General features: G+C 64.9%; 89 protein-coding genes, 1 other RNA gene and 1 pseudogene (1 of these 91 running past the window's edge). 57 read left to right on the top strand and 34 right to left on the bottom strand.

The window, feature by feature from the left end; genetic code table 11:
* A protein-coding gene (hisC, locus tag A9G05_RS05975; RefSeq protein WP_069560094.1) for a histidinol-phosphate transaminase crosses the window boundary here: on the top strand, nucleotides 1-874 show its 3' portion. 179 nt of this gene lie to the left of the window's left edge; the window shows 874 of its 1053 coding nt (coding positions 180-1053); the start codon falls outside the window, past its left edge; its stop codon occupies nucleotides 872-874.
* Nucleotides 875-939: 65 nt separating this feature from the next.
* On the opposite strand, the gene algW is transcribed toward hisC, so the two are convergent.
* Nucleotides 940-2097 (bottom strand): Do family serine endopeptidase AlgW, encoded by a 1158-nt coding sequence (gene algW, locus A9G05_RS05980; RefSeq protein ID WP_069560095.1) that lies wholly within the window; start codon nucleotides 2095-2097, stop codon nucleotides 940-942.
* 114 nt (nucleotides 2098-2211) lie between these two features.
* Between algW and A9G05_RS05985 the strand changes: the two genes are divergently transcribed.
* From A9G05_RS05985 to cysN, 3 genes are all read left to right on the top strand, one after another.
* Entirely contained in the window at nucleotides 2212-2970 is a 759-nt protein-coding gene (locus tag A9G05_RS05985) for a Nif3-like dinuclear metal center hexameric protein (protein WP_069560096.1), read from the top strand.
* Nucleotides 2971-3116: 146 nt separating this feature from the next.
* Nucleotides 3117-4034 carry a sulfate adenylyltransferase subunit CysD gene (gene cysD, locus A9G05_RS05990; protein WP_069560097.1) on the top strand — a complete coding sequence of 306 codons (918 nt, stop codon included), beginning with the start codon at nucleotides 3117-3119 and terminating at the stop codon, nucleotides 4032-4034.
* A gap of 12 nt (nucleotides 4035-4046) precedes the next feature.
* Nucleotides 4047-5939 (top strand): sulfate adenylyltransferase subunit CysN, encoded by a 1893-nt coding sequence (cysN, locus tag A9G05_RS05995; protein ID WP_069560098.1) that lies wholly within the window; start codon nucleotides 4047-4049, stop codon nucleotides 5937-5939.
* A 118-nt stretch (nucleotides 5940-6057) separates the two neighbouring features.
* Here cysN and A9G05_RS06000 read toward each other — a convergent pair whose 3' ends face one another.
* Nucleotides 6058-6498, bottom strand: a complete 441-nt coding sequence (locus A9G05_RS06000) for a YhcB family protein (RefSeq protein ID WP_069560099.1) — start codon at nucleotides 6496-6498, stop codon at nucleotides 6058-6060.
* A gap of 128 nt (nucleotides 6499-6626) precedes the next feature.
* On the opposite strand from A9G05_RS06000, the gene A9G05_RS06005 reads away from it, so the two are divergent.
* The 3 genes from A9G05_RS06005 to zapE all read left to right on the top strand — a co-directional run bounded on the left by A9G05_RS06005 (nucleotide 6627) and on the right by zapE (nucleotide 9820).
* Nucleotides 6627-7256 carry an alpha/beta hydrolase gene (locus A9G05_RS06005; RefSeq protein WP_069560100.1) on the top strand — a complete coding sequence of 210 codons (630 nt, stop codon included), beginning with the start codon at nucleotides 6627-6629 and terminating at the stop codon, nucleotides 7254-7256.
* Between the two features lie 29 nt (nucleotides 7257-7285).
* Nucleotides 7286-8632 (top strand): tryptophan--tRNA ligase, encoded by a 1347-nt coding sequence (locus A9G05_RS06010; protein ID WP_069560101.1) that lies wholly within the window; start codon nucleotides 7286-7288, stop codon nucleotides 8630-8632.
* A 93-nt stretch (nucleotides 8633-8725) separates the two neighbouring features.
* Nucleotides 8726-9820 (top strand): cell division protein ZapE, encoded by a 1095-nt coding sequence (gene zapE, locus A9G05_RS06015; protein WP_044409635.1) that lies wholly within the window; start codon nucleotides 8726-8728, stop codon nucleotides 9818-9820.
* A gap of 64 nt (nucleotides 9821-9884) precedes the next feature.
* On the opposite strand, the gene A9G05_RS06020 is transcribed toward zapE, so the two are convergent.
* Entirely contained in the window at nucleotides 9885-10850 is a 966-nt protein-coding gene (locus A9G05_RS06020) for a hypothetical protein (protein ID WP_069560102.1), read from the bottom strand.
* A gap of 128 nt (nucleotides 10851-10978) precedes the next feature.
* Nucleotides 10979-11878, bottom strand: a complete 900-nt coding sequence (locus A9G05_RS06025; protein ID WP_171902699.1) for a GlxA family transcriptional regulator — start codon at nucleotides 11876-11878, stop codon at nucleotides 10979-10981.
* 239 nt (nucleotides 11879-12117) lie between these two features.
* Between A9G05_RS06025 and A9G05_RS06030 the strand changes: the two genes are divergently transcribed.
* Nucleotides 12118-13254: an acyl-CoA dehydrogenase family protein gene (locus A9G05_RS06030; protein WP_044409625.1), complete on the top strand. Its 1137-nt coding sequence runs from the start codon at nucleotides 12118-12120 to the stop codon at nucleotides 13252-13254.
* An 85-nt stretch (nucleotides 13255-13339) separates the two neighbouring features.
* Complete coding sequence (locus A9G05_RS06035) at nucleotides 13340-13567, top strand: hypothetical protein (protein ID WP_069560104.1); 228 nt, start codon at nucleotides 13340-13342, stop codon at nucleotides 13565-13567.
* Between the two features lie 117 nt (nucleotides 13568-13684).
* On the opposite strand, the gene A9G05_RS06040 is transcribed toward A9G05_RS06035, so the two are convergent.
* A complete protein-coding gene (locus A9G05_RS06040; protein WP_069560105.1) occupies nucleotides 13685-14722 on the bottom strand; it encodes an NADP(H)-dependent aldo-keto reductase in 1038 nt (345 codons plus the stop codon).
* 272 nt (nucleotides 14723-14994) lie between these two features.
* On the opposite strand from A9G05_RS06040, the gene rplM reads away from it, so the two are divergent.
* The 7 genes from rplM (at nucleotide 14995) to A9G05_RS26430 (ending at nucleotide 19809) form a co-directional block, all read left to right on the top strand.
* Nucleotides 14995-15423 (top strand): 50S ribosomal protein L13, encoded by a 429-nt coding sequence (gene rplM, locus A9G05_RS06045; protein WP_044409616.1) that lies wholly within the window; start codon nucleotides 14995-14997, stop codon nucleotides 15421-15423.
* Nucleotides 15424-15438: 15 nt separating this feature from the next.
* On the top strand, nucleotides 15439-15831 hold the full coding sequence (rpsI, locus tag A9G05_RS06050) for a 30S ribosomal protein S9 (protein WP_044409613.1): 393 nt from the start codon (nucleotides 15439-15441) through the stop codon (nucleotides 15829-15831).
* A gap of 253 nt (nucleotides 15832-16084) precedes the next feature.
* Nucleotides 16085-16678: a ubiquinol-cytochrome c reductase iron-sulfur subunit gene (gene petA / locus A9G05_RS06055; protein WP_069560106.1), complete on the top strand. Its 594-nt coding sequence runs from the start codon at nucleotides 16085-16087 to the stop codon at nucleotides 16676-16678.
* Entirely contained in the window at nucleotides 16678-17889 is a 1212-nt protein-coding gene (locus tag A9G05_RS06060) for a cytochrome bc complex cytochrome b subunit (RefSeq protein WP_069560107.1), read from the top strand. Before petA ends, A9G05_RS06060 begins: the two co-directional genes overlap by 1 nt.
* Nucleotides 17889-18671 (top strand): cytochrome c1, encoded by a 783-nt coding sequence (locus A9G05_RS06065; protein ID WP_069560108.1) that lies wholly within the window; start codon nucleotides 17889-17891, stop codon nucleotides 18669-18671. The genes A9G05_RS06060 and A9G05_RS06065 overlap by 1 nt, the downstream gene beginning before the upstream one ends.
* Before the next feature lie 85 nt (nucleotides 18672-18756).
* A complete protein-coding gene (locus A9G05_RS06070; RefSeq protein ID WP_069560109.1) occupies nucleotides 18757-19374 on the top strand; it encodes a glutathione S-transferase N-terminal domain-containing protein in 618 nt (205 codons plus the stop codon).
* 9 nt (nucleotides 19375-19383) lie between these two features.
* Nucleotides 19384-19809 (top strand): ClpXP protease specificity-enhancing factor, encoded by a 426-nt coding sequence (locus tag A9G05_RS26430; protein ID WP_083265501.1) that lies wholly within the window; start codon nucleotides 19384-19386, stop codon nucleotides 19807-19809.
* A gap of 47 nt (nucleotides 19810-19856) precedes the next feature.
* On the opposite strand, the gene A9G05_RS06075 is transcribed toward A9G05_RS26430, so the two are convergent.
* The 4 genes from A9G05_RS06075 to A9G05_RS06090 are packed head-to-tail and all read right to left on the bottom strand — an operon-like array spanning nucleotide 19857 to nucleotide 23183.
* Nucleotides 19857-20387, bottom strand: a complete 531-nt coding sequence (locus tag A9G05_RS06075) for a BON domain-containing protein (protein ID WP_069560110.1) — start codon at nucleotides 20385-20387, stop codon at nucleotides 19857-19859.
* Nucleotides 20384-20977 (bottom strand): phosphoheptose isomerase, encoded by a 594-nt coding sequence (locus A9G05_RS06080; RefSeq protein WP_069560111.1) that lies wholly within the window; start codon nucleotides 20975-20977, stop codon nucleotides 20384-20386. The genes A9G05_RS06075 and A9G05_RS06080 overlap by 4 nt, the downstream gene beginning before the upstream one ends.
* A gap of 29 nt (nucleotides 20978-21006) precedes the next feature.
* The gene (locus tag A9G05_RS06085; protein ID WP_069560112.1) at nucleotides 21007-21375 is read right to left on the bottom strand and encodes a YraN family protein; all 369 of its coding nucleotides are present in this window, start codon (nucleotides 21373-21375) and stop codon (nucleotides 21007-21009) included.
* On the bottom strand, nucleotides 21372-23183 hold the full coding sequence (locus A9G05_RS06090) for a penicillin-binding protein activator (RefSeq protein ID WP_069560113.1): 1812 nt from the start codon (nucleotides 23181-23183) through the stop codon (nucleotides 21372-21374). The genes A9G05_RS06085 and A9G05_RS06090 overlap by 4 nt, the downstream gene beginning before the upstream one ends.
* Nucleotides 23184-23272: 89 nt before the next feature.
* Between A9G05_RS06090 and rsmI the strand changes: the two genes are divergently transcribed.
* The 18 genes from rsmI to lpxC all read left to right on the top strand — a co-directional run bounded on the left by rsmI (nucleotide 23273) and on the right by lpxC (nucleotide 42639).
* Nucleotides 23273-24184 carry a 16S rRNA (cytidine(1402)-2'-O)-methyltransferase gene (rsmI, locus tag A9G05_RS06095; protein ID WP_069560114.1) on the top strand — a complete coding sequence of 304 codons (912 nt, stop codon included), beginning with the start codon at nucleotides 23273-23275 and terminating at the stop codon, nucleotides 24182-24184.
* Nucleotides 24185-24224: 40 nt separating this feature from the next.
* An RNA gene (rnpB, locus tag A9G05_RS06100) (RNase P RNA component class A) lies at nucleotides 24225-24582 on the top strand.
* A 314-nt stretch (nucleotides 24583-24896) separates the two neighbouring features.
* The gene (gene mraZ, locus A9G05_RS06105; RefSeq protein ID WP_069560115.1) at nucleotides 24897-25352 is read left to right on the top strand and encodes a division/cell wall cluster transcriptional repressor MraZ; all 456 of its coding nucleotides are present in this window, start codon (nucleotides 24897-24899) and stop codon (nucleotides 25350-25352) included.
* A 2-nt stretch (nucleotides 25353-25354) separates the two neighbouring features.
* Nucleotides 25355-26296, top strand: a complete 942-nt coding sequence (gene rsmH, locus A9G05_RS06110) for a 16S rRNA (cytosine(1402)-N(4))-methyltransferase RsmH (RefSeq protein WP_139131089.1) — start codon at nucleotides 25355-25357, stop codon at nucleotides 26294-26296.
* Nucleotides 26293-26586 carry a cell division protein FtsL gene (gene ftsL, locus A9G05_RS06115; RefSeq protein ID WP_069560117.1) on the top strand — a complete coding sequence of 98 codons (294 nt, stop codon included), beginning with the start codon at nucleotides 26293-26295 and terminating at the stop codon, nucleotides 26584-26586. The genes rsmH and ftsL overlap by 4 nt, the downstream gene beginning before the upstream one ends.
* Nucleotides 26583-28316: a penicillin-binding protein 2 gene (locus A9G05_RS06120; RefSeq protein ID WP_069560118.1), complete on the top strand. Its 1734-nt coding sequence runs from the start codon at nucleotides 26583-26585 to the stop codon at nucleotides 28314-28316. The genes ftsL and A9G05_RS06120 overlap by 4 nt, the downstream gene beginning before the upstream one ends.
* Nucleotides 28316-29776, top strand: coding sequence for a UDP-N-acetylmuramoyl-L-alanyl-D-glutamate--2,6-diaminopimelate ligase (locus tag A9G05_RS06125; RefSeq protein ID WP_069560119.1), 1461 nt, complete (start codon nucleotides 28316-28318; stop codon nucleotides 29774-29776). Before A9G05_RS06120 ends, A9G05_RS06125 begins: the two co-directional genes overlap by 1 nt.
* Complete coding sequence (murF, locus tag A9G05_RS06130) at nucleotides 29773-31137, top strand: UDP-N-acetylmuramoyl-tripeptide--D-alanyl-D-alanine ligase (protein WP_069560120.1); 1365 nt, start codon at nucleotides 29773-29775, stop codon at nucleotides 31135-31137. Before A9G05_RS06125 ends, murF begins: the two co-directional genes overlap by 4 nt.
* A gap of 2 nt (nucleotides 31138-31139) precedes the next feature.
* Nucleotides 31140-32222 (top strand): phospho-N-acetylmuramoyl-pentapeptide-transferase, encoded by a 1083-nt coding sequence (gene mraY, locus A9G05_RS06135; RefSeq protein ID WP_044409566.1) that lies wholly within the window; start codon nucleotides 31140-31142, stop codon nucleotides 32220-32222.
* Nucleotides 32223-32229: 7 nt separating this feature from the next.
* A complete protein-coding gene (murD, locus tag A9G05_RS06140) occupies nucleotides 32230-33576 on the top strand; it encodes a UDP-N-acetylmuramoyl-L-alanine--D-glutamate ligase (protein ID WP_069560121.1) in 1347 nt (448 codons plus the stop codon).
* Complete coding sequence (gene ftsW, locus A9G05_RS06145; RefSeq protein WP_069560122.1) at nucleotides 33576-34784, top strand: putative lipid II flippase FtsW; 1209 nt, start codon at nucleotides 33576-33578, stop codon at nucleotides 34782-34784. The genes murD and ftsW overlap by 1 nt, the downstream gene beginning before the upstream one ends.
* Nucleotides 34781-35851: an undecaprenyldiphospho-muramoylpentapeptide beta-N-acetylglucosaminyltransferase gene (murG, locus tag A9G05_RS06150; RefSeq protein WP_069560123.1), complete on the top strand. Its 1071-nt coding sequence runs from the start codon at nucleotides 34781-34783 to the stop codon at nucleotides 35849-35851. Before ftsW ends, murG begins: the two co-directional genes overlap by 4 nt.
* Nucleotides 35844-37304, top strand: a complete 1461-nt coding sequence (gene murC / locus A9G05_RS06155) for a UDP-N-acetylmuramate--L-alanine ligase (RefSeq protein WP_069560124.1) — start codon at nucleotides 35844-35846, stop codon at nucleotides 37302-37304. Before murG ends, murC begins: the two co-directional genes overlap by 8 nt.
* Nucleotides 37301-38248 carry a D-alanine--D-alanine ligase gene (locus tag A9G05_RS06160; protein WP_069560125.1) on the top strand — a complete coding sequence of 316 codons (948 nt, stop codon included), beginning with the start codon at nucleotides 37301-37303 and terminating at the stop codon, nucleotides 38246-38248. Before murC ends, A9G05_RS06160 begins: the two co-directional genes overlap by 4 nt.
* A 4-nt stretch (nucleotides 38249-38252) precedes the next feature.
* Entirely contained in the window at nucleotides 38253-39116 is an 864-nt protein-coding gene (locus A9G05_RS06165; RefSeq protein WP_069560126.1) for a cell division protein FtsQ/DivIB, read from the top strand.
* A gap of 16 nt (nucleotides 39117-39132) precedes the next feature.
* On the top strand, nucleotides 39133-40380 hold the full coding sequence (ftsA, locus tag A9G05_RS06170) for a cell division protein FtsA (RefSeq protein ID WP_069560127.1): 1248 nt from the start codon (nucleotides 39133-39135) through the stop codon (nucleotides 40378-40380).
* Between the two features lie 44 nt (nucleotides 40381-40424).
* Complete coding sequence (gene ftsZ / locus A9G05_RS06175; protein ID WP_069560128.1) at nucleotides 40425-41615, top strand: cell division protein FtsZ; 1191 nt, start codon at nucleotides 40425-40427, stop codon at nucleotides 41613-41615.
* A gap of 112 nt (nucleotides 41616-41727) precedes the next feature.
* Nucleotides 41728-42639 (top strand): UDP-3-O-acyl-N-acetylglucosamine deacetylase, encoded by a 912-nt coding sequence (gene lpxC, locus A9G05_RS06180; RefSeq protein WP_044409538.1) that lies wholly within the window; start codon nucleotides 41728-41730, stop codon nucleotides 42637-42639.
* Nucleotides 42640-42723: 84 nt separating this feature from the next.
* On the opposite strand, the gene A9G05_RS06185 is transcribed toward lpxC, so the two are convergent.
* The gene (locus A9G05_RS06185; protein ID WP_069560129.1) at nucleotides 42724-43179 is read right to left on the bottom strand and encodes a DciA family protein; all 456 of its coding nucleotides are present in this window, start codon (nucleotides 43177-43179) and stop codon (nucleotides 42724-42726) included.
* 80 nt (nucleotides 43180-43259) lie between these two features.
* Between A9G05_RS06185 and A9G05_RS06190 the strand changes: the two genes are divergently transcribed.
* From A9G05_RS06190 to A9G05_RS06210, 5 genes are all read left to right on the top strand, one after another.
* Nucleotides 43260-44183 carry a M23 family metallopeptidase gene (locus A9G05_RS06190; protein WP_069560130.1) on the top strand — a complete coding sequence of 308 codons (924 nt, stop codon included), beginning with the start codon at nucleotides 43260-43262 and terminating at the stop codon, nucleotides 44181-44183.
* A 117-nt stretch (nucleotides 44184-44300) separates the two neighbouring features.
* Nucleotides 44301-47042: a preprotein translocase subunit SecA gene (gene secA, locus A9G05_RS06195; protein ID WP_069560131.1), complete on the top strand. Its 2742-nt coding sequence runs from the start codon at nucleotides 44301-44303 to the stop codon at nucleotides 47040-47042.
* Between the two features lie 117 nt (nucleotides 47043-47159).
* Entirely contained in the window at nucleotides 47160-48377 is a 1218-nt protein-coding gene (gene argJ / locus A9G05_RS06200) for a bifunctional glutamate N-acetyltransferase/amino-acid acetyltransferase ArgJ (protein ID WP_069560132.1), read from the top strand.
* A gap of 111 nt (nucleotides 48378-48488) precedes the next feature.
* Nucleotides 48489-49130, top strand: coding sequence for a glutathione S-transferase family protein (locus tag A9G05_RS06205; protein ID WP_069560133.1), 642 nt, complete (start codon nucleotides 48489-48491; stop codon nucleotides 49128-49130).
* Nucleotides 49127-50074, top strand: coding sequence for a Nudix family hydrolase (locus tag A9G05_RS06210; RefSeq protein WP_069560134.1), 948 nt, complete (start codon nucleotides 49127-49129; stop codon nucleotides 50072-50074). The genes A9G05_RS06205 and A9G05_RS06210 overlap by 4 nt, the downstream gene beginning before the upstream one ends.
* 345 nt (nucleotides 50075-50419) lie before the next feature.
* Here A9G05_RS06210 and A9G05_RS06215 read toward each other — a convergent pair whose 3' ends face one another.
* The 4 genes and pseudogenes from A9G05_RS06215 to A9G05_RS06230 all read right to left on the bottom strand — a co-directional run.
* Nucleotides 50420-50995 carry a cob(I)yrinic acid a,c-diamide adenosyltransferase gene (locus A9G05_RS06215; protein WP_069560135.1) on the bottom strand — a complete coding sequence of 192 codons (576 nt, stop codon included), beginning with the start codon at nucleotides 50993-50995 and terminating at the stop codon, nucleotides 50420-50422.
* Nucleotide 50996: 1 nt separating this feature from the next.
* Nucleotides 50997-53009: an ATP-binding protein gene (locus tag A9G05_RS06220; protein ID WP_069560136.1), complete on the bottom strand. Its 2013-nt coding sequence runs from the start codon at nucleotides 53007-53009 to the stop codon at nucleotides 50997-50999.
* 49 nt (nucleotides 53010-53058) lie between these two features.
* Nucleotides 53059-53970, bottom strand: a complete 912-nt coding sequence (locus A9G05_RS06225; RefSeq protein WP_069560137.1) for a putative 2-dehydropantoate 2-reductase — start codon at nucleotides 53968-53970, stop codon at nucleotides 53059-53061.
* Nucleotides 53967-54938 (bottom strand): annotated as a pseudogene (locus A9G05_RS06230) (response regulator); the annotation flags it as partial. The pseudogene A9G05_RS06230 and the gene A9G05_RS06225, both read right to left, overlap by 4 nt.
* Before the next feature lie 215 nt (nucleotides 54939-55153).
* On the opposite strand from A9G05_RS06230, the gene A9G05_RS06235 reads away from it, so the two are divergent.
* Both A9G05_RS06235 and A9G05_RS06240 read left to right on the top strand, forming a co-directional pair.
* A complete protein-coding gene (locus A9G05_RS06235) occupies nucleotides 55154-55633 on the top strand; it encodes a YajQ family cyclic di-GMP-binding protein (protein WP_069560139.1) in 480 nt (159 codons plus the stop codon).
* A gap of 103 nt (nucleotides 55634-55736) precedes the next feature.
* Entirely contained in the window at nucleotides 55737-56561 is an 825-nt protein-coding gene (locus tag A9G05_RS06240) for a mechanosensitive ion channel family protein (protein ID WP_069560140.1), read from the top strand.
* Between the two features lie 39 nt (nucleotides 56562-56600).
* Here the strand turns inward: A9G05_RS06240 and A9G05_RS06245 are convergent, their stop codons facing one another.
* Together A9G05_RS06245 and A9G05_RS06250 are read right to left on the bottom strand one after the other, a co-directional pair.
* Nucleotides 56601-58346, bottom strand: a complete 1746-nt coding sequence (locus tag A9G05_RS06245; protein WP_069560141.1) for an AmpG family muropeptide MFS transporter — start codon at nucleotides 58344-58346, stop codon at nucleotides 56601-56603.
* A gap of 75 nt (nucleotides 58347-58421) precedes the next feature.
* Entirely contained in the window at nucleotides 58422-58790 is a 369-nt protein-coding gene (locus tag A9G05_RS06250; protein ID WP_044409498.1) for an MGMT family protein, read from the bottom strand.
* A gap of 171 nt (nucleotides 58791-58961) precedes the next feature.
* Between A9G05_RS06250 and A9G05_RS06255 the strand changes: the two genes are divergently transcribed.
* Nucleotides 58962-59966, top strand: a complete 1005-nt coding sequence (locus A9G05_RS06255) for a DUF481 domain-containing protein (RefSeq protein ID WP_069560142.1) — start codon at nucleotides 58962-58964, stop codon at nucleotides 59964-59966.
* A 60-nt stretch (nucleotides 59967-60026) separates the two neighbouring features.
* On the opposite strand, the gene A9G05_RS06260 is transcribed toward A9G05_RS06255, so the two are convergent.
* Nucleotides 60027-60785, bottom strand: a complete 759-nt coding sequence (locus A9G05_RS06260; protein ID WP_044409491.1) for an SDR family oxidoreductase — start codon at nucleotides 60783-60785, stop codon at nucleotides 60027-60029.
* A 112-nt stretch (nucleotides 60786-60897) separates the two neighbouring features.
* On the opposite strand from A9G05_RS06260, the gene A9G05_RS06265 reads away from it, so the two are divergent.
* The 7 genes from A9G05_RS06265 (at nucleotide 60898) to A9G05_RS06295 (ending at nucleotide 66995) form a co-directional block, all read left to right on the top strand.
* Nucleotides 60898-61629 (top strand): HugZ family protein, encoded by a 732-nt coding sequence (locus A9G05_RS06265; RefSeq protein ID WP_069560143.1) that lies wholly within the window; start codon nucleotides 60898-60900, stop codon nucleotides 61627-61629.
* Nucleotides 61630-61695: 66 nt separating this feature from the next.
* Nucleotides 61696-62145: an FxsA family protein gene (locus A9G05_RS06270; protein ID WP_069560144.1), complete on the top strand. Its 450-nt coding sequence runs from the start codon at nucleotides 61696-61698 to the stop codon at nucleotides 62143-62145.
* Between the two features lie 220 nt (nucleotides 62146-62365).
* Nucleotides 62366-62659 carry a co-chaperone GroES gene (locus tag A9G05_RS06275; RefSeq protein WP_044409482.1) on the top strand — a complete coding sequence of 98 codons (294 nt, stop codon included), beginning with the start codon at nucleotides 62366-62368 and terminating at the stop codon, nucleotides 62657-62659.
* 40 nt (nucleotides 62660-62699) lie between these two features.
* On the top strand, nucleotides 62700-64340 hold the full coding sequence (gene groL / locus A9G05_RS06280; RefSeq protein ID WP_069560145.1) for a chaperonin GroEL: 1641 nt from the start codon (nucleotides 62700-62702) through the stop codon (nucleotides 64338-64340).
* A gap of 222 nt (nucleotides 64341-64562) precedes the next feature.
* The gene (locus tag A9G05_RS06285; protein WP_069560146.1) at nucleotides 64563-65246 is read left to right on the top strand and encodes a response regulator transcription factor; all 684 of its coding nucleotides are present in this window, start codon (nucleotides 64563-64565) and stop codon (nucleotides 65244-65246) included.
* Nucleotides 65236-66522: a HAMP domain-containing sensor histidine kinase gene (locus A9G05_RS06290; protein ID WP_069560147.1), complete on the top strand. Its 1287-nt coding sequence runs from the start codon at nucleotides 65236-65238 to the stop codon at nucleotides 66520-66522. Before A9G05_RS06285 ends, A9G05_RS06290 begins: the two co-directional genes overlap by 11 nt.
* 248 nt (nucleotides 66523-66770) lie before the next feature.
* A complete protein-coding gene (locus tag A9G05_RS06295) occupies nucleotides 66771-66995 on the top strand; it encodes a hypothetical protein (protein ID WP_069560148.1) in 225 nt (74 codons plus the stop codon).
* 263 nt (nucleotides 66996-67258) lie between these two features.
* Here A9G05_RS06295 and A9G05_RS06300 read toward each other — a convergent pair whose 3' ends face one another.
* From A9G05_RS06300 to A9G05_RS06330, 7 genes are all read right to left on the bottom strand, one after another.
* Nucleotides 67259-70318 carry a multidrug efflux RND transporter permease subunit gene (locus tag A9G05_RS06300; protein WP_069560149.1) on the bottom strand — a complete coding sequence of 1020 codons (3060 nt, stop codon included), beginning with the start codon at nucleotides 70316-70318 and terminating at the stop codon, nucleotides 67259-67261.
* A gap of 21 nt (nucleotides 70319-70339) precedes the next feature.
* Nucleotides 70340-71494: an efflux RND transporter periplasmic adaptor subunit gene (locus tag A9G05_RS06305; RefSeq protein ID WP_069560150.1), complete on the bottom strand. Its 1155-nt coding sequence runs from the start codon at nucleotides 71492-71494 to the stop codon at nucleotides 70340-70342.
* Between the two features lie 238 nt (nucleotides 71495-71732).
* A complete protein-coding gene (locus tag A9G05_RS06310; RefSeq protein WP_069560151.1) occupies nucleotides 71733-73364 on the bottom strand; it encodes a methyl-accepting chemotaxis protein in 1632 nt (543 codons plus the stop codon).
* 98 nt (nucleotides 73365-73462) lie between these two features.
* Entirely contained in the window at nucleotides 73463-74557 is a 1095-nt protein-coding gene (locus tag A9G05_RS06315) for a DUF1513 domain-containing protein (RefSeq protein WP_069560152.1), read from the bottom strand.
* 1 nt (nucleotide 74558) lies between these two features.
* Nucleotides 74559-75623: an imelysin family protein gene (locus A9G05_RS06320; protein WP_069560153.1), complete on the bottom strand. Its 1065-nt coding sequence runs from the start codon at nucleotides 75621-75623 to the stop codon at nucleotides 74559-74561.
* Nucleotides 75624-75633: 10 nt separating this feature from the next.
* A complete protein-coding gene (locus tag A9G05_RS06325) occupies nucleotides 75634-77061 on the bottom strand; it encodes a di-heme oxidoredictase family protein (protein WP_069560154.1) in 1428 nt (475 codons plus the stop codon).
* Nucleotides 77062-77285: 224 nt separating this feature from the next.
* Complete coding sequence (locus A9G05_RS06330) at nucleotides 77286-78623, bottom strand: imelysin family protein (protein WP_069560155.1); 1338 nt, start codon at nucleotides 78621-78623, stop codon at nucleotides 77286-77288.
* A 184-nt stretch (nucleotides 78624-78807) separates the two neighbouring features.
* Between A9G05_RS06330 and A9G05_RS06335 the strand changes: the two genes are divergently transcribed.
* Together A9G05_RS06335 and A9G05_RS06340 are read left to right on the top strand one after the other, a co-directional pair.
* Nucleotides 78808-79380: a LemA family protein gene (locus tag A9G05_RS06335; protein ID WP_069560156.1), complete on the top strand. Its 573-nt coding sequence runs from the start codon at nucleotides 78808-78810 to the stop codon at nucleotides 79378-79380.
* Nucleotides 79380-80288: a GIDE domain-containing protein gene (locus A9G05_RS06340; RefSeq protein ID WP_069560157.1), complete on the top strand. Its 909-nt coding sequence runs from the start codon at nucleotides 79380-79382 to the stop codon at nucleotides 80286-80288. The genes A9G05_RS06335 and A9G05_RS06340 overlap by 1 nt, the downstream gene beginning before the upstream one ends.
* A 42-nt stretch (nucleotides 80289-80330) precedes the next feature.
* Here A9G05_RS06340 and A9G05_RS06345 read toward each other — a convergent pair whose 3' ends face one another.
* The 4 genes from A9G05_RS06345 to A9G05_RS06360 form a co-directional block, all read right to left on the bottom strand.
* The gene (locus A9G05_RS06345; RefSeq protein WP_069560158.1) at nucleotides 80331-82397 is read right to left on the bottom strand and encodes a bifunctional diguanylate cyclase/phosphodiesterase; all 2067 of its coding nucleotides are present in this window, start codon (nucleotides 82395-82397) and stop codon (nucleotides 80331-80333) included.
* A 290-nt stretch (nucleotides 82398-82687) separates the two neighbouring features.
* Nucleotides 82688-83269, bottom strand: a complete 582-nt coding sequence (gene sodB / locus A9G05_RS06350) for a superoxide dismutase [Fe] (protein ID WP_044409441.1) — start codon at nucleotides 83267-83269, stop codon at nucleotides 82688-82690.
* A gap of 193 nt (nucleotides 83270-83462) precedes the next feature.
* Nucleotides 83463-84065, bottom strand: coding sequence for a LysE/ArgO family amino acid transporter (locus A9G05_RS06355; RefSeq protein WP_069560159.1), 603 nt, complete (start codon nucleotides 84063-84065; stop codon nucleotides 83463-83465).
* 3 nt (nucleotides 84066-84068) lie between these two features.
* A complete protein-coding gene (locus tag A9G05_RS06360; RefSeq protein WP_069560160.1) occupies nucleotides 84069-84473 on the bottom strand; it encodes an ACT domain-containing protein in 405 nt (134 codons plus the stop codon).
* Nucleotides 84474-84566: 93 nt separating this feature from the next.
* On the opposite strand from A9G05_RS06360, the gene A9G05_RS06365 reads away from it, so the two are divergent.
* Nucleotides 84567-85463: a LysR family transcriptional regulator ArgP gene (locus tag A9G05_RS06365; RefSeq protein ID WP_165666130.1), complete on the top strand. Its 897-nt coding sequence runs from the start codon at nucleotides 84567-84569 to the stop codon at nucleotides 85461-85463.
* 99 nt (nucleotides 85464-85562) lie between these two features.
* Nucleotides 85563-86555: an NAD(P)-dependent oxidoreductase gene (locus A9G05_RS06370; RefSeq protein ID WP_069560162.1), complete on the top strand. Its 993-nt coding sequence runs from the start codon at nucleotides 85563-85565 to the stop codon at nucleotides 86553-86555.
* A 1-nt stretch (nucleotide 86556) separates the two neighbouring features.
* On the opposite strand, the gene A9G05_RS06375 is transcribed toward A9G05_RS06370, so the two are convergent.
* Nucleotides 86557-86817, bottom strand: a complete 261-nt coding sequence (locus A9G05_RS06375; RefSeq protein ID WP_069560163.1) for a hypothetical protein — start codon at nucleotides 86815-86817, stop codon at nucleotides 86557-86559.
* A gap of 336 nt (nucleotides 86818-87153) precedes the next feature.
* Here A9G05_RS06375 and A9G05_RS06380 point away from each other — a divergent pair, with 336 nt between their 5' ends.
* Nucleotides 87154-88005 (top strand): ATPase, encoded by an 852-nt coding sequence (locus A9G05_RS06380; RefSeq protein ID WP_069560164.1) that lies wholly within the window; start codon nucleotides 87154-87156, stop codon nucleotides 88003-88005.
* Nucleotides 88006-88295: 290 nt separating this feature from the next.
* Here A9G05_RS06380 and A9G05_RS06385 read toward each other — a convergent pair whose 3' ends face one another.
* The 3 genes from A9G05_RS06385 to A9G05_RS06395 form a co-directional block, all read right to left on the bottom strand.
* The gene (locus A9G05_RS06385) at nucleotides 88296-89345 is read right to left on the bottom strand and encodes an alkene reductase (protein ID WP_069560165.1); all 1050 of its coding nucleotides are present in this window, start codon (nucleotides 89343-89345) and stop codon (nucleotides 88296-88298) included.
* Nucleotides 89346-89360: 15 nt separating this feature from the next.
* Nucleotides 89361-90524 (bottom strand): MFS transporter, encoded by a 1164-nt coding sequence (locus A9G05_RS06390; RefSeq protein ID WP_044409420.1) that lies wholly within the window; start codon nucleotides 90522-90524, stop codon nucleotides 89361-89363.
* A gap of 84 nt (nucleotides 90525-90608) precedes the next feature.
* On the bottom strand, nucleotides 90609-90932 hold the full coding sequence (locus A9G05_RS06395) for a helix-turn-helix transcriptional regulator (RefSeq protein ID WP_069560166.1): 324 nt from the start codon (nucleotides 90930-90932) through the stop codon (nucleotides 90609-90611).
* A 150-nt stretch (nucleotides 90933-91082) separates the two neighbouring features.
* On the opposite strand from A9G05_RS06395, the gene A9G05_RS06400 reads away from it, so the two are divergent.
* Both A9G05_RS06400 and A9G05_RS06405 read left to right on the top strand, forming a co-directional pair.
* Nucleotides 91083-91661 carry an ACP phosphodiesterase gene (locus tag A9G05_RS06400; protein WP_069560167.1) on the top strand — a complete coding sequence of 193 codons (579 nt, stop codon included), beginning with the start codon at nucleotides 91083-91085 and terminating at the stop codon, nucleotides 91659-91661.
* A 93-nt stretch (nucleotides 91662-91754) separates the two neighbouring features.
* Nucleotides 91755-92612: a universal stress protein gene (locus A9G05_RS06405; RefSeq protein ID WP_069560168.1), complete on the top strand. Its 858-nt coding sequence runs from the start codon at nucleotides 91755-91757 to the stop codon at nucleotides 92610-92612.
* Between the two features lie 9 nt (nucleotides 92613-92621).
* Here A9G05_RS06405 and A9G05_RS06410 read toward each other — a convergent pair whose 3' ends face one another.
* Nucleotides 92622-93395 (bottom strand): lysophospholipid acyltransferase family protein, encoded by a 774-nt coding sequence (locus A9G05_RS06410; protein WP_069560169.1) that lies wholly within the window; start codon nucleotides 93393-93395, stop codon nucleotides 92622-92624.
* 4 nt (nucleotides 93396-93399) lie between these two features.
* Nucleotides 93400-94170: an L-ornithine N(alpha)-acyltransferase gene (gene olsB / locus A9G05_RS06415; protein WP_069560170.1), complete on the bottom strand. Its 771-nt coding sequence runs from the start codon at nucleotides 94168-94170 to the stop codon at nucleotides 93400-93402.
* Between the two features lie 139 nt (nucleotides 94171-94309).
* Here olsB and A9G05_RS06420 point away from each other — a divergent pair, with 139 nt between their 5' ends.
* Nucleotides 94310-95197, top strand: a complete 888-nt coding sequence (locus tag A9G05_RS06420) for an acyl-CoA dehydrogenase family protein (RefSeq protein ID WP_069560171.1) — start codon at nucleotides 94310-94312, stop codon at nucleotides 95195-95197.
* The last annotated feature ends 42 nt before the right edge of the window (nucleotides 95198-95239 follow it).

Here is a 95239-nt window from a genome sequence, read left to right on the forward strand (position 1 = left end):
GAACAGCGAACGCCTCAAGCAATCCGTTGCCGACCACTACGGTGTGACCACGGCCCAGGTGTTCGTCGGCAACGGCTCGGACGAGGTGCTGGCGCACATCTTCCACGGCCTGTTCCAGCACGGCCGCCCGCTGCTGTTCCCCGACGTGACCTACAGCTTCTACCCGGTCTACTGCGGCCTCTATGGCATCCCCTTCGAGGCGGTGCCGCTGGACGAACAGTTCCAGATCCGTGTGGAGGACTACGCACGCCCCAACGGCGGCATCATCTTCCCCAACCCGAATGCGCCCACTGGCTGCCTGCTGACCCTGGGCGCCTTGGAGGCCCTGCTGGAAGGCAGCCCGGACTCGGTGGTGGTGGTCGACGAGGCTTACATCGACTTCGGTGGAGAGAGCGCCATCGCCTTGGTCGATCGCTATGCGAATCTGCTGGTGACCCAGACCCTGTCCAAGTCCCGCTCCCTGGCCGGCCTGCGTGTGGGCCTTGCGGTGGGGCACCCGGACCTGATCGAGGCCCTCGAGCGGATCAAGAACAGCTTCAACTCCTACCCGCTGGATCGCATGGCCATTGCCGGTGCGGCGGCGGCCTTCGATGATCGCGCCTGGTTCGATGAAACCCGCCAGCGCGTCATCCACAGCCGCGAGCAACTGGTGGCGGCGCTTGAGACCCGTGGTTTCGACGTACTGCCGTCGGCGGCGAACTTCGTCTTCGCCCGGCACCCGGACAAGGATGCCGCTGGTATCGCCGCGGGGCTGCGGGAGAAGGGCGTTATCGTGCGTCACTTCAAGCAGGCGCGCATCGCCCAGTTCCTGCGCATCACCATCGGCACGCCGGAGCAGAACCAGGCGCTGCTGGATGCCCTGGACGTGGGTTGATCGCGAGTCAGTAACGAAAAAGCCGAGGCATGTTCCTCGGCTTTTTCATCGGTGGTCGATACCGCTTACTCGTTTCCGACTGGCGCCGTCTGCTGGGGTGGGCGTAGCCCCACTGCTGCCACCAACTCCAGCAGCTTGCCGTTGCGCAACACCTGGATGCTGACCTTCTCGCCAGGCTTGGTGCGCGCCACCTGATTCATCGAACGTCGCCCATCACCTGCTGGCTCACCGTCGATGGCGAGGATGATGTCCCCCGGTAGCAGGTTGGCGCGCTGGGCTGGGCTGTCGCGGTAGATGCCGGCGACCACGATGCCGGGGCGGCCGGTGAGGCCGAAGGACTCCGCCAGTTCTGGCGTCAGCGGCTGCACCTCGATGCCCAGCCAGCCACGGATCACCTGGCCGTGCTCGATGATGGCTCTCATTACCTCCAGGGCCAGTTTGGTGGGGATGGCAAAACCAATGCCCTGGGAGCCGCCGGTGCGGGAGAAGATCGCGGTGTTGATGCCCACCAGGTTGCCGGCGGCATCCACCAGCGCGCCCCCGGAGTTACCTGGGTTGATGGCAGCATCGGTCTGGATGAAATCCTCGTAGGTGTTCAAGCCCAACTGGTTGCGACCAGTGGCGCTGATGATGCCCATGGTCACCGTCTGGCCGACTCCGAACGGATTGCCGATGGCCAGGGCGACATCGCCGATGCGGATGGCGTCGGAACGCCCGAGGGTGATGGCCGGCAGGTTGTCGAGGTCGATCTTGAGAACCGCCAGGTCCGTTTCCGGGTCGCTGCCTACCAGGCGAGCCAGAGTTTCGCGACCGTCCTTGAGGGCGACGACGATCTGCTCGGCACCGGCGGTGACGTGGTTGTTGGTCAGCAGGTAGCCCTCAGGGCTCATGATCACCGCCGAGCCCAGGCTGGACTCCATGCGGCGCTGGCGGGGCAGGTTGTCACCGAAGAAGCGGCGGAACTGCGGGTCGTCGAACAGAGGGTGCGCCGGCTTGCTCACCACTTTGGTGGTGTAGAGGTTGACCACCGCAGGTGATGCGCTGTCCACCGCCTCGGCGTAGGACTGGGGGCCGGGTCGCGACACGCTGTAGCGGGGTGCTTCCTGAAGGTGGACTTCCTGGCGGGGCAGGCCCACCAGTTCGGGGTACTGCTGGATGATCAACAGGGCGACCAGTACGCCGACAAGCAGGGGCCAGCCGAAGAAACGCAGGGCCTTGGACATCGAGTGGAATCCTGAGGGTTGCGAGGGGGGAGAGGCCCCCTTTAAGGTGGCGGCCATTATACGGGGCGGCGACGAAGAAAATAGCCGCGCGAAACAGCTTGTGAGGAGAGGCGGATGGCTATCGCACTGACCACCCTGGTGGAAGAAGCGGATCGTTACCTGAGCGCGGCGCGCATCAGCGACTACTGCCCCAACGGACTGCAGGTGGAGGGGCGCCCCCAGGTGCGGCGCATCGTCAGCGGTGTTACGGCAAGCCAGGCCCTGCTGGATGCAGCGGTGGATGTTGAGGCGGACGTGGTGCTGGTTCACCACGGCTATTTCTGGAAGGGCGAGAACCCCTGCGTTACCGGCATCAAGCAGCGTCGATTGAAGACGCTGCTCACCCACGACATCAGCCTGCTGGCCTATCACCTGCCGCTCGATGTTCACCCCGAGGTGGGCAACAACGTGCAGTTGGCACGGCAGCTCGACGTCACCGTGGAGGGCCCGCTAGACCCGAACGATGCCAAGGTGGTCGGCCTGGTCGGCTCATTGTCCGAGCCGATGGCGGCGCTGGACTTCGCCCGGCGCGTGCGCGACGTGCTCGGCCGCGAACCGCTGCTGGTGGAGGGATCGCGGGCGATCCAGCGCATCGGCTGGTGTACCGGCGGCGGCCAGGGCTACATCGACACGGCCATCGCGGCAGGCGTCGACCTCTATCTCACCGGTGAGGCATCCGAGCAGACCTTCCACAGCGCGCGGGAAAACGATGTCAGCTTCATCGCTGCCGGCCACCATGCCACCGAGCGCTATGGCGTGCAGGCACTGGGCGAATACCTGGCCCGGCGCTTCGCCATCGAGCACCTGTTCATCGACTGCACCAATCCGGTTTGAGGTGCTTTCGGCGCCCGTTTCCGTGGCTATATAACTAGATCGTTTCGTTCTAACAGGGCGCCTCAATATAAGAAGGTGCTGTGCTAGAGTGCGCGCTCGTCCACGGCCCGAAGGCCGTCGTATAAGACCGAAATCCGTGAGTAGCCATGCTCGATAAACTGACGCACCTGAAACAGCTGGAGGCGGAAAGTATCCACATCATTCGTGAGGTGGCCGCCGAATTCGACAACCCGGTGATGCTCTACTCCATCGGCAAGGACTCTGCCGTGATGCTCCACCTGGCACGCAAGGCCTTCTTCCCGGGCAAGCTGCCGTTCCCGGTGATGCATGTGGACACCCAGTGGAAGTTCCAGGAGATGTACCGGTTCCGCGACAGGATGGTCAGCGAACTGGGGCTCGAGCTGATTACCCACGTGAACCCCGAGGGCAAGGCCCAGGGCATCAACCCCTTCACACACGGCAGTGCCAAGCACACCGACATCATGAAGACCGAGGGCCTCAAGCAGGCGCTCGACAAGTACGGCTTCGATGCCGCCTTCGGTGGCGCCCGCCGTGACGAGGAGAAGTCCCGCGCCAAGGAGCGCGTGTACTCCTTCCGCGACAGCAAGCACCGCTGGGACCCGAAGAACCAGCGCCCCGAGCTGTGGAACGTCTACAACGGCAAGGTGAAGAAGGGCGAGTCGATCCGCGTGTTCCCGCTGTCCAACTGGACCGAGCTGGACATCTGGCAATACATCTACCTCGAGCAGATCCCGATCGTCCCGCTGTACTTCGCCGCCGAGCGCGAAGTGATCGAGATGAACGGCGCGCTGATCATGATCGACGATGCGCGCATCCTCGAGCACCTGACGCCCGAGCAGAAGGCCAGCATCCAGAAGAAGATGGTGCGTTTCCGCACCCTGGGCTGCTACCCGCTCACCGGTGCGGTGGAGTCCACCGCCCAGTCGCTGCCGGAAATCATCCAGGAAATGCTCCTGACCCGTACCTCCGAACGCCAGGGCCGTGTCATCGACCATGACCAGGCCGGTTCGATGGAAGAGAAGAAACGTCAGGGCTACTTCTAAGGATTCCGCACCATGAGCCACCAATCCGATCTGATCAGCCAGGACATCCTCGCCTACCTGGCCCAGCACGAGCGCAAGGAACTGCTGCGCTTCCTCACCTGCGGCAACGTCGACGACGGCAAGAGCACCCTGATCGGGCGCCTGCTGCATGACTCCAAGATGATCTACGAGGACCACCTCGAAGCCATCACCCGTGATTCCAAGAAGGTCGGCACCACCGGTGACGACGTCGACCTCGCCCTGCTGGTGGACGGCCTCCAGGCCGAGCGCGAGCAGGGCATCACCATCGACGTGGCCTATCGTTACTTCAGCACCGCCAAGCGCAAATTCATCATCGCCGACACCCCCGGCCACGAGCAGTACACCCGCAACATGGCCACCGGGGCCTCCACCTGCGACCTGGCGATCATCCTGGTGGATGCCCGCTACGGCGTGCAGACCCAGACCCGCCGCCACAGCTACATCGCGTCCCTGCTGGGCATCCGCCACATCGTCGTGGCGATCAACAAGATGGACCTCAAGGACTTCGACCAGGACGTGTTCGAGTCGATCAAGGCGGACTACCTGCAGTTCGCCGAGCGCATCGGCCTCAAGCCCAGCTCCCTGCACTTCGTGCCGATGTCGGCGCTGAAGGGCGACAACGTGGTCAACCGCAGCGAGCGTTCGCCCTGGTACACCGGCCAGCCGTTGATGGAGATCCTCGAGAGCGTCGAGATCAGTGGTGACCGCAACCTCGACGACATGCGCTTCCCCGTGCAGTACGTGAACCGCCCCAACCTGAACTTCCGTGGCTTCTCTGGCACCCTCGCCAGCGGCGTGGTGCACAAGGGCGACGAAGTGGTGGTGTTACCGTCGGGCAAGGGCAGCCGCGTCAAATCCATCGTCACCTTCGAAGGCGAGCTGGAGCAGGCCGGCCCGGGCCAGGCGATCACCCTGACCCTGGAAGACGAGATCGACGTATCCCGTGGCGACATGCTGGTGCATGCCGACAATCGCCCGCTGGTCAGCGATGCGTTCGACGCGATGCTGGTGTGGATGTCCGAGGAGCCGATGCTTCCGGGCAAGAAGTACGATATCAAGCGCGCCACCAGCTACGTGCCGGGCTCCATCCCCAGCATCACCCACAAGGTGGACGTGAACACCCTGGAGCAGGCCGCTGCCAGCAGCCTGCAACTGAACGAGATCGCCCGGGTCAAGGTCAGCCTCGACGCGCCCATCGCCCTCGATGGCTACGAGCAGAACCGCACCACTGGTGCGTTCATCGTCATCGACCGCCTTACCAACGGCACCGTCGGCGCCGGCATGATCATCGCCGAGCCTCAGTCCGGCGCGGGCCATCGTGATCCCCTTGGTCACGTCAGCAGCGAGGAGCGCGCCGCGCGCTTCGGCCAGCAGCCGGCCACCGTGCTGTTCACCGGCCTTTCCGGCGCAGGCAAGAGCACCCTGGCCTATGCCGTGGAGCGCAAGCTGTTCGATGCGGGGCGCGCCGTCTACGTGCTGGATGGCCAGAACCTGCGCCACGACCTGAACAAGGGACTGCCGCAGGACCGCGCGGGCCGCACCGAGAATTGGCGCCGTGCCGCCCAGATGGCGCGTCAGTTCAACGAAGCCGGCCTGCTGACCCTGGCCGCCTTCGTCGCGCCGGATGCCGAAGGTCGCGAGCAGGCCACGTCGCTCATCGGTCCCGAGCGGCTGATCACCGTCTACGTGCAGGCCTCGCCGCAGGCATGCCGTGAGCGTGATCCTCAGGGGCTCTACGCGGCCGGCCAGGACAACATCCCGGGCGAGTCCTTCCCCTACGACATTCCGCTGAATGCCGACCTGGTGGTCGACACCCAGAGCCTGTCGGTGGAGGAGGGGGCCAAGGCAGTCCTCGACCTGTTGCGCAGTCGCGGCCTGATCTAAGCGCCGCTCCACGAAAATGCCCCGCTCAGGCGGGGCATTTTCTTTGGAACTGGCGCTGAGCTGTGCCCCATGAAGAAGGCCCCGCATGTGCGGGGCCTTCTGTTTTCAGCACGTTGGATCAGTACTTGCCCTTGAGGCCGAAGCCCTCGTCCAGCGTACCCGGTGAGTCAGGGGCTTTCGGGGCGTAGTCCTTGGGCGCCTCGTTGCTGCGCGGCGGTGTCAGGCGCTCCCGGGTGCCGGGGGCGTCGTCGGCGTGCAGGGCAGCCAGCAGGCGCTGGCGGGTCAGCTCGTCGAGGGCGAGGCGGTTGGCGCCTTCGGACAGGTGTTCCTGTACCTCCTGATAGCTCTGGGTGAGTTTCTTGACCAGGCTGGCGGTGGTGTTGAAGTGGGTGACCACTTCGCTCTGGTAGGTGTCGAAGCGGGCCTGCAGGTCGTCCAGCTGGCGCTGGGTGCGATTGGGGGAGGTGCCCGGCAGCACGCGGGCCACCAAGAAACCGATGCCGATGCCGGCGAGCAGGGCGAGGGCCGGTAACAACCAGGCCGTGAGCGACTGTTCCACGAGTCCTTCCTCTATAAGCGGCTTTGCTTTACGTTAACGGCTCGAATCTGCGCTGTATACCGCGACGCAAGCCCTATGTGGTGCCTAACCAAGACGAGTCGACCCGGCCTGGGGTCACGGAGTTCCCGTTGTCCAATCGTGAAAATCCCATCCTGCTCCAGGGGCCTTGCGGGTCGCTGGAGGCACTTCACCTCGACCTGCCCGACGCCCGTGGGCTGGCGCTGATCTGCCACCCGAACCCCGTGCAGGGTGGGACCATGCTCAACAAGGTGGTCTCCACCCTCCAGCGCACCTCGCGTGATGCAGGCTACGCCACGTTGCGCTTCAACTACCGGGGCGTAGGTGCCAGCGCCGGCAGCCACGACATGAGCACCGGCGAGGTGGACGATGCCGAGGCGGCTGCCCGCTGGTTCATCGAGCAGCATCCCGGCCAGCCGTTGACGCTGCTGGGCTTCTCCTTCGGCGGTTTCGTGGCGGCGAGCCTGGCAGGGCGGCTGGAACGCGAGGGGGGCGAAGTACCCCGATTGGTGATGGTGGCCCCAGCGGTGATGCGCCTTGCCGATCCGGCCGAGCTGCCCGAGCGCGCGGCGCTGACGGTGATCCAGCCTGAGGCCGACGAGGTGGTTCCACCCCAGGCGGTGTATGACTGGTGCGCGAGCCTGACACGCCCCCATGAGTTGCTGAAAGTGGCAGAATGCGGCCACTTCTTCCACGGCAAGCTGACCGATCTTAAGGACCTGGTCCTGCCGCGTCTCTGATTCCGAACGAAGTCCGACAAGCGAAAACCATGACCACTCGTATCCTCACCGGTATCACCACCACCGGCACGCCCCACCTGGGCAACTACGCCGGTGCCATCCGTCCCGCCATCGTCGCCAGCCGTGCCGGCGATGTGGATTCGTTCTACTTCCTGGCCGACTACCATGCGCTGATCAAGTGCGACGACCCCGCGCGCATCCAGCGTTCCCGCCTGGAGATCGCCGCCACCTGGCTGGCCTGCGGGCTGGATACCGACAAGGCGACTTTCTACCGCCAGTCCGACATTCCCGAGATCCCCGAACTCACCTGGCTGCTCACCTGCGTCAGCGCCAAGGGCCTGCTGAACCGCGCCCATGCCTACAAGGCCTCGGTGGACAAGAACGTCGAGGCCGGCGAAGACCCGGACGCCGGCGTCACCATGGGCCTGTACAGCTACCCGGTGCTGATGGCGGCGGACATCCTCATGTTCAACGCCCACAAGGTGCCGGTCGGCCGCGACCAGATCCAGCACGTGGAGATGGCACGCGATATCGGCCAGCGCTTCAACCACTTGTTCGGTGCCGGTCGCGAGCTGTTCACTCTGCCCGAGGCGGTGATCGAGGAAGAAGTGGCGACGCTGCCCGGCCTCGATGGTCGCAAGATGTCCAAGAGCTACGACAACACCATCCCGCTGTTCGGCAGTGCCAAGCAGCTCAAGGATGCGATCGCCCGCATCGTCACCGACTCCCGCGCGCCGGGTGAGCCGAAGGACCCGGACAGCGCTCACCTGTTCACCCTCTACCAGGCCTTCGCCACGCCGGAGCAACTGGCCGCGTTCCGTGCCGAACTGCTTGATGGCCTGGCCTGGGGCGAGGCCAAGCAGCGCCTGTTCCAGTTGCTGGACAACGAGCTGGGCGAGGCCCGCGAGCGTTACCACGCACTGATCGAGCGCCCGGCGGATCTGGAGGACATCCTCCTGGCCGGTGCCGCCAAGGCTCGCAAGACCGCGACGCCCTTCCTCAACGAACTGCGCGAAGCGGTCGGCCTGCGTTCCTTCCGTAGCGCGGTGCAGGGCAATGAAGGCGGCAAGAAGAAGGCGACCAAGAGCGCGCGCTTCGTCAGCTTCCGCGAGGACGACGGCAGCTTCCGCTTCCGCCTGCTGGATGCCGCGGGCGAGCAACTGCTGCTCTCCAGCGCCTTTGCCGACGGCAAGGCAGCCGGCCAGGTGACCAAGCGCCTGCAGGCCGGCGAGGCCCTGGATATTCGCGTGGACGGCAATGCCTTCGCGGTGTGGCTGGACGGCGCGGCCGTGGCACAGAGCCCGGCCTTCGCCGACGTTCAGGCTTGCGAGCAGGCCATCGAGCGGCTGCGCGAGGCGCTTGCACCGCAAGACTGAATGCCCGGCGCAAGCCCGCATTCCGGCTGATTGCCAATCAACGGGGCCGTCGCTAAAGTGACGGCCCCGTTTTTCCTTGCCTTGCTATCGATCATGACCCCCCTCGAGCGCTATCAGGCCGACCTCAAGCGGCCGGACTTCTTCCACGACGCGGCGCAGGAAAATGCCGTGCGTCATCTGCAGCGGCTCTACGACGACCTGATCGCCGATGAGCGAGCCAAGCCCGGGCTGTTCGGCGGCCTGTTCGGCAAGAAACGCCAGGGACCGGTGAAGGGGCTCTACTTCTGGGGCGGGGTCGGCCGCGGCAAGACCTACCTGGTGGACACCTTCTTCGATGCGCTGCCCTTCAAGCAGAAGATGCGCACGCACTTCCACCGCTTCATGAAGCGCGTCCACGAGGAGATGAAGACCCTCAAGGGCGAGAAGAACCCGCTGACCATCATCGGCAAGCGCTTTGCCGACGAGGCCCGGGTCATCTGCTTCGATGAGTTCTTCGTCTCCGACATCACCGACGCGATGATCCTTGCCACGTTGCTGGAAGAGCTGTTCAAGAACGGTGTCTCGCTGGTGGCCACCTCCAACATCGTCCCGGACGGCCTCTACAAGGACGGCCTGCAGCGCGCGCGCTTCCTGCCGGCCATTGCGCTGCTCAAGGAGCACACCGAGATCGTCAACGTCGACAGCGGCGTGGACTATCGCCTGCGTGCCCTGGAGCAGGCCGAGCTCTACCACTGGCCGCTGGGCCCGGCCTCCGAGGCCAGTCTGAAGGCCAGCTTCAAGAGCCTGCTGCCGGACTGCACCCATGCCCAGGAGGGCGAGGTGCTGATGGTGGAGAACCGCGAGATCCGTGCCGTGCGCGTCTGCGAAGACGTCGCCTGGTTCGAGTTCCGCGAGCTGTGCGATGGCCCGCGCAGCCAGAACGACTACATCGAGCTGGGCAAGATCTTCCACGCGATCATCCTGGCCAACGTCGAGCAGATGGGCGTAGCCAAGGACGACATGGCGCGTCGCTTCATCAACCTGGTGGACGAGTTCTACGACCGCAACGTGAAGCTGATCATCTCCGCCGAGGTGGAGCTGAAGGACCTCTACAGCGGTGGCCGCTTGAACTTCGAGTTCCAGCGCACCCTGAGCCGCCTGCTGGAGATGCAGTCCCACGAGTTCCTCTCCCGCCCGCACAAGCCCTGAGGCGTGCAGGCATGAAAAAGGGCAGGTCTCGGACCTGCCCTTTTTTCATTTCCGCCTTTCGCGCTCAGCGTTGGGCCACTTCCTTCTCGTATTGCTTGAGCAGTTGCTGCGCGTGGGCCACCTCGAGCGCCTCCATGGCGTTGATGGGCTTGATGGCCACCGCCTTGCGCAGGTGCTCCAGCACCTTTTCCTGCTCGTCTTCGCCGTACACGTAGACCAGGGCGTTGGCGTATTCGTAGTGGCCGATGGGCAGATCGTCCTTGGCGGTGAAGGAGCGGGTGAAGTACTGCTCCATCTTGTCCGCGCTGACCCCGTAGGTCATCTTGCCCACCAGCTTGCCGACCTTGCGGATCACCCCGGCTTCGTAGCCGCCATAAAGGGCGAGGGCGAAGGGTTGGCGAGGCTGTTTCTTCAGCAGGGCGTCCAGTTCCTCGGGGATCTGGCTGGTGTAGCCGCGCTTGAGCACCACCGGCACCGACAGCTCCTCGCCCAGGCGTGCCTTGGCGTAGACGCGGCCGAACTGGGCCACGGTGTCGGCCTGGACCAGCTCGCCGGCCTCGTCGGTGTACGTGATGACTTCCTCCAGCAGGCGGTGTTTCTCGGCCTGGTCGGGGGCGAGGAACATGGCGTAGATCACCTGGGCGAACATCGCTGGCACCTGGCCGCCCACGCCCAGTTCCAGGCCCTTCTTCTTCGCCTGTTCGAAATCGCCACGGAACATCAGTCGCCAGACGTCCTGCAAGCGCGCGGCGTAGACCTCTGCTTCCTCGGGCTTGCCGGTGAAGCCGGTGTTGCCGGCTACGGTCATCTCCAGTGCCTTGGGGTTCTGGGTGGCCATGGTCACCACCCAGTCGGCATCGGGGAACGGGTAGTCGGGGCCGAAGCCACGCATCAGCTGGGGCCAGGCCTGGCGCAGCTTGTCGCCGGAATAGTCGTAGGCGGACTGGTCGTAGGGGAAGGGTTTCCAGCTGTCGTCGGCAGTGGCATGAAGGCTGGCGGCAGCCAGCAGGGCGAGCAGGTAGCGGCGCATGGGAGAGTACCTTTCTTGTTGTTCTGCGCATCCGCCCTCGGGCGGCGAAGGGTCGAGAGCCCGCTAGGGCCTGGCGCGGATCATAAGATGCTCACCCTGGGGGCCAACCCATCCTTGGGATGGCCGCGTCAGTCGCCTTTGTGCTGGAACTGCCGGCGGTACTGGTTGGGCGACAGGGTCGTGTGCTGGCGGAACAGTCGGGCGAAGAAGCTGGCGTCGTCGTAGCCCACTTCGTAGCTGATGGTCTTGATGCTCTTGCGGGTGGCGGAGAGCAGGCCCTTGGCTGTTTCGATGCGTAACCGTTGCAGGTAGTGCAGCGGTTTGTCACCGGTGGCGGCCTGGAAGCGCCGCATGAAGTTGCGGATGCTCATGCCGTGATCCCGGGCCACGTCCTCGAAGCGGAACTTGTCGGCGTAGTGCTCCTCGAGCCAATGCTGGATCTGCAGGATGGTGACGTCCTGGTGCAGCTTCTGTCCGCCGAAGCCGATGCGCCCGGGCGAGTAGCTGCGCTGGACCTCGTAGAGGATGTCGCGGGAGACCGCCTGGGCGATGGAGGCGCCGCAGAAGCGCTCGATCATGTAGATGTACAGGTCGCAGGCGGAGGTGACGCCGCCAGCGCAATAGAGGTTGTCGGCGTCGGAGAGGTGCTTGTCCTGGTTGAGCTGGACCTTGGGGAAGCGCTCGGCGAACTCACGGAAGAAGCGCCAGTAGGTGGTCGCCTCCTTGCCGTCCAGCAGCCCGGCCTGGGCCATCCAGAACACGCCGGTCGCTTCGCCGCAGATCATGCTGCCGGCGCCGTGCCGCTCGCGCAGCCAGGGCAGTATCTGGGGGTAGCGCGCGCACTGGGCGTCGAAGTCGTCCCAGAACGCGGGGAGGATGATGACGTCGGCGGCATCCAGGGAACCGTCCACCGGCATGGTCACTTCGCTGAAACTGCGTACCGGCTGCCCATCCGGGCTGACCAGGTTGATCTGGAACGCGGGCCTCAGCCCCAGGCCCTGCAGCTTGCTGTAGCGCAGGCTGGCCATGTGGAAGAAGTCCTTGGCCTGCATGAGGGTGGAGGCGAAGACGCCGTCGGTGGCGAGGATGCTCACCCGCCTTAGGGTGGGGGACTGCTGAATGGTCATGGTCTTGTTCTTATTAGGGGAAAGCGGTCATTAGGCGGCTGGATCGTCTTATTTTTTGTCGCAAGTGTCCAGTGTGTGCCGGCGCAGGCCTGTCCTACAGTCGGGGCCTTCTTCGACCGACTGCCCGTGAAGGTGACGCGATGATCCCTAGAACGCTCTTCAGCCCCGAACATGAACTCTTCCGTGATAGCGTGCGCCGCTTCCTCGAAGAGGAGGCGGTGCCCTTCCATCACCAGTGGGAGAAGGATGGCCACGTGGATCGGGCCTTGTGGAACAAGGCGGGGGAGGCGGGGCTGCTCTGCTCCCACATTCCCGAGGCTTATGGCGGTGTCGGGGCCGACTTCCTCTACAGCACGGTGGTGATCGAGGAGATCGGTCGCCTGGGCCTCACCGGCATCGGCTTCTCGTTGCATTCGGACATCGTGGCGCCCTACATCCTTCACTACGGCAGCGAGGCGCAGAAGGAGAAGTACCTGCCGCGCCTGGTCAGCGGCGAGCTGGTGACGGCCATCGCCATGACCGAGCCCGGGGCGGGGTCCGACCTGCAGGGCGTGAAGACCACGGCGGTGCTGGATGGCGACCACTACGTGATCAACGGCTCCAAGACCTTCATCACCAACGGGTTCCTGGCCGATCTGGTCATCGTGGTTGCCAAGACCGATCCCAAGGCGGGGGCCAAGGGTACCAGCCTGTTCCTGGTGGAGGCGGATACGCCCGGCTTTTCCAAGGGCAAGCGCCTGGAGAAGGTGGGGATGAAGGCTCAGGACACTTCCGAGCTGTTCTTCCAGGACGTCCGGGTACCCAAGGAGAACCTGCTGGGCCAGGCGGGCATGGGCTTCGCCTACCTGATGCAGGAGCTGCCTCAGGAACGCCTGACGGTGGGCATCGGGGCACTGGCTTCGGCGGAGGCGGCGCTGAAGTGGACCCTCGACTACACCCGCGACCGCAAGGCGTTCGGCAAGGCCATCGCGGAGTTCCAGAACACGCGCTTCAAGCTGGCGGAAATGGCCACCGAGATCCAGATCGGCCGGGTCTTCGTCGACCGCTGCCTGGAGCTGCACCTGCAGCGCAAGCTCGACGTTCCGACAGCCGCAATGCTCAAGTACTGGGGCACGGACCTGCAGTGCAAGGTGCTGGATGAGTGCGTGCAGCTGCACGGTGGCTATGGGTTCATGTGGGAGTACCCGGTAGCACGCGCCTGGGCAGATGCTCGCGTGCAGCGCATCTATGCGGGCACCAACGAGATCATGAAGGAGATCATTGCCCGTTCGCTGTAAGGCCCCGGTTCCGCCGCCGGGCAGTGCGGCGGACCCTTCCCGCTGGCTCCGGGTCTACCCTGTGTCGATTTTCCGGAGCCCGTTCATGAGTACTTCCCCCTTCGATGACTGGGACGGCAGCGTCCGCCACGCCAAGCGCCTGCAGGGTGAACTGGCCGCGCGGGTGGTGCTTGTGGGGCATCACGCTGAGTCAGGCATTGCGCGGGGCAAGCATGTGCCACTGGAGCATGAGGGCGAGCAGATCGGCTGGATGCTGCGCAGCCGGGATGGCGTGCGCCGCCGGTGGTGTCGCCCGGGCAACGGTTGTCGATGAGCTGCGCGCTGGAGTTGGTCTTGCGTGGTTGTCGAGGTTATCGGCTGCCAGAACTGACCCGGCGAGGCGACATGTCCGCTGCTGGAGCGGACACGCTGCCGGGGTTGTTCGATTGGGTCAGGGGGCGGGGTTCGGCTGGTCGCGGTGAATCTCGGCAATCCCCTCCAGCACGGCATCGGGCAGCTTCAGTTCGCTGCTGGCGAGGTTGCTCTCCAACTGATCGAGGTCAGTCGCGCCGATGATGTTGCTCGTGACGAACGGCTGTGCGGTGACGAAGGCGAGGGCCATCTGTGCCGGGTCCAGCCCGTGCTCACGGGCCAGGGCGACATAGCGCGAGCAGGCCGCCTTCGCATGCGGGTTGGTGTAGCGGGTGAAACGGCTGAACCGGGTGATGCGTGCCTGGGGCGGTTGTGTGCCGTTCTCGTACTTGCCGGAGAGCATGCCGAAGGCCAGGGGTGAGTACGCCAGCAGGCCGCACTGCTCGCGAATGGCAACTTCCGCCAGGCCCACCTCGAAGGTGCGATTCAGCAGGTTGTAGGGGTTCTGGATGGATACGGCACGGGGTAGCCCGAGACGGTCGGCCAGGTGCAGGAAGGTCATGGTTCCCCAGGGTGTCTCGTTGGACAGGCCGACGTAACGGATCTTGCCGGCCTTGACCTGCTCGGCGAGCGCTTCGAGGGTTTCCTGCAGGGGCGTGAAGTCTTCGTCCCGGTGGCGATAGCCCAGTTGGCCGAAGTAGTTGGTGCTGCGTTCGGGCCAGTGCAACTGGTAGATGTCGATCCAGTCGGTCTGCAGACGCTTGAGGCTGGCGTCGAGCGCGGCGGCGATGTGGTGCCGGTCGTGCTTTAGATAGCCGTCGCGGATGTGGGTGATGCCGTTGCCCGGCCCTGCGACCTTGCTCGCCAGGACCCAGTCCGCCCGGTCCCGTCTGGCGGCGAACCAGTTGCCGATGATGGTTTCGGTGGCACCGTAGGTCTCGGGGCGAGGAGGGACCGGGTACATTTCCGCCACGTCCATGAAGTTGATGCCGTAGGCTTTGGCACGTTCGATCTGCGCAAACGCCTGGGCCTGAGTGTTCTGTTCGCCCCAGGTCATGGTGCCAAGGCAGAGGCTGCTGACCTTCACATCCGTGCGGCCGAGTTGACGGTATTGCATGGTGGCTCCTCGTCGGGCGAAAGATCGTTATCAAATCAGGTTGAAATTTTTCCTGCAATCGGCATAATTTCGCGGCTTTCTTTGCGGGGATGCCTAGCCTGCCGAGAAGGAAGGCGGGGATGCCTAGCCTGCCGAAAACCTTTTGCCGTAGCGGACGCGCTGACCCGAGCCCCCGATAGCGTCTGTTTCCGGCTGCCCTGTGTTGCCAGGGCGAGCACTATTCAGTAAGATCCGCCGTCTTATTTTCAGGGCGGCCCCTGAGGCTATAGCGAATGAAGACTTTTACTGCAAAACCGGAAACTGTTAAGCGCGACTGGTATGTCGTCGACGCTGCCGGTCAGACCCTGGGTCGTCTGGCCACCGAAATTGCAAGCCGTCTGCGCGGCAAGCACAAGCCGGAATACACTCCGCACGTTGATACCGGCGACTACATCGTCGTCATCAATGCCGAGCAGGTTCGTGTCACTGGTTCCAAAACCACCGACAAGAAGTACTACTCGCACTCCGGTTTCCCGGGTGGCATCAAGGAGATCAACTTCGAGAAGCTGATCGCCAAGGCGCCTGAGCGCGTGATCGAGACCGCGGTCAAAGGCATGCTGCCGAAGAACCCGCTGGGTCGCGACATGTATCGCAAGCTGAAGGTGTACAAGGGTGCCGTCCACCCGCACACCGCTCAGCAGCCCCAAGAACTGAAGATTTAACGGGATAGATTCATTATGTCGGCGACTCAAAATTACGGCACTGGCCGTCGCAAGACTGCAACCGCGCGCGTATTCCTGCGCCCGGGTACTGGCAAGATTTCCATCAACAATCGTAGCCTGGAGCAGTTCTTCGGCCGCGAAACTGCTCGCATGGTCGTGCGTCAGCCTCTGGAGCTGACCGAGACCGTCGAGAAGTTCGACATCTACGTCACCGTTCTCGGTGGCGGTGTCAGTGGTCAGGCCGGTGCCATCCGTCATGGCATCACCCGCGCCCTGATCAGCTACGACGAGTCCCTGCGCAGCCCGCTGCGCAAGGCCGGCTACGTGACTCGCGACGCTCGCGAAGTCGAACGTAAGAAAGTCGGTCTGCGTAAAGCGCGTAAGCGTCCGCAGTACTCCAAGCGCTAATACGGCGCTGCAAGAAACGCCCAGGTTCCTTTTCGGCCTGGGCGTTTTTTTATGCCTGTGGAAAAGTTGGCTGCGACAGCTTGTCGCACTCGCGAATCCCTAGTGGTTCAAGGCTTTCAGCTGTTTTGTATCCGGCTATTACCTTGTCATCAGAGGGGGTTTTCTTTACCATTTGGCGAATTTTTTGCGCGGCTCGATTTTTACTTAGTAGAGGCCTGAACAACAGGCCGCAAAGCTGATGGGAGACGACTGAATGAGCAATGACGGCGTGAATGCAGGCCGGCGTCGCTTCCTTGTGGCAGCCACATCCGTGGTGGGTGCTGCAGGAGCGGTGGGTGCTGCGATCCCGTTTGTGGGGTCATGGCAACCCAGTGCCAAGGCCAAGGCCGCAGGTGCACCTGTGAAGGTGAACATCGCCAAGATCGACGCAGGCCAGCAGATTGTCGCCGAATGGCGCGGTCAGCCCGTGTTCATCTTGCGCCGCACGGAGGAAATCCTCGGTAACCTGGCCAAGATTGACGGCAGCATGGCCGACCCGGAGTCCAAAGCCTCCGTGCAACCGACCTACGTCGATCCGCAGAAGCGTTCGATCAAGCCGGAGATCCTGGTGCTGGTCGGCCTGTGCACCCACCTGGGCTGCTCGCCTTCCTTCCGTCCCGAGGTCGCCCCGGCTGACCTGGGTGCCGAGTGGGTTGGTGGTTACTTCTGCCCGTGCCACGGTTCCCGCTACGACCTCGCTGGCCGCGTCTACAAAGCGCAGCCTGCCCCCTTGAACCTGCCGGTGCCACCCCACTCCTACGAGTCGGATGATGTCATCATCATCGGCGTGGACCAGGAGAAGGCATGATGAGCAAATTCATGGAATGGATCGATGCGCGCTTCCCCGCCACCAAGATGTGGGAAGACCATCTGAGCAAGTACTACGCTCCCAAGAACTTCAACTTCTTCTACTTTTTCGGCTCGCTGGCTCTGCTGGTTCTGGTCAACCAGATCCTGACCGGTGTCTGGCTGACCATGAGCTTCACTCCGTCCGCGGAAGAAGCCTTCGCTTCCGTCGAATACATCATGCGCGACGTGGAATACGGGGTGATCATCCGTTACCTCCACTCCACGGGTGCGTCCGCGTTCTTCATCGTGGTCTACCTGCACATGTTCCGCGGCCTGCTCTACGGCTCCTACCAGAAGCCCCGTGAGCTGGTGTGGATCTTCGGCATGCTGATCTACCTCGCTCTGATGGCCGAGGCCTTCATGGGCTACCTGCTGCCCTGGGGCCAGATGTCCTACTGGGGTGCACAGGTGATCATCTCGCTGTTCGGCGCGATCCCGGTCATCGGTGACGACCTCACCCAGTGGATCCGTGGTGACTACCTGATCTCCGGTATCACCCTGAACCGCTTCTTCGCCCTGCACGTGATCGCTCTGCCGATCGTGATCCTGGGTCTGGTGGTCCTGCATATCCTGGCGCTCCACGAAGTGGGCTCCAACAACCCGGATGGTGTGGACATCAAGAAGAAGAAGGACGAGAACGGCATTCCGCTGGACGGCATCGCCTTCCACCCGTACTACACCGTGAAGGACATTGTCGGTGTTGTGGTGTTCCTCTTCGTGTTCTGCTTCGTGGTGTTCTTCTTCCCGGAAATGGGTGGGTATTTCCTCGAGAAGCCGAACTTCGAGCAGGCCAACCCGTTCAAGACGCCTGAGCACATTGCGCCTGTCTGGTATTTCACCCCGTTCTACGCAATTCTCCGCGCGGTTCCGGATAAGCTGATGGGCGTGATTGCGATGGGAGCTGCAATCGCTGTGCTGTTCGTCCTGCCTTGGCTGGATCGCAGCCCTGTGCGCTCCATGCGCTACAAGGGCTGGCTGAGCAAGATCTGGCTGCTGGTGTTCTGCGTTTCCTTCATCATTCTCGGCGTGCTGGGTGTTCTGGCGCCGACCCCTGGCCGTACGCTGCTTTCGCAGGTGTGCACCATCCTGTACTTCGCGTACTTCATCCTGATGCCGTTCTACACCAGGATGGAAACAACCAAACCGGTTCCGGAAAGGGTGACAGGCTGATGAAGAAGCTATTTGCTGCATTTGTTATCGCTCTCCTGCCGGTTGCCGCATTCGCTTCCGGTGGTGAAAAGGTCGAGTTGGATCATGTCGAAATCGACCTGACCGACAAGGCTGCCATGCAGGATGGTGCGCGCACCTTCGCCAACTACTGCATGGGCTGTCACGGTGCCAAGTTCCAGCGCTATGAACGTGTAGCCAAGGATCTGGGCATCCCCGAAGAGCTGATGCTGGAAAATCTGGTGTTCACCGGTGCAAAGATCGGTGACCACATGCAGAGCGCCATGAAGCCGAACGACGCCAAGGTGTGGTTCGGTGCAGCTCCGCCGGACCTGACCCTTGTGGCTCGCGTTCGTGGTACCGACTGGCTGTACAGTTACCTGCGTGCTTTCTACGAAGACCCGGCACGTCCGTGGGGCGTCAACAACAAGGTTTTCCCGAACGTGGGTATGCCTAACGTACTGGTGGGTCTGCAAGGTCGCCAGGTTGTCGGTTGCAAGCAGGTTCAGGTTGTCGAAGATGGCAAGAAGCAGTTCGATCCGCTGACCGGTGCGCCGATTACCCATGAGGCGTGCGACCAGCTGACTATCGTTCCGAAGACCGGCAAGCTGACCGAGGCCGAGTTCGATCAGAAGATCCAGAATCTGGTGACCTTCCTGGCTTACTCCGCTGACCCGAACAAGCTGCATATGCAGCGCATCGGGACCTACGTCCTGCTGTATCTGGCCTTCTTTTTCGTGTTCGCCTACCTGCTCAAGCGTGAGTACTGGAAAGACGTTCACTGATCGAAAGCTGATGCTGTAACGCGCGCGCCCTGATGGGCGCGCGCTTTTTTTGACTCCGCATAAAACTTCAAGCGAGGAGGGCGCGATGGCGGCTATTACCAAGCTGACCTGTTACTCCGACCCCGCGGATCACTATTCCCATCGTGTGCGTATCGTCCTTGCAGAGAAGGGCGTTGCTGTAGATATCATCGATGTCGCCAATGGCCAGTGCCCGCCAAAGCTGATCGAGTCGAACCCTTATGGCACTGTGCCCACGTTGTTGGACAGGGATCTTGCACTGTATGAGCCGACGGTGGTGATGGAGTACCTGGAAGAGCGCTATCCTCACCCGCCGCTGATGCCGGTCTATCCCGTTGCACGGGGCAATACCCGGTTACTCATGCATCGGGTTCAGCGCGATTGGTGTTCCCTGGTCGATCTGGTGCTGGACCCAAAGATCAAGGATGCAGCGAAGGCCCAGGCTCGCAAGGAGCTTCGGGAAAGCCTCACCGGCGTGTCTCCGTTGTTTGCTGACAAGCCTTTCTTTCTCAGTGAAGAGATGAGTCTTGTAGACTGCTGCCTGTTGCCCATCCTCTGGCGTCTGCCGAAGCTGGGTATCGAATTGCCTCGTCCGGCCAAGCCGCTTCTCGAGTATATGGATCGCCATTTCTCGCGGCCGGCTTTCCAGGCGAGTCTGTCGGACGTTGAGCGTGATATGCGTTGAGGTGAATCGATGAAATCCAGTCGTCCCTATCTGGTTCGGGCCCTGTATGAGTGGATCGTCGACAACGATTGCACACCCCATTTGCTCGTCAATGCGGAGCATGCGGGTGTTCGGGTGCCTCCGGGGTATGCGAGTGACGGCCAGATTGTGCTGAACGTGTCGCCGAGTGCTGTCCGTCATCTGCACATGGATAACGAAGCGGTGAGCTTTGAGGGGCGTTTCGGTGGCGTCGCCCATAGCCTCTACATCCCTGGCGCGGCGGTCATGGCCATCTACGCACGTGAGAACGGGCAAGGCATGGTCTTCGACCTGGAGTCGTCTGCAATGGATGAAGGGGACGGCCCTGAGGATGATGGGCCATCTGGTGATGGCGCCTCTCCTTCTTCGGGAGGAGGTCGTCCGGCCGGTCGGCCCAGCCTGAAAGTGGTGAAATAAAAAAAGGCGATCCAACTGGATCGCCTTTTTATTTATGGCTGTTGTATTCAGTTGGTGTATTCGAAGAGCTTGATGATCTTCTGTACGCCGGAAACCCCTTGCACCACGCTGGTGGCCAGCCCTGCTTCCTGGCGGCTCACCAGGCCCAGCAGGTAGACGATTCCGTTCTCGGTCACCACCTTGATGTTGGAGCTGGGGATTTGGCTGTTGGCGAGCAGTTGGGTGGTGATCTTGGTGGTGATGGCGCTGTCATTCATGCGTGCCAGGGTCGATGAGTTCGCTCCGACCTGCAGTTCGTTGTGAACCTTCTTGACGCCCTGAGCAGTACGAGCCGCCTGCTCTGCCAGCGTCTTCAGGTTCTGCTTGGGAGTTTGTCCAGCCAGCAGCACCACGCCGTTGAAGCTGGTTACCACGATGTGCGAGTTGGTCTTGAGCTCGGGGCTTGCGGCGTCGATCTTGGCGCGCACCTTCGAGGGGGTGGACTGGTCATCAATGGTCTTGCCAATGGTTCGGCCACCGCAGCCGCCCAACACAAGGGTGAATGCCAGTAGGGTCAGGATCAGGGGGGAACGGGTCATTCTTCACTCCCAAACAATTGACGGTCGATCAGGTCGCAGAGGCAGTGGATGGCCAGGAGGTGGACCTCCTGGATACGCGCGGTGACTTTGGAGGGCACGCGAATCTCGACATCCTCGGGCAGTAGCAGGGATGCCATGCCACCACCATCGCGACCTGTCAGGGCGACGATGATCATTTCGCGATCGTGTGCGGCCTGGATGGCCTGGATCACGTTGGCCGAGTTGCCGCTGGTGGAGATGGCGAGCAGCACGTCGCCCGGTTGGCCAAGTGCGCGGATCTGTTTCGAGAAGACTTCGTTGTAGCTGTAGTCATTGGCGATCGAGGTGATCGTGGAGCTGTCGGTGGTCAGCGCCAGGGCTGGCAGGCTGGGGCGCTCGCGCTCGAAGCGGTTTAGCAGTTCGGAGGAAAAATGCTGGGCATCGCCAGCGGAGCCACCGTTGCCGCACGCGAGGATCTTGCCCTCGTTCAGCAGCGCATTGACCATCACCATGCTGGCATGCTCGATGTGGGGGGCCACGACTTCCATGGCGAGCAGCTTGGTGTCGATGCTGGCCTGGAACAACTGGCGGATTCGGGGTTGCATGTCCATCGGTATGACCTTCAGTGGAAGGCGACTGTTCAAGTGTCGAAGGCGTTCTTAAGCCAGGTCAGTCGCACGGGTGAGTCGCCATCCATCGAGTCGATGGCGATCACGTCAAATCGGCAAGGGTGATTGGCCCAGCGGGATTCCTTCTGCAGGAAGTACTGTGCCGCACTGATGAGTTTTGCGCGCTTGCGCGCATCTACGCTTTCCAGTGCTCCGCCCCAGGCTCTATGCCGCCTGTAGCGGACTTCGGCGAATACTACTGTATCGCCGTCCAGCATGACCAGATCGAGCTCGCCCCGGGGGCATCGCCAGTTGCTGGCAAGCAATCGCAAGCCGTGCTTTTGAAGGTGTTGGCGGGCGACTTCTTCCGCGTTTCGCCCGCTGTCTCCGCTCGTGGTCAAGAGTCGCTATCGGGCAGGCGTTGGACTTGGCCGTCGCGGAACTCCGCCCACGGCAGTTGGCGCTCAACGCGCTGAGACGGAGTGAGACTGAGTCGGCCTGAGAGGCCGTCCACGCGGCTTTCCGGCAGGGCCTTCAACTCGGCGAGGCGTGGGGCTAGGCGGTACGCGTCTACGCCCATGGCATAGAGTCGGCCGAGGCTGCCGCCAGCTTGGGGCCACTGGCGGTCGACCTGTTGGCGAAGTGGGTCGTCGCGGTTCAGCAGCCAGGGGGTCTCGCAGAAGCGGATACCGCTCAGGTCCTGGTACTGGGCCACATCGTTACCACCGGAGTAGAGGTGTGACGTGGCGTAAACGGGGACGTCGCCAGCGTACTGAAAGGCCAGCGTGGGCTTGATCTGTTGGGCTTGCTGCGGTGTGGCGGCGAGGAAGATGAAGTCGACGTCCTGGCGGCGAGTCGGCTGGGTGGCAACGGAGGTGCCGAGTGTGCTTCGCAGGCGTTTGGCGCGCACTTCACTTTGGCGAAGCTGGAACAGGTCTGCGATTTGCTGGGCCAGTTGCACCGGTTGGTCCACGTGTTCTGCGGCGATCAGGCTGCCGCCGGCTTGCTGCCAGCTCTGGCGGAAGGCGGCGAGCACTCGGTCCCCCCACTCGCCGCGTGGCACCATGGCGACAGCGCGGCGCATGCCGTCGGACCAGGCGCGGCGCGCTACTTCGCGTGCTTCGTCTTCGGCCGCTAGGCCAAACTGGAAGAGCTGTGCCGGCCCTTCTTGTCCAGCATCGCTGTAGTTCAGGGCCAGTGTGGTGATGGGCAACTGCTGGCGTTCGTTCATCTGCTTGACCAGCGGCTTCTCCAGCGGACCGACCACGAGTTGTACGCCGTCCATCTGGGCCTGGCGATAGAAGTCATCGAGCGAGGTCAGGTGGGCGCTGTCGTAAATCTGAATGGAGGGCGGGTTCTGGCCGGCTTGCTGCGCCTGGTAGTGGGCGGCGAGGAAGCCATCGCGTAGTGCGCGGGCTACCGAGGCCAGTGGCCCTTCCTGCGGTAGGAGCAAGGCAATCTTGGTCAGGGGTTGGTTGGCGAGCTCTTTCAATTTGGCCAGCGGTGCAGGCAGTTGCTCGGCTGCCGGGTGTTGCGGATGCTGGCTGCGCCAGGCTTCGATGGCGGCTTGCTGCTGGGGCAGGGTGGCGGCGCTGCGTGTTGAGCGGGCGAGTTCCATCCATCCTGCCAGGTCGGCATCGCCGGTCGGCTGCAACTGATCCACGGGCAAGCCGGAAATCAGCACCCAGATGGCTTCATGGTTCTGCTTTTCAGCTTCGCCATTGAGCAGTGGGGCAATGAAGACGCGCTCGCGTGCGGCGGCCAGGCTCTGTCCATCTGCCTCCAGGGCACGTGCGCGTACGAGCTGGGAGCGTACTTGCTGGTCGACCGGGAGTTCAGCCAATCGGTCGAGGCTGGGGTGGCCAAGTGCTTTCAGGGCGCTCTTGGGTTGATTGCGCGCCATGGCCAGTTCGGCTGAAAGGGTGCTGGCAAATACCTGTTGCGCAGGTTTCAGGCCGTCCAGTTGGACTTGCTCCAGGATGCGGGCTGCGCGGCCGACGTCCTGCTGGCGATAGGCCAGATCTGCAGCTGACAGGCGCAGTATGGCGGCTTGCTCGGGTTTGCTCTCTCCGGCCTTTTGCAGGAGCTGTTCGATGCTGGCCTGGGGTGTGCGGGGCAGTTCGCCGAGGCTGGATGTAGGCGAGCTGCCGCAGGCGACCAGGAGGCCGGCGAGGCAGAGGGCAGAGAGCGGGCGCAGTCGAGCGATCATTTAACGATCCCGGTACTTGATCAACGAAGCCCGCGATTGTACCGGAGGGGCGGGCGGGGTGCGATGTCGGTGCCTGGAAACGGGCTACAATGCGCGCCTTTCAGTTTATTCCGAGGTGCCCTGTGACTCTTTCCACGTCTTCTGTTGCTGCCGCCCAGCCCGGCAAGCTCTACGTGGTCGCGACGCCCATCGGTAACCTCGACGACATCAGTTCGAGGGCCTTGCGCACGCTGAGGGAAGTTGCGCTGATCGCTGCAGAGGATACGCGTCATTCGATTCGCCTCCTGCAGCACTTCGGAATCACAACGGCCCTCGCGGCCTGCCATGACCACAACGAACGTGAGCAAGGCGGCCGCTTCGTGGCTCGGCTGCTGGCTGGAGATGACGTTGCGCTGATTTCGGATGCGGGTACGCCGCTGATCTCCGATCCCGGGTATCACCTTGTGCGCCAGGTGCGTGCGGCCGGAATTGAGGTGGTGCCGGTGCCGGGGCCCAGTGCGCTGATCGCAGCGCTGTCGGCGGCCGGTCTTCCGTCTGATCGCTTCATCTTTGAAGGCTTCCTGCCAGCGAAGGCAGCGGCGCGAAGAGGGCGACTGGAGCTATTAAAGGAAGAGCCGCGGACGCTCATCTTCTATGAGGCGCCTCATCGGGTGCTGGAGTCGGTCCAGGACATGGCGTTGCTGTTCGGCGAGGCGCGTCATGCCGTGCTTGCCCGTGAACTCACCAAGACGTTCGAGACCCTTAAGGGAGCACCGCTCGGTGGATTGGCCGAGTGGATCGCGGCAGACAGCAATCAGCAGCGAGGCGAGTGCGTGCTGCTGGTAGCTGGTTGGCAGCCCCCGGAAGGAGAGGATGCGATCAGCGGCGAGGCGTTGCGTGTATTGGATCTGTTGTTGGGCGAACTCCCGCTGAAGCGCGCGGCAGCTTTGGCCGCCGAGATCACCGGCGTACGCAAGAACCTCCTCTATCAGGCAGCGTTGGAGCGTCAGGCTGATTCCTGAGCTTGTGTCCTGGGCAGTCTGCCGCTAACCTTCGCGCCGGAGAGTCGATCGGACAGTCGCTGTCCCGTTTCGTTCGCGATTTCGGGAGGGAGGAAAGTCCGGGCTCCATAGGGCAGAGTGCCAGGTAACGCCTGGGAGGCGAGAGCCTACGGAAAGTGCCGCAGAAAATAACCGCCTAAGCGCGCAAGCGCCGGTAAGGGTGAAAAGGTGTGGTAAGAGCGCACCGCACGACTGGTAACAGCTCGTGGCTAGGTAAACCCCACTCGGAGCAAGACCAAATAGGAATCCTTGGCGTGGCCCGCGTCGGATTCGGGTAGGTTGCTAAAGGCTGTCAGTGATGGCAGCCGTAGATGAATGACTGTCCACGACAGAACCCGGCTTACAGATCGACTCTCCACTTTTCCCCACTTTCCCCTCAGAAATACCCCTCCCTGCCTCCTGTCTGAAATTTCAGAAGCCCTAACTCTTAAGACATTACTTTAAGTTTGCATCTCGGCGTCTTTGTTGCCGCTGATTTTTCATTCTGAAATACGCAGAAAAACTCCCTCCGTTTCGCCAAAAAGTTCTCTAAATCACCGTCCCGTAAGGAATTTTCCGTTCTGGCGCGCCTTGACGGTGGGGCGGGGCCATTTCTATAGTGTGCGGAGTGGTGGAAAGTGGGTAGAAGTGGGATTAATTGGTACGGATAGCCTGATTCAGGGGAAGCGCAGCCGTGTTTCGCGGAGCAAATGCCATCAGTCTCGATGCCAAAGGGCGCATCGCGATGCCAAGTCGGTATCGCGACGAGCTTCTTTCGCGTTGTGCTGGGCAGCTCATCGTTACCATCGATGCGGTTGACCGTTGTCTGACCCTCTACCCCCTTCCTGAGTGGGAAATCATTGAAGCCAAGCTCCGCGAGTTGCCGTCCCTGCGAGAGGAAACGCGTCGACTGCAGCGCCTGCTGATTGGCAACGCCGTTGATCTCGAGCTGGATGGCAATGGTCGTTTCCTGGTCCCGCCCCGTCTGCGTGAGTACGCCGGGCTGGACAAGAAGGCGATGTTGGTGGGGCAACTGAACAAATTTCAGATCTGGGATGAAGACGCCTGGAATACCGTTTCCGACGCTGATCTCCAGGCAATCAAACAACCCGGCGGCCTGCCGGACGAACTGCGTGATCTTATCCTGTGAGCATTGAAAGCAGCTTCCGCCACATCACTGTCCTGCTCGACGAGGCCGTTGAAAGTCTCGCCGTGCGTGTGGACGGCTGCTACCTCGATGGCACCTTCGGGCGAGGTGGGCACAGTCGGCTCATTCTTCGGCATCTTGGCAGCGAGGGGCGGCTTCTCGGTTTTGACAAGGACCCCCAAGCCATCTCCACGGGGCAAGCGCTGGCGGCCGAAGACGGCCGCTTTGTCATTGTGCAGCGCAGCTTTGCCGAACTTGGCGAAGAGCTTGCCGAGCGTGGATTGGCTGGTCGGATCGACGGCGTCCTGCTGGACCTTGGAGTCTCGTCTCCGCAGCTGGATGACGCTGAGCGTGGCTTCAGTTTCCTCAACGATGGCCCGCTGGACATGCGCATGGACCCTGAGCGTGGCCAGAGTGCAGCGCAGTGGATTGCCACAGCGAGCGAAGATGAGATCAGCCATGTGCTCAAGGAATACGGCGAGGAGCGCTTCGCTCGCCGCATGGCTCGTGCCATTGTGCAGCGTCGTGCCGAGCGCCCCTTCGAGCGCACCGCCGACCTGGCGGCCGTGATCGCCGCTGCCAACCCGGCCTGGGAGAAGGGCAAAAACCCTGCGACCCGTGCCTTCCAGGGCATCCGAATCCACATCAACAACGAGTTGGGTGACCTCGAGCGCGGCCTGCAGGCTGCGCTGGACAGCCTCGCCATCGGCGGTCGCTTGGTTGTGATCAGCTTCCACTCGCTGGAAGACCGCATCGTTAAACAATTCATGCGCCGCCAGGTCAAGGGCGAGGCGGACAACCTGCCCCGCGATTTGCCCGTGCGCCAGGCCGCGTTCGAACCGCGCCTGCGACTGCTCGGCAAGCCCCAGTACGCCTCCGAGGCGGAACTCAAGGCCAACCCCCGCTCCCGTAGCGCGGTGATGCGTGTGGCGGAGAAGCTGCGATGAGCCGCCTTTTCTCCAAGCCCCTGCCGCGCGGCAGCTTCATCATGTTGCTGTTGTTCGTTGGCGTGCTGGTGTCCGCTATCTCGGTGTCCTACAGCGCTTACTGGAACCGGCAGTTGCTCAACAAGCTGTATGCCGAGCTCAGTGTCCGTGACAAGGCCCAGGCTGAGTGGGGACGGCTGATTCTTGAGCAAAGCACCTGGACGGCCCATAACCGCATCGAGTCCCTGGCGACCGAACAGCTCAAGATGCGCATCCCCGAGCCTGCGGAAATCCGCATGGTGGCCCCATGATGAACCTGGAGGGCGCGCTCTATCCGTGGCGCTTCCGGATCGTCCTCGGCCTGCTTGGCGTGATGGTCGCCGCGATTGCTTGGCGCATAGTCGACCTGCACGTCATCGACCACGACTTCCTCAAGGAGCAGGGCGACGCGCGAAGTGTCCGCCACATCCCGATTCCGGCTCACCGCGGCCTGATTACTGATCGCAATGGCGAGCCGCTGGCCGTCAGTACCCCGGTGACTACCCTGTGGACCAATCCCAAGGACCTCATGGCATTTCGCGACCAGTGGCAGGCGATCGCTGGCGCGTTGGGGCAGGACCCACGCATCTTCGCCGAGCGCATCGAGCAGAATGCCAACCGCGAATTCCTGTATCTGGCCCGTGGCCTTACGCCAGAGCAGGGGCAGATGATCCTTGATCGCAAACTCCCGGGCGTTTATGCCATTGAGGAGTTTCGTCGTTTCTACCCCGCTGGCGAAGTCACTGCCCATGTGGTCGGCTTCACCGACGTGGATGATCGCGGCCGTGAGGGTGTCGAACTGTCCTTCGATCAGTGGCTGGCGGGTGTTCCCGGCAAGCGCCAGGTTCTGAAGGACCGCCGCGGCAGGCTGATCAAGGACGTCCAGGTCACCCGCAATGCCAAGCCCGGCAAGACCCTCGCGTTGTCCATCGATCTGCGCCTGCAGTACCTCGCCCACCGCGAACTGCGCAATGCGTTGGTGGAGAACGGTGCCAAGGCGGGCAGCCTGGTCATTGTCGACGTGAAAACCGGTGAAGTGCTGGCCATGGCCAACCAGCCCACCTACAACCCAAACAACCGCCGCAACCTGCTGCCGGCGGCGATGCGCAACCGCGCCATGATCGACGTGTTCGAGCCGGGCTCCACCGTCAAGCCGATCTCCATGGCTGCTGCCTTGCAGTCCGGCCGCTGGAAGCCGGAAGACAAGGTTGAGGTTTATCCCGGCTCTCTACAGATCGGTCGCTACACCATCAAGGACGTGTCCAGGAGTGAAGGTCCGATTCTCGATTTGACCGGCATCCTCATCAATTCCAGCAACGTCGGAATGAGCAAGATCGCCTTCGACATCGGTGGCGAGAGCATCTACGACACCATGCGCCGGCTCGGGCTTGGCCAGGACACCGGCCTCGGCTTTCCCGGCGAGCGCGTCGGCAACCTGCCCAACCACCGCGAGTGGCGCAAGGCTGAAACCGCGACCCTGTCTTATGGCTACGGCCTGTCGGTCACAGCGGTGCAGATGGTCCATGCCTACGCCACTCTGGCCAACAACGGCTTGGCTGTTCCGCTGTCCATGACCCGTGTCGACAGACTGCCATCCGGTTCCCAGGCCATCCCGCCCGATGTCGCCAAGACCTTGCAAGGCATGCTCCAGCAAGTGGTAGAGGCGCCGCGCGGTGTGTTCCGCGCCCAGGTCCCGGGCTACCACGTCTCCGGCAAGAGCGGCACCGCGCGCAAGGCCAGCGTGGGCACCAAAGGCTACACCCAGAACGCCTACCGCTCGCTTTTCGCGGGCTTCGGGCCGTCCACCAACCCGCGCCTGGCGATGGTGGTTGTGATCGACGAGCCCACCAAGGCCGGCTACTTCGGCGGCCTGGTATCGGCACCCGTATTCGGTAGGGTCATGGCCGGCGCGCTGCGACTGATGAACATCGCCCCGGACAACCTGCCCACCGAGGAACAACAGACCGCTAATGCGGCCAACGGCAAAGGAGGGCGCACCTGATGCCCATGCCACTGAACCAACTGCTACTTCAGGCGCAGGGTGCTGCGCTGATCCGCGAACTTACCCTGGACAGTCGTAAGGTGCTGCCCGGCGACCTGTTCCTGGCTGTTCCCGGCGGTCAGCACGACGGCCGTCTGCACATCGCTGACGCACTCGCACGGGGCGCGGCCGCCGTGGCTTATGAAAGCGAGTCTGCGCCCAGCCTGCCGGCGCCCACCCAGGCCGAGCTGATCCCCATCAAGGGGCTTGCTGGCCAGCTTTCGGCCATTGCCGGGCGTTTCTATGGCGAACCCAGCCGTGCGCTGGATTTGGTCGGCGTGACCGGCACCAACGGTAAAACAAGCGTCAGCCAGTTGGTGGCCCAGGCGCTGGACCGACTGGGCGAGCGCTGCGGCATTGTTGGCACCCTGGGCACCGGGTTCCATGGCGAGCTGGAGAGCGGCCGCCACACCACGCCTGACCCCCTCGCTGTCCAGGCCACCCTGGCCCGCCTCAAGCAGGCAGGTGCCCGTGCGGTGGCGATGGAGGTTTCGTCCCATGGCCTGGAACAGGGGAGGGTGGCTGCGCTTGCGTTCGACGTGGCGGTATTCACCAACCTGTCCCGCGATCATCTGGACTACCACGGTTCCATGGAAGCCTACGGCGCTGCCAAGGCCCGCCTTTTCGAGTGGCCGGACTTGCGCTGCCGCGTGATCAATCTGGACGACGCATTTGGCCGTGAACTGGCCAGTCGCGAGCATGACGCTCGCCTTATCGGCTACAGCCAGATCGACCCGGAAGCTTTCCTTTATTGCCGCGAAGCCTCGTTCGATGACGATGGTGTCCGCGCCCAGATCGTCACGCCTCAGGGAGAAGGCCTGCTGCGCAGTCCGCTGCTGGGGCGCTTCAACCTGAGCAACTTGCTGGCCGTGGTCGGTGCGCTGTTGGGCATGGGCTATCCGCTGGGCGATGTGCTGGCCGTACTGCCCGAACTGCAAGGGCCGGAAGGTCGTATGCAACGCCTGGGCGGCGGTGAGAAACCACTGGTGGTAGTCGACTACGCCCACACCCCTGATGCCCTTGAAAAGGTGCTCGAAGCCCTGCGTCCCCACGCGCGTGGGCGGCTGCTCTGCCTGTTCGGCTGTGGCGGTGACCGTGATCGTGGCAAGCGTCCGCTGATGGCTGCCGTAGCCGAGCGTCTGGCTGATGCCGTGCTGGTCACCGACGACAATCCGCGCACCGAGGACCCGGCCCGCATCTTCGATGACATCCGCCCGGGCTTTGCCGAGCAGTCCACCGTCGAGTTCGTGCACGGTCGGGGCACCGCTATTGCGCAACTCATCGCCTCGGCCGGCGTCGACGATGTCGTCTTGCTGGCAGGCAAGGGGCATGAGGATTACCAGGAGATCCAGGGCGAGCGCCTGCCCTTCTCCGATCTAGTTGAAGCAGAAAGCGCCTTGTCCACCTGGGAGCGCCCATGATCGAAGCCTTACGCCTCAGCAGCCTGCAGTCCCCCTTGGCGGGGCGGCTCGTCGGCGAAGACGCCACGTTCACCTCGGTCTCCACCGATAGCCGGCGCATCGAGTCCGGCCAGTTGTTCATCGCCCTGACCGGGCCGAAGTTCGATGGTCATGACTATCTGGCTGACGTAGCCGCCAAGGGCGCTGTTGCTGCTTTGGTGGAGCGTGCAGTCGAAGGCGTTCACCTGCCGCAGTTGGTGGTGGCCGATACCCGCGAGGCCCTCGGGCGACTGGGCGCGCTCAATCGCGATGCCTTCATTGGCCGTGTTGCAGCGGTGACCGGTTCCAGCGGCAAGACCACCGTCAAGGAGATGCTCGCCAGCATCCTGCGTACCCAGGGGCCGGTGCTGGCCACCCGGGGCAATCTGAACAATGACCTCGGTGCACCACTGACACTGCTGGAGCTCGCTCCCGAGCACCGCAGCGGCGTCATCGAGCTGGGCGCTTCCCGTGTGGGCGAGATCGCCTACACCGTCGGTCTCACCCGTCCGCACGTAGCGATCATCAACAATGCCGGCAACGCCCACGTTGGCGAGTTCGGCGGGCCGGAGAAGATCATCCTGGCCAAGGGGGAAATCCTCGAAGGTCTGGCGAGTGATGGCACCGCCGTGCTCAATCTTGACGACAAGGCTTTCGAGACCTGGCGCCAGCGTGCCTCTGGTCGCCCGGTCCTGAGTTTTGCCCTGAACGATGTCCGCGCTGACGTACGGGCCGATTCCATCGTGCGTGACGCCCGTGGCTGCATGGGCTTCCGCCTGACGGGCGTGACTGGCGAGGCGGACATCCAGCTCAACCTGCTGGGTCTGCACAACGTGGCCAATGCCCTCGCTGCCGCTGCTGCAGCCCACGCCCTGGGTGTGCCTCTGGTCGACATCCGCCTGGGGCTGCAGAGTCTGCAGCCGGTCAAAGGCCGCACCGTTGCACTGTTGGCGACGAGTGGCATGCGGGTGATCGACGACAGCTATAACGCCAACCCCGCGTCGATGATGGCCGCTGTTGACATACTCACCGGCTTTTCCGGTCGCACCGTTCTGGTGCTGGGGGACATGGGTGAACTGGGCGAATGGGCCGAACAGGGTCATCGCGACGTGGGACTCTACGCGCGGGGCAAGGTCAGTTCGCTGTATGCCGTGGGTCCTCTGATGCGTCACGCCGTCGAGGCGTTTGGCCCAGGCGGCCGTCATTTCATCGACCAGACCAGTCTGGTCGAAGCGTTGTCCGGTGAGCAGGACGCAAACACCACCATTCTGATCAAAGGTTCCCGTAGCGCGGCGATGGACAAGGTCGTCGCGGCCCTCTGCGGGACGGGGGAGGCTCACTAATCATGCTGCTGCTGCTCGCTGAGTACCTGCAACAGTTCTACAAAGGGTTCGGCGTATTCCAGTACCTGACCCTGCGCGGGATTCTCGGCGTCCTGACGGCCCTGTCGCTGTCGCTCTGGCTCGGTCCCTGGATGATCCGCACCTTGCAGATCCGCCAGATCGGCCAGTCCGTGCGTAATGACGGCCCGCAATCGCACCTGTCCAAATCCGGCACGCCCACCATGGGCGGTGCGCTGATCCTCACGGCCATCGGCATCAGCACGCTGCTGTGGGCCGACCTGTCGAATCGTTACGTTTGGGTGGTGCTCGCTGTCACCCTGCTGTTCGGTGCCATTGGCTGGGTGGATGACTACCGCAAGGTGATCGAGAAGAACTCCCGTGGCCTGCCGAGTCGCTGGAAGTATTTCTGGCAGTCGGTGTTCGGCATCGCAGCGGCCGTCTTCCTCTACATGACCGCCACCACGCCGGCCGAGACGACCCTGATCCTGCCGCTGGTGAAGGACGTCGGCATCCCGTTGGGCGTCGGCTTCATTGTCCTGACCTACTTCGTGATCGTGGGCTCCAGCAACGCGGTGAACCTCACCGACGGCCTGGATGGCCTGGCGATCATGCCGACCGTGATGGTCGGCGGTGCGCTGGGGATCTTCTGCTACCTCTCCGGCAACATCAAATTTGCCGAGTACCTGCTGATTCCCTATGTACCGGGCGCGGGCGAGCTGATCGTGTTCTGCGCCGCCCTGGTGGGCGCCGGCCTGGGCTTCCTCTGGTTCAACACTTACCCGGCACAGGTTTTCATGGGCGACGTCGGCGCCCTGGCGCTTGGTGCCGCTCTGGGCACCATCGCTGTGATCGTGCGCCAGGAAGTCGTGCTGTTCATCATGGGCGGCGTGTTCGTCATGGAGACCCTGTCCGTGATGATCCAGGTGGCCTCGTTCAAGCTCACCGGCCGCCGCGTGTTCCGCATGGCGCCCATTCATCACCATTTCGAACTCAAGGGCTGGCCCGAGCCCCGCGTGATCGTGCGCTTCTGGATCATCACCGTGATCCTCGTGCTGATCGGCCTGGCCACCCTGAAACTGCGTTGAGGACAGCATGAGCCTGATCGCTTCCGACCACTTCCGCATCGTTGTCGGCCTCGGCAAGAGCGGCATGTCCCTGGTGCGCTTCCTGGCGCGCCAGGGCGTGCCGTTCGCGGTCGCCGACACCCGCGAGAACCCGCCGGAGCTGGCGAAGCTGCGCCTCCAGTTCCCGCAGGTCGAAGTACGGTGCGGCGAGCTGGACGTGGAGTTCCTCTGCCGCGCCCAGGTGCTTTACGTGAGCCCCGGGTTGGCCCTTGCCACCCCGGCGCTGCAGGAAGCCGCCAAGCGTGGTGTGAAGCTGTCGGGTGACATCGAGCTGTTCGCCCGCCATGCCAAGGCACCTATCGTTGCGATCACCGGCTCCAACGCCAAGAGCACCGTCACTACCCTGGTTGGGGACATGGCGCGCGCGGCCGGCAAGCGGGTTGCGGTGGGAGGAAACCTCGGTACGCCGGCGCTGGACCTGCTGGCCGACGACATCGAGCTCTACGTGATGGAGCTGTCCAGCTTCCAGTTGGAGACCACCGAGCGGTTGAATGCCGAAGTGGCCACGGTGCTCAACGTCAGCGAAGACCACATGGACCGCTACGCCGACATGCAGGCCTATCATCTCGCCAAGCACCGCATCTTCCGCGGTGCCCGCCAGGTGGTGGTGAACCGTGGCGACGCATTGTCCCGTCCGCTGGTGGCCGACCAGCTGCCGTGCTGGAGCTTTGGCCTGAACAAGCCGGATTTCAAAGCCTTCGGCCTCATCGAGGAAGATGGCGAGAAGTACCTGGCCTACCAGTTCGAGAAGCTCATGCCGGTGCGTGAGCTCAAGGTCCGTGGCGCCCATAACCAGGCCAACGCCCTGGCAGCCCTGGCGCTGGGCCATGCCGTCGGCCTGCCGTTCGAGCCGATGCTGGTTGCGCTGCGGGAGTTCACCGGCCTCGCTCACCGTTGCCAGTGGGTTCGCGAACTGCGCGGCGTGGCGTATTACGACGACTCCAAGGCCACCAACGTCGGTGCGGCCCTGGCTGCCATCGACGGCCTGGGGGCCGACATCGACGGCAAGCTCGTGCTGATCGCCGGCGGGGATGGCAAGGGGGCCGACTTCTCCGGCCTCACCGCACCGGTTGCACGCTACTGCCGAGCCGTGGTCCTGCTGGGGCGCGATGCCGAGCTGATCGCCGCCGCCCTGGGCAATGCGGTGCCGTTGGTTCGCGTTCAGACCCTTGATGAGGCCGTACAGCGTTGCGCCGAGCTGGCCCATGAGGGGGATGCAGTGCTGCTGTCGCCCGCCTGCGCCAGCCTCGACATGTTCAAGAACTTCGAGGAACGCGGGCGCCTGTTCGCCCAGGCTGCGGAGGGGTTGTCCTGATGCTCGCCCACCTGTTCGCCCAGCAGTCGCCGCTGCGCAATAACCGCGGCATCGATCTGGACTTCCCGCTCCTGGCGGGTTGTCTGGCGCTGCTCGGCCTTGGGTTGGTGATGGTCACCTCTGCATCTTCGGAAGTGGCCTCGGCGCTGTCCGGCAACCCGCTCTATCACAGCATTCGTCATCTCATTTACCTGACCATCGGTGGCGCGGCCTGCCTCGTCACCTTGCAGGTACCCATGGCGTTCTGGCAGCGCCACGGTGCTCGGCTGATGCTGCTGGCCTTCGTGCTGCTGATCATGGTGCTGTTGCCAGGTATCGGTCGCGAGGTGAACGGGGCCAAGCGTTGGATCGGCTTTGGTCTGTTCAACCTGCAGCCGTCTGAACTGGCCAAGCTGTTCACCGTTATGTTCATCGCCGGCTACCTGGTGCGCCGGCAGGACGAGGTGCGCTCCAAACTCACCGGCTTCATCAAGCCCATGCTGGTGCTCGGTCCCATGGCCGTGCTGCTGCTGGCCGAGCCGGACTTCGGGGCTACTGTGGTGTTGGTCGGCTCCTGCATTGCCATGCTGTTCCTCGGCGGCATCAACCTGGTGCGCTTCATCCCACTTGTCGTTGCCGTACTGGGAGCCGGCGTGCTGGTGATGACCAGCCAGAGCTATCGGATGCAGCGCCTGACCAACTTCATCGACCCCTGGGCCGACCAGTACGGTGCCGGTTACCAATTGAGCCAGGCATTGATCGCCTTCGGTCGTGGTGAATGGTTCGGCGTTGGCCTGGGCAACAGCATTCAGAAGCAGTTCTACCTGCCGGAAGCCCATACCGACTTCGTGTTCGCCGTACTGGCCGAGGAACTGGGCATGGTCGGGGCACTGGCTACGGTCGCTCTGTTCGTGTTCGTCAGTGTGCGGGCCCTCTATATCGGACTCTGGGCGGAGAAGGCCCGGCAGTATTTTTCGGCCTATGTGGCTTACGGCCTGGCGTTCCAATGGATTGGCCAGGTGCTCATCAACATCGGCGTGAACGTCGGCCTGCTGCCCACCAAGGGCCTCACGCTGCCGTTCCTCAGCTATGGCGGTAGCTCTCTGGTGATCTGCTGCGTCTGTATGGGCCTGCTGCTCCGGATCGAGTGGGAGCGCAGGACCTACCTGGGTAATGAAGACGTGGAGTTCGACGAGAGCGACTTCGCAGAAGAGGAGGTGCGCACATGACCGGCAATGTGCTCATCATGGCCGGCGGCACCGGCGGACACGTCTTTCCGGCGCTGGCCTGTGCCCGCGAATTCCAGGCGCGTGGTTACAGCGTGCACTGGCTGGGTACGCCCCGTGGCATCGAGAACGAACTGGTTCCCCAGGCCGGCTTGCCGCTCCACCTGATTCATATAAGCGGCCTCCGCGGCAAAGGACTTAAGTCTCTGCTCAAGGCGCCTTTCGAGCTGTTGCGCTCGCTATTCCAGGCTCGCCGTGTGGTGCGTGAGCTCAAACCGGTGTGCGTGCTGGGCATGGGCGGCTACGTGACGGGCCCCGGCGGCCTGGCGGCGCGCCTCGCGGGTGTACCTCTGGTGATCCACGAGCAGAACGCAGTGGCGGGTACGGCCAACCGCAGCCTGGCGCCTTTTGCGAAGCGTATCTGCGAGGCGTTCCCCAATACCTTCGCGGCCAGCAGCAAACGCCGCACCACTGGGAACCCGGTGCGTGAAGAGCTGTTTCTGGAGACTCCGCGTGATGCGCTGGAAGGCCGTCAGCCACGTCTGCTGGTGCTGGGCGGGAGCCTGGGTGCCGAGCCGCTGAACAAATTGTTGCCGGAGGCCTTGGCCCTTGTGTCGGCGGATATTCGCCCGCAGGTGTTTCACCAGGCCGGTAAGAATCACGATCAAGTTACCGCCGAGCGTTATCGCGCGGCGGGGGTGGAGGCCGAGGTTGGCCCCTTCATCAAGGACATGGCCCGGGCCTACGCCTGGGCGGACATGGTGGTGTGCCGCTCTGGTGCGCTGACGGTCAGTGAGTTGGCTGCTGCCGGGCTGCCCTCATTCCTGGTGCCGTTGCCCCATGCGATCGACGACCATCAGTCGCGCAATGCCGATTACCTGGCGAAGGAGGGCGCAGCCTTCCTTCTGCCGCAACATGCCACCGACGCGGCGACCCTGGCCGCGCGGTTGACCGAGGTACTGATGCAACCCGAACGACTCAAGGCCATGGGCGACACTGCTCGCCGTCTGGCCAAGCCCGCTGCTACCCGCACCGTGGTCGATATCTGCCTGGAGGTGGCCCATGGTTGAGAGCCAGAAGGCCGTACCTCAGCCGGAAATGCGCCGCATCCGCCGTATCCATTTTGTGGGCATTGGCGGCGTGGGCATGTGTGGCATCGCCGAAGTGCTGCTGAACCTGGGCTACCAGGTTTCCGGCTCCGACCTGAAGGCCTCGGCTGTTACCGCGCGCCTGGAGAGCTTCGGCGCCCAGATATTCATCGGCCACCGTGCCGAGAATGCCGAAAACGCCGATGTGCTGGTGGTGTCCAGTGCCGTGAACAAGGCCAACCCCGAGGTGGCCGTCGCCTTGGAGCGCCGCATTCCGGTGGTGCCGCGTGCCGAGATGCTCGCCGAGCTGATGCGCTATCGCCACGGCATCGCCGTTGCCGGCACTCACGGCAAGACCACCACCACCAGCCTGATCGCCTCCGTCTTCGCCGCCGGTGGCCTGGACCCGACATTCGTCATCGGTGGGCGCCTGAATGCCGCCGGCACCAACGCCCAGTTGGGTACCAGCCGCTACCTGGTGGCCGAAGCCGACGAGAGCGATGCCAGCTTCCTGCACCTGCAGCCGATGGTGGCCGTGGTGACCAATATCGACGCCGACCACATGAGTACCTACGGCGGCGACTTCAACAAGCTGAAGAAGACCTTCGTCGAGTTCCTGCACAACCTGCCGTTCTACGGACTGGCGGTGATGTGTGTGGACGATCCGGTGGTTCGCGAAATCCTGCCCCAGGTCGCGCGCCCGACCGTGACCTACGGCTTCTCCGAAGATGCCGACCTGCGCGCTATCAACGTGCGCCAGGAGGGCATGCGCACCTGGTTCACCGTGCTGCGCCGTGACCGCGAGCCGCTGGAGGTGTCCGTGAACATGCCCGGCAACCACAACGTGCTCAATGCGCTGGCCACCATCGCCATCGCCACCGACGAAGGCATCGACGATGCCGCCATCGTCCAGGGCCTCTCGGGCTTTCAGGGCGTCGGCCGCCGCTTCCAGGTCTACGGTGAGCTGCAGGTCGAGGGCGGCAGCGTGATGCTGGTCGATGACTACGGCCATCATCCTCGCGAGGTCGCCGCGGTGATCAAGGCCGTCCGTGGTGGTTGGCCGGAGCGTCGCTTGGTCATGGTCTACCAGCCGCACCGCTACAGCCGCACCCGGGACCTCTACGACGACTTCGTGCAGGTGCTGGGCGAGTCCAACGTGCTGCTTCTGATGGAGGTCTATCCGGCGGGCGAAGAGCCGATTCCCGGTGCCGACAGCCGTCAGCTGTGCCACAGCATTCGTCAGCGCGGCCAGCTCGACCCGATCTACATCGAGCGCGGTGTCGATCTGGCGCCGTTGGTCAAGCCACTGCTGCGGCCCGGCGACATCCTGCTTTGCCAGGGGGCCGGCGATATCGGTGCACTGGCCCCCCAATTGATTCAGAGCCCGCTGTTCAGTGGTGCCGGCGATGCGGGCGCCGCGAGGAAGGACGCATGACTGACCATCTGAAATCCACCGTTCCGCCGAGCGCGTTCGGCCGTGTAGCGGTGCTCTACGGGGGCCGCAGCGCAGAGCGCGAAGTGTCCCTGAAGTCTGGCTCCATGGTGCTGGAGGCCTTGCTGTCGGCGGGTGTAGACGCCTTCGGGATCGATGTTGGCGACGACTTCCTGCAACGCCTGTCGAGCGAGCGCATCGATCGTGCGTTCATCGTCCTACATGGGCGGGGCGGCGAGGATGGCAGTATGCAGGGCCTGCTGGAATGCCTGGGTATTCCGTATACCGGCAGTGGTGTATTGGCATCAGCACTGGCGATGGACAAGCTGCGCACCAAGCAGGTCTGGCACAGCCTTGGCCTGCCCACGCCGCGTCACGCCGTGCTGGCAAGTGCTGAGGATTGTGAGCGCGCTGCGAGGGAACTGGGCTTCCCGTTGATCGTCAAACCGGCCCATGAAGGTTCGAGTATCGGCATGGCCAAGGTGGAAGACGTCGACGCGCTGGTGAATGCCTGGCGTGACGCCAGCCGTTATGACCCTCAGGTGCTGGTGGAGCAATGGATCCACGGCCCCGAGTTCACCGTCGCCATGCTGCGTGGCGAGGTGCTGCCACCCATCCGGCTGGGCACCCCGCATACCTTCTATGACTACGAGGCCAAGTACCTGGCCAGTGACACCCGCTACCAGATCCCCTGTGGGCTGGACGCCGAGAAGGAGGCCGAGCTCAAGGTTCTGACTGCCCGTGCCTGTGAGGCCGTGGGTACTCAGGGATGGGCCCGTGCCGATGTGATGCAGGATGCCGAGGGGCGTTTCTGGCTGCTGGAAGTCAACACCGTGCCTGGCATGACCGACCACAGCCTGGTGCCGATGGCGGCGCGCGCCGTAGGCCTGGATTACCAGCAACTGGTGCTGGCTGTCCTCGCCGATAGCGTCGAGGCAAGGGGTTAAGACCGTGCGTGGCGCCTCCCTCCGTCACCCGCAACCCGGCCCCGTCCGTGCGCCTCAGCGCAAGGACGTGCCGCGGGGTGCCAGCCGGTTGGTGGCGAAGGAACCGCTGAGCGTCCGGCTGCCCAAGCCGAGCTTCGGCTTCCTGCGCCGGCTGACCTGGCCGGTGATGCTGGTAGTGCTGGGTGTTGGTGCCTACGAGGGGGCACAACGGCTGTTGCCTTATGCGGATCGGCCGATTGCCAAGGTCAGCGTGCAGGGTGATCTCAGTTACATCAGCCAGCAGGCGGTGCAGCAGCGGATCGCGCCTTACATCGCGGCGAGCTTCTTCAGCATCGATCTCGCCGGCATGCGCCGCGAGCTGGAGCAGATGCCCTGGATCGCACACGCCGAAGTACGTCGGGTGTGGCCGGATCAAGTGATGATCCGGCTCGACGAGCAACTGCCCATCGCCCGTTGGGGTGACGAGGCGTTGCTGAACAACAAGGGCCAGGCGTTCACCCCGCGTGAGTTGGCCCATTACGAACAATTGCCTCAGCTGTGGGGGCCACAGCGGGCCCAGGAACAGGTGATGCAGCAATACCAGATGCTCAGCCAGATGCTTCGCCCGCTGGGTTTTTCCATCGCCCGGCTGGAGCTTCGTGAACGTGGGAGCTGGTTCCTGTCGACGGGGCAGGGCGTGGAGATACTGCTGGGTAGGGATCACCTTGTGGAAAAGATGCGTCGGTTCATCTCGATCTACGACAAGACGCTGAAAGATCGGATCGCCAACATCGAGCGTGTCGACCTGCGTTACCCCAACGGGCTGGCGGTAGCGTGGCGCACGCCGGTCGAGGCCCCCGCAGCGGCTGTGGCCAGTCGCGCGAATTGAGGAGAAGGTTAGGAACATGGCAAGCGTGCAGAGCGGCAAGATGATCGTCGGCCTGGATATCGGTACCTCCAAGGTGGTGGCGCTGGTGGGCGAGATCGCGGCCGACGGGCAGCTGGAAATCGTGGGCATCGGGACCCATCCGTCCCGCGGGCTGAAGAAAGGCGTGGTGGTGAACATCGAGTCCACCGTGCAATCGATCCAGCGCGCGGTCGAGGAAGCCCAGATGATGGCGGGCTGCCGTATCCACTCCGCCTTCGTCGGCGTGGCGGGTAACCATATCCGCAGCCTGAACTCCCACGGCATCGTCGCGATCCGTGATCGCGAAGTCAGCCCGGCGGACATCGAGCGCGTGCTGGACGCTGCCCAGGCCGTGGCCATCCCTGCCGACCAGCGGGTGCTGCACACCTTGGCGCAGGACTATGTGATCGATAACCAGGAAGGTGTGCGCGAGCCCCTGGGCATGTCCGGCGTGCGTCTGGAAGCCAAGGTGCACGTGGTGACCTGTGCGGTGAATGCGGCGCAGAACATCGAGAAATGCGTCCGTCGCTGCGGCCTCGAAGTGGACGACATCATCCTCGAGCAGCTTGCGTCGGCTTATTCGGTGCTGACCGACGATGAGAAGGAGCTGGGCGTGTGTCTGGTGGACATCGGCGGCGGCACCACCGACATCGCGATCTTCACCGAGGGCGCGATCCGCCACACGGCGGTGATCCCGATCGCCGGCGACCAGGTGACCAACGACATCGCCATGGCCCTGCGCACGCCGACCCAATACGCCGAAGAGATCAAGATCCGTTACGCCTGCGCATTGGCCAAGCTGGCCGGTGCCGGCGAGACCATCAAGGTCCCAAGTGTGGGCGATCGGCCGCCGCGTGAACTGTCTCGCCAGGCCCTGGCCGAGGTGGTCGAGCCGCGCTATGACGAGCTGTTCACCCTGATCCAGGCCGAGCTGCGTCGCAGCGGCTACGAGGACCTGATTCCCGCCGGCATCGTGTTGACCGGCGGTACGGCGAAAATGGAAGGGGCGGTCGAACTGGCCGAAGAAATTTTCCACATGCCGGTGCGCCTGGGCGTGCCGCATAGCGTCAAGGGGCTGAGCGACGTGGTGCGCAACCCGATCTACTCCACGAGCGTGGGCTTGCTGATGTACGGCCTGCAGAAGCAGTCCGATGGCCTGTCCCTCTCCGTGGGGAACAGCTTCAGCGACGAACCGAAGGCACCTGTCCTGGAACGCTTCAAACGCTGGATCCAGGGCAATTTCTGAGTTTTGCAGTAGGCGATACAACTAGAAAGGAAGGAGAGGGGAAAATGTTCGAACTCGTAGATAACGTTCCGCAAACAGCGGTCATCAAGGTTATCGGCGTCGGTGGTGGCGGTGGCAACGCCGTGAACCACATGGCCAAGACCAACATCGAAGGCGTGGAGTTCATCTGCGCCAACACCGATGCGCAGGCGCTGAAGAACATCGGTGCGCGCACCGTTCTGCAACTCGGCCCGGGCGTCACCAAGGGCCTAGGTGCGGGTGCCAATCCGGAAGTCGGTCGTCAGGCCGCGTTGGAGGACCGCGACCGCATTGCCGAAGTCCTGCAGGGCACCGACATGGTCTTCATCACCACCGGCATGGGTGGCGGTACCGGTACCGGTGCGGCGCCGATCATCGCCGAGGTGGCCAAGGACCTGGGCATCCTGACCGTGGCCGTGGTCACCCGTCCGTTCCCGTTCGAAGGTCGCAAGCGCATGCAGATCGCCGACGAAGGCATCCGCGCGCTGGCCGAGAATGTCGACTCGCTGATCACCATCCCCAACGAGAAGCTGCTGACCATCCTGGGCAAGGATGCGAGCCTGCTGTCTGCCTTCTCCAAGGCGGACGACGTGCTGGCCGGCGCTGTGCGCGGCATCTCCGACATCATCAAGCGCCCGGGCATGATCAACGTCGACTTCGCTGACGTGAAGACCGTCATGAGCGAGATGGGCATGGCGATGATGGGCACCGGCTGCGCCAGCGGTCCGAATCGCGCTCGCGAGGCTACCGAAGCGGCCATCCGAAACCCGCTGCTGGACGACGTCAACCTGCAGGGCGCCCGCGGCATCCTGGTCAACATCACTGCGGGTCCGGATCTGTCCCTGGGTGAGTACTCCGACGTGGGCAGCATCATCGAGCAGTTCGCTTCCGAGAACGCCACCGTCAAGGTGGGCACCGTGATCGATCCGGACATGCGCGACGAACTGCACGTCACCGTGGTTGCCACCGGTCTGGGCGCGCGCCTGGAGAAGCCGGTCAAGGTTGTGGACAACACCGTCCAGGCCGCTGCAGCCGTAGCCACCCCGGCTGCGCCTCAGCGCGCCGAGCAACCGTCGGTCAACTACCGTGACCTGGACCGTCCGACGGTGATGCGCAACCAGTCCCATGGCAACACCGCAGCCGCGGCGAAGCTGAACCCGCAGGATGACCTGGATTACCTGGACATCCCCGCGTTCCTGCGCCGTCAGGCCGATTGATGGAGTCAATCAGTGCTATGTCTGTGATTGGTGTTCAGCAAAGGCCGGTTCTGCTATCATCCCCGGCCATTGTTGAAAACAGTTCGCAACTAGCGCGAAAGCGGCCACAGCCATGATCAAACAACGCACTCTCAAGAACGTCATCCGTGCCACGGGTGTCGGGCTGCACTCCGGGGAAAAGGTCTACCTGACCCTCAAGCCCGCTCCCGTGGACACCGGCATCGTGTTCTGCCGTACCGACCTGGACCCGATGGTCCAGATTGCCGCCTATGCCGAAAATGTTGGCGAGACGACCATGTCCACCAATCTTTTCAATGGCGACGTCAAGGTCGGCACGGTCGAACACCTGCTTTCGGCCATGGCCGGCCTGGGTATCGACAACGCCTACGTCGAACTTTCTGCCGCCGAAGTGCCGATCATGGATGGCAGTGCCGGTCCGTTCGTCTTCCTGATCCAGTCCGCTGGCTTGGAAGAGCAGGACGCACCCAAGCGCTTCATCCGTATCAAGCGTGAAGTGAGTGTGCAGGATGGCGACAAGCGCGCCACCTTCGTTCCCTTCGATGGCTTCAAGGTCACTTTCGAGATCGACTTCGATCACCCGGTGGTCAACGGTCGCACCCAGAAAGCGTCGGTGGACTTCTCCAGCACCACCTTCGTCAAGGAAGTCAGCCGCGCGCGTACCTTCGGTTTCGTGCGTGATCTGGAGTTCCTGCGGTCCCACAATCTGGCACTCGGTGGCAGCGTCGACAACGCCATCGTGGTGGATGAGGACAGCGTGCTGAACGAAGACGGCCTCCGTTATGAGGACGAGTTCGTCAAGCACAAGATCCTCGACGCCATCGGTGACCTGTATTTGCTCGGCAATAGCCTGATCGGCGAGTTCCGTGGCTACAAGTCGGGCCATGCGCTCAACAATCGCCTGCTGCGCGCATTGATCGCCGACAAGGATGCCTGGGAAGTGGTGACCTTCGAGGATGCCAGCACCGCACCGATCTCCTACATGCGCCCGGTAGCGGCCGTGTAAGCAACAATACCTTTCCTTTCTTTCGAGGCCACCCGATGGGTGGCCTCTTTTTTTCCGGATTATTGTCGCCTGGGTATGAAGGGGTCAGTCCGTCGGACGAGCTCTGGAAGCCAGGCGTTCGAGTGCGGCACGCAGTCGCGGGTCGCTGATGCCTTCGGCCGTGGATTGCAGGCTTTCCGCCGCGTAGGCGGATAACGCAGCGCCCTGAGAGGGGTTGCGCCCAGCGCTTCTCGAAGGTTGCACCTTGAAGATGATTTTCGTTAAGTTCGCGAACTCTTCGAGTGCCTGCAACTGACGTTGCAGGCGTCGCTGCTGATAACGCAGGCGAGTTGCCCAGTGGCCGTCACTGATGATCAGCAGCAGGCAGCCCTCTCGCCACGATGCCACCCGGCAGTGTTCGCGGGCCGCAGGTTGTAATTGGCCTTCCAGAACGCGTTGCAGATGGTCGATGCGCTGGGCCTGGTCGAACAGGGCCCTCAGGGGCTTCTCCTCCTTCAGCAAGGCGACGGGGGAGCGGGCCGGCAAGGGACGAAAAGACATGGCAGGACGCCTGAAGAATACAGAGCGGGCATGGTAGCAGAAGGCTGCACCAGCGACCCGCCGGATCACATGGGGAAGTCATGCACATCATTTTTCTGAGCCGCGACCGCGGTGCGGCGCGGTCGCTCAGCCTGGACGTTCGCTGGCTGCTATTGGGCGGTCTGCTTAGCTTCGGGCTTGCGCTGGGCACCGGTGTTGCTCTGGGCGCGTGGATGAACGCAAGCGAGGCAGTATCCGCCGATCCTCGCCTGGCCGATGCGCTCGATGCCCAGCGCAGCGAGATGACCCAGGCTCGCGAGGATGCCCAGCGGCAGCTGGATGCCTTCGCCGCCCATATCGCCGAACTCCAGGCCCGCCTGACCCGGCTCGATGCCTTGGGCGAGCGCGTTGCCGAGCTGGCCGAACTGGATGCCAGCGAGTTCGACTTTTCCCTGAGTGTCGGGCAGGGCGGGCCGGAGGATGCGCTCGACGCGCCGGCCTACCAGCCACCTCCGTTCATGCAGGTTCTGGACCAGCTCGGTGAGCGTCTGCACAGCCGCGAACAGCAGTTGGAAGTGCTGGAGCAACTGCTGGGCGAGCGCCGTCTCAACGACGCCACCAGCCCGGCTGGGCGCCCGGTTCGCCAGGGCTACGTGTCCTCGCCGTTTGGCGTGCGCAGCGATCCGCTGACCGGTCGGCTCAGCTACCACAAGGGCGTCGACTTCGCCGCAAAGGCCGGTAGCGATGTGCTGGCGGTCGGCGCCGGTGTGGTGACCTGGTCCGGCCGCAAGAGCGGCTACGGCAATCTGGTCGAGATCAGTCATGCCGATGGCTACCGGACCCTCTACGCGCACAACCAGCGTAACCTCGTCGATGTAGGGGACCTGGTGCAGCGCGGACAGGCCATCGCCAAGGTCGGCAGCAGTGGCCGATCCACTGGTGCCCACGTGCATTTCGAGGTCACCCGGGACGGCGAAGTCGTCAATCCGGCTCTCTATATAGCGCGTTCCACCGACGCGGAATAACGCCGCTTTTCTCCAGAACGAATCCGAGTAGAATGCCCCCTTCGCATGCAGCCATGAAGGCTGCAAGGGCGACTTCGGGAGCGCCCCCCATCCATATATGTGGAAGATCCTTTCGATATGTTTGCGCCTTTGTTGAAGAAACTCTTTGGAAGCAAGAACGAGCGCGAAGTGAAGCGCATGGCCAAAGCTGTCCAGGCAATCAACGCCCTGGAAGAGCAAATGGTCGCGCTGAGCGACGAACAGCTCAGAGCCAAGACCGAAGAGTTCAAGGCCCGGGTGGCCAAGGGCGAAACCCTGGACCAGATTCTTCCCGAAGCATTCGCCGTCGTTCGTGAGGCGGGCAAGCGTGTGATGGGCATGCGCCACTTTGACGTCCAGCTCATCGGCGGCATGACCCTCCACGAAGGCAGGATCGCCGAGATGCGTACCGGCGAAGGCAAGACCCTGGTGGGTACGCTGCCGGTCTACCTCAACGCCATGTCGAGCAAGGGCGTGCATGTGGTGACGGTGAACGACTACCTCGCCCGCCGCGATGCCAACTGGATGCGTCCGCTGTATGAGTTCCTCGGCCTCACTGTAGGTATCGTGACGCCGTTCCAGCCGCCGGAAGAGAAGCGCGCCGCCTATGCCGCCGACATCACCTACGGCACCAACAACGAATTCGGCTTCGACTACCTGCGCGACAACATGGCGTTCAGCCTGGAAGACAAGTTTCAGCGCGAACTGAACTTCGCCGTGATCGACGAAGTGGACTCCATCCTCATCGACGAAGCGCGTACCCCGCTGATCATCTCCGGCCAGGCCGAGGACAGCTCCCGCCTCTACCAGCAGATCAACACACTGATCCCTCGCCTGAAGAAGCACGTCGAGCCCGAAGAAGGCAACGTCGTCCAGGAAGGCCACTACAGCGTCGACGAGAAGACCCGCCAGGTCGAACTCAACGAGCAGGGCCACCAGTACATCGAAGAGCTGCTCACCCAGGCCGGCCTGCTGGCCGAGGGCGAGAGCCTCTACTCCGCGCACAACCTGGGCCTGCTGACCCATGTCTATGCTGGCCTGCGCGCCCACACCCTGTTCCACCGCAACGTCGAGTACATCGTCCAGGACGGCCAGATCCTGCTGATCGACGAGCATACCGGTCGCACCATGCCCGGCCGCCGCCTGTCCGAGGGCCTGCACCAGGCCATCGAGGCGAAGGAAAACCTGCAGATCCAGGCCGAGAGCCAGACGCTGGCTTCCACCACCTTCCAGAACTACTTCCGCCTCTACAACAAGCTCGCCGGCATGACCGGTACGGCCGACACCGAGGCGTTCGAATTCCACAGCATCTACGGCCTCGAAGTGGTGGTCATTCCCACCCACCGCCCGATTGCCCGTAAGGATTTCAACGACCTGGTCTACCTGACCCAGGAAGAGAAGTACGCCGCCATCATCACTGACATCAAGGATTGCCAGGCCAGCGGCCGGCCAATCCTGGTGGGTACTGCCTCCATCGACAGCTCCGAGTACGTCTCCCAGCTGCTGACCAAGGCTGGCATCGAGCACAAGGTGCTCAACGCCAAGTACCACGAGAAGGAAGCCGAGATCATCGCCCAGGCCGGTCGTCCCGGTGCAGTCACCATCGCCACCAACATGGCCGGTCGCGGTACCGACATCCTCCTGGGGGGTAACTGGGAGGTCGAAGTCGCCGCCCTGGAAAATCCCACCGAAGAGCAGATCGCGCAGATCAAGGCAGAGTGGCAGAAGCGCCACCAGCAAGTGATCGAGGCCGGCGGTCTCCACGTGATTGCCTCCGAGCGCCACGAATCCCGTCGTATCGACAACCAGTTGCGTGGCCGCGCCGGTCGCCAGGGGGACCCGGGTTCCAGCCGTTTCTACCTGTCCCTGGAAGACAACCTGATGCGCATCTTCGCCTCCGACCGGGTGAAGAACTTCATGAAGGCGCTGGGCATGCAACAGGGCGAGGCCATCGAGCACCGCATGGTCACCAACGCCATCGAGAAGGCGCAGCGCAAGGTCGAAGGTCGCAACTTCGACATCCGCAAGCAGTTGCTCGAATACGATGACGTGGCCAACGAGCAGCGCAAGGTGATCTACCACATGCGCAACAGCCTGCTGGCGGCCGAGGACATCGGTGAGACCATCGCCGAGTTCCGCCTGGACGTGCTGGGGCGCACCATCGACACCCACATTCCGCCGCAATCGTTGCCGGAGCAGTGGGATGTCGCCGGTCTTGAGGCGGCGCTGTACAGCGACTTCGGCATCAAGCTTCCGATCCAGCAGTGGCTCGACGAAGATGACAAGCTGTTCGAGGAAACGCTGCGCGAGAAGATCCTGGAGCAACTGGTGGCCGCCTACAACGAGAAGGAAGAGCTGGCCGGCGCCGAAGCCCTGCGCTCCTTCGAGAAGCAGATGTTGCTGCGCGTACTGGACGACCTGTGGAAGGACCACCTGTCCACCATGGATCACCTGCGCCACGGTATCCACCTGCGCGGCTACGCGCAGAAGAACCCGAAGCAGGAATACAAGCGCGAGTCCTTCGCCCTGTTCCAGGAACTGATGGACTCCATCCGCCGCGACACCATCCGCGTCCTCTCTCACGTTCAGGTCCGCCGCGAAGACCCGGCCGAGGAAGAAGCCCGTCTGCGCCGCGAGGCCGAGGAGTTGGCCAAGCGCATGCAGTTCCAGCACGCCGAAGCCCCGGGCCTGGATGAGCCCGAAGAGGCAGCGGAAGAGGGCGATGTTGCCACTGCCGCCGCCGTGGCTCCGGTTCGCGCCGAGCCCAAGATCGGTCGCAACGAGCCCTGCCCCTGCGGTTCCGGCAAGAAGTACAAGCACTGCCACGGCCAGATCAGCTGACCTGCCAGGCATGACCACAGCGCCGCGACCGGCTTGAGCCGCTCGCGGCGTTTTCACACTGACCCCCTGAACAGCGGCACCTCGCCGACTGTCCACATCACGACAAGGAGCGCTTCCATGGCTGTTGGTCTCGGCCCTCTGCCCACCCTCCATCCGGTTCCCGGTTTCGAACTCGGCATCGCCTCTGCCGGCATCAAGCGACCCGGGCGAAAGGATGTGGTGGTGATGCGATGCGCGGAAGGCTCCACTGTCGCTGGTGTATTCACCCTCAATGCGTTCTGCGCCGCGCCGGTGATCCTGGCCCGCAAGCGCGTTCTCGGCCCGGTACGCTACATGCTCACCAACACCGGTAATGCCAACGCCGGCACCGGTGAGCCCGGCCTGGCTGCTGCAGCGCGTACCTGCGCCCGCCTCGCCGAACTGGCCGGCGTGGATGAAAGCGCCGTGCTGCCGTTCTCCACCGGCGTGATCGGTGAGCCGCTGCCGGTCGAGAAGATCGAAGCGGTGCTGGGCGATGCCCTGGCTGACCTCTCCGAGAACAACTGGGCGGCGGCTGCCACCGGCATCATGACCACCGACACCCTGCCCAAGGGCGCCAGCCGCCAGTTCGTGTACGACGGCGTCACCGTCACCGTCACCGGCATCAGCAAGGGCGCCGGAATGATCAAGCCCAACATGGCCACCATGCTCGGCTACATCGCCACCGACGCGAAGGTCGCCCAGGGCGTCCTGCAGGACCTGCTGCGCGATGCCGCCAACAAGTCCTTCAACCGCATCACCATCGACGGCGACACCTCCACCAACGACTGCTGCATGCTGGTCGCCACCGGCCGCGCCGCACTGCCGGAGATCACCCAGGCGTCCGGCGAACTGTTCGCCGCCCTGAAGCAGGCAGTGTTCGAGGTGTGCATGGAGGTGGCCCAGGCCATCGTCCGCGACGGCGAAGGCGCCACCAAGTTCGTCACCGTGCAGGTCAACGGCGGTGGCACCCACCAGGAGTGCCTGGATGTGGCTTACGCCGTGGCCCACTCCCCGCTGATCAAGACTGCCCTGTTCGCCTCCGACCCCAACTGGGGCCGCATCCTGGCTGCGGTCGGCCGCGCCGGCGTGCCGAACCTGGATGTGAGCAAGATCGACGTGTTCCTCGGTGACGTCTGCATCGCCAGCAAAGGCGGTCGCGCGTCGACCTACACCGAAGCCCAGGGCGCCGAGGTGATGGCCCGCGAGGAGATCGGTATCCGCATCGAGCTGGGCCGTGGCAACTGCAACGAGACGATCTGGACCACCGACCTGTCCCACGAGTACGTGAAAATCAACGCCGAATACCGTACCTGACAGCCCGGCACTCCCATCGCTCATGCCCCATGAACGATGGGAGTTGCCAGGCCTCGGCGGCCTCTCTAGGGTGCATGTTCGGCCCCTGGAACAGTCCCTGAGGAGAACGTCATGCCCCTGAACCTGGTGATCGGCAACAAGAACTATTCGTCGTGGTCCCTTCGTGCCTGGCTCGCCATCGAGCTGACCGGCGTCGCTTATGACGAGATCCTCATCCCTCTCTACCAGCCTGACAGCCGCCAGCGCCTGCTGACCCGCTCCCCCACGGGCAAGGTGCCGGTCCTGCTGACCGAGGCCGATGGCGTCATCTGGGATTCCCTGTCCATCGGCGAATACCTCGCTGAGCGCTTCCCCGAGGCGGGCCTCTGGCCCCGCGATGTGGCTGCGCGAGCCCTAGCACGCTCGGTATGCGCCGAGATGCACAGCGGCTTCATGGCCCTGCGCAGCCACATGCCGATGGATATGGCGCGTCGCCAGGCCCTGGAAACGGTGCCGACGGAGGTGGAGGCGGACATCCAGCGGGTCGTGGCGCTGTGGGCGGAGTGCCGTCACCGCTTCGGTCAGGGCGGGCCCTACCTGTTCGGCCAGCCGAGCCTGGCGGACGCCTTTTTCGCACCGGTGGCGAGCCGGTTGCGCAGTTATGTGGTGGTGCTGCCGGACGAGGCCGCCGCCTATGTCGAAACCCTCTACCAGTGGCCTGCCTTCCAGCGTTGGTACCAGGCGGCCCTGGAGGAAGCGGAGAGCAGTGAATGAAGCGAGTACACGTAGCGGCGGCGGTGATCCGTGGCGCCGATGGCCGGGTGCTGATTGCCAAGCGCCCGGAGGAGAAGCACCAGGGCGGCCTGTGGGAGTTCCCCGGTGGCAAGGTCGAAGACGGGGAGGCCGTTGAGTCGGCCCTGGCACGGGAGCTGGAGGAAGAGCTGGGCATCCGTGTCGAAGCCGCCCGCCCGCTGATCCAGATTCACCATGACTACCCGGACAAGCAGGTGCTGCTGGATGTCTGGGAGGTCACCGCCTTCTCCGGCGAACCCCATGGTGCCGAAGGCCAGCCCCTTGCCTGGGTGGAGTCCCGCGACCTGCCCGACTACGCCTTTCCCGCCGCCAATCAGCCGATCATCACTGCTGCACGGCTGCCGGACCGCTACCTGATCACCCCGGATGGCCTGGAGCCTGCGGAGCTGCTGGCAGGGGTGCGGCGCGCCGTCGCCGAGGGTGTGCAACTCATCCAGCTGCGGGCGCCGAACATGTTCGACCCGCAGTACCGCGACCTGGCGGTGGACATCCAGGGGCTCTGCGCGCGCAAGGCCCAGTTGATGCTCAAGGGGCCGCTGGAATGGCTCGGTGACTTCCCGGCGGCGGGTTGGCACCTGACCGCCGAGCAACTGCGCAAGTACGCTGCCAAGGGACGCCCGTTCCCCGAAGCGCGCTGGCTGGCTGCGTCCTGCCACAGCGAAGAGGAACTGGAGCTGGCGACCCGGATGGGGGTGGACTTCGTCACCCTGTCGCCTGTAGAGCCCACCCAGACCCACCCGGACGCACAGCCTCTGGGCTGGGAGGCTGCGCAATCGATGATCCGTCGCTTCAACAAACCGGTGTACCTGCTCGGCGGCGTCGGTCCCGATGACCGTGAGCGGGCATGGAAAGCCGGCGCCCAGGGCGTGGCGGGCATCCGTGCCTTCTGGCCCGGCCAAGGCTGAAGAGGGGGAGGGTGGGCGCCATTGTTCACGCCCACCGTCGGGAGTGGGCATGAGCACGATGGGTGGACCGGTGAAGCGTGGTCCCCCCTACGCTGCTGGCTCTTGTAGTGCGTCGCGCGTTACCGCCTGCTCCGGCATTGGTTTGCTGCCGCCATCCTGCAATCAGGCGGGACACGCCGAGGTGGGTAGCTTGGATGCCGCTCTTTGCATCCACCAGAGCGCGCTTGCCGCGTTGATGAGGCTGCGAGGTTTGATCCGCTTCGTGCCATGCGGTTCGGCTGGCCTCCCGGGCTGAAGCCCGGGCTACTGGATGTATCGCCCTATCCTGGCTGCAGAACAGTGGTTTCAGGCCTTTGCCGCCGCCTGCCACAGCACTTCGCCGATCCCCTGCCGCCGTGCGATCAGGCGGGCGGCGACGAAGAGCAGATCGGAGAGGCGGTTGAGGTAGGCGAGCAATTCCCCACGCAAGGGCTCCTCGGCGTTGAGGGCCTGGGCTCGGCGTTCGGCGGTGCGGGCGGCGGCGCGGCAGACGTGGGCCTGTGCCACCAGGCGCGAGCCGCCGGGCAGGATGAAGTTCTCCAGAGGGCCCAGCTCCTCGTTCCAGTGGTCGATGGCCACTTCCAGCCGCTCCACTTCGCTGGCGCGCAGCGATTGGTACTCCGGCATCGAGAGTTCGCCACCCAGGTCGAACAGGCGGTGCTGGCAGGGCGCGAGCACCTCGACCACTTCGGCCAGTCCGGGCCAGTCGGCCTGGCGCTCTGCCATCTCGGCCAGCAGCAGTCCGATCTGGCTGTTGAGGCTGTCCACCTCGCCGATGGCTTCGATGCGCGGATGGTTCTTGGAGACGCGGCGGTTGCCGGAGAGGCCGGTCTGCCCCTGGTCGCCGGTGCGGGTGTAGATCTTCGAAAGGCGGTTTCCCATGTCAGGCTCCTGGGGCGCTGGCATTCAACGGCAGGCGCAGGGTGAAACAGGTGCCCTGTCCGGGCTTGGACTGCACTTCCATCTGGCCTTTGTGGTTGTTGGTGATGATGAAGTAGGAGACGGAAAGCCCGAGCCCGGTGCCCTGGCCCACCTCCTTGGTGGTGAAGAAGGGTTCGAAGATGCGCTTGCGCACGTTCTCGGGGATGCCCACGCCGTTGTCCTCCACCTGGATCTCCGCCCAGGGCGGCGCCAGGCGGGTGCGCAGGGCGATGTGACCTTCCTGCTCGTCCTCGCGCTGGTGAATGGCCTGGGCGGCGTTTTTCAGCAGATTGAGCAGCACCTGTTCCAGTTCGTTGGCGGTGCCGGGCACCGGACCCAGCTTCGGGTCGAACTCGCGGGTGATGCGCATGCCCTTGAAGTCGAAGCCCTCGGTGAGGTCGAAGTCGTTGCTGGCGATTTCCACGGCCTGGTCCAGCAACTGGGGCAACTGGCAGGGTTCCATCTGGCGGTTGCTGCGACGGCTGAACGCCAGCATGTGGGTGACGATCTTGGCCGCGCGGCTGCCGGCCTGGTGGATGCCTTCCAGCAGCTTGGGTACCTCGCGTGCCGCCAGATACTGGTTGACGGCCTCCAGGCGAATGCCGGCGGCCTCGGCCTGCTCGCGGTTCTTTTCCAGCTCGGGGGAGAGGCGGCGGCGAATATTCTGCACGTTGTGCAGGATGGCGCCGAGGGGGTTGTTGATCTCGTGGGCCATGCCGGCCGCCAGGCCGCCAACGGAGAGCATCTTCTCCGACTGCACCATTAGCTCTTCCATGGACAGGCGCTGGGTGATGTCGTCTATGCGGATCACCACGCCGCGCCCGGTGCCGCCCATCAGCGGGTAGAAGGTCAGGGCGTAGTGGTGCACCTCTTCCCCCATCAGCCAACTGACCCGCTCGACCTTCTCCACCCGGTGGTGCTCGGCGGTGCGCTTGATCTGCGGCAGGAAGGGCTTGAGCAAAGGGAAGGCGAGGAACGCCGGCTGGTTGAGCGCGTCGTCCAGCGGGGTGCCGGAGAGGGCGGTGGCTTCCTGGTTCCACTGGGTAACGTAGAGCTGCTCGTCGAGGGCGATCAGCGCCGACGGCATGGAGTCGATGATGCTGTTGAGGTAGTTCTGGAACCCCGTCAGCTTCTTCTCGATCTTGCTGCGCACCTGCACTTCCAGCTCCAGTTTGCGGTTGGAGTGACGGGTCTCCTCGGCCAGGGCCTGGGCCTGGTTGAAGGCCGCCTGGGATTCGTCCCGCGCGCGCTTGAGCTGCTGTTCGCGGGCTTCCATGCGGCTGAGCATGGTGTTGAAGGCGTCGGCCAGGCTGCCGATCTCGTCGCGGTGGCCGCGCTCGGCACGCAGGGAGTAGTTCTCTTCCCGGGTTACCTGGCGCGAGAGTTCTTCCAGTTCGTGGATCGGCCGGGTGATCAGACGGCGGATCTGCCGGGCCACCAGCATCCACATCAGGATGCTGCAGGCGAGGATCGCCAGGCTGGCGCTGAGGGTGCCGGTGTAGAAGACCCCCGGTAGCTCGCTGGAAGCCACCAGCAGCAGGTGGCCCGGCGGGCCTGCTGGTTGCGGCAACTCCACCACCTGGGTGCTGCGGAACTCGTGCAGGCGCCAGCGCTTCAGGGCGTCGGCGTGCTTCGGGAGCTTCAGGTCGCTGCCGCTGACCCGCTCGGCCAGGCGCTGGCCCCGGCTGTCGTAGATCGCCGCGGCGCGCAGGGGGCTGTAGCCCTCCAGTTGGATGAGCAAATGCTCGGCAGCCTTCGCCGAGGACAGGGCCTCGCCGGCCAGTTGCGGGGTGGCGATGAGCCGACCGAGGGTCTGCAGGGCCTGGGGCGCCATGCTCTCCTGTGAGATCCAGTAGGCGGCGCTGATGAAGGCCAGGTTGGCGATCAGCAGCACGGTGGCCAGCAGGACCAGCAGGGCGGCCAGCAGTTTGCGGCCGACGGACAGGTTCTCGAGGCGTTGGCGCAGGCTGTTCACGGGCAGGGTCCAGGCAGGGCGCGGGGAAGGCGGCAGGTTAGCGCGGGGCTCAGTCCTGGGGCAATCCGTGGGCGGCCAGGTGCTGGCGCAGGGCGTCCAGCAGCTGTTCCAGGCGTGGCAGCGACACGCCCAGGCGCCGTGCCTCGGCGCTGGCGTGACCGATCAGGTAGCGAATCTCGGTGCGTTGGCCGCGTGCCACGTCCTGGTACATGGAGGAGTAGTTGGCGGCGGTGGCGTCGATCACCCGCCACACCTCGCGGTGCAGGTCGTGTGCGGCTTCGGCCTGGCCGCAGGCCTGGAGCAGGTGGGCGAGTTCGTCGCACAGGCCGTTGACCGCATCCGGCTCGGCGGACAGTTCGCCGTTGCGGCAATGGTGCAGCACCGTCAACGGGTTGATCGCGCAGTTGAGCGCTAGCTTGCGCCAGAGTCGGGTTTCGATGTCGGCGGTCCACCCGTGGGGGATGCCGGCTGCCTCCAGTTCACCCAGCCAGGCCGGCGGGGCGGAGGCGAGTGGGTCGCCCAGCCAGGTGAAGCCCTGCCCGGCGAACACCACGCGGAAGTCCGCTTCGCGGAAGGCACCTTCGGTGCTGGAGGCGAGGATGCAGCGGGCCTGGGGCAGGCTATCCGCCACGGCTTGCTGGCTGCCGAGGCCGTTCTGCAGCAGCACCACCTCGGCACCGGGGGCCAGCCGTGCGCAGACGCTGGCCACGGCGGCTTCGGCGTCATAGGCCTTGCAGGCGACGAGCAGGCGCTGGATCGGGTCGGGGGCACTGGCGAGTTCGGCTGGCAGGGCGTAGGCCCGGGCCTGGCCCTGGGTCACCAGGGTCAGCCCGCCCGCCTGGTGGTAGGCGGCCAGACGTGCTTCGTCACGCAGCAGCAGGCGCACGTCCAGATGCGCCCGGGCGAGGCGGCAGGCCCATAGCGTGCCGAGGCTGCCGCTACCGAGGATGTGCCAGGTCATGCGCTGGGCAGGCGTATCGCGCTGACCCGGCCGCTGGCGTAGGAGTCCGGCAGAAGACGCTCGGCCCGCTCGAGCAGGGCCTCAACCTCCACCGGCAGGGCCTTGGCATCCAGGCCCACCAGGCTGATGCCGGCCTTGAGGGTGATGAAGCCTTCGCTGGTCTTGAAGGCCTTGAGGTTCAGGCTTTCATGCAGGCGCTTGAAGCTGCTGGGGGAGCACTCATGCAGGTCGCCCAGCAGGGTGATCAGGCCAAAATGGTTGTCGTCCAGGCGGGTCAGTACGTCCAGCGGGCGCACCAGTTGCTGCAGCCGGCGGGAAACGCCCTGCAGCAGTTCGTTGTAGAACGCCACGCCGTGCTGGTTGCGCAGTTGCGGCGCATCCTGCAGGCCGATCAGCAGGTAGCACAGGGCGCCGCCACGGGACTCCACCTGGCGCAGGCTGTCGGCCAGTTTCTGGCGCAGGTAGCGCGGGTTGCCGAGGCCGGTGAGGGAGTCCACCAGGTTGCGCTGCTCCAGACTGGCGATGTTCTGGGTCATCAACCGGTTTTCGTGGAGCAGGCGCTGCAGGGTGTTGCACAGGCGGTCGGCGGCGTAGACGCGGGGCACCAGTTGCTCGTTCATCGAGGACTTGCTGATGAAGTCGTCCACGCCGCGGTCGAAGGCCTCGCCCAGGACGTTCTCGCCTTCCTTGCCGGTCAGCAGGATGACGTAGGTGTAGTGATCGATCATCTCGTCGAGCTGGCGAACTCGGGCGGTGAGCTCCAGGCCGTCGATCTCCGGCATCAGCCAGTCCGCCAGCAGCACGTTCGCCGGTCGCTCTTCCAGCAGGCGCAGGGCTTCGCCCGCACTGTTGGCGAAGCGGACGTCCTGATAGCCGGCCTGGGTCAGCGCCCGACCGATCATCGCACTGGAGAACTTGGCGTCATCCACCACCAGGATGCTGAGGTGAGGGTTGGGCATGGCAGGCTCGCAAGAAAGACAGAAGAGGGGAGTTTGATGGCTCGGTGATATCAGCGCCTATTTCAGCAGGTTTTTACGCTGACGGTTAGCGCTGAACGTGTCGCTGCCAAGCATTCCCGCAAAAAAGGGAATCCTGATCGTTATAATGGGCGCCCATTTTCACCCGTCAAGCCAGGCGCATCCCTTACGTGATGTGGGTCGCGCCGTCTATCTGGAGGAAACCCATGCCATCGTTCGACGTGGTGTCCGAGCTGGACAAGCACGAACTCACCAACGCCCTCGACAACGCCACCAAGGAACTGGAGCGCCGTTTCGACCTGCGCGGCAAGTGCAGCGTGGAAAGCAAGGACAAGTCCGTCACCATCACCGCCGAGGCCGACTTCATGCTGGAGCAGGTGCTGGACATCCTGCGCAACTGCCTGATCAAGCGGAAGCTGGATATCCAATGCATGGAGCTCAAGGACCCTTACCCGTCCGGCAAGGTGGTCAAGCAGGAAGTGAACTTCCGCGAGGGCATCGACAAGGAACTGGCGAAGAAGATCGTCGCCCTGATCAAGGACAAGAAGCTCAAGGTCCAGGCTGCCATCCAGGGCGAGCAGGTGCGTGTCACCGGCAAGAAGCGCGACGACCTGCAGGAAGCCATCGCCCTGCTGCGTGGCGAGTCCCTCGGCATGCCGCTGCAGTACACCAACTTCCGCGACTGACCCGTTGAACCTTCGCGGTCTCTCCGCGTCGCACATAGGTCCGTTTGCCGCTCTGCTTGCCAGGGCGGCTGCGGTTTTCTCGAGTCGATAGAAGGAGGTCCGCATGGACATGAACCTCGACAACCTGGTCAGGCAGTCCGAAGCCTGGCTCCCCGTCATTCTCGAATACAGCGGCAAGGTCACCCTCGCCCTGGTGACGCTGCTGGTCGGCTGGTGGCTGATCAACCTGCTCACCAACCGGATCAGCGCATTGCTGTCGATGCGCCGGGTCGACCTGACCCTGCACCGCTTCATCTCCAACCTCGCAAACGTTGCTCTCAAGGTGCTGCTGCTGGTCAGTGTCGCCTCGATGATCGGCATCGAGACCACCTCCTTCATCGCCGCCATCGGTGCCGCCGGCCTGGCCATCGGCCTGGCGCTGCAGGGCAGCCTGGCGAACTTCGCCGGCGGGGTGCTGATCCTGTTCTTCCGGCCGTTCAAGGTGGGCGACTTCATCGAGGCCCAGGGCGTTTCCGGGACCGTCGACAGCATCCAGATCTTCCACACCGTATTGCGCACGGTTGATAACCGCACGGTGATCCTGCCCAATGGCGCGCTGTCCAACGGCATTATCACCAACGTGTCCAGCCAGCCCACCCGGCAACTGATGTACGACGTGAAGCTCGATTACGCCAGCGACCTGGGCAAGGCGCGGGAGGCCCTGCTGGCCCTGGCGGACGACCCCCGTGTGCTGCAAGATCCCGCACCGGTAGTGGTGGTGGCGGCCCTGACGGACACGGCCATCAACCTCTCCCTGCGCCTATGGACGGCCCGCGGCGACTATGGTGCGGTGATGTTCATGCTCAACGAGCAGGTGCGTGACCGTTTGCGCGCGGTCGGCGTGGAGCTGGCCCAGCCGTCGAGGCTGGTGCAGGTCCAGCCGGGCTAGGTCCGGATGATGAAAAGAGGCCGGTGATCCCGGCCTTTTTCATGGGCGTTCGGAGGAGGGCGGCGCTGCCGGTTCCTCGGCCTTGGGCTCGCCGGGTTGCACCGGTTGGCGTGACTCACGGTTCCACTGGATGGCGATCAGCACCAGGGTGGGGATGCCGAGAATGGCAGTGAGCTGGAAGAACTGGTGATAGCCCAGGCTCTCCACCATCACCCCCGAATAGCCGCCGATCAGGCGTGGCAGCAGCATCATCAGCGAGCTGAGCAGTGCGTACTGGGTCGCCGAGAACTTCAGGTTGGTCAGGCTCGACAGGTAGGCCACGAAGGCCGAGGTGGCGAGCCCGGCGCTGAAGTTGTCGCAGGAGATGGTGAGGATCAGCATCTGCAGGTGCGCGCCCATGTCGCTGAGCATCACGAACATCAGGTTGGTGGCCGCCGAGGCGGCACCACCGATGAACAGGATGGGCAGGATGCCGAAGCGCACGATCAGCAGGCCGCCGGCGCCGGCGCCCAGCAGCGTCATCACCAGACCGAAGACCTTGCTGACGCTGGCGATCTGGTCTTTGGTGAAGCCCTGGTCGATGTAGAAGACGTTGGCCATCACCCCCATTACCGTGTCCGACATCCTGTAGGTGGCGATCAGCCCCAGCAGCAGAAGGGCGTGCCAGCGGTAGCGCTGGACGAACTCGCTGATGGGCGTCACCACCGGCGCCATCAGCAGGCGACCCGGGGCGGAGAAGCAGGCCAGGGTGATCAGTACGAACAGCGTGCCCCGGGGCCAGGCGCCCGAGGCATAGGCCTTGATGGCGGCCGCCGTGGTCACCAGGATCACGATCAGCACGATCATCGACACCGCCTGGTGGACGAAATCGAAGTTGGGAATCACCTTGCCCCGCGCTGCCGCCAGCAGTTGCCGGCGTTGCTGGCTGAGCAGGTCGCGCACCGGGGCGATCTGGCGGCGCCCCCAGGGCGACAGGCAGGCCACGAGGAACAGGAAATAGAGCAGGGCACGTGGCCAGGCGCGGTCGAGCATGCCGGTGATCATCGCCGGCAGGGAAATCAGCATCACCAGCAGGATCAGCACCGAGGCGAGCTGGTCCTTGAGGCGGAAGCGCGAGGTGTTGGCCTGCACCTGGGCATCGATGTGTGGCTCGCGCATCCACAGGCTGGTGATCAGCCCCGGCAGCATCAGCAACGCGAATACCAGGTAGGTGCTGGCCCAGGCGCGGTATTCATAGGCGCTGGCGGTGGAGCCGAACCCCTCGGCGAAGTACAGGGCGCCTGCAGTGGCGAGCAGGGCCGAGACCCGGTAGCCCAGCATGTAGCTGGCGGCCAGGGCGGCCTGGCGGCTGTCGTCGGCGATTTCCAGGCGGTAGGCGTCCACCGCGATGTCCTGGGTGGCCGAGGCGAAGGCCACCACCACCGCCAGGGCAATCAGCCAGGTCAGGTGCTCCTTGGGGTCTGCCAGGGCCATGCCCACCAGGCCGAGGGCTACCAGTGCCTGGGAGAGCACCAGCCAGGAACGGCGCCGGCCCAGGCGGCCCAGTAACGGCAGGCGGAACTGGTCCAGCAGCGGCGACCAGATCCACTTGAAGGCGTAGGCCAGGCCGATGAGGCTGGCGAAGCCAATGGTTTCGCGGGCGACGCCGGCCTCGCGCAACCAGACGGAGAGTGTGGAGAACACCAGCATGTACGGCAGGCCTGCCGCAAAGCCCAGCAAAAGCAGGGCCAGGGTGGCCGGACTGGCATAGGCGGCCAGGGCGGCTCGCCAGGTTCGGTGGGACATCAGGCGTGAGATCCAGAAGGCACGGGGCGGTCCTTGACGGCGTGCGTGCCAGGGGACCGCAACAAAGCGCGCACTCTAACCCTTGGGTGGCATGGGAAGCCAGCCGTGCCGACGCATGTCCACCCGTTCGTTGTGGATGAAGACCCCTTCGGCTCGCAAACGTGCCCGTTGCTCGTCACCGGAGACGGTTCCGGCAGGCAGGCTGAGCCGTCCACCCGCCGCGATGACACGATGCCATGGCAGGCGGGTGCCTTCCGGCAACTGACCGAGGGTGCGACCCACCCAGCGTGCTGCACGGCCCAGTCCGGCCATCTCGCCCAACTGCCCGTAGCTGACCACCTTGCCGGGCGGAACCTGGGCCAAGGTAAGGTAGAGGGCTTCGCGACGGGCTTCAGGGCTGGACAGCCGCAAATCGTCCTGGGCAGGGGGTGTTGACGGGGGCATGGCGGGTTCCGGCGGGCGGTGGCGGCCAGCATAGGGTGGTGCCGGGGGAGGGGCAACGTCGGAGGTGGTGACGGGAACTTGGCGACGATACGTCGGTCAGTCCTTGCTCAGTCGCCGGGCTTGCGGATAATGCCTGGCTTTTCCGCAAAGTCCTGAGCCTGCGTATCCATCATGTTGTCCAGAAAACTCCTTTGCCTGGCCCTTGTTGCCGCTTCGACCTCCACCTTCGCCGACACCGTCTGGATGAAGAACGGTGACCGCCTGACCGGCAAGATCCGGGTATTCGACGGCGGCAAACTGATGTTGCAGACCGATTACGGCGGTTCCATCCCGCTGGACTGGTCCAAGGTCGCCACACTGCAGAGCGATCAGGAACTCATGGTCAAGCAGGACGATCTCACCGGCGAGCGCGCCAAGACCCTCATGCCGGCCGAACCGGGCAAGGTGATCCTGGCCAATGGCGATGCGCCCAAGACCGTCGAACTGGCCAGCATCGAGCAGATCATGAAGCCCAAGCCCTTCGTCGAAGACCTGACCTGGACCGGCAACGTCGACGTCTCGCTCGACTACAAGCGTGCCGAGAAGGACACCGACGACTACGACGTCGACTTCAAGACCAAGGCCCGCCACGGCCGCTGGCGGCACAACGCCAACGGCGAGTACAACCGCGAGTTCCAGAATGAGGTGAAGACCACCGAGAACTGGGAGCTGGAGTACGCCCTCGACCGCTTCATCACCGACAAGTTCTTCTGGCAGGGCCGCGCCGGCTACAAGCGCGACAAGATCGAGGAGCTGCGCCGTCAGCGTACCTTGGGTACCGGCCCCGGCTACCAGTTCTGGGACGACGAACTGGGCGCCTTCTCCCTGGCCTCCCTGGTCAACCGCACCGACTACCAGTACGACACCGGCGAGAAGGACAACTTCTATGCCCTCGGTGTGAAGTGGGACTACAACCGCTATCTGGTGGGCAAGACGGTCGAACTCTTCAGCACTGGCGAAGTGGGCCGCCCGCTGGGCAACGCTGCCGATTACTCCCTGGATGCCGAGGTGGGCTTGCGCTACAAGGTCACCGATTGGGCGTCGCTCAACATGAAGGCCGAGCGCGACCTGGTCAGCGGCGCCGAAGGAGACACCGACCGCACCCGCTACACCGTGGGCTTCGGTATCGGCTGGTAACGGCGACCGGTATGAAAAAGCCCCGCTTCGGCGGGGCTTTTTCGTGGAGCGGGGCGCGCCTTACAGGCGCAGACCGCCGTCGAGTTCCAGTACGCGGCCGGTGAAGTAGTCGTTCTCCAGGATGTAGGCCACCGAGTGGGCGATCTCCATCGGCTTGCCCAGGCGCTTGAGCGGAATGCCGGCGGTCATCTTCTCCAGGGCCTCGGGCTTCATGCTGGCGACCATCTCGGTCTCGATGAAGCCGGGTGCCACGGCCCCGACGCGGATACCGTAGCGTGCCAGCTCCTTGGCCCACACCACGGTATCGGCCGCCACCCCGGCCTTGGCCGCGGAGTAGTTGGCCTGGCCCATGTTGCCGGCGCGGGAGATGGAAGAAATGTTGACGATGGCGCCTTCGTTCTTCAGCTCGATCATCTTGGCGGCCACTTCGCGGGTGCAGAGGAACACGCCGGTCAGGTTCACGTCGATCACCGCCTGCCACTGGGCCAGGCTCATCTTGGTCAGCTCGCCGTCCTTGACCTTGATGGTCAGGCCGTCGCGCAGAATGCCGGCGTTGTTCACCAGGCCGTTGATCGCGCCGAAGTCATCCGCCACCTGGCTGACCAGGTGGGTCACCTGCTCTTCGTTGGCCACGTTGCACAGGTAGGCGCGGGCGTCGCCACCGGCTGCCTTGCAGGCCGCCACGGCCTCGTCCAGGCGCTCCTGGTTGAGGTCGACCAGCGCCAGGCGTGCGCCCTTGGCCGCCAGGTATTCGCCCATGGCCCGGCCCAGGCCCTGGCCGCCGCCGGTGATGATGATGACCTTGTCTTTCAGCTGCATGGTGTAGCCCCTCGAACTGGGAATTATGGATCGCTGTGCCCCGCTGGCAGCCCGGAACCGTTATCCTGAGCGCCCGTCCGTTTACGACGGATTCTCTGCGAGGAGTCAGAAGGTGAGCGTGAAAGCCGCAAAGAATGCCCGAGAATTGCTGCTCAAGGAATACCGGGGCGTGCTCTCGACCCAGTCCAAGGCCATGCCCGGCTACCCCTTCGGATCGGTGGCCCCTTATTGCCTGGACGCCGAAGGGCGGCCGCTCATCCTCATCAGCCGCATCGCCCAGCACACCCACAACCTGCAGAAAGATCCGAAGTGCTCGCTGCTGGTGGGCGAACGCGGTGCAGACGACATCCAGGCCGTCGGCCGCCTGACCCTGCTGGCCGAGGCGCGCCAGTTGACGGAGCCCGAGGCCATCGCCGCTGCCGGTGCGCGCTACTACCGCTACTTCCCCCAATCCCGTGACTACCACTTGACCCATGATTTCGATTTCTGGGTACTGGAGCCGGTGCGTGCCCGTTTCATCGGCGGCTTCGGCGCCATCCACTGGATCGACGAGGTGGCCCTGGCCAACCCTTTCGCCGGGGAAAGCGAGACCGGGATGGTGGAGCACATGAACGCCGACCATCGCAGCGCCATCGACCACTACCTGGCCCTGCGCGGCCTGCCTGCCGATCCGACGGCCGAGCTGGTGGGCATCGACAGCGAAGGCTTCCATGTCCGGCTGGGTCAGAGTATTCACTGGCTGCCCTTCCCAACATCCTGCAACACACCGGGTGCGGTCCGTCAGGCCCTGGTGGCGCTGGCCCGGGCCGATCGCTGGCCTGATGCCGAGGCGCCCGACGCTTGAATTCGCCGGAGGCCGGCTTCATGTAGCTGTCTTACCGGAAGCCGTTCTTCCGCGAAGGAAACTTTCATGCGTGTCTTTGCGTTCCTCTTCCTGCTGTTCCCGCTCATCGAGCTGGCTGTCCTGATCAAGGTTGGCAGCGTCATCGGCGTCTTCCCGACCCTGTTGCTGCTGGTGGCCACCGCATTGCTGGGCAGCTTCATGCTGCGCATCGCCGGTGTTGCCACCGCCTGGCGTGCCCGCGAGCGGCTGGCCCGGGGCGAACTGCCGGAGCAGGAGATGCTCGAGGGATTGATGATCGCGGTCGGCGGCGGCCTGCTGCTGCTTCCCGGCTTCATCAGCGACCTCTTCGGGCTGGTTTGCATCATTCCCTTCACACGTCGCCTGGTCATCCGTCGAGTCCTGCAGCGGGTTACCCGGCAAGCCGAACGCCAGCGGGCCTTCTCCGACGACCCACTGGCACGCAATCAGCCGCGGCATAACGTCATCGAAGGCGAATACGAGCGTCGCGAAGACTGATTCCGCCCCGTTTTCCTGTGGTCGGAGGAATTTTTTTCGGGTGCCCCTTGAAATGCTGTCAGGCGACCCTATCTATCCGACACCGCAAGGTTACTGTCCCCAAGGGGCAGTTCAGACTTCCGCAGCGTGCCTGGCGCGCTGCTGCCGGCACCGCCGGCTTTTGCTAACCCGCCGGTGATTATCACCGGCGCCGGAAAACACTGATTGGGAGAGTTAGACCATGAAGCTTCGTCCCCTGCATGACCGCGTCGTGATCCGTCGCAGCGAAGAAGAAACCAAGACCGCTGGTGGCATCGTGCTGCCGGGCTCGGCTGCCGAGAAGCCGAACCGCGGCGAAGTGGTTGCTGTCGGTACCGGTCGCGTGCTGGACAACGGCGAAGTCCGTCCCCTGGCTGTGAAGGTTGGTGACCAGGTTGTGTTCGGCCCCTACTCCGGCAGCAACACCGTGAAAGTCGACGGTGAAGACCTGCTGGTCATGGGCGAGAACGAAATCCTCGCTGTCATCGAAGCCTGAACCCGACCCCTTTCCCACTTAGAGATTCGAGGAAGACAACATGGCTGCTAAAGACGTCAAATTCGGCGATGCCGCTCGCAAGAAACTGCTCGTAGGCGTTAACACCCTGGCTGATGCCGTTAAAGCCACCCTCGGCCCGAAAGGTCGCAACGTGGTCCTGGAGCGCAGCTTCGGTGCTCCGCTGATCACCAAGGACGGCGTTTCCGTCGCCAAGGAAATCGAGCTGAAGGATCGCATCGAGAACATCGGCGCCCAGCTGGTGAAAGACGTGGCCTCCAAGGCCAACGACGCTGCCGGTGACGGCACCACCACCGCCACCGTTCTGGCCCAGGCCATCGTCACCGAGGGCCTGAAAGCCGTCGCTGCCGGCCTGAACCCGATGGACCTGAAGCGCGGTATCGACAAGGCTACCACCGCCATCGTTGCCGAGCTGAAGAACCTGTCCAAGCCGTGCACCGACACCAAGGCCATTGCCCAGGTCGGCACCATCTCCGCCAACTCCGACGACTCCATCGGCAACATCATTGCCGAAGCCATGGAGAAAGTAGGCAAGGAAGGCGTGATCACCGTTGAAGAAGGCTCGGGCCTGGAAAACGAACTGTCCGTCGTGGAAGGTATGCAGTTCGACCGTGGCTACCTGTCCCCCTACTTCATCAACAAGCCGGACACCATGGTGGCCGAGCTGGACGGCCCGCTGCTGCTGCTGGTCGACAAGAAGATCTCCAACATCCGCGAACTGCTGCCGGTTCTGGAAGCCGTTGCCAAGTCCGGCCGTCCGCTGCTGATCGTGGCTGAAGACGTCGAAGGCGAAGCCCTGGCTACCCTGGTCGTCAACAACATGCGCGGCATCGTCAAGGTTGCTGCCGTCAAGGCCCCGGGCTTCGGCGACCGTCGCAAGGCCATGCTGCAGGACATCGCCATCCTGACCGGCGGTACCGTCATCTCCGAAGAAGTCGGTCTGTCCCTGGAAAGCGCCACCCTGGAGCACCTGGGCAACGCCAAGCGCGTCGTCCTGAGCAAGGAAAACACCACCATCATCGACGGCGCTGGCGCCCAGGCTGACATCGAGGCCCGCGTTGCCCAGATCCGCAAGCAAGTCGAGGAAACCTCCTCCGACTACGACAAGGAGAAGCTGCAAGAGCGTCTGGCCAAGCTGGCCGGCGGTGTTGCCGTGATCAAGGTCGGTGCGGCTACCGAAGTCGAGATGAAAGAGAAGAAGGCCCGCGTGGAAGACGCCCTGCACGCCACCCGTGCTGCAGTGGAAGAAGGCGTGGTTCCTGGCGGTGGCGTGGCACTGGTTCGTGCCCTGGCCTCCATCAAGGACCTGGTGGGTGTCAACGAAGAGCAGACCGCGGGTATCAACATCCTGCGTCGCGCTGTCGAGGCTCCGCTGCGCCAGATCGTCACCAACGCCGGTGACGAGGCCTCCGTGGTCCTGGACAAGGTCAAGCAGGGTTCCGGCAACTACGGCTACGACGCTGCCACCGGCCAGTACGGCGACATGATCGAGTTCGGCATCATCGACCCGGCCAAGGTCACCCGTACCGCGCTGCAGGCTGCTGCCTCCATCGCCGGTCTGATGATCACCACCGAAGCCATCGTGGCTGACCTGCCGGAAGACAAGCCGGCTCCGGCCATGCCCGATATGGGTGGCATGGGCGGCATGGGCGGCATGATGTAAGCCATTCCAGCCCACACGCTGATCGAAGAGCCCCGCCTTGCGCGGGGCTTTTCTTTTGGAGCGCCCAGGCTTCTGCGCCGACCGGGATGCCGCAACGTGGCGCTGCGCTTCCCAACCCCCGGCTGCTCTCGCCAGAATGAGCGCCACTTCCGGAACCTGTGTCCCGGCTGTGGTCAAAGGCCGGCCCTGCAACGTGCGGGCAACCTGTTCGAGGAGGGGGCGATGCGCATCCTGCTGGTAGAAGACAACAAGGACATCCTGGTCAACATGGCCGATTACCTAGAGCTCAAGGGCTATACGGTGGACTGCGCCCAGGATGGCCTCTCCGGCCTGCACCTGGCGGCCAACGGGCATTTCGACCTGATCGTGCTGGACGTGATGCTCCCCGGCCTGGACGGCAACAGCCTGTGCCAGCGCCTGCGGGAAGAGGCACGGCTGGACACGCCGGTGATCATGCTCACCGCCCGCGATGCCCTGGACGATCGCCTGCAGGGTTTCCGCTCCGGTGCCGACGACTACCTGGTCAAACCTTTCGCCCTGTCGGAGCTGGTCGCCCGCATCGAGGCCGTCCTGCGGCGCAGCCGGGGCGGCGGCAAGCGCGCCCTGCAGGTGGGCGACCTGCACTATGACCTTGACACCCTGGAGGTCAGCCGGGGCGGCAAGCCGCTCAAGCTCAACCCCATCGGCCTCAAGCTGCTGGCGGTGCTGATGCAGAAGAGCCCTCATCTGGTGCGCCGTGAAGTGCTGGAAGAGGCCCTGTGGGGCGACGACTGCCCCGACAGCGACGCCCTCCGTAGCCATATCCACCAACTGCGCCAGGTGATCGACAAGCCTTTTGGAAAGCCCCTGTTGCGTACCCTGCATGGTCTCGGTTACCGGCTCTCGGAGTCGATCGATGGAGTTTAGGCAGAGCCTCGCCCGCCGCATCGTCATCGCCTTCACCCTGATGACCGTGCTGGTGGGCGGTACCTTCTCCCTGGGCATCATCGAAGTGGTGCACATGATCGAGGAGCAGCTCATCTCCCGTGACCTGAGCAACGAACTGGACCGCGTGCTGGCGCAGAACATCTACCAGGGACGTCCGCCGGTACTGGACAGCGACACCCGTTTCTACATGGATGACGGCGGCCACAACCGCTACTCCATGCCGGCGTCCTACCGTGAACTGAGCGAGGGTTTCCACGAGCTCTTCGAAGGTACGCAGTCCTACCACGCCCTGGTGCGCGACTCGCACGGGCGCCGTTACATGCTGCTGCAGGACCAGAGCGACTTCGAAGACCGCGAGCAGGTGCTCTACGGCGTGGTGTTGGCGGGCTTCGTACTCAGCGTACTGCTCTCCGCCGTGCTTGGCTGGCTGCTGGCGCGCAAGGTCATCGAGCCGGTGGTGCGCCTGGCCCGCCAAGTGCGCCATCGTGACCGGTTGCTCGGGCTCGCGCCGCCCTTGGCGCCGGACTATGCCACCGACGAAGTGGGGCAACTGGCCCTGGCCTTCGACGATACGCTGGGCCGCCTGCATCAGGTACTGACCCGTGAGCGACTGTTCACCAGTGACGTCAGCCACGAGTTGCGCACCCCGCTGATGGTGATGGCCTCCTCCTGCGAACTGCTGCAAGAGAACCGCAGCCTCGACGGACGTGCCCAGGCCCAGGTGGCTCGCATCGCCCGCGCCAGCGAGGAGATGCGCGACCTGGTGCAGACCTTCCTGATGCTTGCCCGCGCGCGCCAGGAAGAGGCCAACCTCGGGCCCCAGGCCAGCCTGCGCGAGGTGGCCGATGAGCTGGAGGCACTGTGGCGGCCTGCCATCGAGGATAAAGGCCTGGCCTTCCTCTACCTGCCCGGTGAGGCGGTCAGCGAGGAGCGTTACAACGCTGCCTTCCTGCGCTCCGTCATGGGCAACCTGCTGCGCAACGCGCTGCACTACACCGACAGCGGGCGCATTCGCCTGGAACTGTCCGGCGCCGCCTTCGTGGTGCAGGACACTGGAGTCGGCATCCTCGAGGAAGACCGCGAGGTGATGTTCCAGCCCTTCGTCCGCGGCGGCGCCAAGCGGGGCGACGGTCTCGGGCTCGGCCTCTCGTTGGTGCAGCGGATCTGCGACAACCAGGGCTGGAGCGTCACCCTCACTTCCGTCGAGCCCAGTGGCTGCCGGTTCGAGGTTGCACTCGGCAAGCGTCCCGCTTGAGTTGACGCTTTTTTCACCTCCGCTTGATCTGCCCTTGATCCTCATCCGCGCAGCGTATCGGTGCGCGGATTGGGTGGTAGGGAACCTCGAACTGAAACAATTGTCTGTCACCCTCTGCCGTTGATTTTTGCGGCGGTGCGCCGAGCACCCCGGGCCCGAAGGACCGTTCGTCACTCCAGGTCGCGGGCACCGCCAAGTGTTCTACGGTTAAGTCACAGCGTTGGCAGCGCTATCAAGGGGTTGCGATCATGAAACTAGAAATCACGCGAGCTTTGTTCCTCGCTGGCGCCTTGGGGGTCGCGTCTGCGGCTGCGGCGGCCTGGCACGAGCCATCCCCCTCGGTGGTTCGCTCCAATGACCTCGGCTATTGCCCGGTGCCCCCCAATGCCCGCCACAAGCCCATGGCCAGGCCGGACGACAACCTGTTGCTGCTGATGTATGGCCTGACCCAAGGGCTGCGCGGTCAGGACTGACCATCGCCACGGCGCTCCTCCCGCGAGAAAGGGAGGAGCTGTGCAGGCGCAATGCATGCTCGTTTCCTGCCTGTCCTCGATTTTTCGCACCCATCTCTCTTCAACGGTATAGCCGTTCCCCCCCATCAGCGATGCGGACTGGGCCTACCTGCTGACCGCCTACGAATGCGCCTTCGGCCACCGCGTGGAGGTCCTGCGCCGGCTTTGAGCGGCCCTGAACGAAGAAGGCCCCGCATCCGCGGGGCCTTCTGGTTCTACGCGCCTCAGTGGCTCGAGACGGGCTCGGCCTGGGGCTGGTGCTGCGGGTCCTTGTGCGTCAGCAGCGTGTAGACGCAGGGCAGAACGAACAGGGTGAACAGCGTGCCGATGGACATGCCGGTGGCGATCACCAGGCCGATGTCGAAGCGGCTCACCGCACCCGCACCGGTGGCGAGGATCAGCGGCACCATGCCGAACACCATCGCCGCTGTGGTCATCAGCACTGGACGCAGGCGGATCGACGCCGCTTCCTCCACGGCTTCGCGCGGGGACAGGCCCTTCTCGCGGCGCAGTTGGTTGGCGAACTCCACGATCAGGATGCCGTGCTTGCTGATCAGGCCGATCAGCGTCACCAGGCCCACCTGGGTGTAGATGTTCATGCTGGAGATGCCGAGGAACAGCGGGATCAGCGCCCCGCAGATGGACAGCGGCACCGTCACCAGGATCACCAGCGGGTCGCGGAAGCTCTCGAACTGCGCAGCCAGCACCAGGAAGATGATCGCCAGCGCCAGGCCGAAGGTGACGTACAGCGCACTGCCTTCCTGGACGTACTGGCGCGAGGCGCCGGCGTAGTCGAAGGCGAAGCCGCGCGGGGCCTCCTCGCGGGCGATCTGGGTTACCGTCTCCACCGCATCGCCCATGCTCACCACCGGGAAACCCTCGATGATCGCCGAGTTCAGCTGCTGGAACTGTTTCAGCTTGGTCGGCCGCGCCGTGTCATGCACAGTGATCAGCGTGGACAGGGGCACCATGGTGCCGCTCTCGCTCTTCACGTAGTAGTTGTTCAGCCAGCCCGGGTTGTCGCGGTAGGCGCGCTCCACCTGGGCGATCACCTTGTAGCTGCGGCCGTCGATGGTGAAGCGATTGATCTCGCCTTCGCCCAGCAGCAGCGCCAGGGTCGAACCCAGGTCCTGCATGGAGACGCCCATCTGTGCGGCCTTCTGCCGGTCGATGTCCACCACCACCTCGGGCTTGTCGAACGCTAGGTCGATGTTCAGGAACGCGAACTTCCCGGACTCCTCGGCGCGTTTCTTGATGCGCTCGGTCACCTGTAGCAGTGACTCGTAGTCGTTGGGGGTGTTGACCACGAACTGGAACGGCAGGCCCTCGCCTGTGCCCGGCAGAGACGGCAGGTTGAAGCCGAATATCTGCAGGCCGGGGATCTCGTCCAGCTTGGCCTGGACCTGCGGCAGCAGCTCCATCTGGGTGCGCTCACGCTCGTCCCAGGGTTTGAGCAGGAAGCCGCCGATGCCTGCCTGTACGCCGTCGAAGCCGTTGATCTGGAACGACGAGTAGTACTCCGGGAAGGACTTGAACACGTCCATGAACTGCGCCGAGTAACCGTTCAGGTAGTCCAGGTTGGTCGGCTGCGGCGCCTTGGCCATGAGGAACACGATGCCCTGGTCTTCGTCGGGGGCCAGCTCGCTCTTGGTGAACATCATCAGCACCGGGATCAGGCAGAACACCAGCACGGCGAACACCACCACCACCGGGCGGGTGTTGAGGGTGCCATGCAGGGCGCGCTGGTAGCTGCGTTTGAGGCGCTCGAAGATCAGGTCCAGCCTGTGGGCCAGGCCACTCGGGTTTTCTTCGTGGCGCAGCAGCTTGGAGCACATCATCGGCGACAGCGTCAGAGCGACGATGCCGGAGATGATCACCGCCCCCGCCAGGGTCAGGGCGAACTCGCGGAACAGTGCACCGGTCAGGCCTTCGAGGAAGCCGATGGGGGCGTACACCGCCGCCAGGGTGATGGTCATGGAAATGACCGGCACGGCGATCTCGCGGGCGCCCTCGATGGCAGCGTCGAAGGGCGTCTTGCCCTCCTCGATGTGCCGGTGGATGTTCTCCACCACCACGATGGCGTCATCCACCACCAGGCCGATGGCAAGCACCATGGCCAGCAGTGTCAGCAGGTTGATGGAGTAGCCCATCAGTTGCATGAAGAACAGCACGCCGATCATAGACAGCGGGATGGTGATCACCGGGATCAGCACCGAGCGGAACGCGCCGAGGAACAGGAATACGACCACGATGACGATCAGCACCGCCTCGCCGAGAGTCTTCACCACTTCGTCGATGGAGGCCTGGATGAAGCGGGTTGCGTCGTAGGCGATGGACACCTTCAGGTTCGGCGGTAGCTGCGCTTCCAGCTCCGGCATGATCGCGCGCACGTGCTTGATCACGTCCAGCGGGTTGGCGCTGGGGGTGCCTTTGATGCCGATGTACACCGAGGGGATGCCGTCGAAGGAGCTGATGGAGTCGTAGTTCTCCGCACCCATTTCGACACGGGCGATGTCACGCACCAGCACGCGGCTGTCACCCACGGTCTTCACCGGGATGGCGGCGAAGGCCTCGGGGGACTTCAGGTCGGTGGTGGCGTTGATGCTGGTCACCACGTATTCGCCCTTCACCTGGCCGGCGGCCGAGAGGAAGTTGTACTTGCGCACCGCATCGCTCACGTCGGTGGCGGTGACGCCATAGGCGGCCATCTTCACCGGGTCCAGCCACAGGCGCATGGCGAAGACCTGGTTGCCGAGGATCTCCGCCTCCGCCATGCCCGGCAGGGTCGCCAGCTTGGGCTGGATCACCCGCGACAGGTAGTCGGTGATCTGCGGGTTGGACAGCTCGTCGCTGTAGAAGCTGATGTACATCAGCGCCGAGGCGTCGGCCGACTCCTTGGACAACACGGGGTCTTCGGCGTCCTGGGGCAGTTGGTTCTTCACCTCGTTGGCCTTGGCCAGCAGTTCGGTGAACAGACGGTCCGAGTTGGCGCCGATGCGTGCGTAGATCGAGATGACCGACATGTTCTGCTGGCTCGACGACGTCATGTAGTCGATGCCTTCCGCGCTCGCCAGGCTCTGCTGCAGCGGTTGGGTGATGTAGCCCTGGATGGTCTCGGCGTTGGCCCCCGGGTAAGCGGTGGTCACCGTGATCAGGGCGTTCTCCATCTGCGGGTACTGGCGGATGACCAGCTTGCTGAACGCCTGGAAACCGAGCAGGACGATGAGCAGGCTGACCACGGTCGCCAGGACCGGCCGACGGATGAAGGGATCTGTGAAAGCCATATGCGATTCCTTGGCGCAGCCTTACTGGGCAGCGCTGGCTTGATCGTCCGTTTTGGGGGCGAGGACCGGATCGTCCACCACCGCGACGTGGGAGCCGTTGTCCAGCTTCAGTTGGCCGGAGGTGACCACCTGCTCGCCGGTCTTCAGGCCCTTGAGCACAACCACCTGGCCGTCGCGGCGCTCACCGGTCTCGACGAAGCGGCGCTCGACCACCAGGTAGGGCTCGCCCTTGTCGTTCTTCTGTTCCTGGCCATCCTCACCCTTCTTCGGTGCGATGACGTACACGGAGTTGCCGTACAGGGTGTAGGTGATGGCGGTTTCAGGCACCACCACGCGTTGTTCTTCGCCCGGCAGCAGCACCTCGAGGTTGGCGAACATGCCCGGCAGCAGCTTGTTGTCGGGGTTCTTCAGCACGGCACGGACCTGCAGATTGCGGGTGGTGTCCTCGACCTTGGGGTTGATTGCCGAGATGGTGCCTTCGAACACCTCGCCCGGGTACGCCGCCACGCTCACCCGCACGCGCTGCTCCAGGGCCAGCTTGGGTACGGCCTGCTCGGGCAGGAAGAAGTCCACATAGAGGTTGTCCAGGTCCTGCAGGGTGGCGATGGTAGTGCCGGAAGAGAGGAAGTCACCCACGTCCACCTTGCGGATGCCGATGGTGCCGCCGAACGGTGCGAGGATGCGTTTCTTGTCCAGGGTCGCCTTCAGCTGCGCCACCGAGGCGTTGGCTTTCTGCAGTTCGGAGGACAGGCGGTCGAACTCGCTCTTGGAGATGTTCTGCCGGTTCACCAGGCTGCGGCCGCGCTCGAACTCGACGCGGGCCAGGGACAGGGTCGCCTCGGCGGTGGCCAGGCTGGCCTTCTCCACGTCGCTGTCCATCTGGATCAGCGGCTGACCCTGGCGCACTTTCTCGCCGGAGCGGAACAGCACGTCCTGCACGGTGCCGGCGACCTCGACGGTCAGGTCCACGCCCTGGAAGGCCTTGAGCGAGCCGATCGCCGGCAGGCGCTCCTGCCAAGGACGCTGCTCGGCCAGAGCGGCCGACACGCTGATGGCCGGCTTGGGTGCTGTGAACATCGCGATCTGTTGCTGGATGGAGAAGGCTTTGTAGGCGGCAAGGGCGAGCACCACGAGGATGACCGCGCCGAGCATGATGAGCATGCGGCGAAGCAACATATTCCGGTTCCTTGGCAAGGCAGAGTCGGGCCTGGGAATAGGCGAGGCGAGCACCTTATTCCTACCGGCGGGGCAAGTCAAAGCCTCGGAATTGCAAAAGATTGCGTTCAGCGAGTGATGCCTGGGCTGCCGATCATGATCGGCGAAGATCGCTGTAGATCGCTGATCTTATTCTGGAGCGCTTGATCAGCTACCAAAGAGGCGTGAGAGGGGAGGGCACATCCCTGTGCCGGGAGAATCAGGCGCTGAAGCGGCGGGTGATGTCGTTGAGCTCGCCCGAGAGTTCATGCAGGCGCTGGCTGGCGCCTTCGGTGCGCTGCACGTTCTCGTTATTGGTGTCGGCGATGGCGGTGATCTCGGTGAGGTTGCGGGAGATGTCCTCGGCCACCGAGGTCTGCTCCTCGGCTGCAGTGGCGATCTGCCGGTTCATGTCGCGGATCGCCTCCACGGCCTCGGTGATGCGCTGCAGCATGGCGCCGGCCTCGGTGACCTGGATGACGCTCTGCTCGCTGCGGTTCTGGCCGCTTTCGATGGCGCGCACGGCATTCACCGCACCGGTCTGCACCGTGTCGATGATCTGGTGGATCTCGGCAGTGGATTCGGCCGTGCGTTGGGCCAGGGTGCGGACCTCATCGGCCACCACAGCGAAGCCGCGGCCCTGCTCGCCTGCACGGGCAGCCTCGATGGCGGCGTTGAGGGCCAGCAGGTTGGTCTGCTCGGCGATGCCGCGGATCACTTCCAGCACCTTGCTGATGCGGCCGCTGTCGCTTTCCAGGCGGCGGATGACTTCGGCAGTGGAGGCGATCTCGCCGCGCATGCCGGTGATGCTCTGTATGGTGGCCTGCATCACCCGCTCGCCCTGCTGGGCGGAGGTATCGGCCTGGTCGGCGGCGCCGGCTGCTTCAGCGGCATGACGCGCCACTTCCTGAGCGGTGGCGGACATCTCGTGCATGGCCGTGGCCACCTGGTCGGTGCGTGAGAACTGCTCGCGCACGCCCTGCGCCATCATTGCGGCGATGGCGTTGAGTTCGCCACTGGCGTTGTCCAGCTCGCTGGTGCTGTGCTTCAGGCGGTTGAAGGTGTCGGCGAGAAAGTCCCGCAACACGTTCGCCGAATTGGCCAGGCTTCCCAGTTCGTCCTTGCGGCTGCTGTCGACACGCTCGCCGAAGTTGCCCCGGCTCAGGCGGGCGATGTGCTCGATGAGGGTACGGATCGGTGCGATCAGGCGGCGGTTGATCAGCCACAGGGCCAGCACGCCGATCACCAGGCTGGAAAGCAGCATGGTCACCAGACCGCCGGTGAGGGTGGCGCTGGCACTGGCACTGATCTCGGCGGATTGCTGGGTGCCACGGTCATGCAGTTGGGTGACCAGCGCGGTCATCTGGTCGCTGGCGGCGCGGTCGATGCCCTGCACCGCCTTGTCGCCGGCACTCGGGTCGGCCCCGGCGGCGAGGAAGGCTTCGCGGCCCTTGCGGTAGGCCGCGCCCAGGCTCTGGTGTTCGCTGCGCAGGCGCTCTACCTGGGTCTGCAGGTCACGGTCGCCCATGTCGCGAGCTTCGTTGACCAGCTTGCCGAGAATATCCTGGACCTTGCGCTCCTGGTCCTCGAACTGGCCCCAGTACTTGGCCAGGGCGGCCGGGTCCTTGCCGCGCAGCAGCACGTTCTTCCATTCCTGGACCTGTACCTTGAACTCGACGTTGGCGCTGTCGACGAGGCCGGACGCTTCCAGCGTGCCGCCTACGAGGTTGCGATAGGACTGGATACCACCAGACAGTGAATTGAAGCAGGCGAGCGCGACCACCAGGATCAGCAACAGGCTGCCACCCAACAGCGCGAGGAGTTGGCCTCGCAGGGAGTTTTGCAGGGACATTGAAGAGCGCCTCAGGGAGGAGGAAGGGAAGTGCAGGCAAAGTATAGGTCGGCCGCCATGACCGAGGCGTTAGACCATGGCGACGAAATGCTCGGGTTTCACGCCAGGTGCAGGTGGTTGTCCCAGAGTCCGGCGGGCAATTGCAGCGGTGTGGCGGTGGGGGTGGCCTGGCGGCAGTCGTAGAGGCGGCAGCGCCCCTGGCCGGAGGTGACGACGAAGCCGTTCTTCACCGCGCCCACGCCGGCGCAGTCGGGCAGCGGGGCGTCCAGGCGCAGGGCGCCGCTATCCAGGTCCCAGATGAAGAAGCGATTGCCCCGCGGGGCGGTCAGGGCCACTAGGCGCAGTTCGTCGTGCACCGCCACGCTGGCGGTGTACTGGGCCATGGCCAGGCGCTGCTCGTCCGCCACGGGGAAGGCGACGAGCGGCTGGCCAGGGCGCTTGATGGCCAGCAGGTCGGCGTGGTCCCCGCCATCGCCCATGTACTGCTGGCCCGCCACCACGGTGCCGTCGGCGGCGACGGCAAGGTGGCGGATGCTGTTCATCTGTTGTGGCAGGGTCTCGCGGCTGATCAGGCTGCCGTCGCGACGCATCAGTACCAGGCTCGGTTCCATGGCGTCGAGGTTCATTTCCTTGCGGCTTTCCGCTTCGGTGCGGATGCCGCCGTTGGCCACCACGAAGGTCTCGCCGTCGGGCATCCAGGACACCTGGTGCGGGCCGAGGCCGTGGGTGGACAGCTCGCCCTGGAAACTCAACTGGCGGTCGGCGTAGGCGTAGACGCCCAGCACACCACGGCCTGGGTCGCGGGTGTCGTTGTCGGTGACGTACAGCCATTCGCCGCTCTTGTGGAACACCCCGTGGCCGTAGAAATGCCGGTTCGGTTGCGAGCGCAGGGTCTGCAGCAGGCGGCCGTCCTCCAGGTCGATCAGGTAGCTCTCGGTCCCCGGGCGGCGAGCGACGAACAGGGCCACCGCTTCGCTGGGGTGCTGGACGATGTCATGGCAGCGCTGAGCAACCCGGGTGGCGAACACCTGGGTGCCGTCCAGGCGGTAGCCGACGGCGTAGTGGCCGCCGTCGGCATCGTCACGGGCGGAGAGCAGCAGAGGCTCGCGCCCCTTGCGACTGAGCGACCAGCCGCCCAGCGTCACCGCGCCTAGCAGCAGGCTGCCGAGTGCGATCACCTGGCGGCGCAACATGTCAGTCACCATCGTTGGCGTTGAAGCCCAGTTGTACGTTGAGGACGCGGGCCAGCTCGTTGGAATGCAGGCGGTGCACCACGTCCAGGCTGGCGTAGAAGACGCCCAGTTGCTTGAGGCCCTCTTCGCTCTCCAGCAGTTTGCTCAGTGGCGGCTGCAGGGCGTCGAGTTTGCTGCGGGCGTCCGCGTAGGCGGCGTCGATCTGTTCGGCCAGCGCCTTCTGGTCGCTACCCAGCAGGCTGCGCAGGCCCTTGCCGTCGACACCTTTCCACAGTTGCTCGGCGCTGAGCAGGCTGGCGCCGAGGCTGGCCAGGGAGGTGTCGCTGCGCCAGCCGTCGGCCTGGTAGGGTTGCGGCACGCCCTTGCTCATGCGGCCCATGGGGGTGCCAAGTTTCTTCTTGAGCGTGTCGAGAGCGGTGACCTGCACCCGCAGCAGCTCCGAGACGGCTTCGTGGGAGTCGGCATAGCGCGGGTTGGGGAAGGTGGTCAGCTGCTCCAGCATGCCGTCCTTCTTGTTCCAGCCGGCGAGAATCTCCTCGGCCAGGGTCTTCTGGCGCTCGCCGATGGCCTCCAGCAGGGGGCAGTAGCGGGCCTTCTGTTCCGGGTCTGCCATGTCCAGGCCGCTGTCGAAGAGGATGTATTCGTAGGCGGACAGGCCCTGCACCACCACGCTGGACTTGCCCAGGGCCGCAGCGTCGATCTGCGGCTTGGCGTTGACCAGTTGTTCCACCTGGCGGCCGACCAGGTTCTTCTTGTCCGGCCAGAACTGCACCTGCCAGGCGCGGTTGCCTTCGGCCAGCGGGCCCACCATCAGCGGCTGCAGTTCGGCCCAGGCCTTCTGGGCGACGAGGAAGTCGGCGCGGGCCTTGGCCAGGTCCTCCTTCCCGGAGCAGAACGCCAGGGCGCTGGCGGCCAGGGCCCGGTCGGCCTCCACCCAGCGGCTGTAGGTGGGCAGGATCACCTGCTTGGCCAGTGCCGAGGTGGCCTGGGCTTGTGGGTCCTGAGGGGCGCACGCACCGAGGGCAAGGGCGGCGAGGCTGGTGAAGAGCAGTTTGGGGCGGAACATGCAGGGCTCCTTACAAGGAATTCAGGAAGGCCAGCAGCGCGGCTCGCTGCCCGGCGTCGTAGCGCATGACGGTCTGTTTCGCCGCCTCGGCCTCGCCACCGTGCCAGAGGATGGCCTCCAGCAGGTTGCGGGCGCGCCCATCGTGAAGGAAGCGGGTATGGCCATTGACCACCTCGGTGAGGCCGATGCCCCACAGCGGCGGTGTGCGCCAGTCGCGGCCGCTGGCCTGGAACTCGGGGCGGCCGTCGGCCAAGCCCTCGCCCATGTCGTGCAGCAGCAGATCGGTATAGGGACGGATCAACTGGTTGGCCAGCTCCGGTTCGGCAGCATCGGCCCGGGTGGTGAAGCTCGGGGTGTGGCAGCCCTGGCAGCCGGCCTGGTGGAACAGGCCCTTGCCTTCCAGTATCTGTGGGTCGTTGATCCCGCGCCGCGAGGGCACGGCGAGGTTGCGGCTGTAGAACAGCACTAGACGCAGGATGTTGTCGCTGACCTCGGGCTCACCGCCGTTCACGGCATTCAGGCAGTCCACCTGGGCCGGCGTGCAGTCGTCGTGGGGCAGCAGACTGGTGGTCAGGCCCATGTCGCCGGAGAAGGCGTGGGCGTTTTGCTGGTTCAGGCTGGGCTGGCCGGCCTTCCAGCCGAAGCGGCCGAGCACGGTCTTGCCGGCGGCATCGTCCCAGACCCGGTTGGGGCGGCCGATGACGCCGGGGCCCTTGGCCTCGGATGGGCCGGCATTGGCCAGGATGGCCTCCTCGGGAATGGCCTCCAGCAGGCCCAGGCCGATCATCGGTGGGGCGACTCGCGCAGAGAACATGGTCTGTGGGTGCATGGGTCCATAGCCCAGCTGGGTGATCTCCAGGGTGGGCTTCTGCAGTTCCACCACGGTGCCGTCGGCCAGGGTGACGTTGAGCGGCTCGTAGCGCATGCGCACCTTGCCTTCCGGTGCGACGCCGGGGATGGCAACGTCCTGCAGTTGCCCACCGTAGACCGGCTCGGGCACCACGCCCAGACGCTCCAGCATCTGTTGGTGTTCGGCCTTGGCTTCGGCAGGGATGGACAGGCGCACCAGCATCGACACGGCGTTGTCACCGCGAACGCCTGGCGGATGGCCGCGGCCGTCCTTCACGTGGCAGTTCTGGCAGGCGTTGGTGTTGAACAATGGGCCCAGGCCATCCCTCGCGGTGGTGGAGGAGGGGGCGATCACCCAGGGGTTGCGGAAGAAGCTGTTGCCGACGTTGAAGTCCAGCCGGCGGCTCGGCGTGAGGTTGCCGGAGGCCTGGGAGAAAGCGTTGCGGTCATGCAGGTTGATGGTCGCGGCACCGCCTGAAAGCTGCTCGCCGGGTTCGGCCTGGGTGAAGCGGGGGGGCTTGTCGCAAGCGGCCAGGGCAACGGCCAGCAACAGCGGCGACAGGTGGCGGAGGGCCGACGATACGGGCATTGGCGGGTCCGGCTGGGGAAAACAGGCCGGCAATGTTAGCAGGCGAACGGCTATTAAATAAGAGGGATTTGCGTTCGTGATAGCGGTGCTGGATGGCCGCTGTGAAGAGGGTGGAGCCCAGGCGTGACGCGATCTTCAGCCAGACGAGACGCGGATTTGCAGGCATGAAAAAAGCGGATGCGGCGATGGGCCGCATCCGCTTTCGGGACAGGTGGACGGTGCGATCAGAACTCGTGGTCGGCGTTGTCCGGCTTCAGGTCGCTGATGCCCAGCTTGCCGGCAGCCTGCTCGATGGCACCGGTCTGCTTGACCAGGGCGGCGATGGCGTCACGCACCACCTGGTTGCCTTCGGCGTTGTCCGGAGCGATCAGTTGGTCGAAGTGCTCGCCCTTGTTGGCGCGGTCCACCAGGACCTGCAGCTTGGCCTCGGTGGCCTCCAGGTCGGCCTTCAGGGTAGCGTCGGCCTGGGCATCGGCCTTGGCGACCAGGGAGGACAGGCTCGGGCCGGTCAGGGTGGTGCCGTCGACCTTCTTGTATTCGCCCAGGTAGACGTTGCGGATGCCCTTGCCGTTGTAGAAGTGCGAGTTGTGGGTGTTGTCGCTGAAGCAGTCGTGTTCGTCTTCAGGCGAGTTGGCTTCCAGGGCGACCTTCATGCGCTCGCCGGCCAGCTCACCGAGGGACAGGCTACCCATGCCGAACAGCATCTTGCGCAGGCCGGACTCGGCCGGTTCGGCTTCCAGCTTGGCACGGTAGTTGTCGGCGACGCCGGCTTTCCACTGGCCGACCATGTAGTCCAGGTCGCTCACCAGCAGGTCGGTGACGGCCTTCAGGTAGGTGGCACGGCGGTCGCAGTTGCCGCCGGTGCAGTCCTTGCCCTGGGCGTAGTCGGTGGCCGGGCGATTGCCGGCGCCCGGGCCGGTGCCGTTCAGGTCCTGGCCCCAGAGCAGGAATTCGATGGCGTGGTAGCCGGTGGCGACGTTGGCCTCGGAGCCGCCCAGTTCGTTGAGGCTGGCCAATTTCTCGCCGGTGATCTCGGTGACGTCGATCTTGTCTTCGCCGACCTGGATTTCCTTGTTGGCGACGATGTTGGCGGTAGCACCGGGGTTGCCCAGGGCGTGCTGGTAGTCCTTGGCGACGTAGTCGATCAGGCCTTCGTCCAGCGGCCAGGCATTCAGTTGGCCTTCCCAGTCGTCCACCACCGGGTTGCCGAAGCGGAACACCTCGGTCTGCATGTAGGGCACGCGGGCAGCCAGCCAGGCTTCGCGGGCGGCTTTCAGGGTGTCGTCATTCGGGGTGGCGAGGAAGGCGTCCACGGCCTTTTGCAGGGCGAGGCCGGTGGTGTGGGCATCGGTGAACACGGCCAGGGCCAGGTCGGCGTAGTGCTTGACCACTGCCTTGGTCGCTGCCTCGTCCAGCTTGGTGGCGGCCGGTGCAGCGCTGCTGCTGGCGGCAGCCGGGGCAGCGGCCTGGGGCGCGGCGGCCTTGTCCTTGTCGTCGCCGCAACCGGCGAGAGTGATGGCGATGGCAAGCAGGCTGGCGGTGGCCAGGGGCATACGACTCATGGCGGATTCCTTTGGTAGTGTTGGGAAGCGCTGCTGCGCGAAAACGGCGGACATAATGCGAAAGATTTGCATTTTTGAAAAGTGGCACTTTGTCCCGTTGTCGCGATGGGTGTGCCTCGGGTCGCTGTGCCGGAGGGCGACGGGCGCTAGAATTCTGCGGAACCGAAGACAAGGAGTCGTTCGCATGTCCCTGAGCACCGTTGCCATCCTCGTCGCCCTGCTGTTGTTGGGCGCCTATGCCGTGATCCTCTACAACGCCCTGGTGCGCCTGAAACACGGCGTGGGCAAGGCCTGGTCGAACATCGAGGTGCTGCTCAAGCAGCGCCACGATGAACTGCCCAAACTGGTGGAAACCTGCAAGCAGTACATGCAGCACGAGCGCAGCACCCTTGAGCGCGTGATCGCTGCGCGAAATGCCGTGGCGGGCGCCCGTGAGCGCGGCGACCTGGGCGCCCTGGGCCAGGCTGAAAGCGGGCTGCGCGCCGGCCTCGGGCAACTGTTCGCCCTGGCGGAGAACTACCCGCAGCTCAAGGCCAACGAGAACTTCCAGTTCCTCCAGCAGCGCATCAGTGGCTTGGAGAACGGCATCGCCGACCGTCGCGAGCTGTACAACGAGGCGGTCAACCTGAACAACGTGCGCATCGAGCAGTTCCCTGATGTGCTGATCGCCCGGGTGTTCGGCTTCCGTCCGGCAGAGCTGCTGGTGTTCAGCGAGGCAGAGAAGGCCGATGTGGACATCAAGAGCCTGTTCAACTGATGGACGGGGGTGAAGCTGGTGGCCTGGCGATGAGCCTGGCCTTCAGCCTGGGAGCCTTCCTTGGCGGCGGCTGGTGGTGCCTGAAGCGCTTCTACGAGGGGCGCCTGCTGCTGGATACGCCGACCTCGAAGATTCGTTCGGCGGCTCAGGGTTACGTGGAACTCTACGGTGTGCTGCACGAGCCGCAGCACGGCCTGTTGAGCGCGCCACTTACCGGCAAGCCCTGCGTGTGGTGGCGCTTCCGTATCGAGGAGTACAGCGAGAGTGGCAAGAACAAGCGCTGGAAAGTGGTGGAGAGCGGCGTCAGCGATCAGTGGCTGGCCCTGGGCGATGGCACCGGCGAGTGCCTGATCGACCCACGCGGCGCCGAGGTACGACCCGCCACCCGTGAGGTGTGGCGGGGCAGCCAGCGGCACCCGCTACGGGTGGAGTCCGCCGGGTTGTTCGGCTCGCTGTTCGGTGGAGGCGACTACCGTTACACCGAGGAGCGCCTGGAGCTGGGTGGCCCGCTCTATGCCATCGGCGAGTTCGTCACCACCGGTGCGAGCCAGCAGGGGTTCGATGCCAGCCGGGCCGAAGGGGCGGTGATCCGCGAATGGAAAAGTGATTTCACCGGCCTGCTGAAACGCTTCGACAGCAATGGAGATGGCCAACTGGACGAGGGGGAGTGGGGGCGTGTGCGCCTGGCCGCGCAGTTGGAGGCGGAGGACCGCCACCGCGCCACCAGTGCGGCACCGGCGGTCAATCGTATGCGTCGCCCGGGGGAGGCGCGGCCTTTCCTGCTGTCCAGCCATGGCGAGGACGTGCTGGCGCGGGCGTTCTTCTGGCAGGCGTTGGGCGCTGGCCTGGTATGCATCGTAGGGGCGGTTGCGACGGTCTATCTGCTGCGCACCACCGGTTGGCTCTAGCGTCTCGCGGCCCCGCCCCCGCACGGCGGTGCATGCGGGGTATCAGAGAGTGGCGGGATTGGAGGCAGCAGCGCTCAGACGGCGGGATTGCTTGAGGTAGCCGGTCAGCTCGCGACCGGGCAGCGGCTTGCTGTAGAGGTAGCCCTGCCCCTCGTTGCAGCCCTGGGCAATGATGTAGCTCTCCTGCTCGGGGGTTTCGACCCCTTCTGCAATCACCTGCATGCCCAGGCTGCGGGCCAGTTGGATGATTGCGCGGACGATGGTGGCGTCGTCCTCGTCCTCGAGCACATCCTGGACGAAGCTCTTGTCGATCTTGATCTTGTCCAGCGGCAGGCTCTTCAGGTAGCTCAGGGAGGAATAACCGGTCCCGAAATCGTCGATGGCGATCAGCGCGCCAGAGCGGCGCAGGCTGAGCAGGTGCTGGGCGGCGGTGGAGATGTCCTCCATCAGGCCGGTCTCGGTGACTTCCAGCTCCAGGCTGCGCGGCGGCAGGCGGTAGACCTGCAGCAGGTTGTTGACCACGCGCGGCAGCTCGGTGTGGTGCAGTTGCACGGTGGAGAGGTTCACGGCCATGCGCAGTTCGTTGAAACCCTGGTCATGCCACTCGCGCAACTGGCAGCAGGCCTGGTCCAGCACCCATTCGCCGATGGGGATGATGCTGCCGTTCTGCTCGGCCAGCGGGATGAACAGGTCCGGCGGCACGAAACCGTGTTGCGGGTGCTGCCAGCGCAGCAACGCCTCGACACCTACCACGCGGTGGTCGCGGTAATCCACCTGGGGTTGGTAGACCAGGTGCAGTTCGTTGCGCTTCAGGGCTTCGCGCAGGTCCTTCTCCAGCTCGCGACGACGGCGCATCTCGCTGTCGACGCTGGCGATGTAGAACTGGTAGCGGTTGCGCGAGCGGCTCTTGGCCAGGGTCATGGTCTGTTCGGCTTTCTGCAGCAGCTTTTCGGTGCTGTCGCCGTCTTCCGGGAAAAGGGTGATGCCGATGGTGGCGCGCAGACGGACTTCATGCTGTTCCAGCTCGAAGGGAGCTTCCAGGTCGTCCAGCACGCTCTGGGCCAGCTCGGCGGCCTCGTAGGGCTGCTCGATATCTGCCTGGACCAGGGCGAACTGGTCGCCTCCCAGGCGTGCCAGGGCGCCCAGTCGGCCGCTGTGGCCACGCAGGCGATCAGCCAGGGCGATCAGCAGCTGGTCGCCGGTCTGGTAGCTGTACTGCTCGTTGATGCCCTTGAAGTCATCCAGGCCCACGCACAACACGGCGACTCGGCGCTGCAGACGGCTGGCGTCCTCGAGGATCTGGTCGAGCTGCTGCTGCAACTGCTGGCGATTGGGCAGGCCGGTGAGGAAGTCGTACTGGGCCATGCGCAGCAGGCTGTTCTCTGCCTCCCGGCGCAAGTGCGTATTGCGTTCGATGGAGGCCAGCAGCTCGTTGGCGGTATTGATCCATAGCCCCAGCTCGTTCTTCTCATTGCCCTTGAGCATGGGCAGCTTGTGCTCGCTGGGGCGGTCGGGGTTGATGTTGGTCAGGTGCTCGATGATCTTCGACAGCGGTTTGGTCAGCAGCCAGTGGTAGACGGAGTAGAGCACCAGGCCCATGGCCAGGGCGCGCAGTACGCCGGAGACGAAGATGATCACCGAGCTGATGACGAAGTCCTCGCCGTAAGGCGCAGTGTCGAGGGTGATGGCCAGGTCGCCGTAATACTCGCTGTACGGACCACGCCCCACCAACTGTGTGGTGAAGTTCTGTTCCTTGCCGAGGATCGGGTCGGTGAGCCAGCGGGTCGGCAACTCGCTCAGTGGTCGGCTCTTTTCCGCCAGCATGGGTTCGTTGGGGTGGCCGATGCTGGCGAAGCGTACCGACTCGTGCTGAAACAGGCCTTCGATGACCTGCATGCCCATTTCGCGGTCCAGGCTGTAGACGGCCTGGGTCGATGGGTCGCGGAACATGCCAAGGATACGGTGGGCGTCGTTGGCCACCGCCTGGCGGGTCTTGTAGACGTCGAACACGATCTGCGCGCAGCTGAGCACCACGCCCACCACCAGTGCGGACAGCAGCACCACGCGGAGCAACTTCAGTGACAAGCTGTTTTTCAGATCCAGCTTCAAGTAGGAATTCCTTGTTCGATGCCGGTAGGTGCCGGACCGCTTGAGTATTGGCAAACACCGGGGAGCCGTCAAAGGGCCAGTACGCAAAAAGCGGAATAGGGGCCACGAATGAAAGGTTCGCGGGCTGATGCATCAAGCGAACACGCCCCTGTGTCGGTGTTGCATCGTCCGACTTGAATACTGCTCGACGAATGGATGGCACTGCACGGCTCGACATGCGCTGCCGTTCAGGTGGGCATGAACGAAAAGACCCGGCGCATGGCCGGGTCCTTTCAGGTGGTGCGGATGACTCAGGCGGCGAAGTTCTTGGCCACGAAGTCCCAGTTCACCAGGTTCCAGAACGCCTCGACGTACTTCGGACGCAGGTTGCGGTAGTCGATGTAGTAGGCGTGTTCCCAGACGTCGCAGGTCAGCAGCGGGGTGTCACCGCTGGTCAGCGGGCAGCCGGCGCCGATGGTGCTGGCCAGGGCCAGGGAACCGTCAGCCTTCTTCACCAGCCAGCCCCAGCCGGAACCGAAGGTGCCGACGGAGGTCTTGGTGAACTCTTCCTTGAACTTGTCGAAGGAACCGAAGGCAGCGTTGATGGCATCAGCCAGGGCGCCGGTGGGCTGGCCACCGCCGTTCGGGCTCAGGCAGTTCCAGTAGAAGGTGTGGTTCCACACCTGGGCGGCGTTGTTGAAGATGCCGCCCGAGGAGGTCTTGACGATCTCTTCCAGGCTCTTGCCTTCGAACTCGGTGCCCGGAACCAGGTTGTTCAGGTTCACGACATAGGTGTTGTGGTGCTTGTCGTGGTGGAATTCCAGGGTCTCGGCGGAAATGTGCGGCTCGAGAGCGTTCTTCTCGTACGGCAGCGGCGGCAATTCGAAAGCCATGTCTGTCTCCTTCATCAGGTCTGGATATGTGCGCAAGGCGCGGGGCCGTTCACGGGCGGCCGGTGAGCGGCTTTGAGTTCGTACTCTTTATATGCCGCGAAGGCCGGATCATAGCACCCGACCAGAGGCTTAACCACGCAGTATCCGTGTGGAATAGCCCCTCCGCGGCCCGTGCTGCTTGGACCGCCCATGCTCAGATCCCGTTCACCAGTTGTGCCGCCATGGCGAACATCATCACCGCCACGGTGAAGTCCAGCAGCCGCCAGGTGGCGGGGCGGGCCAGCCAGGGAGCGAGCCAGGCGGCGCCCAGGGCCAGGGCGAAGAACCAGATCAGCGAGGCGCTGGCCGCGCCCAGGGCATAGGCACCGGGCACCGGTTGCTGGGCGCCGAGGGAGCCGATCAGCAGCACCGTATCCAGGTAGACATGGGGGTTGAGCAGCGTCACCGCCAGCGCCGCCAGCAGCACCGCCTTGCGCGAGCGTGGCCCGGCGTCGGCCTGCATCGCCAGGGTGCCCGGGCTCAGCGCGCGGCGCAGGGCCTGGCTGCCGTACCAGGCGAGGAAAGCCACCCCGCCCCAGCGGGCGATGGCCAGCAGCATCGGGTTCTGCGCCAACACGCTGGCCAGGCCGAACACCCCGGCGCTCACCAGCAGCGCATCACACAGCACGCAGAGCGCCGCCACCGGCAGGTGATGCTCGCGGCGCAGGCTCTGGGCAAGGACGAAGGCGTTCTGCGCGCCGATGGCGATGATCAGCCCGGCGGCCACCAGCATGCCGTTGAAATAGCTCTGCCACATGCCTCAGCCCTCCACCGCGCTGGCGGCCAGCGCCCGCAGGATCGACACCGCGCACTCGGCGCGCTCGCGGGGCACGAACAGGTGGTCGTGGTGGTAGCCCGCCACCACATTGCAACTGATGTCCGCCTGGGCCAGTGCCGCCGCCACGGCGGCCGTCAGCCCCACCGCCGCCAGGGAGGAATGCACCTGCAGGGTGATCCAGGCGGCGACGTAGTCGTAGGGCAACCCCAGCGCATCGGCCTGTTCACGCGGGATGATCAGGCTCAACCCCTCGGCTTCGCGGATGCTGGCCACGGGCGTGCAATCGGCCGGGGCGTCAGACGCCAGGGTGCAGAAGACGTAGTCACTGTCGTCGAGACGGGGTTCCAGGCTGCGCAGCAGCACGGACAGGGCGGTTTCTCCGGCCACGGTCGGTTCCTTGAAGAGGGAAGGGAATGCTGGCGAGTCTGCCGAGGGCGGCTGTATAAGGAAAACGAATCCTGCTGATCTCGCATAAGGAAAATCGATATGTTCGACTACAAGCTCCTGGCCGCCCTCGCCGCCGTGGTGGAGCAGGGTGGTTTCGAGCGGGCCGCCCAGGTGCTGGGGCTGTCCCAGTCGGCAGTGTCCCAGCGGGTCAAGCTGCTGGAGGCGCGGGTCGGGCAGCCCGTGCTGGTGCGCGCCGCGCCACCGGCACCGACGGAGATCGGCACCCGCCTGCTCAACCATGTGCAGCAGGTGCGCCTGCTGGAACGCGACCTCCAGGCCCAGGTGCCGGCGCTGGACGAAGGCGGCCTGCCAGAGCGCCTGCGCATCGCCATCAACGCCGACAGCCTGGCCACCTGGTGGGCCCCGGCGGTGGCGGACTACTGCTCCAGCCACCGGGTGCTGATGGATCTGGTGGTGGAGGACCAGGAAGTCGGCCTCAAGCGCATGCGTGCCGGTGAAGTGGCCGGCTGCATCTGCGCCGCCGAGCGCCCGGTGGCCGGCGCCCGCAGCCTGGCCCTGGGCGCCATGCGCTACCGTGCCCTGGCCAGCCCGGGGTTCGTGGCCCGGCACTTCTCCCGGGGCGTCACGGCGGAGGCGCTGCTGAATGCGCCCTCCATCGTCTATGGCCCCGACGACCAATTGCAGCATCGCTACCTCGCCGCGCTGGGCATCCAGGGCGCCTTTCCCCACCACCTCTGCCCCTCGTCCGAGGGCTTCGTCCGCCTGACCCAGGCGGGCCTCGGCTGGGGCCTGGTGCCCGAGCACCAGGTGGAGGGCGAACTGGCCCGAGGAGAACTGGTGGAACTGATTTCCGAACGGCCCATCGATGTACCGCTCTACTGGCACCACTGGCGCCACGGTGGCGAGTTGCTGGCAAGCCTCACCGAGTACCTGGCCCGCGCCGGCGGGCGCTGGCTGGTGCGTGACTGACTCAACTGGCCGGCAGCGGGCGGGTGCTGGCTCACCGCCCCACGACGGCATGCCGGGGCGCTGCTAGAGTGCGCAACACACGACCTGTGGGGGACGGCAATGAAGATTCTGGTGACCGGAGCGAGTGGCTTCATCGGCGGGCGCTTCGCCCGCTTTGCCCTGGAACAGGGCCTGACGGTGCGGGTCACCGGCCGTCGGCCCGAGGCCGTGGAGCACCTGGTGCGGCGGGGCGCGGAGTTCGTCGCTGGCGACCTGGGGGACCCGCAACTGGCCCAGGCCTTGTGCCGGGATGTGGAAGCCGTGGTTCATTGCGCTGGCGCCGTCGGCGTCTGGGGGCGCTACGAGGACTTCCACCGAGCCAACGTCGAAGTCACCGAGAACCTGGTGGAAGCCTGCCTCAAGCAGCGGGTCAAGCGCCTGGTACACCTGTCTTCGCCGTCGATCTACTTCGATGGGCGCTCCCATGTCGGCATCACCGAGGAGCAAGTACCCAAGCGCTTCTCCGACCACTACGGCGCCACCAAGTACCTGGCCGAACAGAAGGTCTTCGCCGCCGAGGAGTTCGGCCTGGAGGTCATCGCCTTCCGCCCGCGCTTCGTCACCGGGGCTGGTGACACCAGCATCTTCCCGCGGCTGATCGCCATGCAGCGCAAGGGGCACCTGTCGATCATCGGCAACGGCCTGAACAAGGTCGACTTCACCAGCGTGCACAACCTCAACGACGTGCTGTTCAGTGGCCTGCTGGCCGCCGGGCCTGCGCTGGGCAAGGTCTACAACATCAGTAACGGCGAGCCGGTGCCGCTGTGGGACGTGGTCAACTACGTGCTGCGCCGCCTCGACCTGCCGCCGGTCACCCGGCACGTGCCTTTCGGCGTGGCCTACGCGGCGGCGACCCTCAACGAAACGGTCTGCCGGCTGTTGCCGGGGCGCCCCGAGCCCTCGCTGTTCCGCCTGGGCGTGGCCGTGATGGCGCGGGACTTCAGCCTCGACATCAGTCGTGCCCGGCACTACCTGGAGTACGACCCCCAGGTCAGCCTGTGGACGGCCCTCGACGAGTTCTGCACCTGGTGGAAGGCGCAGCAGGGCGCCTGATTCAGCCGCGCAGCGGGCCGGCGTACTGGGTGTACTTGCGCACCAGTTCCTCTTCGGACAGCACCTTCGGCACGCGCACGCCGGTCAGTTCGCTGAGGCGCTCCCCCAGGCTGATCACCGCCTCGCGTCGGGACTCGGCACAGGCCTTGAGCATCTGCTGGATGGCATCGGGTTGGCTGAGGCGGATGTCCAGGGCCTGCTCCTCGCGAATCTGGCGACGAAGGCACTGCATGCAATCCAAGACGGCTTTGGTCAGTTCCACGCGTATTCCCCCCAAGGTGTGAAGAGAGCTCCGGCCTGTCGTCCTGCCCGGACGGAGCGCGTCGGACCCGTTCAGCGGTGGCTCCGTCCGGCGCGGCATCGGCCGCATGTGGAGCGCCCCCGGACGCCCCGCAACGACCAAAGCAAGCCGCGTACCAGTTCACAATCCCAGGAACCATGGGCCCTGCAGCCGGTCCATCAGCCAGGATGCGCACCGACGAAGGGCACCCGCACCAGCATGGCGCGGCGCTGATGCCAGCCAAGCGAACCGGTATACTGGCGCCCCTCGGCCTTGGGGCCGACCCCGATTTCTTGCTCCTCCTGCCGAAGGTCAATCATGCGTAACGATGCTCTCGATGAACTGGACGATGTCCCCAGCCTGTCAACCGACGCGCAGGACCGCGACGAGTTCGGCCACCACCCACGCCGTGTCGCCTCCACGCCGGCCCGGGGTGGTCGCGCGGGGTACGAGCCCGAAACGCGTGGTGGCGCCAGCACCGGCCCGCTGTGGGCCCTGCTGGGTGCCACCGTCATCGCCTTCTGCGGCCTCGGCTGGTGGAGCTTCCAGCAGATCTCGATGATGGAGCAGCAACTGGTCGCCACCCAGGAAAGCTTCGCCCGCATCAGTGAAGAGGCTGCCGGCCGCATCAAGGACATCAGCGGCAAGGTGGTCGCCACCGAGTCCACCGTCACCAGCGGCAGCGAGTCCATCAAGCTGGACATCCGCCAACTGCAATCCCGCCTGGCTGAAGTAGCCAAGCAGCAGCAGGCCCTGAGCGCCCAACTGGGCAGCCAGGACAAGCGCGTCGAGCAGCTTTCCGGCGACTTCAAGACCCAGAGCGGTTCCGCCGGCCAACTGGACAGCCGCCTGCAGAGCCTGGCCGAAGAGCAGGCCCGCCTGAAGGCCGCTCAGGGCGACGCCGCCAAGCTGGAGGAGCGCATCAAGGCACTGGCCGGCGAAATGGAGGTCCTGAAGAAGCAGGGCAACCCCAGCCAGGCCATCAAGAGCCTCGAACAGGACCTGCTGGTCCTGCGCAGCCAACTGGACAGCCGCCCGGCCCAGGCCCCGGCAGTTGCCGGCGGTACCAACCAGGCCGAGTTCGACGCCTTCCGCGCGCAGATGACCCGCAACATCAGCACCCTGCAGAGCCAGGTGCAGAACCTGCAGCAGCAGATCAACGCGCGCTGATCCGTCGCCACAGCGAATGAGCCCCGCACCGCAAGGACCGGGGCTTTTTCATGCCCGGGCTGAGCAGGATGGAGGGTGGGTAACGCTCTTTTCGTCCACCCTCATGGCCAGGCCCAGCGCCGCTGCTGGAGGTGCCACCTGCGAGGCTTTGTGGGTGGGCTGAAGCGGAACGCCGCCCGGCCCACCCTACGGGGACCTGCAGGGGCGAATTCATTCGCCCGCACGTGCCTACCGCCACGAAAAAGCCCCGACCTTGCGGGCCGGGGCTTCGTTCACTGCAGCGTTGCCGCTTACAGGCGCGGGTAGTCGATGTAGCCGACCGGGCCCTTGCCGTAGAAGGTTTCCGGGTGCGGCTCGTTCCAGGGCGCATCCTGCTCCAGGCGGGCCGGCAGGTCCGGGTTGGCGATGAAGGGGATGCCCCAGGCCACGGCGTCGGCCTTGCCTTCGGCGATCCAGGCATTGGCCTGGTCCTTGGTGAAGCGCTCGTTGGCGATGAACACGCCGCCGAAGGCGTCCTTCAGTTGCGGGGCCAGGCTGTCGTCGGCTTCCTTCTCGCGGGCGCAGATGAAGGCGATGCCGCGCTTGCCCAGTTCACGGGCCACGTAGCCGAAGGTCTCGGCGCGGTTGGAGTCGCCCATGTCGTGGGCGTCGGCACGCGGTGCCAGGTGCACGCCGACACGGCCGGCGCCCCAGACCTTGATCAGCGCGTCGGTGATCTCCAGCAGCAGGCGCGCGCGGTTCTCCAGTGAGCCGCCGTAGCGGTCGGTGCGGGTGTTGGTGCTGTCCTGCAGGAACTGGTCCACCAGGTAACCGTTGGCGGCGTGCAGCTCGACACCGTCGAAGCCGGCAGCCAGGGCATTCTCCGCGCCGAGGCGGTAGGCCTCGATGACGTCGGCGATTTCCTCGGTCTCCAGCGCGCGGGGCACCGGGTAGTCACGCAGCGGACGCAGCAGGCTGACGTGGCCCTTGGCGGCGATGGCGCTGGGGGCCACCGGGGCTTCGCCGTCCAGGTAGCTCGGGTCGGAGATACGGCCCACGTGCCACAGTTGCAGGACGATCTTGCCGCCGTTGGCGTGCACGGCCTTGGTCACGTTGCTCCAGCCCTTGACCTGGTCGTCGTTCCAGATGCCGGGGGTGTCGGGGTAGCCGACGCCCATCGGGGTCACGGCGGTGGCCTCGCTGATGATCAGGCCGGCGGACGCGCGCTGGCTGTAGTACTCGGCCATCAGCGCGTTGGGTACGCGGCCTTCGTCGGCGCGGCAGCGGGTCAGGGGGGCCATGATGATGCGGTTGGCCAGTTCCAGGTCGCCCACTTTGATCGGATCGAACAATGTTGCCATTTTGAACACCTCGTCTTAGTCGAGAGCGGTTTCCAGCTCGGGTTTGCGTTGGCTGAAGGTCAACAGGGTGGCGACCAGCGCCAGGATGGCGAGTACGGCTGCGGCGAGCGGCACACGGGTCAGACCCAGGCCCTGCTCGATCACCACGCCACCGACCCAGGCGCCCAGGGCGTTGCCCACGTTGAAGGCGCCGATGTTGAGGGTGGAGACCAGGTTCGGCGCACCGGCGCCGAACGCCACCACGTTCACCTGCAGGGCCGGCACGGCCGCGAAGGCGGCGGTGGCCCAGAGGAACAGGGTGATCTCCATGGGAATCAGGTACGGGCTGGCCAGGTGCACCACGGTGGAGGTGACGGCCAGGGCGATGAACACGCCCATCAGCGTCTGCGCCAGCTTCCAGTCGGCCAGGCGGCCGCCGATGAAGTTGCCCAGGGTCAGGCCCAGGCCGATCAGCAGCAGCGTGCCGGTCACGCCGCGTGGCGACACCCCGGTGATCTCGCCCAGCAGCGGCGCCACGTAGGTGAAGATGCAGAACACCGCCGCGGAGAACAGCACCGTGGTCGACAGCGCCAGCCACAGCCCGGCCCCGCGCAGGGCGGCCAGCTCGGCGCGCATGTCGGCGGCCTCTTCGTCGTCCTGGCGTGGCAGCACGCGCCACAGCCCGATGAAGGCCGCCACGCCGATCAGCGTCACCGCCCAGAAGGTCGAGCGCCAACCCGCCACCTGGCCCAGCGCGGTGCCCAGGGGCACGCCCAGCACGTTGGCCAGGGTCAGCCCGGTGAACATCAGCGCCACCGCCGACGCCTTGCGGTTCGGCGGCACCAGGCTGGCGGCCACCACCGAGCCGATGCCGAAGAAGGCCCCGTGGCAGAGCGCCGTCACCACCCGCGCCAGCATCAGCAGGTCGTAGTTCAGCGCCGTGGCGCACAGCAGGTTGCCGAGGATGAAGATCGCCATCAGCGCCAGCAGCGCCGCCTTGCGGGGAAAGCGCGCCGTGGCCATGGCCATGAAGGGCGCACCGACCGCCACGCCCAGGGCGTAGCCGGTCACCAGCCAGCCGGCGACGGGAATGCTCACGGACAGGTCCGTGGCGACATCGGGCAGCAGGCCCATGATTACGAATTCAGTGGTGCCGATGGCGAACGCGGACAACGCCAGGACGAGAAGCGCGGTTGGCATGGGCCAGCTCCTGAATGAATGGGGGCAGGTGGCAAAGGGGCCGAGGTGAGCCCGCCGGGCGGGACTCTCAATCGGGTGCTGCGGTCAGAGTTCGGTGCTCATCCGCTGCAGGAACGCCTCGATCACGGCCTCGTTGCGCTTGAAGAAGTTCCACTGGCCGATGCGTCGGCTGGTCACCAGGCCAGCCTTCTGCAACGTGGTCAGGTGGGCCGATACGGTGGACTGGGAGAGCCCGGTGCGCTGGTCGAACTTGCCGGCGCACACGCCGATCTCGAACGGGTGGTCCTGCTCGACGAAGTAGCGCTCCGGCTCCTTCAGCCACAGCAGCATGTCGCGCCGTACCGGGTGGGCGAGGGCCTTGAGGATCTCGCCCAGGTCGATGTCGAGGCTTTCGGGGGTGTCGGTCATCGCCGTCTCCACCAGTCATATCGGAATGGAGCGAACTATATATCGGGCAAAAACGATACGGGATCGTTTCCCGCGATAGTCATCATCAGCCCGGCTGATGGACGCGCGTCGACGCAACGGGCTTTTTCAACAGCCTGCTAAGCTGGCGCGATGAATTACCTCGCCCACCTCCACCTCGGCGGCTCCACGCCCCACCAACTGCTCGGCAGCCTCTACGGCGACTTCGTCAAGGGGCCGCTGGATGGCCGTTGGCCCCAGGCCATCGAGGCCGGCATCCGCCTGCACCGGCGCATCGACCTGTTCACTGACACCCACCCGCAGGTCCGGGATGCACGCGCCTTGTTCCCGGCGGCCCGGCGGCGGGTGTCCGGCATCCTGCTGGACCTGTTCTTCGACCACTGCCTGGCCCGCGACTGGGCCGACTACGCCGAGGTGCCGCTGCCCGCCTTCACCGGGCAGGTCTACCGGGTGCTGGCCGACCAGGCGGCGCTGCCCGGTGCCCTGGCCCGCATCGCCCCGCGCATGGCCGAGCAGGACTGGCTCGGCAGCTACCGCGACTTCGACACCCTGGCCGCCGTGGTGGGCGGCATGAGCCGCCGCCTGTCCCGCCCCGAGCTGCTGGCCGGCGGGTTCGACGAACTGGCTGAGCGCTACCAGCCCCTCAGCGAACGCTTCCGGTGCTTCTACCCCGAGCTGCAACGCTTTGCCGCCCAGGCCGGCATGGCTTGACCTGCATCAAGCCCCGGCAGCGGATCGGGGCGTGCAATGCGTGGGCCCCGGACCACCCCGGTCCGACCTGACGAGAACAGTAGAGGTGCTCCGATGAAAGCCCTGCTCCTGGCGACCGACCTGTCCAACCGCTCCGAACGTGCCCTGCGCCGTGCCGCCCAACTGGTGCGGCAGTTCCGTTGCCCCTGGACGGTGCTGCATGTGGTGGATGCCGATCAGCCCCAGGCCCTGGCCATCGCCTGGAGCGCCCAGGTCCACGAGGCCCTGGCCTCGCACCTGAGTGAGATCGCCGAACTGGCGGGCGCCGCCCCCACGCTGCGCATCGAAGTGGGCGACCCGGCCGAGCGCATCGTCGACTTCGCCCGCAGCCAGGGCTTCGATCTGCTGGTGATGGGCTGCCACCGGCGCAACGCCCTGCGCGACGTGTTCGTCGGCACCACCCTGGAGCGCGTGCTGCGCACCGGGGACACGCCGGTGCTGGTGGTCAACCGCGAGACCGAAGGGCACTACCACGACATCCTCATCGGTCTCGACCTCTCGCCGTGTTCGGCCCGCGCCGCCCAGGCCGCCTGCGAACTGGGGCTGCTGGAACTGGCCCGCAGCCGCGCGCTCTACGCCTTCGAGCCCTTCGCCCGGCTCACCCTGCTGGGTGCCGGGCTGTCCGACAGCGCCCTGGAGGAGCATGAGCAACGCGAGGCCGTGGCCGCCCGTTCGGCCCTGGCGCAGTTTCTTGGCGAGCAGGGGCTGCTGGGCGTGTTCAGCCAGCATTCGGCAGAGGAGGGGTTGCCCATCACCGTGCTGCGCCGCGCACTGCAGCAGGCCGAACCGGACCTGCTGGTGCTGGGCACGCGGGGCATGGGCGGGATCAAGCGGGCATTGATCGGCAGCGTGGCGGACGCTGCCCTGCGGGAATTTGATTGCGACATGCTGGTGGTGCCGCCCGCCCGCTGAGGTGGCGGATCAGGCCGCCAGCTCGTCGGATGGGGCGTCACCGAACAGCGCCACCTGCACCGCCTGCTGGGCCTCGCGGGCCAGAGCGTTGCGGTGGCGACCGCTACTGGGGATGGGCGTCAGCAGGCGGATCTCCACCTCGCTGCACGGGCTGCGCAGCAGGCGCACCAGGTGAGACACCAGATCATCCTCGCCAATGAACGGCGCCACGCTGTCCCGCTCACCATCGCGCAGGTAGCGGATCGCCACCGGCTGCACCGCCACCCCGGTCTCGCAGGCGCTGGTCAGCAGGCGGCCATGGAAGGTGCGCACCAGACTGCCGTCGGTGGTGGTGCCTTCCGGGAAGATCACCAGGTTGCGGCCCAGCCCCAGGTGCCGGCCCAGTTGCTGCCCCACCAGGTTGCTCTCCCCCGAACCCCGGCGGATGAACAGCGTCCCGGCCTTGTGCGCCAGCCAGCCGGCCACCGGCCAGGCGCGCACCTCCGCCTTGGACAGGAAGGACAGCGGCGCGAGCATGCCCAGCAGCGGGATGTCGGTCCACGACACATGGTTGCTGACCCACAGCATCGGTACCGTCGGCACCTCGCCTTCCACCCGCACCCGGAAGGGCAGGGCGCCGGCCAGGCGCGCCAGGAACCAGCGGGTCAGGCGCTGCCGGCGCGGCATCAGGTCCCGTCCCCGGGCCAGCCGTTCCAGCACCACCACCCCGCTCGCCAGCAGCAGGCCGAGGCCGATCACTGCCAGCAGGCGGATGACCCGCAGGTAGAACCGCAGCCCGGCCATGGCCTCAGACTGCCGCCTTGAAGTGGCGGGCGTAGCGCGGACACAGCTCGTCGCGCTTGAGCAGGATGAACACGTCGGCGACCTGGAAGTCCGGGTCCCAGCACGGCTCGCCACAGATCTTCGCCCCCAGGCGCATGTAGGCCTTCAGCAGCGGCGGCATCTCCGCGATCACGTTGCCCGGCAGCTCCAGCGCCGGCAGCGGGGTGCGCGGCTCGGCGCGCAGGTGTTCGGTGCACAGGTAGCGTTCGCGCAGGCGCTGCATGATCGCCTGGGCCTGGATGCCGCCGTCCTGCATGGGGATGCTGGCGCAGCCCATGAGGTAGCGGTAACCGCCCTCGTTGAGCACCTCTGCCAGCTCGCTCCAGAGCACCGCGATGGTGCCGCCGTTGCGGTAGGCCGCATCGACGCAGGTGCGGCCGATCTCCAGCACCGGGCCTTGCAGCTCGCCCAGGCCCTCGAGGCGGAACTCCTCCTCGCTGTAGAAACGGCCGATGTCGTGGGCGGCCTGGTGGTCCAGCAGGCGGGTGGTGGCCACCAGCGCACCGCTGTCCAGGTCGCGCACCCCGATGTGTTGGCAGTGCGGGTCGAAGTCATCCATGTCGAGGCCGAATTCGGCGCCCTTGAGCTTGGCGTCGAACTCCGCGCTGAACACCCGGTAGCGCAGTGCCTGGGCTTCACGCAGGGCAGCGACCCCACTGAGGCGTTCGGCCTGCAGGCGGCGCGGGCTCTTGTCGCCGCGTGCGGCGTTGTCGCGGGTGATAGCGATCTGGGTCATGAGTAAGCCTCCATTTGGGCCGGCTAGATCCCGGTTGCAGCCGGACGATCTTGTTGTGCAAGCTCAGGCTAGGCAGACCCGGTGTCACCTCCGTGACGTTTCCGTGATGCTTGAATGACAGCCCCCAAGGAGACCGCCCATGACCTGGCAACGCCTGCTCGAGACCCGTGACCGCCTGCCCGCGCAGCCCCTCGAAGAGTGGTACGGCAGCCTGCTGGAGCGCCTGGGCGAGGCCACGCCCTTCGAACTCGCCATCCTCGGCGGGCGCCTCGCCGCCACCCCGGGGCTGGCCTTCCTTGCGGGCTACCAGGGCGCGCTGCGTCTGCTCTGGCCCTCCGCCCCGCGCAGCCTCGGCGCCCTCTGCGTGACCGAAGCGCGCAGCGTGCGCCCGGCGGACATGCAGGTCCGCCTCGACGGGCTCAGCCTCAATGGCCGCAAGGACTTCGTCACCGCCGCCGACGCTGCCGACTGGCTGCTGGTGGCCGCCCGCGAGGAAGCCGACGGCGAAGCCCCGCGCCTGGCCCTCACCGTGGTGCGCAACGGCGCGCCCGGCGTGCGCATCGAACCCCTGCCGGCGCTGCCGCTGATGCCCGACATCCCCCACGCCCGCCTGCACCTGGACGGCGCCCATTGCGAGCGCCTCGCCGGGGACGGCTGGGATGCCTACGTCAAACCCTTCCGCAGCCAGGAAGACCTCCACGTCCTCGCCGCCCTCAGCGCCTGGCTGCTGGGTGTCGGCCAGGACAGCGGCTGGCCGCCGCCCCTGCGCCTGCGCCTGCTGGGGTTGTTGTCCGGCACGGCCGAAGTGGCCCGGCTGTGTGCCACCAGCCCGGTGATGCACGTCATGCTGGCCGGCCTCTTCGCCGAGTTCGACGGCCTGCGCAGTGAGCTGGACGCCGCCTTCGCCAGCGGCCCCGCGCAGTGGGCAACGCTCTGGACGCGCGACCAGGGCCTGCTGGCCATCGCCGGTGCCGCGCGCGCCACGCGCTTGGTCAAGGCGCGGGAGGCGCTGGGATTGGTGGATTGAACCCAGGCGGTTGACACCGCCCAGTGGCGCAACCGTACACAG

The sequence above is a fragment of the Pseudomonas sp. ENNP23 genome, from assembly GCF_001728945.1.
In the GTDB taxonomy this organism is placed as follows: Bacteria; Pseudomonadota; Gammaproteobacteria; order Pseudomonadales; family Pseudomonadaceae; genus Metapseudomonas; species Metapseudomonas otitidis.

Bases quoted from the DNA above. Each gene is read 5' to 3' on its own strand.
- A9G05_RS06060 (WP_069560107.1), top strand. From the start codon at position 16,678: ATGAGCAAATTCATGGAATGGATCGATGCGCGCTTCCCCGCCACCAAG.
- A9G05_RS06160 (WP_069560125.1), top strand. From the start codon at position 37,301: ATGACTGACCATCTGAAATCCACCGTTCCGCCGAGCGCGTTCGGCCGT.
- A9G05_RS06025 (WP_171902699.1), bottom strand. From the start codon at position 11,878: ATGGCCAGCCTGCGCTACAGCAAGCTGCAGGGCCTGGGGCTGAGGCCC.
- A9G05_RS06295 (WP_069560148.1), top strand. From the start codon at position 66,771: ATGAAACTAGAAATCACGCGAGCTTTGTTCCTCGCTGGCGCCTTGGGG.
- A9G05_RS06070 (WP_069560109.1), top strand. From the start codon at position 18,757: ATGGCGGCTATTACCAAGCTGACCTGTTACTCCGACCCCGCGGATCAC.
- ftsW (WP_069560122.1), top strand. From the start codon at position 33,576: ATGCTCGCCCACCTGTTCGCCCAGCAGTCGCCGCTGCGCAATAACCGC.
- petA (WP_069560106.1), top strand. From the start codon at position 16,085: ATGAGCAATGACGGCGTGAATGCAGGCCGGCGTCGCTTCCTTGTGGCA.
- A9G05_RS06390 (WP_044409420.1), bottom strand. From the start codon at position 90,524: ATGCCAACCGCGCTTCTCGTCCTGGCGTTGTCCGCGTTCGCCATCGGC.
- A9G05_RS06285 (WP_069560146.1), top strand. From the start codon at position 64,563: ATGCGCATCCTGCTGGTAGAAGACAACAAGGACATCCTGGTCAACATG.
- A9G05_RS06405 (WP_069560168.1), top strand. From the start codon at position 91,755: ATGAAAGCCCTGCTCCTGGCGACCGACCTGTCCAACCGCTCCGAACGT.
- sodB (WP_044409441.1), bottom strand. From the start codon at position 83,269: ATGGCTTTCGAATTGCCGCCGCTGCCGTACGAGAAGAACGCTCTCGAG.
- A9G05_RS06080 (WP_069560111.1), bottom strand. From the start codon at position 20,977: ATGGACATGCAACCCCGAATCCGCCAGTTGTTCCAGGCCAGCATCGAC.
- A9G05_RS06120 (WP_069560118.1), top strand. From the start codon at position 26,583: ATGATGAACCTGGAGGGCGCGCTCTATCCGTGGCGCTTCCGGATCGTC.
- A9G05_RS06225 (WP_069560137.1), bottom strand. From the start codon at position 53,970: ATGACCTGGCACATCCTCGGTAGCGGCAGCCTCGGCACGCTATGGGCC.
- cysD (WP_069560097.1), top strand. From the start codon at position 3,117: ATGCTCGATAAACTGACGCACCTGAAACAGCTGGAGGCGGAAAGTATC.
- A9G05_RS06215 (WP_069560135.1), bottom strand. From the start codon at position 50,995: ATGGGAAACCGCCTTTCGAAGATCTACACCCGCACCGGCGACCAGGGG.
- A9G05_RS06275 (WP_044409482.1), top strand. From the start codon at position 62,366: ATGAAGCTTCGTCCCCTGCATGACCGCGTCGTGATCCGTCGCAGCGAA.
- A9G05_RS06030 (WP_044409625.1), top strand. From the start codon at position 12,118: ATGATCCCTAGAACGCTCTTCAGCCCCGAACATGAACTCTTCCGTGAT.
- murD (WP_069560121.1), top strand. From the start codon at position 32,230: ATGAGCCTGATCGCTTCCGACCACTTCCGCATCGTTGTCGGCCTCGGC.
- A9G05_RS06210 (WP_069560134.1), top strand. From the start codon at position 49,127: ATGAAGCGAGTACACGTAGCGGCGGCGGTGATCCGTGGCGCCGATGGC.
- secA (WP_069560131.1), top strand. From the start codon at position 44,301: ATGTTTGCGCCTTTGTTGAAGAAACTCTTTGGAAGCAAGAACGAGCGC.
- A9G05_RS06340 (WP_069560157.1), top strand. From the start codon at position 79,380: ATGGACGGGGGTGAAGCTGGTGGCCTGGCGATGAGCCTGGCCTTCAGC.
- A9G05_RS06305 (WP_069560150.1), bottom strand. From the start codon at position 71,494: ATGTTGCTTCGCCGCATGCTCATCATGCTCGGCGCGGTCATCCTCGTG.
- A9G05_RS06370 (WP_069560162.1), top strand. From the start codon at position 85,563: ATGAAGATTCTGGTGACCGGAGCGAGTGGCTTCATCGGCGGGCGCTTC.
- A9G05_RS06205 (WP_069560133.1), top strand. From the start codon at position 48,489: ATGCCCCTGAACCTGGTGATCGGCAACAAGAACTATTCGTCGTGGTCC.
- A9G05_RS06385 (WP_069560165.1), bottom strand. From the start codon at position 89,345: ATGGCAACATTGTTCGATCCGATCAAAGTGGGCGACCTGGAACTGGCC.
- olsB (WP_069560170.1), bottom strand. From the start codon at position 94,170: ATGACCCAGATCGCTATCACCCGCGACAACGCCGCACGCGGCGACAAG.
- A9G05_RS06320 (WP_069560153.1), bottom strand. From the start codon at position 75,623: ATGTTCCGCCCCAAACTGCTCTTCACCAGCCTCGCCGCCCTTGCCCTC.
- groL (WP_069560145.1), top strand. From the start codon at position 62,700: ATGGCTGCTAAAGACGTCAAATTCGGCGATGCCGCTCGCAAGAAACTG.
- A9G05_RS06020 (WP_069560102.1), bottom strand. From the start codon at position 10,850: ATGCGCCGCTACCTGCTCGCCCTGCTGGCTGCCGCCAGCCTTCATGCC.
- A9G05_RS06240 (WP_069560140.1), top strand. From the start codon at position 55,737: ATGGACATGAACCTCGACAACCTGGTCAGGCAGTCCGAAGCCTGGCTC.
- A9G05_RS06065 (WP_069560108.1), top strand. From the start codon at position 17,889: ATGAAGAAGCTATTTGCTGCATTTGTTATCGCTCTCCTGCCGGTTGCC.
- A9G05_RS06310 (WP_069560151.1), bottom strand. From the start codon at position 73,364: ATGTCCCTGCAAAACTCCCTGCGAGGCCAACTCCTCGCGCTGTTGGGT.
- A9G05_RS06260 (WP_044409491.1), bottom strand. From the start codon at position 60,785: ATGCAGCTGAAAGACAAGGTCATCATCATCACCGGCGGCGGCCAGGGC.
- ftsL (WP_069560117.1), top strand. From the start codon at position 26,293: ATGAGCCGCCTTTTCTCCAAGCCCCTGCCGCGCGGCAGCTTCATCATG.
- A9G05_RS06185 (WP_069560129.1), bottom strand. From the start codon at position 43,179: ATGTCTTTTCGTCCCTTGCCGGCCCGCTCCCCCGTCGCCTTGCTGAAG.
- A9G05_RS06090 (WP_069560113.1), bottom strand. From the start codon at position 23,183: ATGATCGCTCGACTGCGCCCGCTCTCTGCCCTCTGCCTCGCCGGCCTC.
- A9G05_RS06325 (WP_069560154.1), bottom strand. From the start codon at position 77,061: ATGCCCGTATCGTCGGCCCTCCGCCACCTGTCGCCGCTGTTGCTGGCC.
- ftsZ (WP_069560128.1), top strand. From the start codon at position 40,425: ATGTTCGAACTCGTAGATAACGTTCCGCAAACAGCGGTCATCAAGGTT.
- rplM (WP_044409616.1), top strand. From the start codon at position 14,995: ATGAAGACTTTTACTGCAAAACCGGAAACTGTTAAGCGCGACTGGTAT.
- murF (WP_069560120.1), top strand. From the start codon at position 29,773: ATGATCGAAGCCTTACGCCTCAGCAGCCTGCAGTCCCCCTTGGCGGGG.
- rpsI (WP_044409613.1), top strand. From the start codon at position 15,439: ATGTCGGCGACTCAAAATTACGGCACTGGCCGTCGCAAGACTGCAACC.
- A9G05_RS06355 (WP_069560159.1), bottom strand. From the start codon at position 84,065: ATGTGGCAGAGCTATTTCAACGGCATGCTGGTGGCCGCCGGGCTGATC.
- A9G05_RS06125 (WP_069560119.1), top strand. From the start codon at position 28,316: ATGCCCATGCCACTGAACCAACTGCTACTTCAGGCGCAGGGTGCTGCG.
- A9G05_RS06300 (WP_069560149.1), bottom strand. From the start codon at position 70,318: ATGGCTTTCACAGATCCCTTCATCCGTCGGCCGGTCCTGGCGACCGTG.
- murG (WP_069560123.1), top strand. From the start codon at position 34,781: ATGACCGGCAATGTGCTCATCATGGCCGGCGGCACCGGCGGACACGTC.
- A9G05_RS06420 (WP_069560171.1), top strand. From the start codon at position 94,310: ATGACCTGGCAACGCCTGCTCGAGACCCGTGACCGCCTGCCCGCGCAG.
- A9G05_RS06330 (WP_069560155.1), bottom strand. From the start codon at position 78,623: ATGAGTCGTATGCCCCTGGCCACCGCCAGCCTGCTTGCCATCGCCATC.
- A9G05_RS06255 (WP_069560142.1), top strand. From the start codon at position 58,962: ATGTTGTCCAGAAAACTCCTTTGCCTGGCCCTTGTTGCCGCTTCGACC.
- A9G05_RS06010 (WP_069560101.1), top strand. From the start codon at position 7,286: ATGACCACTCGTATCCTCACCGGTATCACCACCACCGGCACGCCCCAC.
- A9G05_RS06245 (WP_069560141.1), bottom strand. From the start codon at position 58,346: ATGTCCCACCGAACCTGGCGAGCCGCCCTGGCCGCCTATGCCAGTCCG.
- cysN (WP_069560098.1), top strand. From the start codon at position 4,047: ATGAGCCACCAATCCGATCTGATCAGCCAGGACATCCTCGCCTACCTG.
- A9G05_RS06035 (WP_069560104.1), top strand. From the start codon at position 13,340: ATGAGTACTTCCCCCTTCGATGACTGGGACGGCAGCGTCCGCCACGCC.
- A9G05_RS06250 (WP_044409498.1), bottom strand. From the start codon at position 58,790: ATGCCCCCGTCAACACCCCCTGCCCAGGACGATTTGCGGCTGTCCAGC.
- murC (WP_069560124.1), top strand. From the start codon at position 35,844: ATGGTTGAGAGCCAGAAGGCCGTACCTCAGCCGGAAATGCGCCGCATC.
- A9G05_RS06235 (WP_069560139.1), top strand. From the start codon at position 55,154: ATGCCATCGTTCGACGTGGTGTCCGAGCTGGACAAGCACGAACTCACC.
- A9G05_RS06040 (WP_069560105.1), bottom strand. From the start codon at position 14,722: ATGCAATACCGTCAACTCGGCCGCACGGATGTGAAGGTCAGCAGCCTC.
- A9G05_RS06290 (WP_069560147.1), top strand. From the start codon at position 65,236: ATGGAGTTTAGGCAGAGCCTCGCCCGCCGCATCGTCATCGCCTTCACC.
- ftsA (WP_069560127.1), top strand. From the start codon at position 39,133: ATGGCAAGCGTGCAGAGCGGCAAGATGATCGTCGGCCTGGATATCGGT.
- rsmI (WP_069560114.1), top strand. From the start codon at position 23,273: ATGCGCGCCTTTCAGTTTATTCCGAGGTGCCCTGTGACTCTTTCCACG.
- A9G05_RS06380 (WP_069560164.1), top strand. From the start codon at position 87,154: ATGCGTAACGATGCTCTCGATGAACTGGACGATGTCCCCAGCCTGTCA.
- zapE (WP_044409635.1), top strand. From the start codon at position 8,726: ATGACCCCCCTCGAGCGCTATCAGGCCGACCTCAAGCGGCCGGACTTC.
- A9G05_RS06075 (WP_069560110.1), bottom strand. From the start codon at position 20,387: ATGACCCGTTCCCCCCTGATCCTGACCCTACTGGCATTCACCCTTGTG.
- algW (WP_069560095.1), bottom strand. From the start codon at position 2,097: ATGTCCAAGGCCCTGCGTTTCTTCGGCTGGCCCCTGCTTGTCGGCGTA.
- A9G05_RS06400 (WP_069560167.1), top strand. From the start codon at position 91,083: ATGAATTACCTCGCCCACCTCCACCTCGGCGGCTCCACGCCCCACCAA.
- argJ (WP_069560132.1), top strand. From the start codon at position 47,160: ATGGCTGTTGGTCTCGGCCCTCTGCCCACCCTCCATCCGGTTCCCGGT.
- A9G05_RS26430 (WP_083265501.1), top strand. From the start codon at position 19,384: ATGAAATCCAGTCGTCCCTATCTGGTTCGGGCCCTGTATGAGTGGATC.
- A9G05_RS06270 (WP_069560144.1), top strand. From the start codon at position 61,696: ATGCGTGTCTTTGCGTTCCTCTTCCTGCTGTTCCCGCTCATCGAGCTG.
- A9G05_RS05985 (WP_069560096.1), top strand. From the start codon at position 2,212: ATGGCTATCGCACTGACCACCCTGGTGGAAGAAGCGGATCGTTACCTG.
- A9G05_RS06395 (WP_069560166.1), bottom strand. From the start codon at position 90,932: ATGACCGACACCCCCGAAAGCCTCGACATCGACCTGGGCGAGATCCTC.
- lpxC (WP_044409538.1), top strand. From the start codon at position 41,728: ATGATCAAACAACGCACTCTCAAGAACGTCATCCGTGCCACGGGTGTC.
- A9G05_RS06335 (WP_069560156.1), top strand. From the start codon at position 78,808: ATGTCCCTGAGCACCGTTGCCATCCTCGTCGCCCTGCTGTTGTTGGGC.
- A9G05_RS06190 (WP_069560130.1), top strand. From the start codon at position 43,260: ATGCACATCATTTTTCTGAGCCGCGACCGCGGTGCGGCGCGGTCGCTC.
- A9G05_RS06315 (WP_069560152.1), bottom strand. From the start codon at position 74,557: ATGTTGCGCCGCCAGGTGATCGCACTCGGCAGCCTGCTGCTAGGCGCG.
- A9G05_RS06410 (WP_069560169.1), bottom strand. From the start codon at position 93,395: ATGGCCGGGCTGCGGTTCTACCTGCGGGTCATCCGCCTGCTGGCAGTG.
- mraY (WP_044409566.1), top strand. From the start codon at position 31,140: ATGCTGCTGCTGCTCGCTGAGTACCTGCAACAGTTCTACAAAGGGTTC.